Origin of the sequence: Teichococcus aestuarii (genome assembly GCF_003116135.1) — a bacterium.
GTDB lineage: Bacteria > Pseudomonadota > Alphaproteobacteria > Acetobacterales > Acetobacteraceae > Pseudoroseomonas > Pseudoroseomonas aestuarii.
Genome location: NZ_PDOA01000004.1, coordinates 1 through 108,850, shown reverse-complemented (window position 1 = coordinate 108,850; position 108,850 = coordinate 1). Strand labels below are relative to the sequence as shown.

108 protein-coding genes and 2 pseudogenes (1 of these 110 cut by a window edge) are annotated in these 108,850 nt (G+C 73.0%); 59 read left to right on the top strand and 51 right to left on the bottom strand.

All coding sequences use genetic code 11. The features are described 5' to 3' along the window. The 3 genes from CR165_RS08340 to CR165_RS08330 form a co-directional block, all read left to right on the top strand. Nucleotides 1-98: the 3' portion of an AraC family transcriptional regulator gene (locus CR165_RS08340; RefSeq protein ID WP_245906260.1), read on the top strand. 808 nt of this gene lie to the left of the window's left edge; the window shows 98 of its 906 coding nt (coding positions 809-906); its start codon lies beyond the left edge, outside the window; it ends in the stop codon at nt 96-98. 209 nt (nt 99-307) lie between these two features. Beyond that, nucleotides 308-1,603, top strand: coding sequence for a c-type cytochrome (locus CR165_RS08335; RefSeq protein WP_109516517.1), 1,296 nt, complete (start codon nt 308-310; stop codon nt 1,601-1,603). A gap of 4 nt (nt 1,604-1,607) precedes the next feature. After that, nucleotides 1,608-2,351 (top strand): 2OG-Fe dioxygenase family protein, encoded by a 744-nt coding sequence (locus tag CR165_RS08330; protein ID WP_109516516.1) that lies wholly within the window; start codon nt 1,608-1,610, stop codon nt 2,349-2,351. A 53-nt stretch (nt 2,352-2,404) separates the two neighbouring features. Here CR165_RS08330 and CR165_RS08325 read toward each other — a convergent pair whose 3' ends face one another. After that, the gene (locus CR165_RS08325) at nt 2,405-3,583 is read right to left on the bottom strand and encodes a M20 aminoacylase family protein (protein WP_109516515.1); all 1,179 of its coding nucleotides are present in this window, start codon (nt 3,581-3,583) and stop codon (nt 2,405-2,407) included. Nucleotides 3,584-3,760: 177 nt separating this feature from the next. Beyond that, nucleotides 3,761-4,417 carry a DUF1028 domain-containing protein gene (locus CR165_RS08320; protein ID WP_109516514.1) on the bottom strand — a complete coding sequence of 219 codons (657 nt, stop codon included), beginning with the start codon at nt 4,415-4,417 and terminating at the stop codon, nt 3,761-3,763. A gap of 126 nt (nt 4,418-4,543) precedes the next feature. Here CR165_RS08320 and CR165_RS08315 point away from each other — a divergent pair, with 126 nt between their 5' ends. The 3 genes from CR165_RS08315 (at nt 4,544) to CR165_RS08305 (ending at nt 8,374) form a co-directional block, all read left to right on the top strand. Further along, entirely contained in the window at nt 4,544-6,673 is a 2,130-nt protein-coding gene (locus CR165_RS08315; RefSeq protein ID WP_109516513.1) for a YjbH domain-containing protein, read from the top strand. Between the two features lie 182 nt (nt 6,674-6,855). Then, complete coding sequence (trxA, locus tag CR165_RS08310) at nt 6,856-7,188, top strand: thioredoxin TrxA (protein WP_109516512.1); 333 nt, start codon at nt 6,856-6,858, stop codon at nt 7,186-7,188. A gap of 4 nt (nt 7,189-7,192) precedes the next feature. Beyond that, nucleotides 7,193-8,374 carry a PQQ-dependent sugar dehydrogenase gene (locus CR165_RS08305; RefSeq protein ID WP_245906258.1) on the top strand — a complete coding sequence of 394 codons (1,182 nt, stop codon included), beginning with the start codon at nt 7,193-7,195 and terminating at the stop codon, nt 8,372-8,374. A gap of 42 nt (nt 8,375-8,416) precedes the next feature. On the opposite strand, the gene CR165_RS08300 is transcribed toward CR165_RS08305, so the two are convergent. The 5 genes from CR165_RS08300 to CR165_RS08280 form a co-directional block, all read right to left on the bottom strand. After that, entirely contained in the window at nt 8,417-9,412 is a 996-nt protein-coding gene (locus tag CR165_RS08300; protein ID WP_109516511.1) for a dienelactone hydrolase family protein, read from the bottom strand. A gap of 106 nt (nt 9,413-9,518) precedes the next feature. Further along, the gene (locus CR165_RS08295; RefSeq protein WP_245906256.1) at nt 9,519-10,136 is read right to left on the bottom strand and encodes a cysteine peptidase family C39 domain-containing protein; all 618 of its coding nucleotides are present in this window, start codon (nt 10,134-10,136) and stop codon (nt 9,519-9,521) included. A gap of 69 nt (nt 10,137-10,205) precedes the next feature. Then, on the bottom strand, nt 10,206-11,693 hold the full coding sequence (locus CR165_RS08290; protein ID WP_109516509.1) for a tripartite tricarboxylate transporter permease: 1,488 nt from the start codon (nt 11,691-11,693) through the stop codon (nt 10,206-10,208). Between the two features lie 4 nt (nt 11,694-11,697). Continuing rightward, complete coding sequence (locus tag CR165_RS08285; protein WP_245906255.1) at nt 11,698-12,249, bottom strand: tripartite tricarboxylate transporter TctB family protein; 552 nt, start codon at nt 12,247-12,249, stop codon at nt 11,698-11,700. Nucleotides 12,250-12,251: 2 nt separating this feature from the next. Further along, the gene (locus CR165_RS08280) at nt 12,252-13,226 is read right to left on the bottom strand and encodes a Bug family tripartite tricarboxylate transporter substrate binding protein (protein WP_109516508.1); all 975 of its coding nucleotides are present in this window, start codon (nt 13,224-13,226) and stop codon (nt 12,252-12,254) included. 153 nt (nt 13,227-13,379) lie between these two features. On the opposite strand from CR165_RS08280, the gene CR165_RS08275 reads away from it, so the two are divergent. The 3 genes from CR165_RS08275 to CR165_RS25980 all read left to right on the top strand — a co-directional run bounded on the left by CR165_RS08275 (nt 13,380) and on the right by CR165_RS25980 (nt 17,699). Next, the gene (locus tag CR165_RS08275; protein ID WP_109516507.1) at nt 13,380-14,954 is read left to right on the top strand and encodes a hypothetical protein; all 1,575 of its coding nucleotides are present in this window, start codon (nt 13,380-13,382) and stop codon (nt 14,952-14,954) included. Continuing rightward, the gene (locus tag CR165_RS08270; RefSeq protein WP_109516506.1) at nt 14,951-15,841 is read left to right on the top strand and encodes an EF-hand domain-containing protein; all 891 of its coding nucleotides are present in this window, start codon (nt 14,951-14,953) and stop codon (nt 15,839-15,841) included. Before CR165_RS08275 ends, CR165_RS08270 begins: the two co-directional genes overlap by 4 nt. A gap of 76 nt (nt 15,842-15,917) precedes the next feature. Then, on the top strand, nt 15,918-17,699 hold the full coding sequence (locus tag CR165_RS25980) for a PAS domain S-box protein (protein ID WP_109516505.1): 1,782 nt from the start codon (nt 15,918-15,920) through the stop codon (nt 17,697-17,699). A 26-nt stretch (nt 17,700-17,725) separates the two neighbouring features. Here CR165_RS25980 and CR165_RS08260 read toward each other — a convergent pair whose 3' ends face one another. Further along, on the bottom strand, nt 17,726-18,976 hold the full coding sequence (locus CR165_RS08260; protein ID WP_109516718.1) for a UbiH/UbiF/VisC/COQ6 family ubiquinone biosynthesis hydroxylase: 1,251 nt from the start codon (nt 18,974-18,976) through the stop codon (nt 17,726-17,728). Nucleotides 18,977-19,171: 195 nt separating this feature from the next. On the opposite strand from CR165_RS08260, the gene CR165_RS08255 reads away from it, so the two are divergent. Together CR165_RS08255 and CR165_RS08250 are read left to right on the top strand one after the other, a co-directional pair. Continuing rightward, nucleotides 19,172-19,510, top strand: a complete 339-nt coding sequence (locus CR165_RS08255) for a P-II family nitrogen regulator (protein ID WP_109516504.1) — start codon at nt 19,172-19,174, stop codon at nt 19,508-19,510. 41 nt (nt 19,511-19,551) lie between these two features. Further along, nucleotides 19,552-20,949 (top strand): ammonium transporter, encoded by a 1,398-nt coding sequence (locus tag CR165_RS08250; RefSeq protein ID WP_109516503.1) that lies wholly within the window; start codon nt 19,552-19,554, stop codon nt 20,947-20,949. Between the two features lie 139 nt (nt 20,950-21,088). Here CR165_RS08250 and CR165_RS08245 read toward each other — a convergent pair whose 3' ends face one another. Together CR165_RS08245 and CR165_RS08240 are read right to left on the bottom strand one after the other, a co-directional pair. After that, a complete protein-coding gene (locus CR165_RS08245; RefSeq protein WP_109516502.1) occupies nt 21,089-21,559 on the bottom strand; it encodes a hypothetical protein in 471 nt (156 codons plus the stop codon). Nucleotides 21,560-21,627: 68 nt separating this feature from the next. Next, nucleotides 21,628-22,158 carry a DUF2244 domain-containing protein gene (locus tag CR165_RS08240; RefSeq protein ID WP_181378057.1) on the bottom strand — a complete coding sequence of 177 codons (531 nt, stop codon included), beginning with the start codon at nt 22,156-22,158 and terminating at the stop codon, nt 21,628-21,630. 289 nt (nt 22,159-22,447) lie between these two features. Between CR165_RS08240 and nth the strand changes: the two genes are divergently transcribed. The 5 genes from nth (at nt 22,448) to CR165_RS08215 (ending at nt 27,602) form a co-directional block, all read left to right on the top strand. Next, nucleotides 22,448-23,116 carry an endonuclease III gene (nth, locus tag CR165_RS08235; RefSeq protein ID WP_109516717.1) on the top strand — a complete coding sequence of 223 codons (669 nt, stop codon included), beginning with the start codon at nt 22,448-22,450 and terminating at the stop codon, nt 23,114-23,116. Between the two features lie 104 nt (nt 23,117-23,220). Further along, entirely contained in the window at nt 23,221-23,748 is a 528-nt protein-coding gene (locus CR165_RS24965; protein ID WP_181378056.1) for an invasion associated locus B family protein, read from the top strand. Nucleotides 23,749-23,756: 8 nt separating this feature from the next. Continuing rightward, nucleotides 23,757-25,025, top strand: coding sequence for a 23S rRNA (adenine(2503)-C(2))-methyltransferase RlmN (gene rlmN / locus CR165_RS08225; RefSeq protein WP_109516499.1), 1,269 nt, complete (start codon nt 23,757-23,759; stop codon nt 25,023-25,025). After that, the gene (locus tag CR165_RS08220) at nt 25,022-26,266 is read left to right on the top strand and encodes an MFS transporter (protein ID WP_109516498.1); all 1,245 of its coding nucleotides are present in this window, start codon (nt 25,022-25,024) and stop codon (nt 26,264-26,266) included. The genes rlmN and CR165_RS08220 overlap by 4 nt, the downstream gene beginning before the upstream one ends. A 106-nt stretch (nt 26,267-26,372) precedes the next feature. Continuing rightward, nucleotides 26,373-27,602 (top strand): MFS transporter, encoded by a 1,230-nt coding sequence (locus CR165_RS08215; RefSeq protein ID WP_109516497.1) that lies wholly within the window; start codon nt 26,373-26,375, stop codon nt 27,600-27,602. A gap of 50 nt (nt 27,603-27,652) precedes the next feature. Here CR165_RS08215 and CR165_RS08210 read toward each other — a convergent pair whose 3' ends face one another. After that, entirely contained in the window at nt 27,653-28,633 is a 981-nt protein-coding gene (locus tag CR165_RS08210; protein ID WP_109516496.1) for a quinone oxidoreductase family protein, read from the bottom strand. Between the two features lie 82 nt (nt 28,634-28,715). Between CR165_RS08210 and CR165_RS08205 the strand changes: the two genes are divergently transcribed. The 5 genes from CR165_RS08205 (at nt 28,716) to CR165_RS08185 (ending at nt 33,487) form a co-directional block, all read left to right on the top strand. Continuing rightward, the gene (locus tag CR165_RS08205) at nt 28,716-29,039 is read left to right on the top strand and encodes an ArsR/SmtB family transcription factor (RefSeq protein WP_109516495.1); all 324 of its coding nucleotides are present in this window, start codon (nt 28,716-28,718) and stop codon (nt 29,037-29,039) included. A 105-nt stretch (nt 29,040-29,144) separates the two neighbouring features. Then, the gene (gene solA / locus CR165_RS08200) at nt 29,145-30,275 is read left to right on the top strand and encodes an N-methyl-L-tryptophan oxidase (RefSeq protein ID WP_109516494.1); all 1,131 of its coding nucleotides are present in this window, start codon (nt 29,145-29,147) and stop codon (nt 30,273-30,275) included. Between the two features lie 72 nt (nt 30,276-30,347). After that, nucleotides 30,348-30,986: an LbetaH domain-containing protein gene (locus tag CR165_RS08195; protein ID WP_109516716.1), complete on the top strand. Its 639-nt coding sequence runs from the start codon at nt 30,348-30,350 to the stop codon at nt 30,984-30,986. 41 nt (nt 30,987-31,027) lie between these two features. Beyond that, on the top strand, nt 31,028-31,873 hold the full coding sequence (locus CR165_RS08190) for a universal stress protein (RefSeq protein WP_109516493.1): 846 nt from the start codon (nt 31,028-31,030) through the stop codon (nt 31,871-31,873). A gap of 360 nt (nt 31,874-32,233) precedes the next feature. Continuing rightward, entirely contained in the window at nt 32,234-33,487 is a 1,254-nt protein-coding gene (locus tag CR165_RS08185) for a cation:proton antiporter (protein ID WP_181378055.1), read from the top strand. Nucleotides 33,488-33,508: 21 nt separating this feature from the next. On the opposite strand, the gene CR165_RS08180 is transcribed toward CR165_RS08185, so the two are convergent. Continuing rightward, complete coding sequence (locus CR165_RS08180; protein WP_109516492.1) at nt 33,509-34,399, bottom strand: SMP-30/gluconolactonase/LRE family protein; 891 nt, start codon at nt 34,397-34,399, stop codon at nt 33,509-33,511. 145 nt (nt 34,400-34,544) lie between these two features. On the opposite strand from CR165_RS08180, the gene CR165_RS08175 reads away from it, so the two are divergent. From CR165_RS08175 to CR165_RS24960, 3 genes are all read left to right on the top strand, one after another. Beyond that, nucleotides 34,545-36,872 carry a xanthine dehydrogenase family protein molybdopterin-binding subunit gene (locus CR165_RS08175; RefSeq protein ID WP_109516491.1) on the top strand — a complete coding sequence of 776 codons (2,328 nt, stop codon included), beginning with the start codon at nt 34,545-34,547 and terminating at the stop codon, nt 36,870-36,872. Between the two features lie 185 nt (nt 36,873-37,057). Continuing rightward, nucleotides 37,058-37,879, top strand: coding sequence for a hypothetical protein (locus tag CR165_RS08170; RefSeq protein WP_109516490.1), 822 nt, complete (start codon nt 37,058-37,060; stop codon nt 37,877-37,879). Nucleotides 37,880-38,084: 205 nt separating this feature from the next. Further along, the gene (locus tag CR165_RS24960; RefSeq protein WP_181378054.1) at nt 38,085-38,243 is read left to right on the top strand and encodes a hypothetical protein; all 159 of its coding nucleotides are present in this window, start codon (nt 38,085-38,087) and stop codon (nt 38,241-38,243) included. Between the two features lie 14 nt (nt 38,244-38,257). On the opposite strand, the gene CR165_RS08165 is transcribed toward CR165_RS24960, so the two are convergent. The 7 genes from CR165_RS08165 to CR165_RS08135 all read right to left on the bottom strand — a co-directional run bounded on the left by CR165_RS08165 (nt 38,258) and on the right by CR165_RS08135 (nt 44,924). Continuing rightward, nucleotides 38,258-38,944 (bottom strand): hypothetical protein, encoded by a 687-nt coding sequence (locus tag CR165_RS08165; protein WP_245906252.1) that lies wholly within the window; start codon nt 38,942-38,944, stop codon nt 38,258-38,260. Then, a complete protein-coding gene (locus tag CR165_RS08160; RefSeq protein ID WP_109516489.1) occupies nt 38,941-39,363 on the bottom strand; it encodes a hypothetical protein in 423 nt (140 codons plus the stop codon). Before CR165_RS08160 ends, CR165_RS08165 begins: the two co-directional genes overlap by 4 nt. Nucleotides 39,364-39,649: 286 nt before the next feature. Beyond that, entirely contained in the window at nt 39,650-40,540 is an 891-nt protein-coding gene (locus CR165_RS08155) for an MBL fold metallo-hydrolase (RefSeq protein WP_109516488.1), read from the bottom strand. Then, nucleotides 40,537-41,442 carry a DMT family transporter gene (locus CR165_RS08150; protein ID WP_109516487.1) on the bottom strand — a complete coding sequence of 302 codons (906 nt, stop codon included), beginning with the start codon at nt 41,440-41,442 and terminating at the stop codon, nt 40,537-40,539. Before CR165_RS08150 ends, CR165_RS08155 begins: the two co-directional genes overlap by 4 nt. After that, a complete protein-coding gene (locus tag CR165_RS08145) occupies nt 41,442-42,392 on the bottom strand; it encodes a DMT family transporter (RefSeq protein ID WP_245906250.1) in 951 nt (316 codons plus the stop codon). The genes CR165_RS08150 and CR165_RS08145 overlap by 1 nt, the downstream gene beginning before the upstream one ends. A 94-nt stretch (nt 42,393-42,486) precedes the next feature. Further along, complete coding sequence (locus tag CR165_RS08140) at nt 42,487-43,335, bottom strand: FAS1-like dehydratase domain-containing protein (protein ID WP_109516486.1); 849 nt, start codon at nt 43,333-43,335, stop codon at nt 42,487-42,489. Then, nucleotides 43,335-44,924 carry a hypothetical protein gene (locus CR165_RS08135; protein ID WP_109516485.1) on the bottom strand — a complete coding sequence of 530 codons (1,590 nt, stop codon included), beginning with the start codon at nt 44,922-44,924 and terminating at the stop codon, nt 43,335-43,337. Before CR165_RS08135 ends, CR165_RS08140 begins: the two co-directional genes overlap by 1 nt. A gap of 77 nt (nt 44,925-45,001) precedes the next feature. On the opposite strand from CR165_RS08135, the gene CR165_RS08130 reads away from it, so the two are divergent. The 4 genes from CR165_RS08130 (at nt 45,002) to CR165_RS08115 (ending at nt 47,655) form a co-directional block, all read left to right on the top strand. Continuing rightward, nucleotides 45,002-45,805, top strand: coding sequence for a class I SAM-dependent methyltransferase (locus CR165_RS08130; RefSeq protein WP_109516484.1), 804 nt, complete (start codon nt 45,002-45,004; stop codon nt 45,803-45,805). Continuing rightward, nucleotides 45,802-46,830, top strand: coding sequence for a glycosyltransferase family 2 protein (locus tag CR165_RS08125; RefSeq protein WP_109516483.1), 1,029 nt, complete (start codon nt 45,802-45,804; stop codon nt 46,828-46,830). The genes CR165_RS08130 and CR165_RS08125 overlap by 4 nt, the downstream gene beginning before the upstream one ends. After that, on the top strand, nt 46,827-47,174 hold the full coding sequence (locus tag CR165_RS08120; protein WP_245906248.1) for a DMT family transporter: 348 nt from the start codon (nt 46,827-46,829) through the stop codon (nt 47,172-47,174). The genes CR165_RS08125 and CR165_RS08120 overlap by 4 nt, the downstream gene beginning before the upstream one ends. Before the next feature lie 97 nt (nt 47,175-47,271). Continuing rightward, nucleotides 47,272-47,655, top strand: coding sequence for a hypothetical protein (locus CR165_RS08115; protein WP_109516482.1), 384 nt, complete (start codon nt 47,272-47,274; stop codon nt 47,653-47,655). Here the strand turns inward: CR165_RS08115 and CR165_RS08110 are convergent. After that, nucleotides 47,652-49,241: a gamma-glutamyltransferase gene (locus CR165_RS08110; protein WP_109516481.1), complete on the bottom strand. Its 1,590-nt coding sequence runs from the start codon at nt 49,239-49,241 to the stop codon at nt 47,652-47,654. The two genes, CR165_RS08115 and CR165_RS08110, sit on opposite strands and share 4 nt — an antisense overlap. Before the next feature lie 259 nt (nt 49,242-49,500). Here CR165_RS08110 and CR165_RS08105 point away from each other — a divergent pair, with 259 nt between their 5' ends. The 5 genes from CR165_RS08105 to CR165_RS08085 all read left to right on the top strand — a co-directional run bounded on the left by CR165_RS08105 (nt 49,501) and on the right by CR165_RS08085 (nt 54,356). Next, nucleotides 49,501-49,827 (top strand): glycosyl transferase family 39, encoded by a 327-nt coding sequence (locus tag CR165_RS08105; protein WP_109516480.1) that lies wholly within the window; start codon nt 49,501-49,503, stop codon nt 49,825-49,827. 208 nt (nt 49,828-50,035) lie between these two features. Then, complete coding sequence (locus tag CR165_RS08100) at nt 50,036-52,192, top strand: malate synthase G (protein WP_109516479.1); 2,157 nt, start codon at nt 50,036-50,038, stop codon at nt 52,190-52,192. Continuing rightward, on the top strand, nt 52,193-52,750 hold the full coding sequence (locus CR165_RS08095) for a sigma-70 family RNA polymerase sigma factor (protein ID WP_245906246.1): 558 nt from the start codon (nt 52,193-52,195) through the stop codon (nt 52,748-52,750). Continuing rightward, entirely contained in the window at nt 52,747-53,472 is a 726-nt protein-coding gene (locus CR165_RS08090; RefSeq protein ID WP_109516478.1) for an anti-sigma factor, read from the top strand. Before CR165_RS08095 ends, CR165_RS08090 begins: the two co-directional genes overlap by 4 nt. 95 nt (nt 53,473-53,567) lie before the next feature. Then, entirely contained in the window at nt 53,568-54,356 is a 789-nt protein-coding gene (locus CR165_RS08085) for a DUF4394 domain-containing protein (protein ID WP_109516477.1), read from the top strand. 71 nt (nt 54,357-54,427) lie between these two features. Here CR165_RS08085 and CR165_RS08080 read toward each other — a convergent pair whose 3' ends face one another. Then, nucleotides 54,428-54,973, bottom strand: a complete 546-nt coding sequence (locus tag CR165_RS08080) for a GNAT family N-acetyltransferase (RefSeq protein WP_109516476.1) — start codon at nt 54,971-54,973, stop codon at nt 54,428-54,430. A gap of 10 nt (nt 54,974-54,983) precedes the next feature. Beyond that, nucleotides 54,984-56,435 (bottom strand): amidohydrolase, encoded by a 1,452-nt coding sequence (locus CR165_RS08075; RefSeq protein WP_245906244.1) that lies wholly within the window; start codon nt 56,433-56,435, stop codon nt 54,984-54,986. A gap of 143 nt (nt 56,436-56,578) precedes the next feature. Between CR165_RS08075 and CR165_RS08070 the strand changes: the two genes are divergently transcribed. The 4 genes from CR165_RS08070 to CR165_RS08055 are packed head-to-tail and all read left to right on the top strand — an operon-like array spanning nt 56,579 to nt 59,009. Beyond that, nucleotides 56,579-57,013 (top strand): MgtC/SapB family protein, encoded by a 435-nt coding sequence (locus CR165_RS08070; RefSeq protein WP_219929707.1) that lies wholly within the window; start codon nt 56,579-56,581, stop codon nt 57,011-57,013. Nucleotides 57,014-57,055: 42 nt separating this feature from the next. Continuing rightward, nucleotides 57,056-57,760, top strand: coding sequence for an ATP12 family chaperone protein (locus CR165_RS08065; protein WP_109516475.1), 705 nt, complete (start codon nt 57,056-57,058; stop codon nt 57,758-57,760). A 41-nt stretch (nt 57,761-57,801) separates the two neighbouring features. Then, nucleotides 57,802-58,077 carry an acylphosphatase gene (locus CR165_RS08060; protein ID WP_109516474.1) on the top strand — a complete coding sequence of 92 codons (276 nt, stop codon included), beginning with the start codon at nt 57,802-57,804 and terminating at the stop codon, nt 58,075-58,077. Next, nucleotides 58,074-59,009: a hypothetical protein gene (locus tag CR165_RS08055; RefSeq protein ID WP_109516473.1), complete on the top strand. Its 936-nt coding sequence runs from the start codon at nt 58,074-58,076 to the stop codon at nt 59,007-59,009. The genes CR165_RS08060 and CR165_RS08055 overlap by 4 nt, the downstream gene beginning before the upstream one ends. Before the next feature lie 44 nt (nt 59,010-59,053). On the opposite strand, the gene CR165_RS08050 is transcribed toward CR165_RS08055, so the two are convergent. After that, the gene (locus tag CR165_RS08050; protein WP_109516472.1) at nt 59,054-60,058 is read right to left on the bottom strand and encodes an amino acid ABC transporter substrate-binding protein; all 1,005 of its coding nucleotides are present in this window, start codon (nt 60,056-60,058) and stop codon (nt 59,054-59,056) included. 439 nt (nt 60,059-60,497) lie between these two features. On the opposite strand from CR165_RS08050, the gene CR165_RS08045 reads away from it, so the two are divergent. Beyond that, a complete protein-coding gene (locus tag CR165_RS08045; protein WP_109516471.1) occupies nt 60,498-61,679 on the top strand; it encodes a multidrug effflux MFS transporter in 1,182 nt (393 codons plus the stop codon). Between the two features lie 9 nt (nt 61,680-61,688). Here the strand turns inward: CR165_RS08045 and CR165_RS08040 are convergent, their stop codons facing one another. Then, nucleotides 61,689-63,035: a PQQ-dependent sugar dehydrogenase gene (locus CR165_RS08040; protein ID WP_109516470.1), complete on the bottom strand. Its 1,347-nt coding sequence runs from the start codon at nt 63,033-63,035 to the stop codon at nt 61,689-61,691. Between the two features lie 193 nt (nt 63,036-63,228). Beyond that, the gene (locus CR165_RS08035; RefSeq protein ID WP_109516469.1) at nt 63,229-64,293 is read right to left on the bottom strand and encodes an SDR family oxidoreductase; all 1,065 of its coding nucleotides are present in this window, start codon (nt 64,291-64,293) and stop codon (nt 63,229-63,231) included. Nucleotides 64,294-64,393: 100 nt separating this feature from the next. Between CR165_RS08035 and CR165_RS08030 the strand changes: the two genes are divergently transcribed. Further along, the gene (locus tag CR165_RS08030) at nt 64,394-64,771 is read left to right on the top strand and encodes a winged helix-turn-helix transcriptional regulator (RefSeq protein ID WP_109516468.1); all 378 of its coding nucleotides are present in this window, start codon (nt 64,394-64,396) and stop codon (nt 64,769-64,771) included. A gap of 64 nt (nt 64,772-64,835) precedes the next feature. Here CR165_RS08030 and CR165_RS08025 read toward each other — a convergent pair whose 3' ends face one another. Beyond that, complete coding sequence (locus tag CR165_RS08025; RefSeq protein WP_109516467.1) at nt 64,836-65,546, bottom strand: type 1 glutamine amidotransferase domain-containing protein; 711 nt, start codon at nt 65,544-65,546, stop codon at nt 64,836-64,838. 146 nt (nt 65,547-65,692) lie between these two features. On the opposite strand from CR165_RS08025, the gene CR165_RS08020 reads away from it, so the two are divergent. After that, nucleotides 65,693-66,580 (top strand): LysR family transcriptional regulator, encoded by an 888-nt coding sequence (locus CR165_RS08020; protein WP_109516466.1) that lies wholly within the window; start codon nt 65,693-65,695, stop codon nt 66,578-66,580. A gap of 32 nt (nt 66,581-66,612) precedes the next feature. Here CR165_RS08020 and guaA read toward each other — a convergent pair whose 3' ends face one another. Then, nucleotides 66,613-68,175, bottom strand: coding sequence for a glutamine-hydrolyzing GMP synthase (gene guaA / locus CR165_RS08015; RefSeq protein WP_109516465.1), 1,563 nt, complete (start codon nt 68,173-68,175; stop codon nt 66,613-66,615). Nucleotides 68,176-68,326: 151 nt separating this feature from the next. On the opposite strand from guaA, the gene CR165_RS08010 reads away from it, so the two are divergent. Next, complete coding sequence (locus CR165_RS08010; RefSeq protein WP_109516464.1) at nt 68,327-69,049, top strand: DUF1028 domain-containing protein; 723 nt, start codon at nt 68,327-68,329, stop codon at nt 69,047-69,049. Nucleotides 69,050-69,152: 103 nt separating this feature from the next. Here CR165_RS08010 and infC read toward each other — a convergent pair whose 3' ends face one another. The 11 genes from infC to ccoN all read right to left on the bottom strand — a co-directional run bounded on the left by infC (nt 69,153) and on the right by ccoN (nt 79,954). Further along, nucleotides 69,153-69,665 carry a translation initiation factor IF-3 gene (infC, locus tag CR165_RS08005; protein ID WP_109516463.1) on the bottom strand — a complete coding sequence of 171 codons (513 nt, stop codon included), beginning with the start codon at nt 69,663-69,665 and terminating at the stop codon, nt 69,153-69,155. Between the two features lie 80 nt (nt 69,666-69,745). Further along, nucleotides 69,746-71,701 carry a threonine--tRNA ligase gene (gene thrS / locus CR165_RS08000; RefSeq protein ID WP_109516462.1) on the bottom strand — a complete coding sequence of 652 codons (1,956 nt, stop codon included), beginning with the start codon at nt 71,699-71,701 and terminating at the stop codon, nt 69,746-69,748. 228 nt (nt 71,702-71,929) lie between these two features. After that, nucleotides 71,930-72,115 carry a hypothetical protein gene (locus tag CR165_RS07995; protein ID WP_109516461.1) on the bottom strand — a complete coding sequence of 62 codons (186 nt, stop codon included), beginning with the start codon at nt 72,113-72,115 and terminating at the stop codon, nt 71,930-71,932. Continuing rightward, entirely contained in the window at nt 72,112-72,276 is a 165-nt protein-coding gene (ccoS, locus tag CR165_RS07990) for a cbb3-type cytochrome oxidase assembly protein CcoS (protein WP_109516460.1), read from the bottom strand. The genes CR165_RS07995 and ccoS overlap by 4 nt, the downstream gene beginning before the upstream one ends. Then, the gene (locus CR165_RS07985; protein ID WP_109516459.1) at nt 72,273-74,645 is read right to left on the bottom strand and encodes a heavy metal translocating P-type ATPase; all 2,373 of its coding nucleotides are present in this window, start codon (nt 74,643-74,645) and stop codon (nt 72,273-72,275) included. The genes ccoS and CR165_RS07985 overlap by 4 nt, the downstream gene beginning before the upstream one ends. Beyond that, complete coding sequence (locus CR165_RS07980) at nt 74,642-75,145, bottom strand: FixH family protein (protein ID WP_181378053.1); 504 nt, start codon at nt 75,143-75,145, stop codon at nt 74,642-74,644. The genes CR165_RS07985 and CR165_RS07980 overlap by 4 nt, the downstream gene beginning before the upstream one ends. A 13-nt stretch (nt 75,146-75,158) precedes the next feature. Continuing rightward, nucleotides 75,159-76,643, bottom strand: coding sequence for a cytochrome c oxidase accessory protein CcoG (ccoG, locus tag CR165_RS07975; protein WP_109516457.1), 1,485 nt, complete (start codon nt 76,641-76,643; stop codon nt 75,159-75,161). Between the two features lie 6 nt (nt 76,644-76,649). Beyond that, a complete protein-coding gene (gene ccoP, locus CR165_RS07970) occupies nt 76,650-77,525 on the bottom strand; it encodes a cytochrome-c oxidase, cbb3-type subunit III (protein WP_109516456.1) in 876 nt (291 codons plus the stop codon). A 2-nt stretch (nt 77,526-77,527) separates the two neighbouring features. Next, the gene (locus CR165_RS07965; RefSeq protein ID WP_109516455.1) at nt 77,528-77,704 is read right to left on the bottom strand and encodes a cbb3-type cytochrome oxidase subunit 3; all 177 of its coding nucleotides are present in this window, start codon (nt 77,702-77,704) and stop codon (nt 77,528-77,530) included. 14 nt (nt 77,705-77,718) lie between these two features. Next, nucleotides 77,719-78,450: a cytochrome-c oxidase, cbb3-type subunit II gene (gene ccoO, locus CR165_RS07960; protein WP_109516454.1), complete on the bottom strand. Its 732-nt coding sequence runs from the start codon at nt 78,448-78,450 to the stop codon at nt 77,719-77,721. A gap of 13 nt (nt 78,451-78,463) precedes the next feature. Then, nucleotides 78,464-79,954, bottom strand: coding sequence for a cytochrome-c oxidase, cbb3-type subunit I (gene ccoN / locus CR165_RS07955; RefSeq protein ID WP_109516453.1), 1,491 nt, complete (start codon nt 79,952-79,954; stop codon nt 78,464-78,466). Between the two features lie 262 nt (nt 79,955-80,216). On the opposite strand from ccoN, the gene CR165_RS07950 reads away from it, so the two are divergent. Further along, entirely contained in the window at nt 80,217-81,020 is an 804-nt protein-coding gene (locus tag CR165_RS07950) for a DUF2189 domain-containing protein (protein WP_109516452.1), read from the top strand. A 64-nt stretch (nt 81,021-81,084) separates the two neighbouring features. Next, entirely contained in the window at nt 81,085-81,963 is an 879-nt protein-coding gene (locus CR165_RS07945) for a tellurite resistance TerB family protein (protein ID WP_245906240.1), read from the top strand. A 29-nt stretch (nt 81,964-81,992) separates the two neighbouring features. Here the strand turns inward: CR165_RS07945 and CR165_RS07940 are convergent, their stop codons facing one another. After that, nucleotides 81,993-82,484, bottom strand: a complete 492-nt coding sequence (locus CR165_RS07940) for a GNAT family N-acetyltransferase (RefSeq protein WP_245906238.1) — start codon at nt 82,482-82,484, stop codon at nt 81,993-81,995. Between the two features lie 171 nt (nt 82,485-82,655). Here CR165_RS07940 and CR165_RS07935 point away from each other — a divergent pair, with 171 nt between their 5' ends. The 4 genes from CR165_RS07935 to CR165_RS07920 all read left to right on the top strand — a co-directional run bounded on the left by CR165_RS07935 (nt 82,656) and on the right by CR165_RS07920 (nt 87,779). Next, on the top strand, nt 82,656-83,873 hold the full coding sequence (locus tag CR165_RS07935; RefSeq protein ID WP_109516450.1) for a M20 aminoacylase family protein: 1,218 nt from the start codon (nt 82,656-82,658) through the stop codon (nt 83,871-83,873). Further along, on the top strand, nt 83,870-85,474 hold the full coding sequence (locus CR165_RS07930; RefSeq protein WP_109516449.1) for an ABC transporter substrate-binding protein: 1,605 nt from the start codon (nt 83,870-83,872) through the stop codon (nt 85,472-85,474). Before CR165_RS07935 ends, CR165_RS07930 begins: the two co-directional genes overlap by 4 nt. A gap of 117 nt (nt 85,475-85,591) precedes the next feature. Next, nucleotides 85,592-86,611, top strand: a complete 1,020-nt coding sequence (locus CR165_RS07925) for a Bug family tripartite tricarboxylate transporter substrate binding protein (RefSeq protein WP_109516448.1) — start codon at nt 85,592-85,594, stop codon at nt 86,609-86,611. 181 nt (nt 86,612-86,792) lie between these two features. Next, the gene (locus tag CR165_RS07920; protein WP_109516447.1) at nt 86,793-87,779 is read left to right on the top strand and encodes a Bug family tripartite tricarboxylate transporter substrate binding protein; all 987 of its coding nucleotides are present in this window, start codon (nt 86,793-86,795) and stop codon (nt 87,777-87,779) included. 173 nt (nt 87,780-87,952) lie between these two features. Here CR165_RS07920 and CR165_RS07915 read toward each other — a convergent pair whose 3' ends face one another. After that, nucleotides 87,953-88,675 carry a protein phosphatase CheZ gene (locus CR165_RS07915; RefSeq protein ID WP_109516446.1) on the bottom strand — a complete coding sequence of 241 codons (723 nt, stop codon included), beginning with the start codon at nt 88,673-88,675 and terminating at the stop codon, nt 87,953-87,955. Nucleotides 88,676-89,015: 340 nt separating this feature from the next. On the opposite strand from CR165_RS07915, the gene CR165_RS07910 reads away from it, so the two are divergent. After that, nucleotides 89,016-90,665 carry a putative bifunctional diguanylate cyclase/phosphodiesterase gene (locus CR165_RS07910; RefSeq protein ID WP_181378052.1) on the top strand — a complete coding sequence of 550 codons (1,650 nt, stop codon included), beginning with the start codon at nt 89,016-89,018 and terminating at the stop codon, nt 90,663-90,665. A 10-nt stretch (nt 90,666-90,675) separates the two neighbouring features. Here the strand turns inward: CR165_RS07910 and CR165_RS07905 are convergent, their stop codons facing one another. Together CR165_RS07905 and CR165_RS07900 are read right to left on the bottom strand one after the other, a co-directional pair. Continuing rightward, nucleotides 90,676-91,422 (bottom strand): aspartate/glutamate racemase family protein, encoded by a 747-nt coding sequence (locus CR165_RS07905; protein ID WP_109516444.1) that lies wholly within the window; start codon nt 91,420-91,422, stop codon nt 90,676-90,678. A gap of 5 nt (nt 91,423-91,427) precedes the next feature. Then, nucleotides 91,428-92,240: a Fe(II)-2OG oxygenase family protein gene (locus tag CR165_RS07900; protein WP_109516443.1), complete on the bottom strand. Its 813-nt coding sequence runs from the start codon at nt 92,238-92,240 to the stop codon at nt 91,428-91,430. 157 nt (nt 92,241-92,397) lie between these two features. Between CR165_RS07900 and CR165_RS07895 the strand changes: the two genes are divergently transcribed. Further along, on the top strand, nt 92,398-93,567 hold the full coding sequence (locus CR165_RS07895) for a M20/M25/M40 family metallo-hydrolase (protein WP_109516442.1): 1,170 nt from the start codon (nt 92,398-92,400) through the stop codon (nt 93,565-93,567). A 131-nt stretch (nt 93,568-93,698) separates the two neighbouring features. Beyond that, nucleotides 93,699-94,706, top strand: a complete 1,008-nt coding sequence (locus tag CR165_RS07890; protein ID WP_109516441.1) for a Bug family tripartite tricarboxylate transporter substrate binding protein — start codon at nt 93,699-93,701, stop codon at nt 94,704-94,706. 22 nt (nt 94,707-94,728) lie between these two features. Here CR165_RS07890 and CR165_RS07885 read toward each other — a convergent pair whose 3' ends face one another. After that, complete coding sequence (locus CR165_RS07885) at nt 94,729-95,616, bottom strand: LysR family transcriptional regulator (RefSeq protein WP_109516440.1); 888 nt, start codon at nt 95,614-95,616, stop codon at nt 94,729-94,731. Nucleotides 95,617-95,716: 100 nt separating this feature from the next. Between CR165_RS07885 and CR165_RS07880 the strand changes: the two genes are divergently transcribed. Both CR165_RS07880 and CR165_RS07875 read left to right on the top strand, forming a co-directional pair. After that, a complete protein-coding gene (locus CR165_RS07880) occupies nt 95,717-96,445 on the top strand; it encodes an SDR family oxidoreductase (RefSeq protein WP_109516439.1) in 729 nt (242 codons plus the stop codon). Nucleotides 96,446-96,467: 22 nt separating this feature from the next. Next, complete coding sequence (locus tag CR165_RS07875; RefSeq protein WP_109516438.1) at nt 96,468-96,815, top strand: Atu4866 domain-containing protein; 348 nt, start codon at nt 96,468-96,470, stop codon at nt 96,813-96,815. Between the two features lie 19 nt (nt 96,816-96,834). Here CR165_RS07875 and CR165_RS07870 read toward each other — a convergent pair whose 3' ends face one another. Genes CR165_RS07870 through CR165_RS07860 form a run of 3 tightly spaced genes read right to left on the bottom strand, consistent with a single transcriptional unit; the run spans nt 96,835 to nt 99,274 of the window. Next, on the bottom strand, nt 96,835-97,470 hold the full coding sequence (locus tag CR165_RS07870) for a hypothetical protein (RefSeq protein WP_109516437.1): 636 nt from the start codon (nt 97,468-97,470) through the stop codon (nt 96,835-96,837). Beyond that, nucleotides 97,467-98,222: an SDR family NAD(P)-dependent oxidoreductase gene (locus CR165_RS07865; RefSeq protein ID WP_109516436.1), complete on the bottom strand. Its 756-nt coding sequence runs from the start codon at nt 98,220-98,222 to the stop codon at nt 97,467-97,469. The genes CR165_RS07870 and CR165_RS07865 overlap by 4 nt, the downstream gene beginning before the upstream one ends. Beyond that, nucleotides 98,219-99,274, bottom strand: coding sequence for a ketopantoate reductase family protein (locus CR165_RS07860; RefSeq protein WP_245906236.1), 1,056 nt, complete (start codon nt 99,272-99,274; stop codon nt 98,219-98,221). Before CR165_RS07860 ends, CR165_RS07865 begins: the two co-directional genes overlap by 4 nt. 174 nt (nt 99,275-99,448) lie before the next feature. Here CR165_RS07860 and CR165_RS07855 point away from each other — a divergent pair, with 174 nt between their 5' ends. The 5 genes from CR165_RS07855 (at nt 99,449) to CR165_RS07835 (ending at nt 102,426) form a co-directional block, all read left to right on the top strand. Then, complete coding sequence (locus CR165_RS07855) at nt 99,449-100,321, top strand: DMT family transporter (protein WP_109516435.1); 873 nt, start codon at nt 99,449-99,451, stop codon at nt 100,319-100,321. Then, nucleotides 100,318-101,190, top strand: coding sequence for a DMT family transporter (locus CR165_RS07850; RefSeq protein ID WP_109516434.1), 873 nt, complete (start codon nt 100,318-100,320; stop codon nt 101,188-101,190). The genes CR165_RS07855 and CR165_RS07850 overlap by 4 nt, the downstream gene beginning before the upstream one ends. A 90-nt stretch (nt 101,191-101,280) precedes the next feature. Further along, nucleotides 101,281-101,766, top strand: coding sequence for a glutathione peroxidase (locus CR165_RS07845; RefSeq protein ID WP_109516433.1), 486 nt, complete (start codon nt 101,281-101,283; stop codon nt 101,764-101,766). Between the two features lie 78 nt (nt 101,767-101,844). Beyond that, on the top strand, nt 101,845-102,108 hold the full coding sequence (locus CR165_RS07840) for a DksA/TraR family C4-type zinc finger protein (RefSeq protein WP_109516432.1): 264 nt from the start codon (nt 101,845-101,847) through the stop codon (nt 102,106-102,108). Nucleotides 102,109-102,183: 75 nt separating this feature from the next. Continuing rightward, nucleotides 102,184-102,426: a hypothetical protein gene (locus tag CR165_RS07835; RefSeq protein WP_109516431.1), complete on the top strand. Its 243-nt coding sequence runs from the start codon at nt 102,184-102,186 to the stop codon at nt 102,424-102,426. A gap of 28 nt (nt 102,427-102,454) precedes the next feature. Here the strand turns inward: CR165_RS07835 and CR165_RS07830 are convergent, their stop codons facing one another. Continuing rightward, entirely contained in the window at nt 102,455-104,104 is a 1,650-nt protein-coding gene (locus tag CR165_RS07830; protein ID WP_109516430.1) for a peptide chain release factor 3, read from the bottom strand. Between the two features lie 163 nt (nt 104,105-104,267). On the opposite strand from CR165_RS07830, the gene CR165_RS24955 reads away from it, so the two are divergent. Next, on the top strand, nt 104,268-104,711 hold the full coding sequence (locus tag CR165_RS24955; RefSeq protein ID WP_109516429.1) for a PRC-barrel domain-containing protein: 444 nt from the start codon (nt 104,268-104,270) through the stop codon (nt 104,709-104,711). A gap of 99 nt (nt 104,712-104,810) precedes the next feature. Here the strand turns inward: CR165_RS24955 and CR165_RS07820 are convergent, their stop codons facing one another. Continuing rightward, entirely contained in the window at nt 104,811-105,425 is a 615-nt protein-coding gene (locus CR165_RS07820) for a deoxycytidylate deaminase (protein WP_109516428.1), read from the bottom strand. 161 nt (nt 105,426-105,586) lie between these two features. Here CR165_RS07820 and CR165_RS07815 point away from each other — a divergent pair, with 161 nt between their 5' ends. Beyond that, complete coding sequence (locus CR165_RS07815; RefSeq protein WP_109516427.1) at nt 105,587-107,200, top strand: ABC transporter substrate-binding protein; 1,614 nt, start codon at nt 105,587-105,589, stop codon at nt 107,198-107,200. Between the two features lie 156 nt (nt 107,201-107,356). Here the strand turns inward: CR165_RS07815 and CR165_RS24430 are convergent, their stop codons facing one another. The 3 genes and pseudogenes from CR165_RS24430 to CR165_RS07810 all read right to left on the bottom strand — a co-directional run. Next, a complete protein-coding gene (locus CR165_RS24430; protein ID WP_408887534.1) occupies nt 107,357-108,064 on the bottom strand; it encodes a P-loop ATPase, Sll1717 family in 708 nt (235 codons plus the stop codon). Nucleotides 108,065-108,096: 32 nt separating this feature from the next. Next, nucleotides 108,097-108,714: pseudogene (locus CR165_RS26220) on the bottom strand (P-loop ATPase, Sll1717 family); the annotation flags it as partial. An 18-nt stretch (nt 108,715-108,732) separates the two neighbouring features. Next, a pseudogene (locus tag CR165_RS07810) lies at nt 108,733-108,850 on the bottom strand (IS5/IS1182 family transposase); the annotation flags it as partial.

The following is a 108,850-nucleotide window of genomic DNA, read 5'->3' as shown; positions in this document are numbered from 1 at the left end:
CGCCACCGCTCGGCGGGGCGGAACGGGAACAGCCTGGACAGGAGCAGCCGGCCAGTGCCGCGCCATCGCCGCGGCCGCGTCGCCGGCCTGCCCGGTGAGCAGGCGGTACCGGGAGAAGCCGTAGAACAGGCCGGTGGACAGCCCCTCCGTGGCACCCGCTGCTGGCCGGCCTGCCGCTCCGGGCGATCACTCAGGTGATCGCCCCGCTGGTCGCCCCGCTGGCGCCGCCCCGCGCGGCACCGGAAAAGCGCGGCTCCTGCCGCATTCCACCTTCCGCCGGAGGCGGATTGCGGCAATCTCCCGCGCCATGCGCTGTCTCCCGCCGCTGCTCACCATCCTCCTCGCCGCCTTCCTGGCCACTCCCGCCGCCCTGCCGGTGGCGGCGCAGGACCTGCCGCTGCATGGCGGGCCGGTGCGCGCTTTGGCCATGGCGGCCGATGGCGGCCGCATCGCCTCGGGCGGGTTCGACCAGGCGGTGATGCTCTGGCCGCCGGACCTCTCCCGCCCGCTCTCCGTCACGCGCTGGCACGGGCAGGCGGTGCAGGCGCTGGCGGCGCTGCCGGGCGGCGGCTTCGCCAGCGGCGGCGCCGATGGCCGCATCGCCCTCTGGCCCGCCGGGGGCAGCGCCGAGCCCATCCGCGTGCTGGAAGGGCATGGCAGCGCCATCGCCGCCCTGGCCGCGCGCGGGGCCTGGCTCCTCTCCGCCAGCTGGGACGGCACGGCACGGCTCTGGCCGCTGGCCGGCGGCGCGCCGCGAGTGCTGGAGGGCCATGAAGGGCAGGTGACAGGCGCCGCCTTCCGCGCCGATGGCCTGCCAGTGACGGCGGGCGCCGACGGCACGCTGCGCGGCTGGCCCGCCGATGGCCCGCCCCGGCTGCTGGCCACCTATGGCCTGCCGCAGACCGCCCTGCTCGCCCTGCCCGACGGCACCCTGGCCAGCGCCGGGGTGGATGGTGCCATCCGCCTGCTCGGCCCCGCCGGGCGGGAGCGGCGGCTGCAGGCCGGCTCCTCCCCCCTCGCCGCCCTGGCCGCCACGCCGGATGGCGCGCTGCTGGCCGCCGCCGGGCCGGGGGGCGGCGTCTTCGTCTGGTCGCTGCCGGAGGGGCGGCTGCGGCACAGCCTGCCCTCGGCGGGGCAGCCCGTCTGGGCGCTGGCCTTCGCGCCGGATGGCACCCGCCTCTACGCCGCCGGCGCCGACCGCCGCCTGCGCGCCTTCGACATGGCGAGCGGCGCGGCCCTCGGCGCCGAGCCCGCCCCGCCGCCCGAGCGCGTGGCGGGGCTCGACCTGCACGGCGCCCGCGTGTTCCGCGCCTGCGGTGCCTGCCACAGCCTGACGGCGCCGCCCGAGGGGCAGGCGGACCTGAAGGCGGGGCCCCACCTGGCCGGGCTGTTCGGCCGCCGCATGGGCAGCATCGCCGGCTATGCGTATTCCGAGCGCCTGTCCCGTGGCGACATCGTCTGGACGAAGGAGACGGTGGCCGATCTCTTCACCCGCGGCCCCGACGTGGTGACGCCGGGGACGCGGATGCCGGTGCAGACCATCGGCGATGACGACGACATGGCGGCGCTGCTGCGCTTCCTCGAACAGGCGACGAAGGACTGAACCCATGCATGACCCCGTGCGCGCCGCGATCCAGGACGAGCCGGGCGCCGCGATCGGTGCCGCCGGCTATGTCGCCCTGCCCGCCGAGGCGGCGCGGGCGCTGTTCGACCCCGAGGACACCGCGCTCTCCGGCCCGGCCTGGGCCGAGTTCGCGCGGAGCTGGGAGGCGCTGGAGCCGGACGCCCACATGGCCGATGGCGGCCGCTACCGGCTGCGCCGCCACGCCGTGTTCCGCCTGCGCGCGGGCGACCCGGCGCTGGCGCGCGCGCCGCACCAGCCGCACTACCAGGGGCTGGAGTTCAACACGCTCAATGGCGGGGTGCAGCGCTGGTTCGCGCCGGTGACGGAGGCGGCCGCCGCGAGCCCCGCCTTGGCGGCGCTGCTGCGCGGCGCCCGCGCGGTGTTCGACGGCGTGGCGCCGGGGCGGGACTGGCATGTGGAGATGCACCAGTTCCGCATCCAGGCCCGGCCCGACGAGGCCGGCAAGCCGACGCCCGAGGGCATGCACCGCGACGGCGTGGACTATGTGCTGGTGGCGCTGATCGGCCGCGAGAACGTGGCGGGCGGCGAGACCGGCATCCGCGTGGACGGCCAGCCGGGCGAACAGAGCTTCACCCTCTCCGCCCCGCTCGACACGGTGCTGCTGGACGACCACCGCGTCTGGCATGGCGTGACGCCGATCGCGCCGCTCGACCCGGCGCGGCCGGGGCACCGGGACGTGCTGGTGCTGACCTTCCGGGCGGCCTGATCCGGCAGAAAGAAGATGGGGGCCTGGGGGAATTCCTTCTCCCCCGGCCTTGCCTACTTCCGCGCCAGCTCCCGCTCGACGACGCGGGCGAAGAACCCGGCGCCGACCGGCAGCAGGTTGTCGTTGAAGTCGTAGGTCGGGTGGTGGACGGGGTTGCTCCCCTTCCCCCCCGCTTCCGCCTGGCCGACGAACAGGAAGGCGCCCGGCCGCTTCTCCAGCATGAAGGAAAAGTCCTCGCCGCCCATGATCGGCAGCCCCTCGCGGATCACCTTCGCCTCGCCCGAGATCTCGGCGGCGGCGTCGGCGGCGCGGGTGGCCTCGGCGGCGTGGTTGATGGTGGGCGGGTAGCGGCGGTGGTAGCGCACCACGGCCTCGGCCCCATGCGCGCGGGCGGTGATGGTGGCGATGTCGGAAATCGCCTGCTCCACCGCGTCCCGCACCTCGGGCAGCAGGGTGCGCACCGTGCCGCGCAGCACCGCCTCGTCGGGGATGACGTTGTCGGCGCTGCCGGCGTGGAACTGGGTGATGGAGACCACCGCGCTGCCCAGCGGGTCGGTGCGGCGGCTGACGATGGATTGCAGCCCGCTCACCACATGCACGCCGACCAGCAGCGGATCGACCGAGAGGTGCGGCAGCGCGCCGTGCCCGCCCTTGCCGCGAATGACGATCTCCACCGTGTCCGACGCCGCCAGGATGACGCCGGGCAGCGCGCGGAAGGTGCCGAGCGGCATGTGCGGGTCGTTGTGGATGCCGTAGACGGCATCGCAGGGGAAGCGGTCGAACAGCCCGTCCTCGATCATCGCCTTGGCGCCGGCCAGTCCTTCCTCGGCGGGCTGGAAGATGAAGTGGACGGTGCCGGCGAAGTTCCGCGTCTCGGCGAGATACTTGGCGGCGCCGAGCAGCATGGCGGTGTGGCCGTCATGGCCGCAGGCATGCATCGCGCCGGGGTTCTGGCTGCGGTACTCGAAGCTGTTGGCCTCGGGCATCGGCAGCGCGTCCATGTCGGCGCGGAGCCCGATGCTGCCGCCCTCCCCGCCATTGCCCTTCAGCACGCCGACGAGGCCCGTCCTGCCGAGGCCGCGATGCACCTCGATGCCCCAGCCCGCCAGCTTCTCGGCCACGATGTCGCTGGTGCGCCGCTCCTCGAAGCCGAGCTCGGGATGGGTGTGGAAGTCCCGGCGCCATGCGGTCATCTCGGGCAGGAAGTCGGCGATGCGGTTGGGGATGGGCATGGGGCGGTGTCCTCGCTCGGAATCAGTATTTTAAGTTTTAAAGTAAAGAATCTTCTTTTTCTGAAGAAAAAGAAGCAAAAAGACTTCTGTCAGTTTGGCGTCATGCTTTCCACCAGCGTCACCGCAACTGAAAAAAGTTTTTTGGTTCTTTTTTCCAAAAAAGAACCCTTCTTCCTTTCATCCACCGCGCGCGCGGTCGGGGTCCACGGCGCGCAGCACGTATTCGTCGATGTTCGGCGCATACTCCCGCCACAGCGCCTCCAGCGCGCCGATCGGGTCCGCGTCGCGGTCGATGCGCAGGTCGGCGTAGGGGAAGCTCTCCTCGGCCACCATCAGCAGCGTGGCGCTGACCAGGGGGCGGCCCTCGCCGCCCGCCGCCTCGCCGGCCTTCAGCGCGTCGATCAGGCGGTCGCCGAGCGGCGCCTCGGGGTGGGCCAGGAAGGCATCGACCATGGCGCGCGGCACCTGGTCGCTGGCCAGGATGTTGCCGATGGCCACGCAGTCGGCGCCATGCGCGTGGTTGTGCGCGGGCTTCACCCGGGCGCCGTGGAAATGCGCGGTGCGGCCGGCGCGGTCGATGGCGGCGAACTGGCGCCAGCCATGGTCGGGGGTGCTGGCCTCCAGCGCCGCCACCGTCTCCTGCGCGGTGCAGCCGCTGCGGAGCAGCTCCACGCCGCGCGGGCCGAGGCGGGGGTCGGTGCGGTGCTGCGTCAGCACGCCGCCGATGCCGGCGGCCAGGAAGGGCACGCGGGCGCCGATGCACAGGCCGGAGGTGGTGGCCACGGCGCCGAACTGGCCGGTGCGCGCGCAACGGCCGATCAGGGAAAAGGTCATGGCCGCGCATTCAACGGGCGAAGCATCCGCTTGTCCATCCGGGGGCGGCGCTTTGTCGTGGCGCCACGGGGCGGGGCGGCGTATAAACTCACGATTTCGTGATAATACTTTAAGGGTGGTTTACGCATGGCCCTCCGCCGGGCGGGGCTGCTGCTGCTGGCGCTGCTCCTCCCGCCGGTGGGCACCGTGCGGGCCGAGGAGATTCCGGCCACCGGCGGCGATTATGGCGGCGCCGGGCTGATCGAGACGCGCAACGCCCGCTTCCGCGAGGATGGCACGCTGGAGGCGGGCACGGCGCTGCGGCACCAGCGGCGCTTCTGGTTCGTCAATTTCCAGGCCCTGCCCTTCCTGGAGACCACCTTCCGCCTCACCGAGCGCCTCGACGGCACCACCGGCCGCGGCATGACCACCGACCGCGCCTTCGACCTCAAGCTGCGCCTGCTGCCGGAGAGCGACACCACCCCCGCCGTGGCGGTCGGCTTCCAGGACATCATCGGCACCGGGATCTACGCGGGGGAGTACATCGTCGCCTCCAAGCGCTGGCACGGCTTCGACCTCTCGGCCGGGCTGGGCTGGGGGCGCGCGGGCTCGGGCGGCGAATGGACCAGCCCGCTGGCGCTGCTGGACGACCGCTTCCGCGACCGCCCGCGCGATGTCGGGCGCGGCGGCACGCTACGGCGCAACTGGTTCCGCGGCGCGGATGTGGCGCCCTTCGCCGGGGTGGAGTGGTCGGTGCAGGCGCTGGAGACGCCCTGGGGGCCGGTGGAGGGGCTGCGCGCCAAACTGGAATGGAGCGGCGATGCGCTGCGTGACGAGCGCGGCGGCTACCCCGCCCGCCGGACCGGGCTGAGCGGCGAGGCGGCATCCCGCGTCAACCTCGGCCTGCAATGGTCGAACGACTGGCTCGATGCCGGGCTGCACTGGGTACACGGCACGGACCTGCTGCTGCGCCTCTCGCTGCGGCTGAACCCGGACGACCCGCCCGCCCGCCCGCTGCCCGCGCCGCCCCCCCTGCCCCGCCGCCCGGCCCCTGCCGCCCTCTCGCCGGAGGCCGAGGCGGAAGCGGTGTTCGCGGCGCTGGAGGCGGCCGGCTTCCAGCCCGTGGCCTATCACCGCGCCGGCATGGTGGCCGAGATCGCGCTGGCCGGCGGCCGCTTCCGGGAGTTCCCGCAGGTGGCGTCGCGGGTGCTGCGCGCCACCCAGGCGGTGCTGCCGCCGGGGGTGGAGATGCTGCGGCTGCGCTGGTGGCAGGCCGGCGCCGAGACCGGCGTGCTGGAGATTCCGCGCGCCGCGCTGGAGGGCGCCGCCTGGCACCGCGCCAGCGCCGAGGAAGCCTGGCTCGGCGCCACCCTGATGCCCGCCACGGGGGATCTCGCCCCCGGCGCCGCCCGGCCCGGCGGGGTGGACTGGTCCTGGGGCATCGCCCCCACCCTTGGCCTCTCGCTCGGCGATCCCTCGCGCACGCTGCGCTGGCAGGCGGGGCTGGCGGCGGGGGGGCGGGTCGGCCTCGGGCCGGAGGTGCTGGGCGGCGGCTGGGCGCTGGCCGGCTCGGTGCGGCAGGCGCTGCTGGGCAACCTCTCGGGCGGCCTGCCCTCCGACAGCCTGCTGCCCCGCGTGCGCAGCGAGGAGGCCGCCTATGCGCGGGAGGGCCGCACCGCGCTGGCCACCCTCTATGCCGAGCGGATCTGGAACCTGGCGCCGGACTGGCTGGCCCGCGCCAGCGCCGGCTACCTGGAGCCGATGTTCGGCGGCCTCTCGGGCGAGGTGCTGTGGCGGCCGCGCGAGAAGCCCTGGGCGCTCGGCCTCGACCTGGCCTGGGTGGCGCAGCGGGATTTCGACCAGAAGCTGGGCTTCCAGGGCTATTCGGTGGCCACCGGCCATCTCTCCCTCTACGCCGACCTGCCGGTGTGGAACCTCTACGGCGTGGTGCGCGCCGGCCGCTACCTGGCGGGCGACTGGGGCGCCACGCTGGAACTGGGCCGGCGCTTCGACTCCGGCATCGAGGTCGGCGGCTTCGCCACCCTCACCAACGTCTCCGCCGCCCGCTTCGGCGAGGGCTCCTTCGACAAGGGCGTCTATGTCCGGGTGCCGCTGGCGCTGTTCGGGCGGGAGAGCGCGGAACGCGGCGGGGTGGTGGTGCGCCCGGTGCAGCGCGATGGCGGGCAGCGCCTGGCGGTGGACAACCCGCTCTGGGAGGTCTCCCGCGAGGGCCGGGCCGAGGCGCTGCGGCGCGGCGTGCCGGGTTTTTCGCGATAGCGCCCGCTTGGCACGGCGGCGGCCGGCCCTTATGCCGCGGGCCGCTCTCCGGGCGGTTATCAGCTCCACGAGTGGGAACGCTTGACCCGGCGCCCTGGCGACACGACTCTCCACCGCAAGCCGCGCGCCCGGCGGGGTGCCTTCCTGCCCCCGCGCACCGGGCCGCATGAGGAAAAGACACGATGAGCGAACTCACCAAGGCCGTCAGCGACGACAGCTTCAAGCAGGATGTGCTGCAGGCCGCCGGCCCCGTGCTGGTGGATTTCTGGGCCGAATGGTGCGGCCCCTGCCGCATGGTGGCGCCGATCCTCGACGAGGTCGCCAAGGACTATGCCGGCCAGCTCACCATCGCCAAGGTGAACATCGACGAGAACCCGATGACGCCGAACGAGTACGCGGTGCGCGGCATCCCGACGATGATCCTGTTCAAGGATGGCAAGCCGGTGGACACCAAGGTCGGTGCCCTGCCGAAGAGCCAGCTGAAGGACTGGATCGCCACCGCGCTGGGCAAGTAACGGCTTGGCGGGGCCGCGGAACCACGGCCGGCGCGGGGCGATCGCCCTGGCCGGCGGCGTGCTGGCCGGGGCATTCGCCCCCGCCTGCGCGCAGACGACCGGTGCCTCCGGCCAGGGAGCGGGCGCGGTGGTGCGGAGCGAGGCCACGGCCTTCCGCGTCGTCCGCTTCGCCGAGGGGCTGGAACACCCCTGGGGCGCCGCCTTCCTGCCCGACGGGCGGATGCTGGTGACGGAGCGCCCCGGCCGGCTGCGGCTGGTCAGCCGCGAGGGGCAGGTCTCCGCCCCGCTCTCCGGCGTGCCGCCGGTGGCCGCGGCCGGCCAGGGCGGGCTGCTCGACATCCGCCTCGCACCCGATTTCGCGGAAACCCGCGAGCTGTATTTCTGCCAGGCCGCCAGCGTCTCCGGCGGCAACCTGACACGCCTCTCCCGCGCCCGCCTCAGCGCCGACGCTGCCTCGCTGGAGGCGGTGCAGACCCTGCTCGACGCCACGCCGGCGCAGACGGGCAACGGCCATTATGGCTGCCGCATCGCCTTCGGCGGCGACGGCAAGCTCTACATGACCACGGGCGACCGCCAGCGCGACAGCGACCGCGCCCAGGAGATGGGCGACCTCGCCGGCAAGCTGCTGCGGCTGGAGCGCGACGGCCGCCCCGCCGCCGGCAATCCCTTCCTCGGCCGCGAGGGGGTGCGCCCCGAGATCTACGCTTCCGGCATCCGCAACCCGCAGGGGCTGGCGGTGAACCCCGCCACCGGCACGCTGTGGGAGGTGGAGATGGGCCCGCGCGGCGGCGACGAGATCAACCTCGTCCGCGCCGGGGCCAATTACGGCTGGCCGGTGGTGGGGCATGGCGTGGCCTATAGCGGCGCGCGCATCCACGAGGCGGCATCCCGCCCCGGGATGCAGGACCCGCTGCGCCACTGGACGCCCTCGATCAGCCCCTCCGGCGCCACCTTCTACACGGGCGATGCCTTCCCCGCCTGGCGCGGCAACCTGTTCCTGGCGACGCTGAGCAGCCAGGGCCTGCTGCGCCTGACCGTGGAGGGCGACCGCGTGACCGGCGAGGAACGGCTGCTATGGGGCCAGCAGCGCCTGCGGCAGGTGGCGCAGGGCCCCGACGGCTTCCTCTACCTGCTGACCGACGAATCCCGCGGCCGCATCCTGCGGCTGGAACCCGCCGGAAGCTGAGGCCGGCGGCGGGGCGGCAGAAAACCCGCCCCGCCCTGCCTACTACTTCGCCAGCGCGGCCCGGACCTCCTCCAGCACCGCCTGCCGCACCGCCGCGCGCGCCTCCGGCTGGCCGCCGCCATGCGGGTTCCTCTGCACGCAGTCATCGCTGTAGGCGAAGGGCGCCCCGGTGGCGGCGTTGACCAGCCGCCCCGGCTCCCGCTCCTCGATGACGCAGGCCCTCAGGGTCTGGGAATGGGTGGCGACGCCGGGGGCATCGCTCAGCGGCGAGTCGAAGCCATGATGCGCACCGGGATAGGTGGCGAGGGCGATGTCGGCGCCGCCCTCCCGCATCCGCGCCACCTGCGCGGCGCAGCTGCGCGCCAGGGTGTAGTCGTCCGCCTCGCCATGGAACAGGCGGATGGGCCTCGCCACCATCCGGGTGTCGTCGCGGTAGCGGGCGGAGCAGTCGGGGTAGAAGGCGAGATAGGCGGCGAAGCCGATGCCGGAACGGTTCCACAGCCGGTGGAAGCGCTCGGTGGCGGCGTAGAGCGCCGCCTTGCCGCCGCGCGAGAAGCCGATCAGCACGATCCGCTCCGGATCGACGCGCGGGTGCCGCGCCAGCACCTCCAGCGCGCCATAGAGGTCCAGGATCAGGTTCAGCCGGCCGAGCTTCGCCTGGTCGGTGTTGGTGGCGACAAGGCCGCGCGCGGTGAAGCCGTCGATGACGAAGGTGGCGAGGCCCTCGGCGTTCAGCAGCCGTGCCCAGGCCTCGATCCCGCCATCGATGCCGCCCGAGCCGTGCATCAGCACCGCGACGGGCAGCCGGCCCGCCTGCCAGGCCGTCTGCCCGGGCGGCAGGCGCAGCTCGCCCGCCGTGGTCACCGCCTGCCCCGCCCCGGCCTCGCCCCGCAGGAATTCGGCATCGCTCAGCGTGCGGGAGGGGATGGCGTGCAACTCGATGCGGCCGGGAAGGCTGGCGGCCTCCTGCCCGGCGGCGGGCGGGACGGGCAGCGACAGCAGCAGCAGCGCGGCCAGAAGGCAAAGGGCGGGATGCATCGGGCGTCTCCTCACCGCGCGCGTGCGGGTGGCCGGGGCGGAGAGGAAAGCGCGTTCCACCCCCCGGCGCCAAGGGAAAGCGCCAAGGGAAAGCCATCCGGCGCGCTCAGGCGATGGCGATGCCGCGCCCGGCGAAGAAGCGGCCGAACACCGCGGGCGGCAGGGAGACGTCCCGCTGCGCCGCCGCCTCGTGCCCCGAGGGGTTGTGGAAGGTGATGGCCCCTGGCGTGGCGGCGGTGACCAGCACGAGATGGCCGCCCGTGTGCGGCGGCGCGCGCTCCGGCCAGCGGATGTCCTTGTGCACCGAGGCGATGAAGTAGCCGCCCCCCGCCAGCAGCGGCGCGATGTCCGCCGCCGCGAGGTCCAGGCGGATCGTGGCGCGCAGGCCGAAGCGCGCGGCGACGTAGCGCAGGAAGGGCGCGTAGATCAGGCCACGGATCCGGCCGTCCGGCTCCTCCACATAGCCGCCCTCGGCGGCGCAGCCGCGCGCCAGCTCCAGGATGGGGTGCGCCACGCCGGTGCGCGCGGCCAGCACCATCTTCAGGCAGGCCATGCCGCAGAGATGCCCGGCCCAGCGGGCGTATTCCTCGACGCTGGCGGCGCCCGAGCCGCGCCAGGCCGGGTCGCGCAGCAGCGCGGTCTCGGCGCCCTCGGCCAGCACGGCGGCCGTCATGCCGGGGGTTTCCCACTGGCTGAAATAGGGGGTGCGGGTGGGCTCGGTCACGGCGGGGCTCGCGGGCGGGAAGGACAGGGCGACGCCGCCCCCCCGGCCGGGGGGTGGCGTCGCGGGCTTTCAGCTCCGGCGCGCCGCCAGCGCCCAGAGCCGCGGCCCGACCAGCCCGAGCAGCGCCAGCAGCAGGATGCTGAGCGAGACGGGGCGGGTGACGAAGGTGGTCCAGTCGCCCTGGCTGATGGTCAGCGCCTGGCGCATCGCCTGCTCCGCCATCGGCCCCAGGATCATGCCGATGACCACCGGCGCCTGCGGGAACTCGAAGCGCCGCATGAACATGGCGATGATGCCGATGCCGTAGAGCAGCATCAGGTCCACCACGGAGTTGCTGATGCCGTAGGTGCCGATGGTGGCGAAGACCAGGATGCCCGCGTAGAGCTGCGGCGTCGGGATCTTGAGGATGCGCGCCCAGAGGCCCACCAGCGGCAGGTTCAGCACCACCAGCATGATGTTGGCGATGTAGAGCGAGGCGATCAGCGTCCAGACCAGCTCGCCCTGGCTGGTGAACAGCAGCGGCCCCGGCTGGATGCCGTAGGACTGGAAGGCCGAGAGCATGATGGCGGCGGTGGCCGAGGTGGGCAGGCCCAGCGTCAGCATCGGCACCAGCACGCCGGCGGCGGCGGCGTTGTTGGCCGCCTCAGGCCCCGCCACGCCCTCGATGGCGCCGGTGGTGCCGAACTCCTCCGGGTGCTTCGAGAGCTTCCGCTCGGCGTAGTAGCTGAGCATGGTGGGCATCTCGGTGCCGCCCGCCGGCATGACGCCGAAGGGGAAGCCCAGCAGCGCGCCGCGGAACCAGGGGCCGGTGGAGCGCTTCCAGTCCTCCTTCGTCATCATCAGCCGGCCGACCTCGCGCACCTCCTGCTTGCCCTCCATATGGCGCCAGGCGAGGTAGAGCGTCTCGCCCACCGCGAAGAGGGCGACGGCGACCAGCACCACGTCGATGCCGTCCAGCAGCTCGGGGATGCCGAAGGTCAGGCGCGGCTGGCCGGTCTGCAGGTCGATGCCCACCAGCCCGATCAGCAGGCCGAGGCCGAGCGAGGCCAGCCCGCGCAGCGCCGAGCCGCCCAGCACCGCCGAGACGGTGACGAAGCACAGCACCATCAGCGAGAAATACTCGGCCGGCCCCAGCTTCAGCGCCAGCTCGACGACGATGGGGCCGAGGAAGGACAGGCCCAGCGTGCCGATGGTGCCGGCGATGAAGCTGCCCACCGCCGCCGTGACCAGCGCCGGCCCGGCGCGGCCGTTGCGCGCCATCTTGGCGCCTTCCAGCGCGGTGATGATGGAGCCGCTCTCGCCCGGCGTGTTGAGCAGGATGGAGGTGGTGGAGCCGCCATACATGGCGCCGTAGAACACGCCGCAGAACAGGATGAAGGCGCCGGTGGCGCTCACCTGGAAGGTGATGGGCAGCAGCAGCGCGATGGTCAGCGCCGGGCCGATGCCGGGCAGCACGCCGATGGCGGTGCCGAGGAAGCAGCCGAGCAGCGCCCAGCCGAGATTGGTGATGGTGAGCGCGTTGCCGAAGCCGAAGGCCAGGCCGGACCAGGCATCCATGGAGCTACAGAATCCCTTCCAGGATGCCGGCGCCGATATTGACGCCCAGCAGCTTGTCGAAGGCCAGATAGGCGCCGAAGGTGACGGCCAGCCCGATGCCGAAATCGCGCAGCGGGTGGCGGCTGCCGAAGGCGGCGGCCACCAGCACGAACTGCGCCGTGGCGGCGAAGACGAAGCCCAGCGTGTCGATCAGCGCCAGGTTCGCCACCAGCCCCGCGCCGAGCAGGCCGAGGGCGCGCCAGTTGGTGGGCGGCGCCTCCGCCACCTCCGGCAGGGTGTGCGACCAGCCGCCGCGCCAGGCGGAGAGGGTCAGCCCCGCCCCCACCACGCAGACCATGCCGCCCACCAGGTAGGGGGTGAATTTCGGCCCCACCTGCGCATAGAGCGGGGTGGTGGGAATGATGGCGGCCTGCCACAGGCAGAGCAGGCCGAGCAGCAGCACCAGCCCCCCCACCACGAGGTCGGACCGCCGCAGCGCGGCCCGCATCCGGGCATCCGGCACCGGGGCGTCGGCAGGGCCCGGCATGGTGCCGGGCTCTCCGGTCGTGCCGGTCATGCTCAGATCAGGCCGATTTCGCGCAGCACCTCGGCGGTGGCCGCCTCGTCGCGCTTCAGGTAGGCCTCGAAGGCCTCGCCGGGCAGGAAGGCGTCCTCCCAGCCCTGGCGCTCCATCATCTCCTTCCAGGCCGGCAGCCCGTGCAGGGTGGTGACGAACTTCACCAGCCCCTCGCGCGTCTCCGGCTTGATGCCCGGCGGGCCGAACACGCCGCGCCAGTTGCCCAGGGTGATGTCGATGCCGCTCTCCTTCAGCGTCGGCACGTCGGGCAGGCTGCGCGTCTCGCCGGTGGTGGCCAGCGCCCGCATCCGCCCGGCCTTGATCTGCTCGGCGAATTCCGAGACGCCGGAGATGCCGGCCTTCACCTGCGCGCCGAGGATGGCGGCCTGGGCCGGCCCGCCGCCGGCGAAGGCGACGTAGGAGGCCTCCTTGGCCGAGCGGCCCTGGCTCTTCAGCAGCAGGCCGAGCACGATGTGGTCGATGCCGCCGGCGCTGCCGCCGGCCACCGAGGTGCCGCCCGGGTTGCTCTTCAGCGCGTCGAGGAAGCCCTGCAGGTCCTTGATGTCGCTGCCGGCGGGCACGACGATGATGCCCGGCTCGGTGGTCATGCGCGCGATCGGCGTCACGTCCTTCAGGCCGAAGGGCGACTTGTTGGCCAGCACCGAGCCCACCATGACGGCGCCGCCGACCAGGATGCTGCCCTCGCGCCCGCGGCGCTGCGAGATGAAGCGCGGCAGCCCCACCGTGCCGCCGGCGCCGCCGACATTCTCGAACTGGAAGTTGCCCACCAGCCCGGCCTGGCGCGCCACCTGCTCGATGGCGCGGCCCAGCCCGTCCCAGCCGCCGCCGGGGCCGGCGGGGATGAAGACGTGCAGGGAGGAGTAGAGCTGTTGCTGCTGCTGCGCGCGGGCGCCACCGCCCAGGAGCGGCAGGGTGGCAGCCGCGAGGGCCGTGGAGAGCAGTGTGCGGCGCAGCATAAAATTTCCTCCATAAAGCAGTCGGTTAGAATGATGTTGCGCGAGAATCACCGGTTTCGCAAATCGCAATTTGCGGTTCCGCCCCCGGGCGCCGGTGCTTGCGCTGCGCCGGCCGCCGCCTCATTCTGGCCCGACTTTCGGGAGACGGCGTTGATGCGGCTGCGCGTGGCGATGGTGCTGGCCCTGCTCGCGGCACCAGGGCTGGCGGGCCTCGTGGCGCCACGCTGGCTGCCGCCCCTCTTGTCCGCCATGCCGGCCGAGGCCCGCCAGCCCGGCGCCGCCCAGCCCACGCCCCCCGCCGCCGCCGCCCCCGCCCGCCCCGCCGCGCCGCAGGAGCGCGAGGCGGTGGTGGCCAACGAGCTGGGCCTGCCGCTGCGCGAGCTCTACATCGCCCCCGCCGGCAGCGTCGAGCAGGGGCCGGACCGGCTGGGCGAGGACAGCCTGCCCAGCGGCGCCGCGCTGCGCGTGCCGCTCGGCCGGCAGCGCCTCTGCCTGTTCGATGTGCGCGTGGTGCTGGCCGATGGCAGCGCCGAGGAGAAGCGCGGCGTCGATCTCTGCCGCAGCAGCCGTGTCACCTTCGGCGACCCCAGCGCGCCGCTGCGCGAGGCGACGGTGGTGAACGACACCGACCTCGCGCTGCGCGAGCTCTACGCCATGCCGAGCGGCGCCCCCGGCCGCGGCCCGGACCGGCTGGGCACCGAGACGGTGGCGCCCGAGGCCACCACCCGCCTGCGCCTCGGCCGCGCGCGCGAATGCCTCTTCGACCTCACCGCCGTGTTCGAGGACGACACGGTGGAGGAGCGCCGCCGCGTTGATCTCTGCCGCAACAGCCGCGTCAGCTTCGGCGACCCCGCCATCCCCTGGCGGGAGGCCGAGATCGCCAACGGCACCGGCCGCGCCATCCGCAACCTCTATGCCGGCACGGCAACCGGCACGGCGAACGGCACGGGCGCCGCCGGGCGCTCCGGCGCCCCGGCCTGGGGCCATGACCGGCTCGGCCCGGTGATGGTGGAGCCCGGCACCACCTTCCGCCTGCGGCTGCGCAGCCGCGCCTGCCAGCTGGACCTGCGCGTGGTGTATGACGACGAGACGGCGGAGGAGAAGCCGGGCGCCGATCTCTGCGCCGGCACCTCCATCCTGTTCGACGGCAGCGGCATCCCGCGCCCGCCGGAGCGCGCCTTCACCCTGCTCAACCGCCACGCCGCGCCGGTGCAGGAGGTCTATGCCTCCGCCACCGACGACACCGACTGGGGCGAGGACCGCCTGCCCGGCGGCGCGCTGGAGCGCGGTGCCCGCGCCGAGGTGGTGCTGCGCAGCGCCTGCGAGATCGACCTGCGGGTGGTGTTCGGCAATGGCGGCGCCGAGGAGCGGCGCGGCGTGAACATCTGCGACACCGCGCTGATCGTGCTGCGCCCCGGCTGGGTGCTGGCGGAGCGGCTGGACCAGGGCGCCGGCACGCTGGAGCAGGGCCCGCCGCGCGAGGGCAGCGTGCGCCTGCGCAACGCCGGCCCGGCGCCGCTGGTCGAGCTGTACGTCGATGCCGTGGGCGCGCCGCGCGGGCCGGACCGGCTGGGCAGCACCGTGCTCGGCCGCGGCGAGACGCTGGATTTCGCCCCGCCCGAGGCGGTGGGCTGCACCGGCCACCTGCGCGCCGTCTTCCGCGACGGGCGGGAGGTGGACCGACCCCGCTTTGACCTGTGCTCCGGCACCGAGGTGGCCCTGCCATGATGCGCCTTCCCGCCGCCGGGCTGCTGGCCCTGGCCCTGCTGTCCGCGCCCCCGCTGCTTCCCGGAGCCGCCAAGGCCCAGCCGCAGCCCGCCGCCCCGCCCCCGCCCCTGGCCGCCGTGCCGCCGGCGCTGCGCGGCCCCTGGTTCGCCGGCGGCTGCGCCAGCCCCACGGCCATGCTGCACGTCACTGCCCGCGCCGTGGCGCGGCTGCCGGCGGACGGCCCGGCGCGGCTGATCCGCTTCGCCGAATCCCGCGCGCAGGCGGGCTGGACGGTGGGCACCGGCCGTGGCGCCGAGGCGCCGCGCATCCTGCTGCGCGGCGACGCCACGGCGCTGCAGACCGCCGAGCCGGACGCCAAGCTGCGCGACGACCGCCTGCCCGGCGACACACCGCTCGCCGCCTGGAGCCGCTGCGCCGCGCCGCCCCCCGCCCTGGCCGCGCTGCATGGCGAGGGCCTGGCGATGCTCGGCACGCTGGAGGTGCTCGAGGCGGCCTGCGGCGGCCCCGGAGCCGGCAGCGCCGGCTGCCTCGCCGCGCTGGTGGCGGAGGGCGATGTCTCGGGCGACGGGCTGCTCTCGGTGGCCGAGATCGCCCGGCTGGTGCGCGGCATGACCTGGGTGATGGCCGCCGCCGAGGATGCCTCGCCGGAGGGCGTGCTGGCGGCCGGCGGCGGCGGCCTGCTGGCCGGCGTCGCCATCGGCCGCTTCGCCATGGAGAGCCTGGATTATGACGGCGACGGCCGCCTCTCCGCCGCCGAGCTGGGCCAGGACCGCACAGCCCTCACCCGCAGCCTGGGCGCCGAGGGCGGCCGGCCGCTGCGGCTGGAGGGCGTGCAGGAAGGCATCGGCCTGCTGCGCGGCCTGCTCGACGGGGTGACGGCCCCCTGAGCGGGCGCGCCGCGCTTTAGAGAATCTTCGCCCGCGCGGCCCTAGGAAGGACATTCCTCCTTTAAGGGAACAGCGGATGCTCTCCTGGCTGCGGCCGCCCGAAAGCGGCGACCAACCCGACGCCTCGCCCGAGGGCGGCACCCTCGGCGCCCTGGCCCGGCAGGCCCTCGAGCAATGCATCATCGCCGTCGTCTCGATCGACGCGCAGAACAACGTCACCTTCTTCAACGCCGCCGCCGAGCGGTTGTGGGGCTACGCCGCCACCGAGGTGCTGGGCCGCAACGTGCGGATGCTGGTGCCGAAGGCGATCCAGCCGCAGCACGACAGCTTCGTGGGCCACCACCGCGACACCGGGGAGGACCGCATCGTCGGCACCTCGCGCGAGGTCGAGATCCACCGCAAGGATGGCAGCGTCATCTGGGGCAGCCTTTCCCTCTCGCGGCTGCGCACGCCGCAGGGCACCGGCTACACCGCCTTCGTGCGGGACGTCTCGGCCGAGCGGGCGGTGCGCGAGGGCATGCGGCAGACGCTGGAGCAGGCGCTGGACGCGGTGGTGACGATCGACGAGCACAACACCGTCACCTTCTTCAACCCGGCGGCCGAGCGGCTCTGGGGCTACGCCGCCGCCGAGGTGGTGGGCCAGAACGTGCGGATGCTGGTGCCGAAGGCGATCCAGCCGCAGCACGACAGCTTCGTGAACCGCAACCGCGCCACGGGGGAGGACCGCATCGTCGGCACCGCGCGGGAGGTCGAGATCCATCGCAAGGATGGCAGCGTCATCTGGGGCAGCCTCTCCCTCTCGCGCATCCGGCTCGATGACGGGCGGCAGACCTACACCGCCTTCGTGCGCGACGTGCATGAGGAGGTGCAGCGGCGCGAGCAGATCCGCCTGCTCTCCATGGTGGCGGACGAGACGGACAATTCGGTGGTCATCTGCGGCCCGGACCGGCGCATCCGCTACGTCAACAACGGCTTCACGCGGATGACGGGCTACAGCGCCGCGGAGGTGCTGGGCCGCATCCCCGGCTCCTTCCTGCAGGGGCCGCAGACCGACCCCGCCACGGTGCAGCGCATCCGCGCCGCGCTGCAGGCCGGCCGGCCGGTCCAGGACGAGATCCTCAACTACCACAAGGATGGCAGCAGCTACTGGATCAGCCTGGCGATCAACCCTGTCTGCGGGGCGGATGGCGCGCTCAGCGCCTTCATCTCCATCCAGGCCAACGTGACCGAGACGAAGCAGCGCGCGCTCAGCTTCGACCAGAAGCTCAGCGCCATCTGCGCCACCACCGCCGTGGCCGAGTGGTCGCGGCAGGGCGAGATGCTCTCCGCCAGCGACCAGCTCCCCGGCCGCCTGTGCCTCGACCAGGTGCTGGACGGCGCGGCGCAGGCGGCAGTGATGCGCGGCGAGACGCTGCGGCGCGAGATGCCCTGGCCCGGCAGCGAGCCCGCGCTGTGGCTCGACGCGGTGTTCAGCCAGCTGCGGGATTTCAGCGGCGCGGTCAGCGGCATCCTGATGTGCGGGGTGGACGTCACCGCGCGGCGCGTCACCGTGCAGAACACCGAGGCGGCCATGCAGGAGGCGGCCGCCTCCTCCCGCCGTATCGGCCAGATCAGCGGCACCATCAACGGCATCGCCGCGCAGACCAACCTGCTGGCGCTGAACGCCACCATCGAGGCCGCCCGCGCCGGCGAGGCCGGGCGCGGCTTCGCCGTGGTGGCGCAGGAGGTGCGGCAGCTGGCCAACAGCTCGGGCCAGGCGGCGCGCGAGATCCGCCAGCTGGTGGACGAGACCACCGGCCGCATCGAGGTGCTCGGCCAGTCGATCCGCGCCCTCAACAGCAGCAGGCCGGAAAGCTAGCGGGGGCCGGCTTCCCCGGCCCCGCCTCAGGCGCCGCCGGGGCGGCCCAGCATCAGGCTGCCGGTCAGCGGGCCGAAGCCCATGGCGCGGCGGGCGAAGAAATCCTTCAGCCGAGGCATCCGCTCCACCGCCCCCATGCCGAGGCGGCGGGCCAGCCGCAGCGGCGGCAGGCTGTTGCCGAACAGCCGCTCCAGCGCGTGGGTGGCGCCCAGCATCAGCATCGCGTCCGGCCGGCGCCGCGCCTGGTAGGCGGCGAGCAGCGCCGGGCCGCCCGGGTCCTCGCCGCGCGCCAGCGCCTGCGCCACCAGCTCGGCCAGCGCCGCCACGTCGCGGAAGCCGAGGTTCAGCCCCTGCCCGGCGATGGGGTGGATGCCATGCGCCGCATCCCCCACCAGGGCCAGGCGCGTGTCGGTGTAGCGCAGCGCGTGCATGGCGGTGAGCGGGTAGGACCAGCGGCGGCCGATCGGCGTCACCTTCCCCAGGTGGTCGCCCATGCGGCGCTGGATCTCGCGGCCGTATTCGGTATCGGGCAGGGCCAGCACCCGCTCGGCGATGGCCCGCTTCTCCGACCAGACGATGGCCGAGGCATTGGGGTGCTCGGCCGTCGGCGCCAGGGGAAGCTGGGCGAAGGGGCCGTTGGGCAGGAACTGCTCCAGCGCCTCCTGCCCGTGCGGCCGCTCATGCGCCACGGCGCCGACGATGCCGGTCTGCCGGTAGTCCAGCGTGGCGGCGCCGATGCCGGCCTGCCGCCGCAGCGGACTGCGCCGCCCCTCCGCCGCCACCACCAGCCGCGCCACGATGGTCTCGCCGGTGGAGAGGCGGATCTCGGCGCCCTCCGGGGTGCGCGTCACCTCGGCGCGGGCGGGGGCATGCACGCTGAGATGCGCCAGCGCGCCCATGCGCGCGTTCAGCGCCATGCGCAGCGCCCGCGCCTCCACCATCCAGCCGAAGGGGCCGGCGCCGGTCTCGGCGGCGTCGAAATGCAGCGCCAGGCGGCTCGGCGCCTCGCCCGGCAGGCCGTCGGCGCAGCGGATGCGGGTGATGGGGCCGGGCGCCCAGGGCAGCAGCGGCCACACCCCCGCCGCCTCCAGCAGGTTGCGGCTGGTGAGCGCGATGGCATAGGCGCGGCCGTCGAACTCCGGCAGCTCCATGGGTGGCAGCGGCGCGCTGTCCACCACGGCGGCGGGCACGCCGCCGGCGGCCAGCGCGGCGGCCAGCGTGGCGCCGACCGGCCCCGCGCCAATGATGCAGACCGCGACCTCGATGCGTTTCGTCATGCCGCCCATTCTGCCCCTTCGCGCCCCGCTCTGAAAGCCGCCGGCGCTGAAACGCCGCGCTTCCGTTGGATGCAGCTGCCCAATTCCTGGGCAGATGGGGTCGCGTCGCGGGGCCGCAAGCCTTGCGGGGGCGTGTGGCACGGCGCTCGCATTGGGGAGAGCAGCCACGCGGAAGTAACGAGGGGACCGCAGCGCATGAAGCTGGTGATGGCCGTCATCAAGCCTTTCAAGCTGGACGAGGTGCGCGAAGCGCTCACCCCGCTCGGCGTGCAGGGGCTGACCGTGACCGAGGTGAAGGGGTTTGGCCGGCAGAAGGGCCAGACCGAGATTTACCGCGGCGCGGAATACCACGTGTCCTTCCTGCCCAAACTGAAGATCGAGGTCGCGGTGCCGGCCGACATGGTCGACGCGGTCGTGGAGGCGATCGCCACCACCGCGCGCACCGGCAAGATCGGCGACGGCAAGATCTTCGTGCTGGACGTGGAGCGCGCGCTGCGCATCCGCACCGGCGAGACCGACGATTCGGCGCTGTGACGCCTCTCCCCGCCAACCAGACGACAATGGAACCGAGGACGATGCGAACGGCATCCGCCCCTTCTACCCCCGCCACCCCCGGGCCCGGCCGGCTGAGCGGCCTGGCACGCGGCGCCGCCGCCACCGCCGCCGCCCTGGCGCCCGCCCTGCTGCTGTCCCTGCCGGCCCTGGCGCAGGAGGAGGCGCCCGCGGTCAACACCGGCGACACCGCCTGGATGCTCACCAGCACCGCGCTGGTGCTGATGATGACCATCCCCGGCTTGGCGCTGTTCTATTCCGGCATGGTGCGGAAGAAGAACGTGCTGGCCACCATGATGCAGTCCTTCTTCCTGGCGGCGCTGTGCAGCGTCATCTGGATGGTGGCGGGCTACAGCCTGGCCTTCGGCGAGGGCGGCGCCTATATCGGCGACCTCTCCAAGCTGTTCCTCACCGGCGTGGCGCCCACATGGGACGCGCCCTTCACGCTCGGCAGCGGCGACGCGGCGGTGGCCTTCACCATCCCCGAGACCGTCTTCATCATGTTCCAGATGACCTTCGCCATCATCACCCCGGCGCTGGCCACGGGCGCGGTGGCGGACCGGATGAAGTTCTCGGCGCTCGTGCTGTTCACCGTGCTGTGGTCGCTGCTGATCTACAGCCCGATCGCCCACTGGGTGTGGCACCCGAATGGCTGGATCTTCGCCCTCGGCGCGCTGGACTTCGCCGGCGGCACGGTGGTGCACATCAACGCGGGCGTGGCCGGCCTGGTGGCCGCCATCGTCCTCGGCAAGCGCACCGGCCTCGGCTCCGAGAACATGTCGCCCTTCAACCTGGGCCTGGCCGTCATCGGCGCGGCGCTGCTGTGGGTGGGCTGGTTCGGCTTCAACGCCGGCTCGGCGGGCGCCGCCGGCGGCCGCGCGGGCATGGCCATGCTGGTGACGCAGGTGGCGGGCGCCGCCGGCGTGCTGGCCTGGGTGGCCGCCGAGTGGATGACCAAGGGCAAGCCCTCGGTGCTGGGCGCCATCTCCGGCGCCGTGGCGGGCCTCGTCGCCATCACCCCCGCCGCCGGCTTCGTGCTGCCGGTGCCGGCGCTGATCATCGGCCTGGTGGCGGGCCTCGCCGGCTTCTGGGGCGCCACCACGCTGAAGCACTGGTGCGGCTATGACGACAGCCTGGACGCCTTCGGCGTGCACGGCATCTGCGGCATCGTCGGCGCGCTGCTGGTGGGCGTCTTCGCCTATGGCCCGCTCTCGGCCACGCCGGGCGCGCCGGAGGGCATCTCCGGCTCCTTCGACCAGTTCCTGATCCAGGTCTACGCCACGGTCGCCACCTTCATCTTCACCGCGATCGGCACCTGGATCATCCTGAAGGTCGTGGACGTGGTGGTGGGCCTGCGCGTCACCGAGGAGGAGGAGCGCGAGGGCCTCGACGTCTCGCTGCACGGCGAACGGCTCGGCTGAGCCATCTCGCCGCGCGCGGCCCGCGGAACCGGCGCCGGGGGAGCGATCCCCCGGCGTATTTTTTTTGCTTGTCTCATCCCGCAGGCGGTGGCGCGGCGGCGGAACGGCCCCCCATCGCCCACCACCCGGAGGCCGGCGTTCAGCCGCGCAGGCGGCGGTGGTTCTCCGTCACGGCGGTGTGGACGGGCCGCAGCGCCTGCTCCGCCATGGAGAGGCACAGCCCCGTCCACGCGGCGCCGAAGCCCTGGGCGCGGCTCATGGCGCCCACCGCCCATTCCGCCTGCAGGCCGGCCACCGCCAACGGGTTGGGCGTGCCGGTCGCGCGCAGCGTGGCGCGGTGCGCGGCCTCCATCTCGGCCATGCTGTACTCCAGGGCGCGCTGGCCCAGCGCCATGCCGCCCTGCGCCAGCGCAGCGCCGCCCGCCGAGAAGGCCAGCATCTTCTCCGGCACCATGCGCCCCACCTCGAGCAGGGTGGCCACCGGGCCGCGCCGGTGCGCCGCATCCGCCGAGAGGCGATGGTCGATCACCTGCCGCGCCGCCTCCAGTGTGGTCATCACGGCATTGGCGTGGCGGGCGGCGCGCTGGCCGTGGGCGAAAGGATTGTTCATCGGAATGGCACTCCAGAAGGGAAAGGCCCTTGGTGCGCCATCCTAGCAGCTTCTTGTGCAGCGCAGCATCACTCTGGCTTGTAAGGCCGCGCCTCACGGAGCTGCGGGTTGTCGAAGACCGGCGTGCGGTACTCGGCCAGCACGCGGCGCAGGGCGGCGGCCAGCTCCTGCTGCTCCTCCTCCGAGAGGAAGCGCCCGATCGGCACCCGGCGGCCGCGCTGCACCAGCGCCAGCCCCTGCCGCTCGCTCCATTCCACCCGCGCCCAGTAGGGGTCGAGCACGGCGCGCTCCCAGCGGCCGGTGCCGTCGCGCCGCTGCACCAGGAGGTGTTGCCGGGTGAGCGAGACCACCTCCCGCGCCCGCCCCGACCAGCGGTGGTGCAGCGCCACCAGCGCCAGCGCGCCGGCCACCTCCAGCCCCAGGAAGGGCAGCACCGGCCAGGCGCCCATCAGCACGAAGGCGATGCCGCCGCCGAGCGACCAGAGCAGGCCAAGCCCCAGCATCACCACGAAGCCGCGCGGCCGGAAGCTGCGGGGCGGCGTGCTGATCGCCTCGAACAGGACCGGCTCGGCGGGGATCGGCTCGGGGGTTGCGGGCATCGCGCCCAAACATAGGCTGGGAGTGCGGTTCGCGAAGATGGAATATGCACCCCTTCTGATGGAACACCGCATGAAGCCGCCCGCCCGCCCCCGCCGCGCCACCGCGCCGCCCGAGGCCCCTGCTCCCGAGGCCGCCGCTTCCGGGACGCTTGTTTCCGAGGCGCCCGCAACGGAGACGTCCCTGCCCGGCGCACCACAGTCCGGGGCCGTGCCCGCCGCCACCCGCCGCCGCGCCGCCGCGAAGCGCCCGCTGCACGGCACGGCCGAGGCGCCGCGCCGCGCCCGCCGCATGTCCGCGGCGCAGGCCGCCGCCTTCGTCCGCGCCCTGGCCGAGGCCAACCCGGCGCCACGCACCGAGCTGCACTTCACTTCGCCCTACACGCTGCTGGTGGCGGTGGCGCTCTCCGCCCAGGCCACCGACGTCTCGGTGAACAAGGCGACCGCCACGCTGTTCCAGGTGGCCGACACCCCCGCCGCCATGCTGGCGCTGGGCGAGGAAGGGGTGGGCGCGCATATCCGCCGCATCGGGCTGTGGAAGGCCAAGGCGCGCAACGTCATCAGGCTGTCCCAGCAATTGCTGGAGCGGCATGGCGGGGAGGTGCCGGCCGAGCGGGCGGCGCTGGAGGCGCTGGCCGGAGTCGGCCGCAAGACCGCCAATGTGGTGCTCAACGTGGCCTTCGGCGAGGAGGCGATGGCGGTGGACACGCACATCTTCCGCCTCGGCAACCGCACCGGCCTGGCGCCGGGCCGGACGCCGCGCGCGGTGGAGGAGGAGCTCATGAAGCGCGTGCCGCCCGAGCTGCTGCGCGACGCGCACCACTGGCTGATCCTGCACGGCCGCTACATCTGCAAGGCGCGGCTGCCGGAATGCTGGCACTGCGTGGCGCGCGCGCACTGCAACTACGCCGACAAGGTGCCGTGGCCGCCCGCCGCCCCGGCACGCTCCGGCGCGGGATAAGGCGGCCGCGCCGCGCAGCCGGGCATCACATCTGCAACGCAAGCGCACCGGATGCGGGCTTTGCGCGGTTGCGGCATCCGGGCCGGAGACCTTATCTGGGGCACATGAACCGCCTCCTCTCCCTCCTGCTGTCTGGCGCCGCCGGCGCCGTCCCGCTGGCTGCCGCGGCCCTGTGGCTCGGCGCCGCCTCTCCCGCCCAAGCCCAGCAGGCCCAGCGCCCGCAGGCGCTCGGCACCTTCCAGGACTGGACGGCGGCGACGCACCAGGAAGGCAAGCAGAAGGTCTGCTACGCCTTCGCCCGCGCCGAGAACCGCCAGGCCGCCATCCTGACGGTGACGCACCGGCCGCAGGGGCGCGACCAGGTGGCGCTGCGCGCCGGCCACAGCTACCCCCGCAACGCCGAGGTGACGGTGACGGTGGGCAGCACCGAGCTGGATTTCTACACGGCGCAGGACAACGCCTTCGCGCGCGAGGGCGCCAAGGCCGTGGCCGCCTTCCGCGCCGGCGCCCAGGCCGTGGCCAAGGGCCCCGGCGCGCAGGGCCGCGGCACCACCAGCGACACCTTCTCCCTCTCCGGCTTCACCGCGGCCTACGAGGCCATCAGCAAGGAATGTCCGGCCGGCCGCCGGTAGAAAGCACCATGACCCAGACCGCCAGCCTTGCCACCCCCGAGCCGACCGCAGCCGACCTGACCGCAGCCGACCTGAGCGAGGCCGAGCGCGGCCGCATCCTGGCCAAGGCCGCGCTGTTCGCGCCGCCCGCCGCCACGCTGCCGGACGGCCGGCGCGACCTCGTCGGCCTCTCGCGCGAGGAGCTGGTGGCCGAGATGGTGGCCATGGGCGAGAAGCCCTTCCGCGCCAAGCAGCTCTGGCACTGGATCTACCACCAGGGCGTGACCGATTTCGGGAAGATGCCCTCCATCGCCAAGCCGATGCAGGGCAAGCTCGCCGAGCGCTTCGTCATCGGCCGCCCCGGCGTGGACACCGAGCAGACCAGCGAGGACGGCACCCGCAAGTTCCTCTTCGCCTTCCGCGACGGTCAGAAGGTCGAGACCGTCTACATCCCGGACCAGCAGGAGGACCGCGGCGCGGTCTGCATCTCGACGCAGGTGGGCTGCACCCTCTCCTGCCGCTTCTGCCACACCGGCACGCAGAAGCTGGTGCGCAACCTGGGCGCGGCCGAGATCGTCGGCCAGTTCATGGCGGCGCGCGACAGCTACGGCGAGTGGCCGAGCCCGGCCGACGGCACGCCGCGCCTGCTCTCCACCATCGTCATCATGGGCATGGGCGAGCCGCTCTATAACTACGAGAACGTCGCCAAGGCGATGCGCATCATCATGGATGGCGAGGGCATCGCCCTCTCCCGCCGGCGCATCACCCTCTCCACCTCCGGCGTGGTGCCGATGATGGACCGCTGCGGCGCGGAGCTCGGCGTCGGCCTCGCCGTCTCGCTGCACGCGGTGCGCAACGACATCCGCGACGAGATCGTGCCGCTGAACCGGAAATACCCGATCGAGGAGCTGATGGCGGCCTGCCGCCGCTACCCCGGCGCCTCCAACGCCCGGCGCATCACCTTCGAATACGTCATGCTGAAGGGCGTCAACGATTCGGAGGCCGATGCGCGGGAGCTGGTGCGGCTGCTCAAGGGCATCCCGGCCAAGGTGAACCTGATCCCGTTCAACCCCTGGCCCGGCAGCCCCTACGAGACCTCGTCGAACAACGCCATCCACCGCTTCGGGCGGATCGTCATGGAGGCAGGCTACTCGGCCCCCATCCGCACCCCGCGCGGGCGGGACATCCTGGCCGCCTGCGGCCAGCTCAAGACCGAGAGCGAGCGCGCCCGCCCGGCGCGCCGCAACGACGGGGCGGAACTCGCCGCCCCGCGCCCCCGCGCGGCCGACGCCGCGTGAGCACGGCCGAGGCCCCCGGCGGCAGCACGCCAGGGGTGAGCACGCCAGAAGTGAGCAAGCCAGGGGCGGCGAAGCCACCGCTGGCCATCCTGCCGCTGCTGGCGGCGGCGGCCTTCGCCACCGGCTGCGGCATGCGGCTGCTGGACCCGCTGCTGCCGCTCGTGGCGCGCGACCTGCACAGCACCGTGGCCGAGGTGGCGGTGCTGATCACCGCCTTCGCCCTGCCCTACGGCCTCTGCCAGGTGGTGCTCGGCCCGCTCGGCGACCGCTTCGGCAAGCTGCGCGTGCTGACCCTCGGCCTCATCGCCTATGGCCTGGCCATGGCGGCCTGCGCGCTGGCCGGGTCGCTCGGCCAGATGCTGGCGTTGCGCGCCGCCACCGGCGCGGCCGGCGGCGCCATCATCCCCCTCGCTTTGGCCTGGATCGGCGACAACGTGCCCTACCAGGAGCGGCAGGCCACCATCAGCCGCTTCCTCACCGGCATGGTCATGGCCCAGCTCCTCACCGGCCCCATCTCGGGCAGCATCGGCCAGGCCTTCGGCTGGCGGGCTGTGTTCCTCGTCACCGCCTCGGTGTCGCTGCTGACGGCGGCGGCCATCGCCGCCACGCTGGGGGGGCGGCTGTGGCGCGGCCAGCCGGCCGGCTCCGGCCGCCTCGGCTTCGCCAGCTATGCCGAGCTGCTCAGCCGCCGCGCCGCCCGCCTGCTGCTGCTGGCCGCCTTCCTCGACGGGCTGCTGCTGTTCGGCGGCGCCTTCCCCTTCATCGGCTCCTACCTGATCCAGGATTTCCACCTGGAACCCTGGCAGGCCGGGCTGGTGGTGGCGGGATTCGGCCTCGGCGCCCTGGCCTACACCCGCGCGGCGCGGCGGCTGCTCGGCTGGTTCGGCGAGACGCGGCTGATGCTGGGCGGAGGGCTGCTGCTGTCCGCGGCGCTGGCGGTGCTGGCGCTGGCACCCTCCTGGCCTCTGGTGGCGGCCATGCAGGCGCTGCTCGGGCTGTTCTTCTTCAGCTTCCACGGCGTGCTCCAGGCGCGCAGCACCGAGGCCCTGCCGGAAGCCCGGGCCACCGCCGTCTCCGCCTTCGCCATGGCGCTGTTCCTGGGGCAGGGCGTGGGCTCGGTCTGCTTCGGTGCGCTGCTGGCGCGCAGCGGCTACACCGGCGCCTTCCTGCTGGCCGCCATCGCCATGGTGGGGCTGACGCTGTGGTGCCGCGCGGCGCTGGGGGGCAGCGCCAGGAACTAGAAGGCCGGGGGAAGGAATTCCCCCGGACCCCCTTCTTTTTTCTTCGAGTTTACGAAGGCCGCCGGCTGCGCCAAACCCTTCCCCCAGGGATGGGACGGACAGACGCATGAACACCCGTGAGGGATCGGCCGCCTTCGTGGCGCCGCTGCTGGTGCTGGGCTTCGGGCACATGATCTCGAACCTGGTACGCACCCTGCCCGCCATCTCGGCCGACGTGCTGGCGCTCGACCTCGGCGTCTCGGCCGAGGGGCTGGCCAGCCTCACCGGCGCCTACCACTTCGCCTTCGCCGCCGGGCAGATCCCGCTCGGCGTGGCGCTGGACCGCTTCGGCGTGCGCCCCGTCTCGCTGGCGCTGCTGGCGCTGGTGGCGGCGGGCACGGTGCTGGCGGCGCTGGCGGGCGGCCCGGGCGGCTTCCTGCTGGCGCAGGTGGTGCTGGGCCTCGGCTGCTCCGGCATGCTGCTCTGCCCGATGACGCTGGCCGCCAAGCTGCTGACGCCCGCCAAGTTCGGCCTGTGGTCGGGGCTGATCCAGGGGGTGGGCAATGTCGGCATGCTGCTCTCGGCCAGCCCGCTGGCCTGGCTGGTGGAGCAGCAGGGCTGGCGCGCCGGCTTCTGGGTCTCGGGCGCGCTGGCCATCGGCGTGGCGGCGCTGGTGGCGCGCGCCGTGCCGGCGCCGGAGCCCAACCCCGGCCCCCACCCCGGCCTGCTGGCCGACGCAAAGCGGGTGCTGCGCCTCGGCGCGGGCGCGAAGCTGCGCGGCATGGTGCTGCTGGCCTTCGCCTCCTTCGCCGTGGTCATCGGCGTGCGCGGACTGTGGGGCGGGCCGTGGCTGATGGAGGTGAAGGGCCTCACCCGCATCGAGGCCGGCCATGTGCTGCTGCTGCTGACCCTGGCGCTGATCGCGGGGCCCGTCGCGGCCGGTGTGCTGGACCGGCGCCTGGGCCGCCGCCGCGCCCTGCTGGCGGCCGGGCACGCCGTGGCCGGGCTGGCGCTGCTGCTGGTGGCCGGCGGCGGGCCGGGGGGCTGGCTCTCCCGCCTCGCCGGCGTGCCGGTGCTGCCCGTCTCCGCCGATGCGGCGCTGCTTTTCGCCTTCGGCCTGGCCATCGCCATCCAGCCGCTGATCTTCGCCATGACGCGCGCCGCCGTGCCGCCGGAGGAGGCGGGCAAGGCGCTCTCGGCGGTCAACCTCTCCTTCTTCGCCGGCGCCGCCGTGCTGCAGGCGGCCACCGGGCCGGTGGCGGCGGCGGGCGGGGTGGGCATGGCCATCGGCTTCCTCGGCGCCATGGTGCTGCTCGGCACCGTGCTGTTCCTCGGCGCCACGCGCCGGCGGGGCTGAGGGCCGCCACGCGGCGCCCCGGAGCCTGACCGCCGCCGGTCTGCCCCGGGCTAGGGCGTGATCAGGATGGCCCCCTCCACGCGGCGCTCCTCCGCCGCGCGGTGTGCCGCGGCGATGTCGTCGAGCCGGAAGCGGCCGCCGATCGTCACCGTCACATGCCCGCGCGCAATGGCGTCGAACAGGTCGGCGGCATTGGCGCGGAAGGTGGCGGGGTCGGCATTGTGCGGGAAGACCGAGGGGCGCGTCAGGAACAGGCAGCCCTTCTTGTTCAGCAGCTCAGGGTCGATGGCGGGCGCCTTGCCGGAGGCGGCGCCGTAGCACACCACCAGCCCGAAGGGCGCGGCGCAGTCCAGCGACTTCAGCAGCGTGTCCTGGCCCACCGCGTCGTACACCACCCGTGCCTTGCGCCCGCCCGTCGCCGCCAGGAAGGCCGCCGGCCAGTCGGGGTCGTTGAGGTCGATCACCGCGGCGCAGCCGGCGGCCAGCGCCGCCCCGCGCTTGCCTGGCGAGCCGGTGGTGCCGATGACCGTGGCGCCCAGCGCCACCGCCCAGCGCGTCAGGATCTGCCCCACGCCGCCCGCCGCCGAATGCACCAGCAGCAGGTCGCCGGGCTGCACGGCATGGGTGCGGCGCAGCAGGTACTGCGCCGTCAGCCCCTTGAAGAGCAGCGTCGCCGCCGCCTCGTCCGGCACGGTGTCCGGCAGCGGCACCAGCCTCTCGGCGGCCACGTTGCGCCGGTCGGCATAGGCGCCGGGGCCGGCATTCATGTAGGCCACCCGGTCGCCGGGCTTCACGTCGGAGACGCCCTCGCCCACCGCCTCGACCACCCCCGCCGCCTCGAAGCCGAGGCCGGTCGGCAGGGGCAGCGGATAGACGCCGCGGCGCTGGTAGATGTCGATGAAGTTGAAGCCGATCGCCGTCTGGCGGAGCTGCGCCTCGCCCGGGGCGGGCGGCGGCAGCGCCTCCGCCGCCACGCGCAGGACCTCGGGCGGGCCGAACTCGGCGATGCGGGCAACGCGGCATGTGGACATGGGGGGCGGCTCCAGAAAGGATACCGCCATCACACACCGCTTGAGGTATGATGTAAATCGTACCTTTCACGAAAGGGGCGCCATGCCGGAGGAGCTTGCCCACCCGGCGCCGGAGGCGATGGAGCTGGGCGCGATCTTCGCCGCGCTGGCCGATCCGCTGCGCCGCCAGGTGGTGCTCACCTTGGCGGCCGAGCCGGGGGCCGTCATCCCCTGCGGCGGCTTCGCGCTGCCGGTGGCCAAGGCCACGCGCACCCACCATTTCCGCGTGCTGCGCGAGGCGGGGCTGATCCGCCAGGTCGATCTCGGCAATGGCCGCACCAACCGGCTTCGGCTGGAGGAGCTACGGCAGCGCTTCCCCGCCCTGGTCGAGCTGCTGCTGGCCGAGGCGCGCCGCCCGCCGGGCTGAGCGCGGCCCCCGCTCCCTTGCCCGCTCCCCCTCCCTCGGCCTTGCGGTTCCCGGGGCGCCGGGCATCATGCCGCGCATCCCGCGCCCGGCCCGGAGGACCGACCCATGCCGCACCACGACACCATCGTCATCGGCCTCGGCGGCATGGGCTCGGCGGCGCTGTGGCAGCTTGCCCGGCGCGGCCAGCGCGTGCTCGGGCTGGAGCGCTTCGACCTCGGCCACGCCATGGGCTCCTCGCACGGGCTCAACCGCATCATCCGCCTCGCCTATTTCGAGCACCCGGACTACGTGCCGCTGCTCCGCCGCGCCTACGAATTGTGGCGGGAGACGGAGGCGCTGGCGGGGGAGCAGCTCCTCTTCGTCACCGGCAGCCTGGATGCGGGGCCGGAGGATGGGCGCATCGTGCAGGGCTCGCTCGCCGCCTGCCGCGCGCACGGGCTGCCGCACGCGGCGCTCACCGCCGCCGAGGTGAACCGCCGCTTCCCCGGCTACCGGCTGCCGGAGGGCCATGCCGCCATCCACCAGCCCGATGGCGGCTTCATCGCCTCGGAGCGCGCCATCCTGGCGCATGCCACGCTGGCCGTGGCGGCGGGGGCCGAAATCCATGCGCGGGAGAAGGTGCTGGCCATTGAGCCGGCGCCGGGGCGTGTCACCGTCGTCACGGAACATGGGCGCCACGAGGCGGGGCGTGTCATCGTCTCGGCCGGCGCCTGGATGGAGGACCTCATCCCCGGCCTGCGCGGCCAAGCGGTGCCGGAGCGGCAGGTGCTGGGCTGGTTCCAGCCGCGCCAGCCGGCGCTGTTCACCCCCGCCGCCTTCCCCGTCTCCAACATGGAAACGGCGCTCGGGCACTTCTACCAGTTCCCGGCCTGGGGCATCCCGGGCTTCAAGATCGGCCTCTACCACCACCTGCGCGAGCAGGGGCACGCCGATGCCCTTTCGCGCGAGCCCACGGCGCGGGACGAGGCGGTGCTGCGCGAGGCCATCCGCGCCTTCTTCCCCGCGGCGGACGGCCCCACCCTGCGCCTCGCCGCCTGCCTCTTCACCAACACGCCGGACGAGCATTTCGTGCTCGACACCCTGCCGGGGCACCCGGAGGTGGTGGTGGCCTCGCCCTGCTCCGGGCATGGCTACAAATTCGCCAGCGTCATCGGCGAGGCGCTGGCCGAGCTGGCCACCACGGGGACGAGCCGGCACGACCTCTCGCTCTTCTCCTACGGCCGCCTCGCGGCCTGAGGCGGCGCGACGTCATCCGCCTGTCATGCCGGCGTCATCCGCCTGTCGCGGATGGCGTGGCAGGCCGGCGCCATGCACCAGGATCCTGACAGCGCCCGCAAGGCGCTGGGCGAAGCCCCCTTCATCGACCCCACCGCCCGCGTGCGGGACTGCACCTTCGGCCGCTGGAACGAGGTTGGCGCCCGCACCCGCATGGCCGAGAGCAGCATGGGCGACTACGCCTATGTCGTGAACGATTCGGACATCATCTACACGACGATCGGGAAGTTCTGCTCGATCGCCGCGCAGGTGCGCATCAACCCCGGCAACCACCCGCTGGACCGGGTGGCGCTGAACCACTTCACCTACCGCAGCAGCGCCTATGGCCTGGGCGAGGACGAGGCCGGCTTCTTCGACTGGCGGCGCGCGAAGCCCGTCACGCTGGGGCCGGATGTGTGGGTGGGGCATGGCGCCATCATCCTGCCCGGCGTCACGGTGGGCATGGGCGCCGCCATCGGCGCCGGCACGGTGGTGACGAAGGACGTGCCGGACTTCGCCGTGGTGGTGGGCAACCCCGGCCGCGTGCTGCGCCACCGCTTCCCCGCCGAGATCCGCGCGGCCCTCGCCCGCATCGCCTGGTGGGACTGGCCGGAGGAGCGGCTGCGCGCGGCGCTGCCCGAGATCCGCGCCCTCCCCGCCGAGGAATTCTGCCGGCGCCACGACACGGTGTAGTCTGCCGCCCGACTCACGGCAGAGAAGGGGGAACCCGCCCGATGATCCGCAGCATCCTGGTGGCACTGGACGACACGCCCGGCGCCACCGCCGCCGGCGAGCTGGCGATCTCCCTGGCCCGGCGCGGCGGCGCCCGCCTCACCGCCGCGCTGGTGCTGGACCGGCCGCACACCAGCGGCGCGCAGGAGGCGGTGCCGATGGGCGCCGCCGCCTTCCTGGAGCGGCGCAACGCCAGCCTGGCGCGGCGCATCGAGGAGGAGGCCGAGGCGGCGCTGGCCCGCTTCGCCGCCGCCGCCGGCGACCTGCCCTTCGAGACGCTGCGGCTGGAGGACGCCCCCGCCCCCGCCCTGCTGAAGGCGGGCGCGCGGCACGACGTCATCGTCATCGGCCGCGACAGCACGCTCGGCATGGAGGAGACGCCGGACGGCCTCGCCCCCGTCATCGAGGCGCTGCTGCACCAGGGCGCCCGCCCCCTGCTGGTGGTGCCGCCGCCAGCCGAGATGACCGATTACGACCCGGCCGGCACCGTGCTGGTGGCCTATGACGCCTCCCTCCCCGCCATGCGCACGCTGCAGCTCTACGCCCTGCTGAAGCCGGAGGGCGAGGTGCGCGCCAAGGTCTTCGCCGCCGCCGAGGAGCGCGAGGCCGCCCGCCAGATGGCCGAGGACGGCGCCGCATACCTGCGCGCGCACGGAGTGGAGGCGGGCGCCGTCGGCGTCTCCGGCCAGCGCCCGGCCGACCTGCTGCTAGCCGAGGCCGCCGATGGCCGCCCCCGCCTGCTGGTGATGGGCGCCTACGAGACCACCGGGCTGCGCGCCCTGCTGCTCGGCTCGGCCACGCGCAAGCTGCTGCGCGAAGCGCCCTGCCCGATCTTCGTGCACCACTGAGGCGGCCGGCGCCTTGGTGGGCGCCCCGGCCAGCGACGTCTTTGTGACCGCGGGAGCGCGGCCCGCGCACCAACCTTCGCGTCGTGGGCCGGTTCTCAACCCCATCGCATCGTGGCGGCCGGCCCCGCCGCGCCTCAGGCGGACGCACCGGAGGGCGGCGACGCAGCCGCGCGAGACCCCAGGCCGCAGAAGGCCACCATCCGGCGGGGCGACCCAGGGAATGGCCGCCGGGGCGCCTCCGGCCTGAGCATCCCCGGCCTGAGCATCCCCGGCCGGGCTTGCACCGGCCGGGCCGCGCGGGGGCGGGTGGGGCCGCCGCCACACCCGGCCCGCATGGCCGGAGCCACGCCGAGGGCCCTCATGCTGTCTCCCTTCGAACTGATCTCGCTGCTGCTCGTCCTCACCGCCGTCTTCGCCTGGACCAACCACCGCCTGCTCCGCCTGCCGGACACGGTGGGGCTGCTGGTGATGGGCCTCGTCGCCTCGCTCGTGCTGCTGGCGGGCGACCTGCTCTTCCCCGATACGCCGCTCTACGAGGATGTCGCCGGCATCGTGCGGCAGGTGGATTTCCAGACCACCGTGCTGGACGGGATGCTGGCCTTCCTGCTCTTCGCCGGCGCGCTGCACGTGGACCTCTCGGCGCTGCGCGAGCGGGCCTGGGCGGTGGGCGTCATGGCGACGGTGGGGGTGCTGCTCTCCACGGCCATCGTCGGCCTCGGCTTCTGGGGCCTGGCCTCGCTCGCCGGCATCGGCCTGCCGCTGCCCTGGGCCTTCGTCTTCGGCGCGCTGATCAGCCCGACCGACCCGGTGGCTGTGCTGAGCACGCTCAAGGCCGTGCAGGTTCCGCGCTCCCTGGAGCTGGACATGACGGGGGAGTCGCTGTTCAACGACGGCATCGGCGTCGTCGTCTTCACCATCGCGCTGACGGTGGCGGTGGGCTCGGGGCATGGCGTGGCGGGCTTCAGCGGCGTGGCCGAGCTGTTCCTGGTGGAGGCCATCGGCGGCGCCCTGCTCGGCCTCGCCGCGGGCTACATCGCCTACCGGGCCATGCGGGTGATCGACAACTATCCCGTCGAGGTGCTGATCTCGCTCGGCCTGGTCACCGGCACCTACGCGCTCGCCGCCCGGCTCGGCACCAGCGGGCCGATCGCCATGGTGGTGGCTGGCCTCCTCATCGGCAATCGCGGCCAGCGCGACGCCATGAGCGACCTGACCCAGCGCTACCTGTTCGGCTTCTGGACGCTGGTGGACGAGATCCTGAACGCCGTCCTGTTCCTGCTGATCGGGCTGGAGGTGCTGGTGCTGCGCTCGGAGGTCCTGGTCGGCTGGCTGCCGGCCTCGGCCATCCTGCTGGTGCTGGTGGCGCGCTTCGTCGCCGTCTCGCTGCCCGTGCTGGCGCTGTCGCGCTGGAACGGCTTCGTGGCCGGCACCATCCCGGTGCTGACCTGGGGTGGGCTGCGCGGCGGCATTTCCGTCGCGCTGGCCCTCTCCATCCCGGAGGCGCCGGAGAAGGCCACCATCCTCTCCGCCACCTATGTGGTGGTGGTGTTCACCCTCATCGTGCAGGGGCTCAGCCTGCGCCGGCTGGTGGAGCGGACCGTGCCGCGGGGCTGAGGCGCCCCGCCGCCCGTGCCCTCAGCCGGGCGGCAGCTCGGCGGCCAGCACGCTGCCGCTCTGGCTCTCGGTGATCAGCAGGGTGGTGCCGTCCGGCGCCAGGCAGAGATTGGTGGGCAGCCGGCCGAAGCCGGTGCAGTCCACCACGAACACCGGCACGCCGAAGCCATCCACCACCCAGACCAGCCCATGGCCGGGATTGGCGACACAGAGCCGGTCCCGCGCATCCATCGCCAGGCCATCCGGGCCCATCAGCCCGCCGGGCAGGCGCAGGAAGCACTGCGCCTTGCCCACCACCCCGTCCGCCCGCAGGGCGAAGCGCCACACCTCGCAGGAGCGGGTCATCGCCACGAAGCAATGCGCGCCGGCGCGGTCGAGCACGAGGCCGTTGGGGCTCGGCGCGTTGCGGATCAGGCAGTCCACCCGGCCGTCGGGCCAGAGGCGCCAGACGCGGCCCGTGGGGTCCTGCAGCCCGGTCTGGCCCTGGTCGGTGAGGAGGATGCTGTCCCCGGGGCCGGCCACCACGTCGTTCAGGCCGCGGAAGCCCTCCCCCGCCACATTCTCCAGCAGCGGCGCGATGCTGCCCGTCGCCGCATCCAGGCTCAGCAGCCCGTGCCGGTGGTCGGCGAGGTAGAGGCTGCCGGCCGGGCCGGCGGCGAGGCCGTTCGGCCAGCCCTCGTATTCCGCCACCACCTCCCATTCGCGCGGCCCGACGCGGAAGACGCGGCCGAAGGGGATGTCCACCACCAGCAGGTTGCCGGCGGCATCGAAGCAGGGGCCTTCGAGGAAGCTGTCGAGCAGGGCGCCGCCGCGATTCGCGTCGCCCCAGGGGGTGCGGCGCGGCTGGCGGTGGCGGTCGGGCAGGCGGCCGAGGAGCCGCGGCGTCAGGGTGCGGGGAGAGGGGAACCACATGGGGCCGCAAGCTGCCCCCGCCGCGCTTGCGCGGCAAGGTGTCATCCCGCCGCGCTTGCGCGGCAAGGTGTCATGGCCGTCCCTCTTCCCCTCCCCGGATTCCTGACCAATGATAGCGGCAGGGACAATCCGGGGAGCGGAACCAATGGCGAAATTCGGCCTCAGCCAGCCGGTGCGGCGCATCGAGGACCCCCGCCTGCTGCAGGGGCGCGGGCGCTACACGGACGACATCGCGGCGCCCGGCCAGCTGCACGCCCATGTGCTGCGCAGCCCGCACGCCCATGCCCGCATCCTCTCCATCGACACCGAGGCCGCGCGCGCCCTGCCCGGCGTGCACGCGGTGCTGACCGGCGCCGACTGGAAGGCCGAGGGCCTCGGCGAGATCCCCTGCCTCATCCCGCTGAAGAACCGCGACGGCAGCCCGCGCGCCGAGACGCCGCGCTATGGCCTGGCCATCGATGTGGTGCGCCATGTGGGCGACCCGGTGGCCTTCATCGTCGCCGAGACCGTCCAGCAGGCGCGCGACGCCGCCGAGGCGGTGATGGTGGATTACGAGGTGCTGCCCGCCTGCACCGATCTCGCCCGCGCCACCGAGGCCGGCCAGTCGCAGGTCTGGGACAGCGCGCCGGGCAATGTCTGCTTCGACTGGGCGGCGGGCGACCGGGAGGCGACCGACGCCCTCTTCGCCCAGGCCGCGCATGTGACGAAGCTCACCGTGGTGAACAACCGCATCGTGGTGAACAGCATGGAGGGCCGCGCGGCGCTCGCCGAGTATGACGCCGCCACCGGCAAGTTCACCCTGCACGCCGGCACCCAGGGCTCCTGGCTGGTGAAGAACCTGCTGGCCAACACGGTGTTCAACCTGCCGCCGGAGAAGTTCCGCGTCATCACCCCCGATGTCGGCGGCGGCTTCGGCATGAAGCTCTACATGTACGCCGAGTATGCGCTGTGCTGCTGGGCGGCGCGCAAGCTGGAGCGCCCGGTGAAGTGGGCCTCCGAGCGGATGGAGGCCTTCCAGTCCGACACGCAAGGCCGCGCCAACCTCACCGAGGGCGAGCTGGCGCTGGACAAGGACGGCCGGTTCCTCGCCCTGCGGACCAAGAACTACGCCGACATGGGCGGCTACCTCTCCACCTTCGCGCCCTTCATCCCCTGCGGGGCGGGCACCAAGGTGCTGGCCTCGGTCTATGGCTTCCAGGCGATCTGGGCCAACGTGCTCGGCATCATGACGAACACCGTGCCGGTCGATGCCTACCGCGGCGCCGGGCGGCCGGAGAGCAACTACCTGGTCGAGCGCCTGATCGACGCCGCGGCGCGCGAGACGGGGATCGACCGCATCGAGCTGCGCCGGCGCAACATGGTGCCCGCCAGCGCCATGCCGCACAAAACCCCGGTCGGCCAGACCTACGATTCCGGCGAGTTCGCCCAGGTGCTCGACACGGCGCTGGCCAAGGCGGACTGGGACGGCTTCGCGGCGCGGCGCGCGGAATCCGCCAGGCGCGGCAGGAAGCGCGGCATCGGCATGGCCTACTACCTGGAGGCCACGGGCGGCGACGCCTCGGAGCGCGCCGAGATGCGCTTCGCCGAGGACGGCATGGTGGAGGTGCTGGTCGGCACCCAGTCCACCGGCCAGGGGCACGAGACGGCCTATGCCATGATCACCGGGCATGAGCTGGGCATCCCGGTCGAGAAGATCCGCGTCATCCAGGGCGATTCCGACGAGATCCCGACCGGCGGCGGCACCGGCGGCGCGCGCTCGCTCTATTCCGAGGGCACGGCGCTGCTGGCCACCGCCACCACCGTCATCGAGAAGGGCAAGCAGGCGGCGAGCGAGGTGCTGGAAGCCTCGCCGGCCGACATCGAGTTCAGCACCGGCCGCTTCGCCATCGCCGGCACGGACCGCGGCATCGGCATCCTCGAACTCGCGGCGAAGCAGCGCGAGCGCGCCGCGCGCGGCGAGGCGGCGACGCTGCTGAATGCCGCCGAGGTGGCCGCCATCCCGGCGCACACCTTCCCCAATGGCTGCCACATCGCGGAAGTCGAGGTGGACCCGGAGACCGGCCATGTGGAGACCGCCCGCTACATCGTGGTGGACGATGTCGGCCACGCGCTGAACCCGCTGATCGTGCGCGGGCAGGTGCATGGCGGCGTGGCGCAGGGCATCGGCCAGGCGGTGATGGAGCGCACCGCCTACGACCCGGAGAGCGGCCAGCTGCTCTCCGCCAGCCTCAACGACTACGCCCTGCCGCGCGCCAGCGACCTGCCGGACATCGAGGTGGAACTGGTGGAGATCCCCTGCACCACCAACCCGCTCGGCGTGAAGGGCGCGGGCGAGGCCGGCGCGGTGGGCTCGCCCCCCGCCATCATGAACGCGCTGGTGCACGCCCTCTCCGACCAGGGCATCACCCATCTCGACATGCCGGCGACGCCGGAGGTGGTGTGGAAGGCCATCGTCACGGCGCAGGCGGCCTGAGGGCGTCGGCCCGGTGCCGGGGAGCCCGCCTCCCCGGCACTTCACTCAATGAGACAAATCTCTTTATTGGGAATTTTTTAAGAGCTTCTTGATACCGATCCTGCTCCGGCCCGGTAGGAAACCGGCGGGTTTCCCTCCCCCTGCGCCGCCCGGCGCGGCGGCAGGCAGCAGGATCGACACCACAGATGAGCTTGACCGTCCCCGCGGGCGCCGTGGCCTCCTCCGGCGCCACCAGCAGGCTGAGCCAGATCGCGAGCCAGTACAGCGCCGCAAAACTCCTGGCGCTGCGGCCGGCCCCGGCACCAGCCCCGTCCCCGGCCAAGCCCCAGCCCCAGCCCCAGCCCGCGGCCGCCTCGCCCGGCAGTGGCACCGCTTCTCCGGCCGCGGTGCTGCAGAACCTGCCGGTGCAGCAGAAGGCCCCACAGAACGCCGGCGCGAACGGCGCCCCCGCGCCGATCCGCCTCGACTCCCCCACGGCCGCCTACATCTCGGAGAAGCTGGCCGCCGGCGACACCCGCTTCGCGGAGAAGCCCGAGCTCAGCATCGTCTCGGCGCAGGAGAGCCGCACGCGGCAGCAGGTGTGGAGCCCCCGGCCCTCCACCATCATGACCGTGGGCGGCCAGGATTATGAGGTTCTGGGGGAAGCCACCGCCACGACCTATGAGGTTTCCACCCGCGTCGTGAAGGTCGAGGACAGCAGCCAGGGCATCCTCTACACCTACTCGGTGCGGAGCGAGCGCCTTGCGTCCGGCGCGGGAGAATTCGGCCCGCCGCAGGTGACACTGGAAAGGGCCGAGACAGCGCCCCGGTCCACAAGCCGGGCCATGCCGTCCCTGATGCCGGTCGTCACCGGCGGCGCGCAGGGCGCCTCCGGCTCCGGCAAGCTGGCCGAATCCGACATGGTGGCGGAGGGCGCCAAGCTGATCACGGTGCAGAGCCGGCAGGCCGTGAACGGCTATGGCCTGGCCTGGCAGAACCCGGGCGCGCTCCTCAGCCTGTCCTACTGACCACCGGTGCATCGCCAGCCTTGGGTTGGCCCGCCGGGCAGGGTGCGGCGGCGCGGCACGGACCCGCCCGCGGGAACCGGGCGGCCGCCTGGCGCCCGGCGCCCCCGAGCGGCGTCCCGGCCGGCCGGGCCTTCCCCTCTGGTCAATATCGACGCCTCCGCCAGCTTCGTCTCCCGCAGACGGCGCCGATGACAGCGCGGCCCGGTTGCGCGGGGTCCAGCAGCAGGGGCAGCTCCGGCTCGGCACCACGGCCCTCGAGGGTACGGAAGCGTACACGCCGCCGCTCGAATTCTCGCAGGCCCTCCTGGGCTTCCAGGCCGGGGAAGGCGACACGCCGCAGCCCCTCTTCAACCTGCTGGCCTGAGGGCCGGCCCGCGCTCAGCGGAAGCTCAGCTCATCCGTCTCGCACAGGTTGAGGCCGCGGCGCTCCTCGGCGCGGCCATTCGCCCACACCACGCGCAGGTCGTAGGCGCAGGCGCCCTCCGGCAGCCGGATCGTCATGCGGCCGCCCGGTGGCACCGTGTCGCGGCCGAGCCGGTCCTCGCCCCAGTCATTGCTGCTGGTGGGCGAGGCGTAGAGCTCGCGGATGGCGCGGCTGCCATCGTTCACCAGGGCGAAGCTCGGATTGCCCTGCGCCACGGCGGCGGGGCCGTCGGCGCCGGCGCGCAGCCCCCCGGTGCGCGCCGGGGTGCCGATCACCACGTCGCGGTCGAGGCAGGTGTCGATATCGCGCCGCTCCTCCGTCAGCCCGCCCTCGAACACCAGGCGCAGATCGGTGCGGCAGCCGCCGGTGGGCGGCATGCGGATGGCGAGTTCCCCGCCCGCCGCCAGCCCCTCGGCGCCCAGCCGGTTCTCGCCCCATTGCCGGGTGCGGATGGGCGAGGCGTAGAGCCGCTCGATCAGCCGGCCGCTGCGGTTGGTCAGGTTGAAGGAGCCGTCCAGCTCCTCCCTCCTCTCGTCCGGCGCGCCGGCCTGGGCCATGGCGGAAGCGGGCAGGACCGAAGCGGGCAGGAGGGGCGCCAGCAGCGCCAGCAGGGCGAGCGGCAGGAGCCGGTGCCGCCTCACCGCAGCACCAGCCGCGGCTGGATGCAGAGATCGACGCCGCGATGGTCGACCGGCGCGCCGCGCCCGGTCACGGCGCGGATGTCGAAGAGGCATTCGCCGGGCGGCAGCGGCAGGCTCAGGCTGGCGCCGGGCAGCAGCGGCCGCCCCTCCAGCCGGTCCATGCCCCAGTCCCGCTGCCCGGCGGGGGAGACATAGGCCAGGGTCACCACCTGCCGCCCGCGATTCTCCAGCAGCAGCACATGCGGCAGGGGCGGGCCCAGCACCACGCGCGGCGTGGCGCAGGTGTCGATGCCGCGCAGGTCGCGCACCGCGCCATCGGCCTGCACCGCGCGCAGGTCGATCACGCAGCCGGCGCGCGGGTCGAGCCGGATGGGGCGGGCGGCGCCGGGCGGCAGGGGGGGCGCCGGCCAGCCGGTCATGCCCCCAGTCGCGCGCGGCGGCGGCGCTGGCGAAGAGCCGCTCCACCGGCACCGGCGTGTTGTTGAGCACGGTGAAGGAGGGGTCCGGCCCCCGATATGGCCCCTGGTGTGGCCCTGGGCTCTGGGCCCGCGCCGGCATCGCCGCCGCCGCGAGTGTCAGCATGGCCGTCAGCAAGGCAAGGCGCGACATGAACGGAGTCCCTCCAGAGCGAATCGCACTTCCGAGGAATGAGGCGGTGCCGGCGTGGTTGCAAGGCCCCACCCCGGCCTCGCCGGCCCGGGCCACTCAGCCCGCCGCCGCCCAGGCGCCGCTCCCCGGCTCCGGCCGGGCCAGCCCCTCCGCCTCCAGCTTGCGCAGATGCGCGAGCAGGCTGCGCCCGGCGGCGGGCACCAGCCGCGGGTCCAGCGCGCCGTAGAGGCGCGGCACCAGCGCCGCCACCGTGGCCGGCCCCTCGGCCAGCGCCGCGCGCAGCGAATCCTCGCGCGCCTGGCGGTGCGCCAGCAGGGCGCGGGTGAAGCGCGCGGGCTCCGGCAGCGGCGCGCCATGGCCGGGCAGGAACAGCGCCTCCGGCCGCGCCGCCAGCCGCGCCAGGCCCGCCATGTAGGCCGCCATGTCGCCATCCGGCGGGCTGACCACGCTGGTGGACCAGCTCATCACATGGTCGGCCGAGAACAGCACGCCCGCCCCCTCCAGCGCGAAGCAGAGGTGGTTGGCGCAATGCCCCGGCGTGTGCAGCGCGGCGAGGCGCCAGCCCTCGCCCGCCACCGTGCCGCCATCGGCCAGGGCGATGTCGGGGGTGAAGGCGTGGTCCGCCCCCTCGCCGCCGGCCTCGGGGGGCGTCTGGTGCGGGCCGAAGCCCAGCGTCGGCGCGCCGCTCGCCGCCCGCAGCGCGGCGGCGCCGGGCGAATGGTCGCGGTGGGTGTGGCTGACCAGGATATGGCTGACCGTCTCCCCCGCCAGGGCGGCGCGGAGGGCGGCGTGGTGCGCCGCGTCCTCCGGCCCGGGGTCGAGCACCGCCACCCGCCCCTCGCCGATCAGGTAGGTGTTGGTGCCGAGGAAGGTGAACGGCCCCGGATTGCCGCAGCGGATGCGGCGCAGCCTGGTGCCGCCGAAGCGGCCCAGCTCCTCCACCGCGCCGGTGGGCAGCGGGTCGTCCTTCAGGAAGGGAATGCTCATGCGTGCCTCCGCTTCATCTCACGGTGCAGGATGTAGAGCCCGGCGGCGACGATCAGCGCCGAGCCGGCCAGCATGGCGGGGCCGGGCACGTAGCCCCACACCACCCAGCCCAGCAGCATCGCCCAGACCAGCGCGGTGTAGGAATAGGGGCCGAGCGAGGAGACCTGGGCGCTGGCATAGGCCTCGGTGAGCAGCACCTGCGCGAGGCCGCCCAGCAGCCCGATGCCGAGCAGCAGCGGCAGGTCGGCCAGCGTGGGCGTGACCCAGACGAAGGGCAGCGCCAGCAGGCTGAAGCCGGTCATCAGCAGCGACTGCCACAGCACGATGGTGGCGCTGCTCTCGGTGCCGGAGAGCTGGCGCACCAGCATGGTGGTGAGGCCGGAGAACAGCCCGTGCACGGCGGCGGCGGCGAAGCCGGCCCAGAGGATCCATTCCGGCATGCCCGGCGGCACCACATGCGCCGCGCCGAAGGCCCCCTGCCCGATGGCGATGATCAGGATGCCGACGAAGCCCGCGATCACCGCGCCCCAGCGGTGGATGCCCGGCCGCTCGCCAAGGAAGGGGATGGAGAGGATGGTGACGAAGAGAGGCGTGGAATAGGTCAGCGCCGTCTGCTCGGCCAGCGGCAGCACGGTGAGGGAGAAGAAGGAGCAGCTCATCGCCGCCGTGCCGGTCAGCGCGCGGGCCACATGGCCGGGGAAGCGCCGCGTGCGCAGCGTGACATGCCGCCTGAGCCCGATCAGCAGCACCACCGGCAGGGCCAGCGCGTTGCGGAAGAACATCAGCTCCGGGAAGGGGATGCGGTCGCCCAGCGCCTTCACCAGCGCGCCCATGACGGTGAACAGCGCGGTGGCGCCCAGCATCATCAGCGCGCCGCGGCGCACATCGTGGCGCAGCGGCATCAGCGGGCCGCCCCCATGCGGGCCTCGCGCGCGCGCACCCGCTCGCGGTGCAGGTTGTACAGCCCGGCGGCGATGACGATGCCCGCCCCCGCCAGCGTGGCGGCGGCCGGGAACTCGCCCCAGATGAGCAGCCCCAGCACCAGCCCCCAGACCAGGGTGGTGTACTCGAAGGGCGCCAGCACCGAGACGGGGGCGATGGCGAAGGCGCGGGCGAAGAGGAAATGCGCCGCCCCGTTGGCCAGGCCGAGGAAGACCAGCGCCAGCACGGTGGGCGCGTCCGGCAGCAGGCGGGGCGGCGGGAAGAAGGGCAGCAGCAGCAGCCCCACCGGGATGTGCGCCAGCAGCAGCCAGAAGGCGATGGTGGCGGGGCTGTCGGTGCGCGTCAGCAGGCGGGTCCAGATCCGCGTCAGCGCCAGGAAGCCGACGCCGCCGAGCAGCATCGCCGCCTCCCACCGCCACAGCGCGCCGTCCGGCTGCAGCATGACGAGCACGCCCGCGAAGCCCACCCCCGTGCTGGTCCAGCGCCGCCAGCCCACCGCCTCGCCCAGCAGCGGGATGGCCAGCAGCGTCATCAGCAGCGGCGCGGCGGCGGTGACGGCGTAGCTGTCGGCCAGCGGCATCGCCCGCACCCAGGCGATGTAATAGACGAGGGTGACGGCGCAGTGCAGCAGGCTGCGCCCGGCGATCAGCCGGCCATTGACCGGCCGCAGCGAGGCGCCGCGCGCCAGCAGCGCGATGGCGATGGCGCCGAACACGCCGCGCCAGATCATGGCGGCGGCCGGCCCCACCTGGGGCAGCGCCCATTTCACCGCCGCGTCGGCGCAGGCGATGATGGCGTAGCCGAGCGCGATGAAGCCGATGCCGCGCACCGCGTCGTCGAGCACGGGGCGCGCCGGCGGCGCGGCGGGCAGCGGCGGCGCCGCGGCGATGGGGGTGGTGGCGCGGGGCACGGGTGCCCCCGAAACAGAAGCAGAGACGGAAGCGGCGGCGGAAACCGAGGCGGAGGCGGGCCGGGGCATGGGTGCCCCGGCGCGGGGTTGTCGGTCAGACAAGGGTGGCCTCGGCCACCTGGCAGGTGGCGCCCTGCGGGTCGCGCGTCTCCAGCAGGATGCGCCCCTCCGACTGCCCTTCACCTTGGCCTTCCTTCGGGCGGCCGAGCAGGGTGAGCGGGCTGCCGCCGATCGCCGGGCGCTGGCCGCGGTAGCGGAAGGCGGCCAGCCGGGCGCCGGGGCGGGACATGTCGAGCGCGTGCTGCGCCAGCCAGGTGGCCTGCAGCGGCCCGTGCACGACGAGGCCGGGATAGCCCTCCACCTGCGTCACATAGGGGTGGTCGTAGTGGATGCGGTGGCCGTTGCCGGTCAGCGCCGAGTAGCGGAACAGCAGCACCGCGTCCGGCATCACCACGGTGCTGGTGGCATCCTCCCAGTGCAGCGCGGGGGGCGCGGCCTTCACCGCCGCGCCGCCGGCGCCGCGGTAGACGATGTCCTGCTCCTCCTCCAGCACCGGGCCGCGCGGCCCCTCCAGCACGTGCTTCACCGTGACGAAGACCAGCTCGCCGCTGCCCCCCGCCTTGCTCTCGATCGACTGGATGGTGCTGGTGCGGCGCACATCGTCGCCGCTGCGCAGCCCGCCCTGGAAGGTGACGCGCCCGCCCGCCCACATGCGGCGCTCCAGATGGTGCACGGGGGGGAGGAAGCCGCCGCGCTTCGGGTGGCCGTCCGGCCCCAGCCCGTCGGCCGGCTTCCAGTCCTGGAACAGCATCCAGTGCCAGAGCGGCGGCAGCTCGGCCTGCGGCACGGGGCGGGAGAGGGTGGCGGCCAGCCCTTCCACGAGACGGGGGTCGATACGGTCCTCGCGCGTCTCGGCGCGGCCGACGAATTCCTGGTACGGCATCATTCCTCCCGGACGAACAGCTGGTGGCCGTCGATCTCACCCCTTCTCCGGTACTGCGCCCAGGCGCTTTCGAACAGCGGGTGGCGGCGGAAATAGGCGATGAAATCGAACGGCGCGCCGCCGCAGGCCGGAATGCCGGTGTAGTTCGAGACCAGCACCGCCGCCGGCGGCGCCTGCGCCATGCGCTCCGCCACGGTGCGGAAGACGGTGGCCTCGGCGTCGCTCATCTCCCGGGGCGCGCGGTAGCGGGCGCCGCCCTCGGGGCATCGCTGGTAGGTGGATTGCAGCAGCCACAGGCTCATGAAGGGCAGGATGGAACGGGCCTGCGCGTAGTTGATGGCCGGGTAGGCCGGTGCGATGTCCGGCGAGAGCACCAGCACGCGGGCGCCGCCCGCCTCGCGCTCCAGCCATCCGGTGAGCTCGCCCGGCGGGCCGGCGGCGAAGCGGAACTGGATCCAGGGCGACTGGTCGCCGCGCAGGGCGAAGAGGGCAAGGGCGAAGGCCAGCCCCGCGGCCAGCAGCGGCGCGGCGCGGCGGGCGGGGGCGGGCGGCAGGGCGGCGTCGGCGCCGCGCGCCAGCAGCAGGGCGCCGGCCCAGCCGCCCCAGAGCCACACCGGCACCAGGTGGTAGCTCCAGCCCTTGTGCTGCACCAGCGCGGCGGCCAGCCCGCCGGCGGCGGCGGCGGCCAGCAGCGCCGGCAGCCAGCCCGCCGCCCCGCGCCGCATGGCCGGCGGCACCAGCGCCGCCAGCCCCAGCACGAACAGCGCGCCGCTGCCCAGCACCGGCGCCAGCAGCACGCGCCACCAGGGGGCGCCGTCCAGCCCCACATACCATTGCCAGACCAGCGGCACGACATGGCCGAGATAGGCCGGGAAGAACACCGGGATGGCGGCGAGGTAGAGCGCCCACAGCGCCGCCATGGCCCAGGGCACCGGGTCGCGCAGCACGGCCGCGCCCCGCCCGCGCGCGAGGCCGGCGCCCAGCACCAGCGCCTCCACCAGCGCCGGCGCGGCCAGGAAATGCGGCTTCAGCGCGAAGCCCAGCGCCGCCAGCAGCACCGCCGGCACGGCCAGCCGCCAGGGCGTGAGGGCGCCCAGGATGCGCCGCTCGGCCAGCACCAGGTAGGGCAGCGCCGCCACCGCCATGATGTGCTCGCGCTGGCCGAAATCGTAGCCGGCGGCGAGCAGAAGCAGCGGCAGCACCGCCCCCGTCACCGCCCGCTCCACCGCGCCCATGGCGCGCCCGCCCGCCGCCCGCAGCAGCGCGGCGCAGAGCGCGAGGCTGCCGCCGCAGAGCAGCAGCAGGCCCAGCAGCAGCGCCTGCGGGCCATCCAGCGGCGTGTGCGCGGCGAGCCAGGCGGCAGGCAGGTTGAGCAGGAAGATCAGCGGCGGGTTGACGTCCAGCAGCCCGGTGTAGAGCCGCTCGCCCGCCAGCATCCGCGCCGAGAAGTCGAGCACCGCCGCCACGTCGTGGTTCAGCGGCGGCGCCAGCACGATGGCCAGGAAGCCCAGCGCCGGCAGCAGCGCCGGCAGGCGCGGCAGCCAGGCGGCGCTGCTGCCGGCGCTGGCGGAAGGGGTCCGGGGCGGCATGGGGGCGGGGCCATCCTTTCCGCCCTTTCCTGCAATGCCATTGCGGCGAGGATCGGGCGCTGTCACAAGCGTTTTCCGTGGACGCCGCCGAATACGACCTGATGGACGCCGCCGAGGACGGGATGTGGTGGTACCGCGCCCTGCGCGACCGCGTCGAGACCGCCCTGCGCGACCGCCTGCGCGACAACCCCGTGCCGCCCGGCCCCTGGCTGGATGTGGGCTGCGGCACGGGCGGGCTGCTGCGCCACCTGCGCGGCGCCTTTCCCGGCCAGGCGCTGCACGGGCTGGAATACCACCCCCCCGCCGCCGCCCGCGCGGCGGCGAAATCCGGCGCCGCCGTGGCCGCGGGGGATGCCGCCCGCCTGCCCTACCCCGACGGCGCCTTCAGCGTGGTGGCCAGCATGGACGTGCTCTGCCACGCGGCGGTGGACGAGGCGGCGGCGCTGGCCGAGATGCGCCGCGTGCTGGCGCCGGGCGGCCTGCTGGTGCTGAACCTGCCCGCCTTCCGCTGGCTGCACTCGGCGCACGACCTGCGGGTGCACAATGCCCGCCGCTACACCGCGCCCGAGGCGCGCGCCCTGCTGGCGGGTGCCGGCTTCGAGGCCGCCGGGGCGCGCTACTGGAACGCCGTGCTGCTGCCGCTGATGGTGGCGCAGCGCAAGCTGCTGGCGCGCGGCGAGGGCGATGCCAGCGACGTCGCCCCCTTCCCGCCATGGTTGGATGCGACGCTGCGCGCGGCCACCGTCGCGGAGGCCGGCCTCGCCCGCCTCGGCCTGCGCTTCCCGGCCGGCGGCTCGGTGCTGGCCACCGCCACGCGGCCCCGCCAGCCGCCGCCGCAGGACACGCCTTCAGGAAGCCCCCCAGGGATGCCACGCCCATGACCACCGCCCATCCCGCGCCATATCCCGCCCCGGCCGGCGCCGCCCCGGCCATCGGCCTCTCGATCGTCGTGCCGGTCTATCGCGGCGCGGACACGGTGGGGAAGCTGGTGGCCGCCCTCTCCGCCCTGCGGCCGGCCGGCGGCCTCGAGATCGTGCTGGTGAACGATGGCAGCCCGGACAACAGCGGCGATGTCTGCCGCCAGCTTGCCGCCACCGCCAGCGTGCCGCTCACCTATGTCGAGCACGCGCGCAATTTCGGCGAGCACAACGCGGTCATGACCGGGCTGCGCCATGCCCGCGGCGACTACGTCATCACCATGGACGACGATTTGCAGAACCCGCCCGAGGAGGTGGTCAAGCTCTACGACCACGCCCGGCTCGGCGGCTGGGACGTGGTCTACACCCGCTACGCCAAGAAGGAGCACGAGGGCTGGCGCAACCTCGGCAGCCGCTTCGCCAACTGGGTGGCGGACCAGCTGATGGACAAGCCGGAGGGCCTCTACCTCTCCTCCTTCCGCTGCATGTCGGCGCTCGTGGTGCGCGAGGTCGCCCGCTACACCGGCCCCTACCCCTATATCGACGGGCTGGTGATGCAGGTGACGCAGCGCATCGACAGCATCGAGGTGATGCACCTGGCGCGCATGGAGGGGCGCAGCAACTACACGCTGCGCCGGCTGATCCGCCTCTGGCTGAACCTCGCCACCAACTTCTCGCTGATGCCGCTGCGGCTGGCGATGTTCGCCGGCGTGGCGATGGGCCTGCTCGGCGTGCTCGGCGCCATCTTCACCATCATCGAGGCGCTGACCAACGACACGCCCTCCGGCTGGGCCTCGGTGATGACCGTGACGCTGCTGATCGCCGGCGTGCAGTTCCTGATCCTCGGCGTGATGGGCGAGTATCTCGGCCGCGCCTTCCTCTCCGCCAACGGCAAGCCGCAGGGCGTGGTGCGCGAGCTGCACCCGGCGCGCGCCATGCCGGCCGGCGCCGCCCCCGAGGCGCCCCGGCTGGAGCGGGCCGCGCCGTGACGGCGCCGCTGACGCTGTACTGGCTGGTCCTCGCCGCCGCCATCCTCACCTCGCTCATCGGCCAGGTGCTGCTGAAGGCGGGCACGCTGGGCGAGGGCAATTTCCTCGTCCAGCTCTTCCGCTGGCAGACCATCATCGGCCTCGGCTGCTACGGCGGCGCGGCGATGCTCTACATCGTGGCGCTGCGCAAGATCCCGATGAGCGTGGCGCTGCCCTGCACCGCCGCCTCCTACGTGGTCATCGCCCTGGTCGGCCACTTCCTGTTCGGCGAATCGCTGGGCGGGCAGAAGATCGCGGCGATCGGGCTGATCTCGCTCGGCGTGGCGCTGCTCGCCACGGCCTGAGGGCGCCCCGCCGCACATCGTCACCCGCGCGGGTGTTCCCACCCGGCGGGCGTCTGCTCTATGCCTCCGCCCGCCCCACCATCGGCAAGAGGTCCGGATGCCCGACGCGAACCCCACCCCCATCGCCCTCGCCGCCCGGCCGGTGCTGCAGGCGCTGGAAGAGGCGGCCGAGGCGCTGGCCCGCAGGGCCACCGCGCTGCGCGACACGCTGGCCACGCGGGAGCGGCGCATCGCCACGCTGGAGGAGCAGCTGGCGCAGACCGAGGCGCGGCTGCTGCTGGAGATGATGCACGCCGAGGGGCTGGCCGCGCAGGCGACCGAGCTGGCCGCCATCGGCACGGAGGCCGCCAACATCCCGACCGGCGCCCACTATGCCGACGGCACGCCCAAGACCCGCCTCACCGCCGTCTACGAGGCCGCCTTCGACGCCAAGGGCCACGAACTCGGCGTCGAGCGGCCGGAGAGCTTCCGGGCGGATTAGCGCGCCGCCACCGCCGCCGACCAGGGCGTCATCACGTCGCTGATGCCGGCGAAGCCCTCGCCCTCGCGGGCGATCAGGTTGGGGCAGGCGAAGTTCACCGGCAGCACGGCGTGCTCCACCGTGGTCAGGCCCCCCTGCGCCTCCAGCGCCGCCAGCGTGTCGGCCGGCAGGCGGCGGTCGGCGGTGGTGGCGTCGGGGCCGGAGACGTCGATGCGCGGGTGGTGCGCCGCCGCCTCCGGCGCCATGCCGAAATCCAGCGCGAAGGCCAGCATCTGGTAGACCGAGGCCAGGATGCGCCGCCCGCCCGAGGCGCCGAGCGCCATCACCGGCCCCGTCCCGTCCGAGACCGTGACCGGGCACATGTTGCACAGCGGCCGCGCGCCGGGGCGGATGGCGTTGGCCGAGCCGGGCGTCGGGTCGAACCACATCATGCCGTTGTTCATCAGCACGCCGCTGCCGGGCAGCACCACGCGGCTGCCCATGGAAGAGAGCAGGGTGGTGGTCATCGCCACCATGTTGCCCGCGGCATCCACCACGGTCAGGTGGGTGGTGCAGGTCTCGGCCGGCTCGGGCGGCGGCGCGGCGGCGCCGAGGCCCGCGAGGCGCTCGGCATAGGCGGCGCGCATGGTCTTGGAGAGGGCGCTGAACCAGGCGGCGTCCGGCGTGGCGCCGGGGTCCAGCCGGGCCATCTCCGCCACCACGCGGGCCAGGGTGGGCGCCGCGGTCAGCCCGCCCGCCCCCTGCAGCACCAGCCCGCCGCGCCAGGGGATGCTGAGCGCCGGGCGGATGCGCGCCTGGCAGCCGGCGAGGTCGGCGGCCGAGAGGCGCCCGCCCATCGCCGCCACGTCGGCCGCGATGGAGGCGGCGATCTCGCCCTCGTAGAAGTCGCGCCAGCCGGCGTCGCGCAGCCGCTCCAGCGTCTCCGGCAGGCGGCCGAGCGGGAAGAAGCCGGGCGCGCCCTGGTAGGGCGCCACGGGCGGCAGGCCGTCGGGCAGGTAGATGCGCGCGCTCTCGGGGTAGAGGCGCAGCACCTTGGCCGAGTTGGCCACCTTCAGCGTGGTGTACCAGTCCTGCGGCAGGCCGCGCCGGGCCAGCGCGATGGCCGGCCCCAGCAGCTCGGAGAGCGCCATGCCGCTGCCGAAGCGCTCGGCCAGCGTGGCGTAGCCCGCCACCGAGGAGGGGATGGCGAAGGAGAGCGGGCCATGGATGTTGCGGTCCCCCTGCACCTCCGGCCAGGCGAACAGGTCCTGCTTCATCCGCCCCGTCAGCGGGTAGTCCGCCGGGTCGCTGGCGGCGGGGGCGACGGGCCCGAAATCCACCAGCTCCGCCGCCGGGCTGCCGGCCTTGTGCACCAGCGCGAAGCCGATGCCGCCCAGGCCGGAGTTCCACGGCTCCATCGCGGCCAGGGCGAAGGCGGTGGCCACGGCGGCATCCGCCGCGTTGCCGCCGGCCTCCAGCACCGCCACGCCGGCATCCGCCGCCGCCCGGCTCTGGCTGGCGACGATGCCGCGCCCGCCGCGCGCGGCGGGCTTGGTCACCTGCCAGTGCTGGGTGGTGTAGGCGGGCGGCGCGTAGGAGAGGGTCATGGCGCGGGCATCCTGGCTGGGGCTCTGCTGGGGCTCTGCGCGCGTCAGCCTCCACCCATCGGCGGGCGGCGGCAATCCCCCCCTGGCCTGAGCCGTGGGCTGCGCCGGCGGTGCGGGAAGGCGCCGACCTATCACTTGAACCGATCGGCACTATCGATTTTAAAGGGGTTCTGACAGTATACCGATCGGTATATCTCTCTCGTCAACGGCGGGGTACCCCGCCAGAGCCTGAGCAACACACGAGATGAGAGACACGATCATGCGCAACGTTTCCGCCTTCCGCGCCCTGTTCCTGGCCGCCGGCCTGACGGTGGCCGCCCCCGGCCTCTCGATGGCGGCCGACCTGTTCGACAACGTGAACAACACCCCCATCACCGGCAGCCCCTTCGCCTACTCCATGGCGACGACGCAGGCCTCCGAGCGCGGCCTGCCGGCCAATGTGGGCCAGAGCGCCTCGCCCAGCGGCAACCCCCAGGCCGTTCCGGTGAGCACGAGCGTGGCCCATGGCCCGCGCGGCCGCATCCCCGGCCCGGTGGGCAACAGCGCCTCGGCGCAGGACAACGTGCCCGCCCCCTTCGCCGGCTGATCCCCCCGGCGCAGCGCCCTCCCCCCGACAGCGACCAGGCGCCCCGCCCCCCCGGCGGGGCGCCTTTCGCGTATTCGCCCCCTCGCCGCGAGCCGCCTTGCCGTGGCCCCTTTGCCGTTGGCCGGGATGCGGGTTAACTGCCGTCCAGACGAGACTGGGCCGGCACATGACCGCCGGCCCGCACAAATCCTGGGAAGGAGCAGCGCGCATGGCGGGTCGGGAACGGATCGGATCGCTGGACGTCGCGTCCGAGCTGAAGGCGTTCATCGAGGCCGAGGCGCTGCCGGGCACCGGCGTGATGCCGGAGACCTTCTGGGGCGCCTATGCCGCCATCCTGGCCGAGCTGGGGCCGCGCAACGCCGCGCTGCTGGCCGAGCGCGACGAGCTCCAGGCGAAGATCGACGCCTGGCACCGCGCGCACCCCGCGAAGCCGGTGGATGCGGGCGCCTACCGCGCCTTCCTGGAGGAGATCGGCTACCTGCTGCCCGATCCCGGCCCGGTGAGCGTCACCACCGAGAATGTGGACCCCGAGATCGCCAGCATCGCCGGGCCGCAGCTCGTGGTGCCGGTGAACAACCCGCGCTACGCGCTGAACGCCGGCAATGCCCGCTGGGGCAGCCTCTACGACGCGCTCTACGGCACCGACGCCATCCCGCAGGAGGGCGAGCTCGCCCCCGGCCGCGGCTTCAACCGCGCCCGCGGCGAGAAGGTGATTGCCCGCGCCCGCGCCGTGCTGGACGAGGCGGCACCGCTGCTGGGCGGCTCCTGGTCGGATGTCTCCTCCCTCTCCGTGGTGGGCGGCGTGCTGGTGGTGGGCCTCTCCGAGGGCGCCACGGCGCTGCGCGACTCCGCCCGGTTCGCCGGCTACACCGGCGCGGCGGACGCACCCTCGGCCATCCTGCTGCGCAACAACGGCCTGCACATCGAGGTGGTGGTCGACCGCGCCAGCCCGATCGGCCGCGACGACCCCGCCGGCATCTCCGACGTCGTCCTCGAATCCGCCCTCTCCACCATCATGGATTGCGAGGATTCCGTCGCCGCCGTCGATGCCGCCGACAAGGTGGAGGTCTACCGCGCCTGGCTCGGCCTGATGAAGGGCGACCTGGAGGCCAGCTTCGAGAAGGGCGGCAAGGTGGTGACCCGCCGCCTGAACCCGGACCGCGCCTACACCACCCCCGAGGGCGGCAGCCTCACCCTGCATGGCCGCTCGATGATGCTGGTCCGCAATGTCGGCCACCACATGATGACTGACGCGGTGATGCTGGACGGGCAGGAGACGCCCGAGACCATCCTCGACGCGCTGACCACCGTGGCCATCGCGCTGCACGACCTGCGCGGCCGGCGGATGAACAGCCGCGCCGGCTCGGTCTACATCGTCAAGCCGAAGATGCACGGGCCGAAGGAAGTGGCCTGGGCCAACGACCTCTTCGCCCGCATCGAGGACGCCTTCGGCCTCGCGCCCAACACGCTCAAGATGGGCATCATGGACGAGGAGCGGCGGACCACCGTCAACCTCCGCGCCTGCATCCAGGCCGCCAGCGCGCGCGTCGCCTTCATCAACACCGGCTTCCTCGACCGCACGGGCGACGAGATCCACACCTCCATGGAAGCCGGCCCCGTGCTGCGCAAGAACGACATGAAGGGCACGGCCTGGATCAAGGCCTACGAGGCATGGAACGTCGACACCGGCCTGGCCTGCGGGCTGCGCGGCCGGGCGCAGATCGGCAAGGGCATGTGGGCGATGCCGGACCGGATGGCCGACATGCTGGAGCAGAAGGTCGGCCACCCGAAGGCCGGCGCCAACACCGCCTGGGTGCCCTCCCCCACCGCCGCCACGCTGCACGCGCTGCACTACCACGAGATCGACGTGGCCAAGCGTCAGGCCGAGATCGCCGAGGGCGGCGCCCGCGGCAAGCTGGAAGAGATCCTCACCATCCCGCTGTCGGACAGCAACTGGTCGCCGGCCGATGTGCAGGCGGAGCTCGACAACAACGCCCAGGGCATCCTGGGCTATGTGGTGCGCTGGATCGACCAGGGCGTCGGCTGCTCCAAGGTGCCGGACATCAACGATGTCGGGCTGATGGAGGACCGCGCGACGCTGCGCATCTCCGCCCAGCACATCGCCAACTGGCTGCGCCACGGCGTGGCGACGAAGGCGCAGGTGGAGGAGACGCTGAAGCGCATGGCGACGGTGGTGGACCAGCAGAACGCCGCCGACCCCGCCTACCGCCCGATGGCCCCGGCCTATGACGGCGTGGCCTTCCGCGCCGCCTGCGACCTGGTGTTCGAGGGCGCGACGCAGCCCAACGGCTACACCGAGTTCGTCCTGCACCGCCGCCGCCGTGAGGCGAAGGCCGCCGCCTGAGTGCGCGACGGCGCCGCCCCGGCCGAGGACGCCACCCTGCCCGCCCTGATCGCCGCCGTGGCGCGCGGCGAGCAGGCGGCGCTGCGCGGCGTCTATGACCGGCAGGCGGCGCGGCTGTTCGGCGTCGCCAACGCCATCCTGCGCGACCGCGAGATGGCGGCGGACGCGCTGCACGACGCCTTCCTCAAGCTGGCCGCCCGCGCCGCGCAGTTCGACCCGGCGCGCGGCGCGGCGGAGGCGTGGCTGGCCGGCATCGTCCGCCACGCCGCGCTCGACCTCGCCCGCCGCCGCGGCCGCGAGATGCCGACCGACGATCCCGGCCTCGGCGACACGCCGGTGCCGCCCGCCGCGCTGGAGCGGGTGGCCGCCAGCGAGGAGGGCCGCCGCCTGCGCGAATGCCTGCTCGCGCTGGAGGAGAGCCGCCGCAACGGCATCGTGCTGGCCTTCGTGCACGGCCTCTCCCACGCGCAGATCGCGGCGCGGCTGGAACTGCCGCTGGGCACGGTGAAGGGCTGGATCCGGCGCGGCCTGCTGCAGTTGCGGGGGTGCCTGGCATGAGCGGCGCCATCCCCGAGGCGGAGCGCGAGGCGCTGGCCGGCGAATACGTGCTCGGCACGCTGGAGGCCGGCGCAGCCCGCGCCGTGGAGGCGGCGCTGCCGCAGGACGCGGCGCTGCGCGCGGCGGTGGAGCGCTGGGAGGCGCGCCTCGCCCCGCTCGCCGCCCTCGCCCCGCCCGAGGCGCCGCCCGAGGGACTCTGGTCGCGCATCGAGGCGGCGCTGCCCCCCGCCGTCGCCGCACCCGCCGCCACCATCGTCCCGCTCCGGCAGCCCGCCCCCGCGCGGCCCGACCTTTCCGGCCTGTGGCGCGGCTGGGCGATGGGCAGCACGGCGCTGGCCGCCGGCCTCGCCGCCTTCCTGCTGCTGCGGCCCGCCCCGGAGGCGCCGGCGCGGCTGATGACCGTGCTGCTGACCCAGCAGGACCAGCCCGCCTGGCTGGTGGAGGCCGAGGGCGGCGGGCTGCGGCTCGCCGCGCTGAACCCCCGCCCCGTGGCCTCGGACCGCGTGCTGCAGCTCTGGGCGCTGCCGCCCGGCGCCACCGCGCCCACCTCGCTCGGGCTGATCCCGCCCGAGGGGCGCATCAGCGTCTCCCCCGGTGCCATCACGCCGCAGCCGGGGATGCTGATCGAGATCACGCTGGAGCCGCCGGGCGGCTCGCCCTACGCCCGGCCGAGCGGGCCGATCCAGTTCATCGGCCGCCTCGCCCCCGCCACCGGAAGCTGAGGTTTTTTTCGCGCGCCCCGCATCCAGCGGGCGCGCCGCGCCGTAGCGCGGGCAGAGGCGGCCAGCCCGGCCGCCGCACCCGTGGAGTGACGCGCATGCGCAACAGCCTTCCCGCCCTGCTCGCCGCCGGCCTGGCCATGGCCGCCCCCGCCTCGGCCGCCACGCTGGTCGGCCTGACCGCCGACAACCGGCTGGTGCGGATCGACACGGAAAGCCGCGCCGCCAGCGCCCCCGTCATGGTGCGCGGCGTGGAGGGGCGGCTGCTCGGCATCGACGTCCGCCCCGCCGATGGCCGGCTCTACGGCGTGACGGAGGGCGGGCAGATCGTCACGCTGGATGCCGCCACGGGCCAGGCCACCGCCGTCAGCCGCCTCTCGGAGACGTTCGAGTCCGGCGGCCGCGCGGTGGTGGACTTCAACCCGGCGGCGGACCGGCTGCGCCTGATGGGCATGGGCGGCGTGAACTTCCGCATCCACCCCGACACCGGCGCGGTGACGCGCGACGGCACGCTGAAGTACCAGCCCGGCCCCTATGGCGAGACGGCGCCGCGCATCGTCGCCGGCGCCTACACCAACAGCGTGGCCGGCACGCAATCCACCGCGCTCTACACCATCGACACGCTGCTGCGCCGGCTGAACCTGCAGGCGCCGCCGAATGACGGCGTGCAGCAGCCGAAGGGCGAGATCGCCGCCTCGCTGCCCGCCGGCGTGGCCTTCGACATCCTGAGCACCGGCCAGGGCGGCGGCGCGCCGGGCAACACCGCCTGGCTGCTGGCCGGCGGCACGCTGCACACCGTCTCGCTGGAGAGCGGCGCGGCGACGCCGCTCGGCGCCGTCGCGCGGCTGCCGCAGGCCGAGATCCTCGACATCGCCGCCATGCCCTGAGGCTTGTATAATCTGAGGCCTGCGTGATCTGGGGCCTGCATGATCTGGGGCCTGGCGGGCCGCCGCGCGCCTCAGGGCGGCGGCGGCCCCTCGCCCAGCAGCTTCTGCATCATCACCAGGTCGAGCCAGCGGCCGGCCTTGCAGGCCACCTGCGGCATCAGCGCCACGCGCGCGAAGCCCAGCCGCTCATGCATGCGGATGGAGCGGTGGTTGGCGGCGTCGATCGAGGCGAGCATGGCGTGCTTGCCGAGCGCCCGCGCCTCCTCCTCCAGCGCCGCCAGCAGCGCGCCGCCCAGCCCGTGGCCGCGCGCATCGGCGCGCAGGTGCACGGAATGCTCCACGCTGTGGCGGAAGCCCGGCCAGGCGGCGCGGAAATCGCCGAAGCTGGCGAAGCCCAGCACCGCCCCGCCCGGCCCCAGCGCCACCAGCACCGGGTAACCCTGCGCGTGGCGCTGCGCGCACCACAGGGCGCGCCGCTCCGCCGTGTCCGGCGTCTCGGTGTAGACGGCATCGGTGTGGGCGACGATGTCGTTGAAGATCGCCACCATCTCCGGCAGGTGCCGCTCCGCCGCGGGCGCGAGGCGGATGGTGCGCAGCGCCGGCAGCGGGGAGGGCATGCCGCGCCCCTCAGCCGGCGCGGGGCGCACGCAGCGGCGGCGCCACCACCCCGGGCGGGATCGGGCAGGCATAGGGGCGGCCGCCGGTGCGGCGGGTCAGCTCCGCCCGCGCGCGGGCCAGCATCTCCGGGTCGCGGATCGCGTCCAGCGCCGTCGCCGCCATCGCCTGGGCGGCGTGCACCATGCCCTTGTGCGCCGCCGGCCGCCTGCCCTGCGCCACCATCTGCCAGGTGTGGAACGGCGTGCCGATGGCGTAGCAGGCGCCCCAGCACTGCACCGTGGGCACCACCCAGGAGACGTCGCCCACATCGGTGGAGCCGGCGTTGAAGCGCGGCGTGCCGTCGAAGGCCAGGATCTCCTCCGGCAGCGGCAGGGCGCCGCTCTCCGGCGGCGCGCCGAAGGTCGCCACGCCGCTCTCGATGTCCTCGGCCGTCAGGCTCTCGCGGATGGCGGCGGCGAAGGCGCGGTCCTCCTCGTCGAAGCGCGGCGGGCCGAGGCGGCGGATGTTCTCGTGCATCGCCATCTCCAGCACCGTGTTCGGCACCACCTCGGAGCAGGCCTTGTCCACCTCGACGGTGAGTTCCGTCTCGGTCATGTGCGCGGCACCCTCGGCGCAGCGGCGCACGCGGGCGAACAGCGCCTCGGCCTGCGCCACCTTCGGCGAGCGGATCAGGTAGAGCACCTCAGCCCGCGCCTGCACCACGTTGGGCGAGATGCCGCCCGCATCGGTGATGGCGTAGTGCAGCCGCGCGTCGGAGGGGATGTGCTCGCGCAGGTAGTTGGCGCCCATGTTCATGATCTCGACGGCGTCGAGCGCGCTGCGGCCGAGATGCGGGCTGCCCGCCGCATGGGCGGGGCGGCCCCGGAAGCGGAAATAGACCTGGAAATTGGCCAGCGTCAGGTTCGACATGACGCCGGCATAGGTGCCGGGGTGCCAGCAGATGGCGGCGGCGAGGTCGTCGAACACGCCCTCCCGCGCCATGAAGGTCTTGCCGGAGCCGCCCTCCTCGGCCGGGCAGCCATAGTAGCGGATGGTGCCGGAGAGGCCCTCGGCCGCCAGCATGTCGCGCGCCGCCGCGGCGGCCAGCATGGCGCCGGTGCCGAGCAAGTGGTGGCCGCAGCCATGGCCGTTGCCGCCCGCCACCAGCGGCGCGGGCCGCGGGTTGCCGGCCTCCTGGCTCAGCCCCGCCAGCGCGTCGAACTCGCCGAGGAAGCCGATGACAGGGCCGCCCTGCCCCACCACCGCCTCGGCCATGAAGGCCGTCTCCAGCCCGGCGACGCGGCGCGTGACGCGGAAGCCCTCCGCCTCCAGCAGCGCGATCTGCGCCGCCACGGAGCGGTGCTCGGCGAAGCGCAGCTCGGCCATCTCCCAGATGCTGTCGGCGAGGGCGGTGTAGCGTGGCGCGCGCGCGCCGATCCGGGTGGCGAGATCGTCGGGGTCCAGCGAGTCGTTGCGCATCATGCGTGTTCCGGTTGCAGCGGGCGGACCCTCGCACCTCGTGCGGGAACAGGGAAGGCCCCCGATCGGCCCCGCCGCCGCACGGCTGCGTGGGACCATGGAGAAGCCCGCGGCAACCGGCGGGGCACCGCGCGGGTTGCCTCCGCATGCCGCTCGACGACCCCTCCATGCTGGACCATGCGCGCGACCTCGCCATCGCCTACGCCCTGGCCTTCCCCATCGGCTGGGACCGCGAGCGCGAGGACCGCAGCGCCGGGCTGCGCACCTTCCCGCTGGTGGCGATCGCCGCCTGCGGCTTCCTGCAGGCGGCGTCGGAGGTGGTGCGCGACGACCCGCAGGCGGTGGCGCGCATCCTGGAGGGGCTGATCACCGGCATCGGCTTCATCGGCGCGGGCGCCATCATCCGCAGCGGGCGGCATGTGCACGGCACGGCCACGGCGGCGGGGCTGTGGACCACGGCGGCGATCGGCGCCGCCTGCGCGCTCGGCGCCTACGAAGTGGCGGTGGTGCTGGCCGTCGCCACTGTGGCCACTTTGCGCGGTCTGCGCGTGTTCAAGGAGGATCGCGATGCCTCGCGCTGAGATGATCTTGGCGAAGGGGTCGCGACCCACCATAAGCCATGCATGAAGCGTTTCTGGGATCAGGCCGCCGCTGCTCCGGCCGAGGATGGTTTCGCCGTGCTGCTCGATGGCCGCCCCCTGCGGCTGCCCGGCAGCGGCCCGCTGCGCCTGCCCCTGCCGCGGCTGGCGGAAGCCGTGGCCGCGGAATGGCAGGCCGCCGGCGGCGCCAAGGGCGGCGAGATGAGCATGGAGGAGGTGCCGCTCACCCGCGTGGTGGCCACCGCGCTGGACCGCATGGCGGCCGACCCGGCGCCGAGCGTCGATGCCATCGCCGCCTATGGGCGCACCGACCTGCTCTGCTACCACGGCACCGATGCGCGGCTGGCCGCGCGGCAGGCGCAGGCCTGGCAGCCGCTGCTGGACTGGGTGGCCCTGACCTTCGACGCCCCGCTGCGCGTGACCACCGGCGTGATGCCCGTGCCGCAGCCGCCCGAAGCGGAGCGCGCCCTGCACGCGGCGGTGGCGGCGTTGCCGGTGCTGAAGCTGGCGGCGCTGGGTGTCGCGGTGCCGGCGCTGGGCAGCCTGGTGCTGGGCCTGGCCCTGGCGCATGGCCGGCTGGACGCCGCGGAAGCCTGCCGCCTGGCCTTCCTGGACGAGACCTTCCAGCAGGAACTCTGGGGGCAGGATCGCGAAGCGCTGGAACGGCAACAGGGCATCGTGAAAGATGTCGCCCTGGCCGAGCGCCTGCTGGACCTGGCGCGCGGCTGAATGGCGCGGAAAGCGCCGGGCCACGGGCAGGGAGGAACAGCATGGACGCCAAGCGTGTCCGCATCCGTGGGCGGGTGCAGGGTGTCGGCTACCGTGAATGGATGGTCCGCGAGGCCACGCGGCTCGGCGTGCTGGGCTGGGTGCGCAACCGGCGCGATGGCAGCGTCGAGGCCCTGGTGGCCGGCGACGCCGCCGCCGTCGGCAGCCTGCTGACCGCCTGCCGCGCCGGCCCGCCCCTCGCCCGCGTCGAAGAGATCACCGAAGAGTTCGCAGATCCCCCAGCGGAGCCGGGATTTCGCCGGACCGCAACACAATGAGCAGCATGTTCCAGATCGACACGCCCATCATCCTCTATTCCTTCGACCGGCCCGCCTATCTGGAGGCCGTCTGCGTGTCGCTGACACGGCAGAAGGGGGTGCGCTACGACCCCGCGAAGGTGTTCCTGCTGCAGGATGGCGCGATCTCCGCCCTCAGCGGCCGCCGCATGGCGCGGGACGCGGATATCGAGGCCAGCGTCGCGCTGTTCCGCCGCCACTTCCCCCAGGGGCAGGTGCGGCGCAGCGAGGGCAATCTCGGCGTGGCGCGCAACATCCTGCGCGGCGAGAAGCTGGTCTTCGAGGAGCTGGACGCGGAGCTGGGCTACTTCTTCGAGGACGACCTGGAACTCGGCCCCTGGTACCTCTACGCGCTGGAGCGGCTGCGCGAGATCACCGCGCCCTTCCCGCGCATCGCCTATTTCGGCGCCTATGGCGACCACCGGCGGGACTATCCGGGCCCGGTGGTGAAATACATCCCGCTCGAGCACCACTGGGGCTTCGGCCTGCGCCGCCACGCCTGGCGGCAGATGATGGCGTGGCTGAAGCCCTATTACGACATCCTGGAAGGGGTGGACTACAACGCCCGCAACCACCGCCGCATCTTCGAGCTGTTCCGCCCGCTCGCCATCGCCAGCGAGGCTTCCTCGCAGGATGCCGCCAAGAGCATCGTCTGCCTGGAGCTCGGCCTGTACCGCGTGCTGACCACGGTCTCCTTCGGCCGCTACATCGGCGAGCGGGGCAATTCCTTCTCGCCGGCGCATTTCCGCGCCATGGGCTTCGACAAGATGCGGGTGGCGCAGAGCGAGACCTACGACTTCACGCCGTTGACCGAAGCGCGGCTCCAGGAGATCGACGCGCACCACCGCCGCCACTACGAGCGGCTGCGGCGCGAGCGCTTCGACGACATCCTGGCCGCGCATCCGGGCCGCTGAGCCGGCCCGGGAGAGGGCCGCCCCCCTCTCCCGGCGGCCCGGACTCAGCGCATCGGCGGCGCGTATTGCAGCCCGCCCTTGGTCCAGAGGTTGTTGATGCCGCGCTGCACGCCGAGGGGCGTGATGTTGCGGTCCCACATCTCGCCGAAATTGCCGAGCTGCCGGACGATCTGCACCGCCCAGTCCGGCTGCAGGCCGAGCATCTTGCCGAGGTCGCCGGTCTTGCCCATGAAGCGCTGCACGTCGGGATTCGGGCTGTCGGCGAAGCTGGCGAGGTTCTGGCTGGTGATGCCCAGCTCCTCCGCCGTCAGCTGCGCGAAATGCGCCCAGCGAACGATGTCGAAGAACTTGAAGTCGCCCTTGCGGACCACGGCGCCGAGCGGCTCCTTCGAGATGATCTCGGGCAGCAGCAGGTAGTCGGCCGGGTTGGTCTGCGTCGCGCGGAAGGCGGCGAGGGAGGAGGCGTCGTTGGTGTAGGCGTCGCAGCGGCCGGAGTTGAAGGCGGTGCGGATCTCCTCGACGCTCTCGATCACCACGGGGGTGAACTTCATGCCGTTGGAGCGGAAGTAGTCCGCCAGGTTCAGCTCGGTGGTGGTGCCGGGCTGCACGCAGACCGTGGCGCCGTCGAGCGCCCGGGCCGAGGCCACGTTCAGCCCCTTCTTCACCATGAAGCCCTGGCCGTCATAGAAGTTGATGCTGGCGAACTCGAAGCCGAGCGACGCCTCGCGCGAGAGGGTCCAGGTGGTGTTGCGCACCAGCAGGTCCACCTCGCCCGATTGCAGCGCCGTGAAGCGGTTCTGCGAGGTGGTGTTGACGAAGCGGATCTTGCTGGCGTCGCCGAAGATGGCGGCGGCGACGGAGCGGCAGGAATCGGCGTCCAGGCCGCGCATCACGCCCTGGCTGTCCGGCAGGCTGAAGCCCGCCGTGGTGCCGGTGACGCCGCAGACCACCGCGCCGCGGGCGCGGATGGCGGCGACGGTGTCCGCGCCCGCCTGGGCGCGGGCGGGCGTGGCGCCGAGAAGCGTGATGACGGCGAGGCCGGAAGCCATGGCGAAACCGCCGATGGCCGCAAGAGCGGAACGGAACACGGTGCTCTCCCTGGTTTTTCGGCCGGCGGCCAGCGCCGGCGCCACAAGCAGTTTTGATGGCGGAACGAGCCGAGGCAAGGCGATATCGCCACCACAATAGGCACACGGAAACGGGAATGCCTTCCGGATCATCGTTCTGCCCGGATTTATGCCTACCGTTTCGTATTCACACTATCATACAGCCGCCACGGCTTGCACGGAAAAGTGATCTGGCCAATTTCCCGGCGCGGCGTTACCCCTTGCTGCGGCGCCGCATGACCGGCGCCCCCTCCGGCCCGCCGTGCGGCGGCCCGCCCCTCCCTGACCGCCCCCGCCGCGTGGCCCTCCCCTGCCGGAGCGCCGCGCCGCCCGTGTCGGCCTCGCCTTGTCCATCTGTCCCGCCTTTGCCGGAATCCGCCTCATGCCGTCCTGGCTCCCGCTGCTCCTGGGCTTCCTGACCGCGATCGGCCCGCTCTCCATCGACATGTACCTGCCGGCCTTCCCCACCATCGAGGCCGAGTTCGGCGCGCCGCACGGCTCGGCCGAGCTGACCCTGGCGGCCTGGTTCCTGGGCCTCGCGGTGGGGCAGATCGTCCAGGGCAGCCTGGCCGACCGGCTCGGCCGGCGCCGGCCGCTGCTGGCGGGGCTGGTGGTCTACATCATCGGCTCCATCGGCTGCGCCCTGGCGCTGAACATCGAGGCGCTGGCCTTCTGGCGCTGCGTGGCGGCCTTCGGGGGCTCGGCCAGCATGGTGCTCCCGCGCGCCGTGGTGCGCGACCTGGCCGATGGCCACGCGGCGGCGAAGCTGATGTCGCGGCTGATGCTGGTGATGGGCGCGGCGCCCATCCTGGCGCCCAGCATCGGCGGGCTGTTCCTCGCCTTCGGCTCGTGGCGGCCGATCTTCTGGTTCAGCGCCGCCTATGCCGTCATCTCCGCCACCCTGGTCTGGCGCCTGCTGCCGGAGACGCTGCCGCCCGAGCGGCGCCTGCGCCTCGGCCCCGCCGCCATGCTGCTGCGCTACATCGCGGTGCTGCGCGAGCGCGGCTTCTACTCCCATGTCGCCATGGGCTGCGCGGCGATGTTCCTGATGTTCGCCTATGTCGGCGGCTCGGCCGCGGTGTTCGTCGGGCAGTACGGGCTGGCGCCCTCCACCTTTGCCATCCTGTTCGGCGTCAACGCGGCGGGCTTCATCGTCGGCTCGCAGTGCAACCCGCCGCTGCTGCTGCGCTTCGGCGCCCGGCGGCTGGTGCGCGGCGCCTGCTGGGTGGTCCTGGCCGCGGCGCTCGTCATGGCGGCGCAGGCCTTCCTCGGCGTGCCGCACTGGCTCGGCCTGCTGGCGCCGGTCTTCGTCATGATGTTCGCCTCGGCGCTGGTGCTGCCCAACGCGGCGGTGGGCGCGCTCAGCCGCCACGCCAACCAGGCCGGCGCCGCCTCGGCGCTGATGGGCACGCTGCAATTCACCGTGGCGGGGTGCAGCGGCGTGCTGCTCAGCCAGCTGGCCGACGGCACGGCGCGCCCGATGGCCGCGCTGATCCTGGCCGGCGCCCTGGCGCTGGTGGTGGCCGAGCGGCTGCGGCCCGCCCCCGCCGGGCGCGCGCGCTGAGCGCGCGCCTCACTCCCGCCTGAGGCGCCAGACGGCGTTGCCCACATCGTCGGCCACCAGCAGGGCGCCGTCGCGGGTGGGCAGCACGCCCACCGGGCGGCCGCGCGCCTCGCCCTCCGGCGTGCGGAAGCCGGCGAGCAGCTCCACCGGCGCGCCCTCCGGCCGCCCGTCGCGGAACGGCACCAGGATGACGCGGTAGCCGGCCGGCGGGTCGCGGTTCCAGGAGCCGTGCTGGCCCACCACCGCCGCCCCCGCCGTGCCCGGCCCCATCCGCCCGTCCGGCAGGAAGGCGAGGCCGAGCGAGGCGGTGTGCGCGCCCAGCGCGTAGTCCGGCGCGATGGCCCGCGCCACCAGATCCGGCCGCTGCGGCGCGACGCGCGCATCGACATGCTGGCCGAAATAGCTGTAGGGCCAGCCATAGAAGCCGCCCGGCCGCACGGCGGTCATGTAGTCCGGCACCAGGTCGTCGCCGATCTCGTCGCGCTCGTTCACCGCCACCCAGAGCGCGCCACTCTGCGGGTTCCAGGCCAGCCCCACCGGGTTGCGCAGGCCCGAGGCGAAGACGCGCCGCGCCCCCGTGGCGCGGTCGATCTCCAGGATGGCGGCGCGGTCCCGCTCCTCCTCCAGGCCATGCTCGGCCACGTTGGAGTTGGAGCCGACGCCGACATAGAGCCGGCCGCCATCCGGGCTGGCCACCAGGCTCTTGGTCCAGTGGTGGTTGCGCCCCGCGGGCAGCTCGGAGAGCCTCTCGCCCGGCACGTCGATGCGGGTGGCGCCCGGCGCGTAGGGGAAGCGCAGCACCGCGTCGGCATTGGCCACGTAGAGGTCGCTGCCCACCAGCGCCATGCCGAAGGGGGAGTTCAGCCCCTCCAGGAAGGCCGTGCGGGTCTCGGCACGGCCGTCGCCATCGGCGTCGCGCAGCAGGGTGATGCGGTTGGCGCTGGGCGTGCGAGCGCCGGCGCGGCGCATGATGAGGCCCTGCACCCAGGCGCGGAGGCCGCCGCCCATGCCCTCGGGCTTGGGCGGCGCGTTGCTCTCGGCCACCAGGATGTCGCCATTCGGCAGTTCGTAGAGCCAGCGCGGATGGTCGAGCCCGCTGGCGAAGGGCTGCACGCGGAAGCCCGGCGCGGGGGTGGGCATGGCACCCTCCGGCCAGCCGGTGGCCTTGGCCACCTTCACCGTGGGCAGCAGGCCCTGGCGCGGCTCGGGCAGCTGCGGGTGCGGGCCGTAGCCGGCGGCCTCCGGCAGGGTGGCGCCGCCGCCGCAGGCGGCCAGCGGCAGCAGCAACGCCAGCGGCAGGAGGCGCCCCGCCCCTGACAGGGCCGCGCGATGGCGCGGGGTTCTGGCTGGAGTCATGGCCGGCGCTTCCTCCTGCTGCGGGCCTCGGCCCTCGCGGAAGGAAACGCCGGCAGTGCCGGAGCGGTGGCGCGGCCGGCTTCAAAAAGGCGCGGCCCCGCCGGGCTCCACACCAGGCCGCGCCTCCGCAAACCCTGCCAAGCCGCGCCTTCGCGCGCGGGCCTGCAAAGGCGCGCCTCCGCACGCGGGCCCCTCAGGGGATCAGCCTCGCCGCGCGCAGCCGCGCGAACAGGTCCAGGAAGGCATCGTCCGTCGGCTGCTGGTCGAGGAAGCCGAGGCGGCGGCTGCGGGACATGTCGGTGACCACCTCGATCGGCCGGCCCAGATCGGCATCGGTGTGCCAGGGGGAAGCGAGCCGGCCGAGATCCGGCTCGGCCAGGCCGTGCCGCCCGGCCAGCGCCCGCCAGGTCCCGGCATCCTCCGCCATCTGCCGCTCCAGCGGATGCACCGTGCCGTCGAAGGGCGCCGGCTCCAGCCCGAACCAGCCGGCGATGCGCCCCCACATCCAGCGCCAGCGGAACACGTCGCCATTGACCACGTTGAAGGCCAAGTCGCGCGCCGCCGGGGTGGTCGCCGCCCAGAGCAGGTGGCGGGCCAGCAGCCGGGCGTCGGTCATGTCGGTCAGGCCGTTCCACTGCGCGGCCGAGCCGGGAAAGCGGAAGGGCCGCCCCGTCTCGCGGCAGAGCGTGGCGTAGGCGGCGAGGGTGGTGCCCATGTTCATGGCGTTGCCCACCGCCATGCCGATGATGGTGTGCGGCCGGTGCACGCTCCAGGAGAAGCCGTCCCGCGCGGCGGCGGCGAAGACCTCGTCCTCCTGCGCGTAGTAGAAGTTCTCGACGTCGAGCCGCGCCTGCTCCTCGCGGAACGGGGTCTCGGGCAGCACGCCCTTGCCGTAGGATTCGAACGGGCCGAGATAGTGCTTGAGGCCGGTGACCAGCGCGACATGCCGGGTGGCGCCGCCCGGCCGCAGCGCGTCCAGCAGGTTGCGCACCATGGCGGCGTTGACGCGGATGTTCTCCGCCTCGGTGGCCTGCCGCAGCCAGGTGGTGATGAACACCGCCTCCGGCCGCAGCCCGGACAGCGCCGCCGCCGTGCCCGCCGCGTCGCGCAGATCCGCGGCGACGGGACGGATGCCGCCCGGGCCGCTGCCGGGGCGGCGGGACAGGCCATGCACCGTCCACCCCTCCTCCAGCAGCCGTTCCGCCACCGCGTTGCCGACGATGCCGCTCGCCCCGACCACCAGCGCCGTGCCTGCCATGTCCTGCCTCCGGTCCAAATGCGCCCCTCACCTGGGCGGTGGCTTGAGGCGCGTCCAGACGGCACCAATCTGGGACATAGTCACCATAAGGTAACCACCCATGGACAAAGGCAGCCCCGAGGCGGAATGGCGGGAGGATTGCGCGCCGCGCCGCGTGCTGGCGCTGTTCGCCACCAAGTGGACGAGCATGGTGCTGCACACGCTGCACGCCCGCCACCAGGGCGCCGCGCGCACCGGCGTGCTGCTGCGCAGCCTGCCCGGCATCTCGAAGAAGATGCTGACCCAGACGCTGCGCGAGATGGAGGCGAGCGGGCTGCTGACCCGGCATGTGCAGGGCAGCGTGCCGCCGGCGGTGGAATACCGGCTGACGGCGCTGGGGCGGCGCTGCGTGGCGCCGGTCGAGCTGCTCTATGCCTGGGGGCGGGAAAACGCGGACGCGCTGGACCAGCTGGCCCGGCGCCCCACCGCCCGCCGGTGAGGCGCCGCCCCGCCCTCACCGCGTCAGCGGCACGGGCGCGGCGCCGGTCCGCAGGCGCAGCGGCTCACAGGGCCTGCGGCGCAGCGCCCGCCACGCCGAGCGCCTCCATCACCAGCGCCGCGGTCGGCGCCGCCGAGGCCGGGTTCTGGCCGGTCACCAGCCGGCCGTCGCGCAGCGCGAAGGGCTGGAAGTCCGGCCCCGCCTCGTGCCGGGCGCCCAGCGCCTTCAGCCGGCTCTCCAGCAGGAAGGGAACCGCCTGGTCGAGGCCGACCGCGCGCTCCTCGCTGTCGGTGAAGGCGGCGATCCGGCGGCCGGCGACGAAGGGGGTACCGTCCGCCTTGCGGGCGGAGACCAGCCCCGCCGGGCCGTGGCAGACCGCGGCGACGACCCGCCCCTCGCGGTCGAAGCGCTCGACCAGCGCGGCCAGCGCCGCGCTGCCCGGATAGTCGAACATCGTGCCGTGCCCGCCGGGCAGGAACAGCGCGTCGTAGCCCGTGGGGTCGATCTCGGTGAAGCACGGCGTGGCAGCCACCGCCGCCTGCAGCGCCGGGTCCTGCCGGTAGCGCCGGACCGACGCCTCCTCCTCCCCCTCGGCGGCGAGGCTGCGGGCATCGACCGGCACCGCGCCGCCCGCGACCGAGGCCAGGGTCACCGCGGCGCCGGCGTCTTGGAAGGCGTAGTAGGGGGTGGTCAGCTCCTCCAGCCAGAGGCCGGTGGGCTCCGTGCCGGGGGTCATGCGGTCGGCCGAGGTGGTCACGATGAGGATGCGGGGCATCGCTCTGTCTCCTGTTGTCGGGGGGGTGTGCCGGCGCGGACGGCGCGCCGGCCGCGTCCTGTCCGTGCCGTCCAGATGGGGCAGGCCGGGCATCAGCAAATCCCAGGAAACTGGCGAGCCGCCATAAATCCATTTATGGCAACCCGATGTCGCTGCCACAGCTGCGCACCTTCATCGAGGTCTACCGGCGCCGCTCGCTCAGCGGCGCGGCGCGCGCCCTCGGCCTGAGCCAGCCGGCGGTGTCGCAGCACGTGGCGTCGCTGGAGGCGCAGCTCTCGCACCGGCTGTTCGAGCGGCGCCCGCGCGGCGTACAGCCGACCGCGATCGCCGACGACCTCGCCGCCGCGCTTGGGAACAGCCTGGATACGGCGGAGGCGGCGCTGGCCACGGCGCGCGCCCGCTCGGCGCGGCTGTCGGGCACCGTCCACATCGCAGCACCCTCCGACTATCTGGGCGAGCATGTCGCGCCGCGCCTCGGGCCGCTGGTGGAGGCCGGGCTGGACCTGCGGCTGCATATCGGCGGCCGCGCGGCGCTGTACGAGATGCTGCTCGATGGCCGCGTCCATCTCGGGCTGACGGCCTCGCTGCCCGAGGATCCGCGCCTCGCCTGCCAGGGGGTGGGCGAGGAGAACCTGCGCGCCGTGGCGGCGCCCGCCATCGCCGCGCGGATCGCCGCCGCGGCGACGCTGCGCGAGGGGCTGGCGGCGGTGCCCCACCTCGCCTACGACCTCGACCGCCCGCTGCTGCGCAGCTGGCTCGAGGCGAACGACATCGTGCTGGAGCGGCTGCCGGCGGTGACGGTGCCGGACCTGCGAGTGCTGCGCGCCAGCCTCTGCGCCGGCATCGGCTGGTCCGTGCTGCCCGGCTACCTGACGCGGGAGCAGCGCGGGGATGGCAGCCTGGCCGAGATCCCGGCGCCGCGGGAGGTGCCGCGCAACCAGTTCTACCTCGTCTGGGCGCGGGCGGCGCTGCGGCACCCGCGCGTCGCCTTCGCGCGGGACATCCTGCTGCGAGCGCTGGCCGGGGGCGGCTGAGCTGCGGGCGGGGGCTCAGGCCCCCGCGCCGCTCACTCCCACTCGATGGTGCCGGGGGGCTTGCTGGTGATGTCGTAGGTGACGCGGTTGATGCCGCGCACCTCGTTGACGATGCGCCCCGCCACCCGCGTCAGGAACTCCATGGTGAAGGGGTAGACATCGGCCGTCATGCCGTCCGTGCTGGTCACGGCGCGCAGCGCGCAGGCGCTGTCATAGGTGCGGCCGTCGCCCATCACGCCCACGGTGCGCACCGGCAGCAGCACGGTGAAGGCCTGCCAGATGGCGTCGTACAGCCCGGCGGCGCGGATCTCCTCCAGATAGATGCTGTCCGCCTTCTGCAGGATCTGCACCTTCTCGCGCGTCACCTCGCCGGGGATGCGGATGGCCAGCCCCGGCCCCGGGAAGGGGTGGCGGCCGACGATCTCCTCCGGCATGCCCAGCTCCCGGCCGAGCGCGCGCACCTCGTCCTTGAACAGGTCGCGCAGCGGCTCGACCAGCCGCATCCGCATGTCCTCCGGCAGGCCGCCCACATTGTGGTGCGACTTGATGGTGACGGAGGGGCCGCCGGTGGCCGAGACGCTCTCGATCACGTCCGGGTAGAGCGTGCCCTGGGCCAGGAAGTCGGCGCCGCCGATCTTCTCCTGCTCCTCCTCGAACACCTCGATGAACAGCCGGCCGATGGTCTTGCGCTTCAGCTCGGGGTCGGTGACGCCGGCGAGCTGGCCGAGGAACAGGTCGGAGGCGTCGCGGTGCACCAGCTTGATGTTGAAGCGGTCGCGGAAGGTCTGCACCACCTGCTCGGTCTCGCCGGCGCGCATCACGCCGTGGTCGACATAGATGCAGGTGAGCTGGTCGCCGATCGCCTCGTGGATCAGCACGGCGGCGACGGAGGAATCGACGCCGCCCGAGAGGCCGCACACCACCTTGCCGTCCCCCACCTGGGCGCGGATGCGGGCGATGGCCTCGGCGCGGAAGGCGGCCATGGTCCAGTCGCCCTGGCAGCCGCACACCTCGTGGGTGAAGTTGCGCAGCAGCTGGGTGCCGTGCGGCGTGTGCACCACCTCGGGGTGGAACTGGATGCCGTAGAAGTGGCGGCTGTCATCGGCCACCATGGCATAGGGCGCGCCGGGGCTGGTGGCGACGATGCGGAACCCCTCCGGCAGCCGCGCCACGCGGTCGCCATGGCTCATCCACACCTGCTCGCGCGCGCCGGGGGACCAGAGGCCCTGGGTCAGCGCGCAATCCTCCTGCACCTCGACATAGGCGCGGCCGTATTCCTGGTGGTCGCTCTTCTCGACCAGCCCGCCGAGCTGCATGCACATGGTCTGCTGGCCGTAGCAGATGCCGAGCACGGGGATGTCCATCTCGAACACCACCTGCGGCGCGCGCGGGCTGCCCTCGTCCACGGTGCTGGCCGGGCCGCCCGAGAGGATGATCCCCTTCGGGGCGAAGCCCTGGATGCGCGCGGCATCGGCCGTGAACGGCCAGATCTCGCAATAGACGCCCGATTCCCGCACCCGGCGCGCGATCAGCTGCGTCACCTGGCTGCCGAAATCGAGGATGAGGATGCGGTCGTGGGAGGAGAGGTCGGCCATGCCGGCTTCCACCACAACCGCACCGCCGAGGCAAGGCTCTTGCGCGGCGCGGCAGGGTTGCGGCACCGATATGGTGCCGGGCCGCCCCTTGATCGGCGGCGGGCCCGCCGCCACGCTGGGAAGCGAACTTTCCAACGGGACGACAACTCCAATGACCTGGTCGATCGTGGCGCACGATCCCGCAACCGGCGCCTTCGCCGTGGCCGTCACCACCTGCGCCTTCGCGGTCGGTGCCTCCTGCCCCTATGTGCGGGCGGGGGTGGGCGCGGTCTCGACCCAGTCCTTCACCAACCGCTACCTCGGCCCGGCGGTGCTGGACGGCATGGCGCGCGGCCTCTCCCCCGCCGCCGCCATCGAGGGCGCGCTGGCCGGCGACGACGGCCGCGCGCTGCGCCAGATCCACGCCGTGGACCGCCAGGGCCGCACCGCCGCCTGGACCGGCGAGAGCTGCGTGGAATGGGCCGGCTCGCAATCCGGCCCCGGCTTCAGCGTGGCCGGCAACATGCTGGCCAACCCGGCCGTGGTGGGGGAGACGGCGGCCACCTTCCGCGCCGGCACCGGGCTGCTGCTGCCCGAGCGGCTGGTGCTGGCGCTCGATGCCGGCGAGGCCGCGGGCGGCGACCGGCGCGGCCGGCAATCGGCCGCCATGAAGCTGGTGACGACGGAGGACTTCCCCGACATCGACCTGCGGGTGGACGACCATCCGGAGCCGCTGGTGGAGCTGCGCCGCCTGCTCGGCGTCTGGCGGCGGGAGCGGGCGCCGGGCCTGGCCACCGCGCCGCGCAAGGCCGACCCGTCCGGGCTGATCGACAAGGCGATGATCGAGGCCGGCTGGCGCGCGCGCGGGCTGGATCTGCGCTTCCCGCGCCGCTGACGGGGGCACGGGGAAGGCCGGGCGCAAAAAAAAAGCCCAGGGGCGATGTCCCTGGGCCTTCGCGACGGCACAAGGCCGGCGGCTCGGATGGGGCGCGGGCCGCTCAGCGCGGCGCCAGCACCATGATCATCTGGCGGTTCTCGAGGCGCGGCATCTGCTCGACCTTGGCCAGCTCGGCCAGCTCGGTGCGGATGCGCTCCAGAACCTTCACGCCCAGGTCCTGGTGGGCCATCTCGCGGCCACGGAAGCGCAGGGTGACCTTCACCTTGTCGCCTTCCTCGATGAAGGACTTGGCCGCGCGCATCTTCACGTCGTAATCATGGTCATCAATGTTCGGGCGAACCTTGATTTCCTTGATCTCGACGATCTTCTGCTTCTTGCGGGCCTCGTTGGCCTTCTTCTGCTGCTCGTACTTGTACTTGCCGTAGTCGGTGATCTTGCAGACCGGCGGCACGGCGTTGGGGCTAATCTCCAGGAGATCCATGCCCAGCTCATAGGCGCGCAGCAGGGCTTCGCGCGCGCTCATCACGCCGAGCATCTCGCCGTCCTGGTCGATCAGGCGCACCTGCGGAACGCGGATATCCTCGTTCACACGCGGTCCGTCGCGGGCGGGCAATTGGTTCGGAATAGGGCCTCGGGCCAGAGTCGGCTCCTGTCGCTGTTGAAACGCTTTGGGTGAGTCTTATGGTGCAGCAGTCACGCTGCTGCAACCATTGCCTGCTCTTTCAGATCGGGAGGCGTTGCCTCCGCCGCAAGGGTGGCCACGGCCTCCTGCAGCGTCAGCGTCACCTGCTCGCGCCCGGGCAGGCGGCGCAGCACCACCTTGCCCTCCTCCGCCTCGCGCCGGCCGATCACGGCCAGCACGGGCACGCGCTGGTCGATATGGTCGACGACCTTGCGGTTGATCTTTTCATTGCGCAGATCCAGCTCCACCGCAAGCCCGGCCTTCTGCAGCGCGGCGGCCACCTGGCGGGCGAAGGGCGCCGCCTCGTCGACGATGGTGGCCACCGCCACCTGGACGGGCGCCAGCCAGAGCGGGAAGCGCCCGGCATGCTCCTCGATCAGGATGCCGAGGAAGCGCTCGAAGGAGCCGAGGATGGCGCGGTGCAGCATGACGGGGCGGTGGCGGTTGCCATCCTCCCCCACATACTGGGCGTCGAGCCGCTCGGGCAGCACGAAATCCACCTGCAGCGTGCCGCACTGCCAGTCGCGGCCAATGGCGTCGCGCAGGACGAATTCCAGCTTCGGGCCGTAGAAGGCGCCCTCCCCCGGGTTCAGCTCGTACTCCACGCCGGCGGTGGCGCAGGCCTGCTTCAGCGCGCCCTCGGCGCGGTCCCAGGTGGCGTCGTCGCCGGCGCGCTTCTCCGGCCGGTCGGAGAACTTCACGCGGAAGCTCTCGAAGCCGAAATCCCGGTAGATCGCCGAGAGCAGCGCGACGAACTCCACCGTCTCGCCGGCGATCTGGTCCTCCGAGCAGAAGATGTGCGCGTCGTCCTGCACGAAGCTGCGGACGCGCATGATGCCGTGCAGCGCGCCCGAGGGCTCGTAGCGGTGGCAGGCGCCGAACTCGGCCATGCGCAGCGGCAGCTCGCGGTAGCTGCGGAGGCCCTGGTTGAAGATCTGCACATGGCAGGGGCAGTTCATCGGCTTCAGCGCCAGCAGGCGGTCCTTCTCGGACTCGTCGTCCACGGTCGCCAGGAACATGTTCTCGCGGAACTTCTCCCAGTGGCCGGAGGCCTCCCACAGCTTGCGGTCCACCAGCTGCGGCGTGCGCACCTCCTGGTAGAGGGCGGCGTCCAGCCGGCGGCGCATGTAGTCCTGCACCCGGCTGTAGAGGCGCCAGCCCTTGGGGTGCCAGAAGATGCTGCCCACCGCCTCCTCCTGGAGGTGGAACAGGCCCATCTCCTTGCCGATCTTGCGGTGGTCGCGGCGCTCCGCCTCCTCCAGCTGGTGCAGGTGGGCGTCCAGCTCCTTCTGGTCGCGCCAGGCGGTGGCGTAGATGCGGCTGAGCATGGCGTTGCGGTGGTCGCCCCGCCAGTAGGCGCCGGCCACCTTCATCAGCTTGAAGGCGGAGCCGATATCGCCCGTGCTCCGCATGTGCGGGCCGCGGCAGAGGTCGAGCCACTCGCCCTGGCGGTAGATGCTGATCGGCACCTCCACCGGCAGGTCGCGGATCAGCTCGGCCTTGTAGCGCTCGCCCTTGGCCTCGAAGAAGGCGATCGCCTCCTCGCGCGGCCATTCCTCGCGCACGAAGGCGGCGTTCCGCGAGATGATCTCCCGCATCTTCGCCTCGATCGCCGGGAAGTCCTCGGGCGTGAAGGGCTCGTTGCGGGCGAAGTCGTAGTAGAAGCCGCCCTCGATGGCGGGGCCGATCGTCACCTGCGTGCCGGGGTAGAGCTCCTGCACGGCTTCCGCCAGCACATGCGCGGCGTCGTGGCGGATCATCTCCAGCGCCTCGGGGTCGCGCCGCGTGATGAAGCGCACGGCGGCGTCGGACTCGATGCGGTGGGAGAGGTCGCGCAGCACGCCATCGACCTGCATGGCCAGCGCCGCCTTGGCGAGGCCGGGCCCGATGGCGGCGGCCACGGTGGTGCCCGTCACCGCCTCGTCGAAGACGCGGACGGACTGGTCGGGCAGCGTGATCGCAGGCATCGGAAATCCATTCCCAGAAGCTGGTGGAAAAAGGGCGCCGGACCATGAGGGCGCAGGCGCAGCGCGTCAACGGCTAATGGGTTGATATGGGGTGAAGGCCGCTGCCGCGCCGCCCCGGGGGGAAGGGAGGCGGCCATGCCACAGGGGCATGGCCGCGGGGGGCTTCTCGAAGGTCCCCCTTCTCCCGCCGTGTCCTGGCCGGCGGTGGCGGCCGGGAAGCCGCGCGCCTCAGCCCAGATCTTCCGCCTCGTCATAGGTGCGCTTGACCAGGAACAGGGCGAAGAACACCCCGAACAGGAACAGGCCGAGGCCGAACAGGGTCAGCGGCCCGTCCACCGAGGCGCCGGCGGCCAGCAGGCCGGTAAGGGCGATCAGCGCCGAGAACAGCAGGAAGAAGATGCGGGTGGGGCTCATCGGGGGTCTCGCGGCTTGGAGGGCAGGTCGTCGTAGAGGATGCGGGCGGCGGCGCCGTCCAGGTCGTCATACTGGCGGGCGCGCAGCGTCCAGAGGAACAGCAGCAGGGCGAGGCCGCCCAGGAACAGCGCCAGCGGCACCAGCAGCAGCAGGGCACTCATGCCTTCACCTTCCCGGCGCGCAGCGCATTGAGGATGACGATGATGGAGGAGGAGGCCATCACCAGCGCCGCGATCAGCGGCGTGGCGTATCCCAGCACCGCGCAGGGCACCGCGACCATGTTGTAGATCAAGCTGAAGGCGATATTCTGCCGCGCCAGGCGCTGCGCCCGCCGCGCCACGCGGATGGCGTAGGGCAGCGCCCCCAGCCCTTCCCCGCGCAGCACCAGGTCGGCCGCGCCCTGCGCCAGGTCGGTGGCGCCCTGCGGCGTGGCCGAGACATGCGCCAGCGCCAGGGCGGCGGCGTCGTTGATGCCATCCCCCACCATCAGCGGCCGGTGCCCGGCCACGCTCAGCGCGGCGATGCGCTCCGCCTTGCCCTCCGGCGTGGCGCGCGCCTGCCACGGCCCGATGCCGGCGGCGTGGGCGGCGGCCTCCACCGCCGGCGGCGCGTCGCCCGAGAGCAGCTCGGCCTCCAGCCCCAGCTCCCGCAGCGCCGCCACGGCGGGGGCGGCATCCTCCCGCAGCCGGTCGGCGAAGCGGAAGGGCACGGGGGAGAGGCCGGGGCGCGCCAGCCACAGCGTCAGCCCCTCATCCTCCTGCGGCAGGCCGATGAAGGGGGCGCTGCCGAGGCGCGTCTCGCCCTCCGGCCCGCCCCCCTGCGCACCGGCGAGGCGGAGGCCCTGGCCCGGCACCTCCACCACGCCCTCCGGCGCGGCGGGCGCATCGGGGCAGGCCGCCACCAGCGCGCGCGCCAGCGGGTGGCGCGAGGCCCGCGCCAGCGCCGCCGCCTCGCGCAGCGCCGAGGGGGGCCGGCCCGGCTCCTCCAGCAGCACGGGGCGGCCTTCGGTCAGCGTGCCGGTCTTGTCGAGCACCACATGGCCGGCGCCGGCCAGCCGCTCCAGCGCGGTGGCCGAGGCCACCAGCACGCCGCGGCGGAACAGCGCGCCGCTCGCCGCCACCTGCACCGCCGGCACGGCGATGGCGAGGCCGCAGGGGCAGGTGATGATCAACGCGGCGACGGCCGGCACCAGCGCCGCCTGCCAGGAGACGCCCACCCACAGCCACCAGCCGAGGAAGGTGGCCAACGCCACCGCATGCGCCGCCGGCACGTAGAAGCGCGCCGCCTTGTCGGCGATGGAGACGAAGCGGCCGCGCGCCTGCTCCGCCCGCTCCAGCAGCCGCGCCATGGCGGCGAGCGAGCCGTCGGCCAGCGCGGCGGTGACGCGCAGCACGAAGGGGTCGCCGAGATTCACCGCGCCGGCGGCCAGGGCCTCGTCCCGGCGCAGCAGGCGCGGCAGGCTCTCGCCGGAGGTGGCGGCGGTGTCGACCAGCGCCTCGGGGCTATCCACCACCCCGTCCAGCCGCAGCCGCTCGCCGCGCGCCAGCAGGATGCGGTCGCCGGCGCGGATGGCGGCGGCGGGGCAGGACTCCGCCACCCCCGACGAGCAGAGCCGCTGCACCGTGCCCTCCTGCAGCGCCAGCAGCTCGGCCACCGCCTGGCGGGCGCGGCGGCGCGCGGCGCGGTCCAGCACCCGGCCCGCCAGCAGCAGCGCCAGCAGGGCGGTGGCACCGTCGAACCAGGTGTAGTCGCCGTTGCGCAGCGTCTCGGACAGGCTCATCGCCGTGGTGGCGAGGATGCCGAGCGAGACGGCGAGGTCCATGTTCGGCCGCCCCGCCCGCACCGAGCGCCAGGCGGAGCGGTAGAAGGGCATGCCCGCCACCAGCACCACCGGCAGGCCGATGAGCGCCGCCAGCCAGTGCATCAGGTGGCGCGTGGCCTCGCCCATGTCGGTGCCGGCCCAGACCGCCACCGAGACCAGCATGACGTTCATCATGCCGAAGGCGGCGATGCCGAGCGCGCGCAGCAGCGCCCGCCCCTCCGCATCCTCGGTGGCGCGCAGGCAGGCGGGGGACCAGGGCGCGGCGCGGAAGCCGAGCCGGGCGATCAGCGCCACCAGCGCGTTGGCGCGCGCCGCCCCGCCCCGCCATTCCAGGGTGAGCCGGCGGGCGGAGAGGCTGGCGCGGGCGCGCAGCACGTCCGGCTCCTGCGCCAGCGCCTGCTCCAGCAGCCAGACGCAGGCGCCGCAGGTGAGGCCGGAGACCACCAGCTCCAGCGTGTGGGTGCCGCCGCGCCCGGGCAGGGCGAGGGCGGCGAAATCCGTCTCGGGCGGGGCCTCCGCCGGGCGCAGCGTGCCGGCGGCGGTCTCCTGCCGGCGGTAGAAGGCATCGAGGCCGAGGCCGGAGACCAGCGCGTGCGCGCCCGCGCAGCCGGCGCAGCAGAAGCGCGCCGCCCCCTCCGGCAGGGGCGCGCCGCAATGGGCGCAGGCGGCGGCACCCCGGGGCGCCGCCTCGGCCAGCAGCGCGGTCATGGCGCGGCGCTCCTCACCACGATCCTCTGGCGGATGTCGAGCTGCCGGCCGCCCGGGCCGGTCAGCACCAGCCGCGCCTCCCACTGCCCCGGCCATGGCGGATTCGCCTCGGCGAGGAAGTGGCCCGGCGCGGCGGCGGCGAAGTTGAGCGGCACCGTCTCGCCGCTCAGCGGGCGCAGCAGCAGGCCCTGCACCGTGCCGGCCACGGGGCGGCCCGCCGCATCCTCGGCGGCGAGGGCGAGCACCCCCTCCTCCAGCCGCAGCGTGGCGCGCCAGCCCAGCGCCCGCTGCCGGGCGCTCTCGGCCAGCACGTCGTTGTAGGCGAGGCCGCGGTCATAGGCGCGGCCCACGGTGACGCCGGTGAAGCTGGACAGCGCCGCCCAGATCAGCACGCCGTTCACCGCGATCACCAGCGCCATGCCGCCGACGAACACCCAGGGAATCCAGCCGCTGCGGCGGGGCCGGGGGAGCGGGGCGGCGGCGGCGGTCGAGCCATCCATGGCGGAAACTCCCTTACTTCGGGCCGAGGAAGACGCTGCGCTCGGACAGCACGGTGCGGCCTTCCGCATCCAGCAGGCGGAAGCGCACCGGCGTGCTCTCCGCCAGCCGCAGGCCCGCGGGCGCGGTGACCAGGGCGCGCCACTGCGTCACCCCGTCCGGCCGCAGCGCCAGCAGCGGGCGGCCGGCGGCGTCCGTCTCGCTGTCCTGCACCACCAGGCGGAAGCCCTGCGGCGCGTCCAGCGCCAGGGCCAGCGCCGCCTCGCCGCGCCGGCGGTTGGCCAGCTTCAGCGTGTAGGCGTTGCGCAGGGCGCCGTCGGAGAGGCGGACATAGAGCGGCGCGCGGTCGCGCAGCACGGTCAGCGTCGCGGTGTCGCGCAGCAGGAAGGCGCCCAGCATCACCAGCGCCACGGCGCCCAGCACGCCGGCATACATCCAGGTGCGCGGGCGGGAGAAGCGCACCGGCTGGCGCGCCTTCATGCCGCAGACCTGCCGCACCGGGCCGGGTGCCAGGCCCGTGGTGGCGGCCTCGCTGGCGGCGAGGTTGGCCAGCGTCTCGAAGGCGACGAGGCCGGCGGGGCGGCCCAGCTTGCGCATCACGTCGTCGCAGGCGTCGATGCACAGGCCGCAGCCGATGCATTCGAGCTGCTGCCCGTCGCGGATGTCGATGCCGGTGGGGCAGACATGCACGCAGGCGCGGCAATCGACGCAGTCGCCGATGCCCTCGGCCTTGGCCTTGCCGCGCGGCTCGCCGCGCCAGGCGCGGTAGCTGACGACGAGCGAGTTCTCGTCCAGCATCGCCGCCTGGAAGCGCGGCCAGGGGCACATGTAGGTGCAGACCTGCTCGCGCGCCCAGCCGGCCAGCACATAGGTGGTGGCGGTGAACAGGCCGAAGAAGAAGTAGGTCTCGAGGCTGGCGCCGCCGGTGAGGATTTCGCGCGTCACCGTCGGCGCGTCCTGGAAATACATGATCCAGGCGCCGCCCGTGGCCGCGGCGATGGCCAGCCAGGCGGCGTGCTTGGCCGCCTTGCGCGCCAGCTTGGCGCGGCTCCAGGGCGCCGCGTCCAGCTTCATGCGGGCGTTGCGGTCGCCCTCGATCTTCCGCTCCACCCACATGAACAGATCGGTCCAGACCGTCTGCGGGCAGGTGAAGCCGCACCAGACGCGGCCGAACAGCGAGGTGGCGGCGAACAGGCCGATGGCGCCCAGCACCAGCAGCCCGGTGAGGAAGTAGATCTCCTGCGGCCAGATCTCGATCCAGAACAGGAACAGGCGGGCATTGGCGATGTCGGCCAGCACCGCCTGGTCCGGCATCCCCGGCCCGCGCTCCCAGCGCAGCCAGGGCACCAGGTAGTAGAGCGCGAGGCAGAAGGCCAGGATCGCCCATTTCGCCCGCCGCACCCGCCCCTGCACGGCGCGCGGATAGACCTTCTGCCGGCTGGCGTAGAGCGAGGGCTCCGGCGGCGGGGCGGTCCTGTCGGCGGGGTCGATCCGGCCCATGGCGCGCTACTCCGCCTCGCCGCCGCCGAGGGCGTGGACATAGACGGCGAGCATGTTCACCACCGCCGGGTCGAGCCGCGTGCTCCAGGAGGGCATCACGCCGGCGCGGGCATAGGCGATGCTGTGCACCACCGCCGCCTTGTCGCCGCCATAGAGCCACACCTGGTCGGCCAGGTTGGGCGCGCCCATCTCGCGGTTGCCGAGGCCGCGCTCGCCATGGCAGCTGGCGCAGTTCTCGGCGAAGAGGGCGGCGCCGCGCCCGGCGGCCGCGGGGTCGGTGGCGCGGCCGGAGAGGCCCAGCACATGCTCGGCCACGTCGTTCACCTGCGCCGGCTTCAGCAGCCCGTCGGCCAGGAAGCGCGGCATCATGGTGGCGCGCGCCGCCTCGTCCTCGGTGTTGCGGACGCCGTGGCGGATGGTGTCGCGGATCTGGTCCAGCTTGCCGCCCCAGATCCAGTCATCGTCGGCGAGGCTCGGGAAGCCGCCCGGCGCGCCCTGCCCGCCCGCGCCGTGGCAGCCGGCGCAGTTGTTGGCGAAGGCCACGCGGCCGCCGGCGAGGGCGAAGTTGCGCAGGTCGGCATCGGCCACGATCTGCTGCGGCGTCGCCCCGCGCAGCGCGTTCAGCATCGGCGCCTGCTGGTTGGCGCGCTCCACCATCTCGTCGACGATGGCGCCGCGCGCCGTCCAGCCGGTGACGCCGGTGGCGCCACGGATCGGCAGCGCCGGGTAGAGCACCACCCACACCAGCGCGAAGACAATGGTGGCGTAGAAGGTGTAGATCCACCACTTCGGCAGCGGCGTGTTGAGTTCCTTGATGCCGTCCCACTCATGGCCGGTGGTGTCCCGGCCGCTGACGGCGTCCTTCTCGATCTTGGTCGGCATCGTCAGATGCTCCGGTTCGGGCGCCGCGCGCGCGGCGCCTCGTCGCGCAGGGGAATGTCGGCCAGCGCCTGGTAGGCGTGGCGCCGGCCCGGCCGCAGCACCCAGGCGAGGATGAAGCCGAACAGCAGGAAGAACCACACCACCCAGGCGGCCTTCAGCAGCGGGTAGATCGCGAGCATCGCCCCCTCCCCGCTCACTGCTGCCGCACGCGCTCAGGCGTGACGTCGCTGAACGTCACCAGCGTGCCGAGCATCTGCAGATAGGCCACCACCGCGTCCATCTCGGTGATGTCGCGGCCATTGCCGTCGAAGGCGCCCTGGCGCGCGCGGGCGTAGCGGCCCTGGAAGCCGGCAGGGTCATGGTCGGGCTTCGCCTGCGCCTCGAGGTCGGCGCGGGCGTTGGCGATCATCGCGTCGGTGTAGGGCACGCCGACGGCGCGCTGGCCGCGCAGGTTGTCGGCGATGTCGCGGTAGTCGAGCCGGCGGTCGAGGAAGGCGTAGGGCGGCATCACGCTCTCCGGCACCACGGCGCGCGGGCTGCGCAGGTGCGCCGCGTGCCAGTCATCCGAGTAGCGGCCACCCACGCGGGCGAGGTCCGGCCCCGTGCGCTTGCTGCCCCACTGGAACGGATGGTCGTAGAGGCTCTCGGCGGCGAGGCTGTAGTGACCATAGCGCTCCAGCTCGTCGCGGAAGGGGCGCACCATCTGGCTGTGGCAGGTGTAGCAGCCCTCGCGCACATAGATGTCGCGGCCCATCAGCTCGAGCGGCGTGTAGGGGCGGATGCCCTCCACGCGCTCGATGGTGGTCTCCACCGCGAAGAGCGGGACGATCTGCACCAGGCCGCCGATCGAGACCGTGATGAGGGTGAGCACCCCCATCAGGATCAGGTTCTTCTCGACCAGCGCATGGCTGAGACGACGGAACATTGCTGCCAGTTCCTTATTCGGCGGGGGAGGCGGCGGGGAAGACGGGGGTGACGAGCGGCTGGGTCTGCGGCACGTCGCGCACGGTGCGCCACAGGTTGTAGGCCATCAGCAGCGCGCCGCTGAGGTAGAGCACGCCGCCCAGCATGCGGATGACGTAGTAGGGGTGCATCGCCGCGACGGTCTCGACGAAGGAGTACTGGAGGAAGCCCAGCTCGTCGTAGGAGCGCCACATCAGCCCCTGCATGATGCCCGACACCCACATGGCGGTGATGTAGAGGACGATGCCGAGCGTCGCGATCCAGAAGTGCCACTCGGCCAGCTTCTTGGAATACAGCTCGGTCTTGCCCCACAGGCGCGGCACCAGCCAGTACAGCGCGCCGAAGGTGATGAAGCCGTTCCAGCCGAGCGCGCCCGAATGCACGTGGCCGATCGTCCAGTCGGTGTAGTGGGAGAGCGCGTTCACCGCCTTGATCGACATCACCGGCCCCTCGAAGGTGGCCATGGCGTAGAAGCCGACGGCGGCGACCGAGAAGCGCAGGCCCGGATCGGTGCGCAGCTTGTCCCAGGCGCCGGAGAGGGTCATCAGCCCGTTGATCATGCCGCCCCAGGAGGGCATCCACAGCATGACGGAGAACACCATGCCGAGGGTCTGCGCCCAGTCCGGCAGCGCGGTGTAGTGCAGGTGGTGCGGGCCCGCCCAGATGTAGAGGAAGATCAGCGACCAGAAGTGGATGATCGACAGCCGGTAGGAATAGACCGGCCGGTCCGCCTGCTTCGGGATGAAGTAGTACATGATGCCGAGGAAGCCGGCGGTGAGGAAGAAGCCCACCGCGTTGTGGCCGTACCACCACTGGATCATCGCATCCTGCACGCCCGAGGCGGCGCCGTAGGACTTCACATGGCCGAGGCTGAGCGGCAGCGCGATGTTGTTGCCGATGTGCAGCATCGCCACGGTGATGATGAAGGCGAGGAAGAACCAGTTGGCCACGTAGATGTGCGGCTCCTCGCGCCGGAGGATGGTGCCGCCGAAGGCGACCAGGTAGGACACCCACACCACCGTCAGCCACAGGTCCACATACCATTCGGGCTCGGCGTATTCCTTGCCCTGGGTCACGCCCAGCACGTAGCCGAGCGCCGCCATGACGATGAAGAACTGGTAGCCCCAGAACAGGAACCAGCCCATCTCCTCGCCGCCGAACAGCCGGGCGCGGCAGGTGCGCTGCACCACGTAGAGGCTGGTGCAGAGCAGCGCGTTGCCGCCGAAGGCGAAGATGACGGCGCTGGTGTGCACCGGCCGCAGCCGGCCGAAGGTGGTCCATTCGAGGTCGAGGTTCAGCAGCGGGAAGGCCAGCTGCGAGGCCACCACCACGCCGACCAGGAAGCCCACGATGCCCCAGAACAGCGTGGCCACCGCCATGGCCCGGATCGGGCCGTCCACATAGCTCTCCTGCCGCCAGCTGCCGCTCACTGCGGCGAGGCGCGCGGCGTGGCCTCCTTCGGGCATGGCTGAAATCTCCGGTCGTCTGCGGGGGAGGCCGCCCCCGGTGCGGCCGCGCCGGCCTCCGGGGCCCGCGCGGGATCAGGCGGCAGGTAGCGCCCCCGCCGCTCGCGCGTCCTTGATCCGCATCAACCCCGCGCGCCGCATCCGCCGCTATGGTGCCGCCGCAACACCGCCCCCAGCACTCCACCCGCAGCACACCATTCGCAGCACACCATTCGCAGCACACCATTCGCAGCACACCATTCGCAGCACAGGGACCCCGCCGATGCCGCAGACGCACGCCATCGCCACGCCGCAGGCCATCCCGGCGCCGCGCGCCGTGCCGCACGACCGCCCCTGGGCCTGGCTGGCCGCGGGCTGGAACGACCTCTGGGCGGCGCCGCTGCTCGGCCTCTCCTACGGCGCGGCGCTCACCCTGGCCGGCTGGGCGCTGGCCCTGCTGGCGCAGCGGACGCACACGCTCTGGGCCATCCTGCCCGCCACCGCCGGCTTCTTCCTGGTGGCGCCGCTGCTGGCCGCCGGGCTCTACGAGGTCTCCCGCCGCCGCGCCGTGGGGCTCGGCAGCGGCTGGCCGCAGGCGCTGGACGGCTTCCGCCGCAATGGCGGGCAGCTGGCGATGATGGGCGGCGTGCTGCTGCTGCTGCACCTGTTCTGGGTGCGGCTGGCGGGGCTGCTCTTCGCCCTCTGCTTCGGCACCGGCTTCTCCCCCTCGCTGGAGCGGCTGCCGCTGGCGCTGCTCGGCTCCGAGCGGCTGCTGCCCTTCCTCATCGCCGGCACGGGGATGGGCTTCCTGCTGGCGGCGCTGGCCTTCGGCATCTCCGCCCTCTCCGTGCCGATGCTGGTGGCGCGCGACATCTCCGCCATCGAGGCCGTCATCGCCTCCTGGCGGGGGGTGATGGAGAACTGGCGCGCCATGGCGCTGTGGGCCGGGCTGATCGTGCTGTTCATCGGGCTGGCGCTGGTGCCCTTCTTCCTCGGCCTCGTCGTCGCCCTGCCGCTGATCGGCCACGCCACCTGGCATGCCTACCGCGACATCTACCCCGACCTGCCGCCGGGCCCGGCCGACTGAGGGCGCGCCCCCCGGCGGCACATGAACGGCGCGTCATCTTGCGCGCGCCCCGGCGCATCCCGACATGCAGGGCATGATCGACGCCAAGGCTCTCCTCGACCGCTTCCTGGGTGCCGGCCTGTCCGGCCAGCAGGGCCAGCGCCCTTCCGGCTCCCCCTCGGGCACCTCCCCCTGGGGCGCGCCGCCGCCCGCCGGCAACACCTCCGGCGGCGGTCTGGCCGGCGGGCTGGCACAGGCCGCGCAGCAGATCCTCGGCCGCGGCGGGGCATCGGGCGGCAGTGGACTGGGCAGCAGCGGACTGGGTGGCAGCGGGCTGGGTGGCAGTCTGGGCGGGCTGGCGGGCCTCACCGCCGCCGGCGGGCTGCTCGGCACCATGCTCGGCAAGAAATCCGGCAAGCGCGGCGGCGGCGGCGGGCTGCTGAGCCATGGCGGCGCCGCGGTGCTCGGCGCCCTGGCGCACCGCGCCTGGCAGAACTGGCAGGCCGGGCAGGCGCCGCAGGCCGCCCCCACCGTGACGGCGCGCGACGTCGAGGCGGTGGAGCCGCGCTTCCTGCCCGGCGCGGCGCCGGCGGCGGGGGGCGAGGCCTTCGAGCTGTCGCTGATCCGCGCCATGATCGGCGCCGCCCGCTCCGATGGCCATATCGATGCCGAGGAGCGTGCGCGCATCTTCGAGCAGGTGGAGAAGGCCGGGCTGGACGCCGAGGCCAAGGCCTTCGTGTTCGACACGCTCGACGCCCCCATCGGCGTCAGCGAGGTGGCCGCCGCGGCGCGCACGCCGGAGCAGGCGGCGGAGATCTACCTCGTCTCCTGCCTCGCCATGGACCCGGACGAGCCGGCCGAACGCGCATACCTGGCGGCGCTGGCGCACCGGCTGAAGCTGCCCGAGGGGCTGGCCGAGCATCTCGGCCGGCAGGCCGAGGCCGCCATCCGCCCCGCGGGCTGATCGGCGGGCTGAAAGACCGCGCGGCGGGCCTACAGCCGCCGCGTCATGAACAGCAGGTCGAGCCAGCGGTCGAACTTGCGGCCGACCTCGCGCAGCACCCCCGCCTCCTCGAACCCCGCCTTGCGGTGCAGGGCGACGGAGGCGGCGTTGCCGGCCTCGATGGCGCCCACCATCACATGCAGCCCCGCTCCCTGGGCGTGCGCCACCAGCGCCTCCAGCAGCGCGCGGCCGATCCCCTTCCCCTGCGCCGCCGGGTCCACATAGACCGAGTGCTCCACCGTGGCCGCGTAGCCGGCGAAGGGGCGGAAATCGCCATAGCTGGCGAAGCCGCGCACCACCCCGCCATCGACCGCCACCAGCACCGGCAGGCCACGCCCCTGCCGCTCCCGCAGCCAGGCCAGCCGCGCCTCCGGCGTCGCCTCGGCGGTGTGCCAGATGGCGGTGGTCTCGCGGATGGCCTGGTTCAGGATGGCCAGGATGGCGGGCAGGTCGGCCTCGGTGGCGTCGCGTATCTCGGGCATGGTCGGGCGCATCCGGTTGGGGAGGGAAACCATTCTTCCATCATGCTGGACAATCGTCCACAGAATGCCCGCCCCCCGCCCGCCGATGGTTGACCGCCGCCGGGCCGGGCCGCAGTTTGCCTGCCCCCACACGCAGCCCATGCGCACAGACCCCAGGGAGGGAGCGAACCGATGCGGCAGGACGTCCTGAACGACATCAAGGCCTACGAGCCGGAACTGACCGAGATCCGCCGCGACATCCACCGCCACCCGGAGACCCGCTTCGAGGAGCACCGCACCGCCGCCCTGGTGGCCGCCAAGCTGCGCGAATGGGGCATCGAGGTCACCGAGGGGATCGGCGGCACGGGCGTCGTCGGCACGCTGCGCGGCGGCCGCGCGGCCGGCAGCAACCAGCCCCGCGCCATCGGCCTGCGCGCCGACATGGACGCGCTGTTCATCCAGGAGGAGAACAGCTTCGCCCATGCCTCCACCGTGCCCGGCAAGATGCATGCCTGCGGCCATGACGGCCACACCACCATGCTGCTCGGTGCGGCGAAGTACCTGGCGCGGAAGCCGGACTTCGCCGGCACCGTGCACTTCATCTTCCAGCCCGCCGAGGAGGCCGGCACCGGCGCGCCGGCGATGATCCGCGACGGGCTGTTCGAGCGCTTCCCGGTCGATGCCGTCTATGGCATGCACAACACGCCGGGCATGCCGGTCGGCCAGTTCGCGACGCGCCCGGGCCCGATCCTGGCCGGCGCCGATTTCTGGGGCGTCACCTTCCAGGGCACGGGCGGGCATGGCGGCGCCGCGCCGCACCTGGCCACCGACGTGACGGTGGTGCTGGGCCACTTCCTGCTCGCCGTGCACACCATCCTGCCGCGCAACCTCAAGCCCACCGAGAGCGCCGCGCTCTCCGTCGGCCACGTCAATGGCGGCACCTTCGGCTCGCCCAACGTGATGCCGGCCAAGGTGACGGTGCGCGGCACGGCGCGCTACTTCCGCCCCGAGGCGCAGGCCGTCATCAAGGCCCGCCTCCAGGCGCTGGCCGAGACGCTCGCCGCCGCCCATGGCTGCACCGCCGAGTTCACCTACGAGGCGCTCTGCCCGCCCACCGTCAACACGCCGGAGAAGGTGCCGGTGGCCAATGCCGCCGCCGCGGCGCTGGTGGGCGAGGCGCAGGTCGGCGAGTTCCCGATGAGCACGGGGGGCGAGGATTTCGCCTTCATGCTGCAGGAGAAGCCGGGCGTGTTCATGCGCATCGGCAACGGCGTCAACGCCGATGGCAGCTTCCACAACGTCCACACGCCGCAATACGACTTCAACGACGACATCCTGGCGCTCGGCGCCGCCTACTGGGCGAGCCTGGTGCAGCAGGAGCTCGGCGGCGCCGAGGAGAACCGCGCATGAACCGCCTTTCCCGCGCCTTCCGCGCCGCCCTGCCCAAGGCCGCCGTGCTGATGGGCGCCACCGCCCTGCTCGGCGCCGCCGCCCTCGCCCCGGCCGGCGCGCAGACGCTGAGCATGGGCGTCTCCGCGCCGCCCGCCAGCATCGACCCGCACTACTACACGCTGACGCCGAGCATCATGCTCTCGGCGCACATGTTCGAGGCGCTGACGCAGCGCGACGAGAACGCCCGCATCCGCCCCAGCCTGGCGGAATCCTGGAAGCTGGTGGACGACACCACCTGGGAGTTCACGCTGCGGCCGGGGGTGAAGTTCCACAACGGCGCGCCCCTCACCGCCGAGGACGTGGCCTTCTCCATCCGGCGCGTGCCGACGGTGCAGAGCCCGAGTTCCTTCGCCGTCTACACCCGCGCCATCACCGGCGTGGAGGTGGTGGATGACCGCACCGTCCGGCTGAAGACCGCCAAGCCCTACCCGCTGCTGCCGAACGACCTGTCGCAGATCTTCATCATCCCGCGCAGCCTGGGCGAGGGCGTCGCCTCCGCCGCCTTCAACAGCGCCGATGTGGCGGTGGGCACCGGGCCCTTCCGCTTCGTCCGCTACGCGCCGAACGACCGGGTGGAGATGGTGCGCAACGACGCCTACTGGGGCGCCAGGCCCGAGTGGGAGAAGGTGGACTACCGCATCATCACCAATTCCGGCCCGCGCGTCGCCGCCCTGCTCTCGGGCGACGTGGCGATGATCGACAACGTGCCGACGCCCGACATCGCCAAGCTGCGCGCCGACAACCGCGTCTCGGTGGTGGAGGGCACCAGCCTGCGGCTGATCTTCCTCGGCATCGACGTGTTCCGCGCCGTCTCGCCCGACATCACCGGGCCGGAAGGCGAGAAGCTGGAGCGCAACCCGCTGCAGGACAGGCGCGTGCGCGAGGCGCTCTCCATCGCCATCAACCGCCCCGCCATCGTGCAGCGGGTGATGGAGGGGGCCGCCGTGCCGGCCGGGCAGTTCATGCCGCCGGGCGCCTTCGGCCACGAGCCCGCCATCCCCGTGCCGGCCTATGACGTGAACCGCGCCCGCACCCTGCTGGCCGAGGCCGGCTACCCGAAGGGCTTCAGCGTCACGCTGCGCGGCCCGAACGACCGCTACGTGAACGACGCGCAGATCCTCCAGGTGGTGGCGCAGATGTGGACGCGCATCGGCGTGAAGACGCAGGTGGACGCGCAGCCGCTGGCCACGCTGATCGGCCGGCTGAACCGCTCCGAGGCCTCGGCCTACCTGCTCGGCTGGAGCAACAGCCTGGGCGAGCCCTCCACCTCGCTGCGCGCCATCCTCGGCACCCGCACGCCGGAGAGCGGGCTCGGCCTGTCCAACTACGGCCGCTACAGCAACCCGGAGATGGACCGGCTGACGGCCGAGGGCCTCGCCACGCTCGACGAGGGCGCGCGAGAGCGGCTGCACCGCCAGGCGATGACGCTGGCCATGGAGGATGTGGCGCTGATCCCGCTGCACACGCAGAAGAGCGTGTGGGGCCTGCGCCGCGGCCTCACCTACGTGCCGCGCGTGGACGAGCAGACCCTGGCCACCGAGGTGCGCGCCGCGCGCTGAGCGCGCAAACGGGCCGGGGCTGCGCCGCAAGGGCTTGCCCCGGCCGATCGGAATGCGACATGAACGAGGGCGGACAAGGCCGGCGCACGGGATGCCGGCCACCGCGAGGAGACGATCATGCCGCACATGCACCGCCGCGCCCTGCTGGGCACCGCCCTGGGCGCCGCCAGCCTGCCGCTCGCCGCCCTGCCCCGCCACGCCGCCGCGCAGGATGCCGGGAACTGGCCGAACCGCCCGGTGCGGCTGATCGTGCCCTTCGTCCCCGCCGGCACCACGGACATCGCGGCGCGCATCCTGGCGGCGCGGCTGCAGCAGCGCCTCGGCCAGCCCTTCCCGGTGGAGAACCGCGCCGGCGCCGGCGGCAACATCGGCTCCGACGTCGTCGCCAAGGCGGATCCGGACGGCTACACCATCCTGATGCAGACCGTCTCCTCCGGCGCCATCAACTACGCGCTGTACGAGGGGCAGATCCCCTACAAGCCGTCCGACCTCGCCAATGTCGGGCTGCTGATCCGCGTGCCCAACGTCATCTTCGTCACCAACAACCTGCCGGTGAAGACGCTGGCCGAGCTGGTGGCGCTGGCGAAGTCGAAGCCCGGCCAGCTCAACCACGGCTCCTCCGGCGCCGGCACCTCGCTGCACATGACGGGCGAGCTGCTGAAGCTGGAGGCCGGCATCCAGATGACGCATGTGCCCTTCCGCGGCGCGGGCCCCATGCTGGCCGAGATCATGGCCGGCCGCATCGAGGTTGGCGTGGACAATTTGCCCTCCGCCATCGGCCATATCCGCGACGGGCGGCTGCGCGCGCTCGCCGTCACCACCGCCACCCGCAGCGCCGCCCTGCCCGACGTGCCGACCACCGCCGAGGCCGGCTACCCCGGCGTGGAGGCCACCGGCTGGTTCGGCGTGCAGGCGCCGGCGCGCACGCCGAAGCCCATCGTCCAGAAGCTCGGCGCCGAGATCAACGCGGTGGTGGGCGAGCCGGAGACCTGGGCCAAGCTCGCCGATCTCGGCGGCATGAAGCCCGACCTGATCCCCGGTGGCGGCACCAGCCCCGAGGCCTACGAGGCCTTCGTCGCCACCGAGGTGAAGAAATGGGCCGAGGTGGTGCGCCGCTCCGGCGCCAAGGTGGACTGATCCCGAACCCCGCGGAGCGCGGCCGGCCCGGCCCCCGGTGCCGGCGCCCCGCCGGGGAGGGCCGGGGCCAGGGAGGCCCCGGCCCTCCCCGGCGGCCCTGGCAACCGCCCGGCCCGCCGCGGGTTGCAACGCCACACCGGCTGGTCTAGCTGGACCTGCAAACGTTCTCGAAGGATGCGCAATGACGCTGTCTCGCCGCCTCGTCCTGGCCGGTTCCGGCCTGCTCGCCGCTCCCCTGCTCGCCAGGCCCGGCCTGCTGCGTGCCCAGACCACCTTCCCCAACCGCGCGGTCCGGCTGGTGGTGCCCTTCCCCGGCGGCGGCGCCACGGATGTGACGGCGCGCGTGGTGGCGGAGCGCCTCTCGGCCATGCTGGGCCAGCCGGTGGTGGTGGACAACCGCCCGGGCGCCGGCGGCATGCTGGGCTCCGACATGGTGGCCAAGGCCGACCCGGACGGCCACACCCTGCTGATGTGCACCATCGGCACCGCCAGCATCAACCAGTTCCTCTACTCCAATATGCCCTACCAGGTCTCGGCGCTGACCGAGCTGGCGCTGGTGAACTCGCTGGCCAACGTCGTCACCGTGCCGGCCGACAGCCCGCTCAAGACGTTCAAGGACCTGCTGGAGAAGGCGAAGGCGCAGAAGGGCACCCTGACCTACGGCACGCCGGGCAACGGCACCTCCGGCCACATGTGCGGCGAGCTGCTCAAGAGCCGCACCGGCACCGACATCATCCACGTGCCCTACCGCGGCAGCGCCACGGTGATCCCGGACCTGCTGGCCGGGCGCATCGACATGGCGATCGACAACCTGCCCCCCTACCTGCCGCACATCAACGAGGGCCGGCTGCGGGCGCTCGCGGTGACGAGCAAGGCGCGCTGGTTCGCCCTGCCGGACGTGCCGACGGTGGCCGAGCTGGGCGTGGAGGGCTTCGAGGCCGAGGCCTGGTTCGGCCTGCAGGCGCCGGCCCGCACGCCGCGCCCGATCCTGGAGCGCATCTCCGGCCATGTGGCGGAGATCCTGAAGGAGCCGGCGGTGCTGACCCGGCTGCGCGACATCGGCAGCGAGCCGCGGCCGCTCGGGCCGGAGGCGTTCAGCGCCTTCATCCAGCAGGAGAACGCCAAGTGGAAGGAAGTGGTCCGCGTCTCCGGCGCGCGGCTGGACTGAGCCGGGCCCGCCGCAACGGCGCCGGCTGAAATCGGCGCCGGCTGAATATGGGGCCGGCTGATAGGGGGCCGGCTGAATATGGGGCGGGCTGAACCGCAGCCCGCCGGCCCAAAGTGGGGCCACCCAGTGGGTCCGCCCCACGGGGCCACCCCCGGCGCCTGCCCCCTTCCGCCTCAGCCGTTCAGCAGCGCGTCGATCTCCGCCTGCGACATCGGCGCGGCGGCCGGCGCGGCGCCGGCGCCGTTCAGCAGCGCATCGATCGCGTCCTGCGACAGGTCGGGCGTGGCCTGGGCGGCATCGCTGGTGGTGCGCATCTGCGCCTGCACCTTCACCTGCGGCACCATGGCGTCGGTCGCGGCGCTGACGCCGGGCACGATCTGCTCCAGCATGGTCTCCACCTGCTGCAGGTGCTGGATGGCGCGGCGGATGCGCTGGCCGGTGATGTCCTGGAAGCTGCACGCCTCGAAGATCGAGTTCACCCGGGCGGACAGCGCCTCGATCGAGGCCTGGTCCTTCTGGCCGCTGCTGATCCAGCTCTGGATGGCCTCGGTGGCCTCCATGATGGTGTTGGCCGCCGTCTCGGTGGCCTGCACCACCGCCTCCAGCTCCAGCCCGCTGTTGCGGGTGCTGGCGGCGGGAATGGCGACGAGCTTGGCGATCTGCTCGTGCACCAGCCCCAGCTTCTGCGAGATCTTCTCCTCCGCCATGTCGGCCATGTCGGAGGTGGCGGCGACCTCGGCGCTCAGCTCGGCGATGCGCCGGTCGACGAAGACGCGCAGCTCCTTGAAGAGCGGCCCCATCTCCTCCTGCAGGGCGGCGCGCAGGGCGGCGCCCAGCCCGTCGGCGGCCTCCGCGGGGCTGGGGCTGACGGGCGCGATGCTGGTCTGGTCATCCATCGTGAACTCCGGCGCGACGGTGCATCCGGCCTTGTGGCGCGGCGATGGTGAACAAACCCTTATGGCGTCGCGCCTCGCGCGGCGGCGCCTTCGTCACGAAGCATTAGCTTCGGCGCCCTAGCCTGGGACGATGTATCCCGCCCCGCCCGAAAAACCACGGACCGCCTCAAGCCCGGCCCGCCCCCGCCCGCCCTGGAAGGCGGCGGCCGCGGCCGGGCCGGAGCGCCCCAGGGAAGCGAAGACCAGGGAAGCGAAGACCGAGGAAGCGGAGGCCGGGGAAGCGGGGGCTGGAGTAGTGAAGGCCGGCGGGGCGGAAGCCGGGAGAAGGCAAGCCGGGAGAGTGGAGGCCCGCCGCGCGCTGCGCGCCCGCTGGCGGCGGCTGCGGCGGGAGACGCGGGATCTTGCCGTGGTCCTGCTGGCCTACCTCGTCACCACCGCGCTCTGCCTCCGCCTCGACGCCTTCGAGGCGCTGGTCGCCTTCGTCGCGGCGCATGAGGCGTGGGAGATCGACGAATGGCTCACCGCCCTGCTCGTGCTGCCCTTCGCCTGCACCGCCTACGCCCTGCGCCGCCTGCAGGATGCGCGGCGGGAGGCCGCCCGGCGGCGCCGGGCGGAAGCGCTGTCCCGCCACCTCGCCGTGGTGGACCCGCTGACCGGCCTGCCCAACCGGCGCCGGCTGATGGAGGCGCTGGCCCTGCGGCTCGAGTCGCACGGGGCTGCGGAGGCCGTGGCCGTGCTGCTGATCGACCTCGACCGCTTCAAGCCCGTCAACGACCTGCACGGCCACGCCACCGGCGACCGCCTGCTGCAGGCGGCGGCCGGGCGGCTGGCGGCGCTGGCGCGGCCGGAGGACATGGTGGCGCGGCTGGGGGGCGACGAGTTCGTCATCCTCGCCACGCTGGAGGCGGGGGGCCCGGACGCCGCGGGCGCCGCCGACACCGCCGCCCGGCTGGCGCGCCGCGTCGCCACCGCGCTGGAGCAGCCCTTCGTCCTGGAGGAGCAGGGCGGCGGGGAGGCAGACCGGCAGGTGCAGGTGGGCGCCAGCCTGGGCATCGCCATCCTCCACGGCGGCCCCTGCCCGCCCGAGGAGGCGCTGCGCCGCGCCGACCTCGCCATGTACCGCGCCAAGGCCGAGGGACGCGGCGGCATCCGCATCTTCGAGGCGGAGATGGACCAGCGGATGCGGGCGCGGCTGGCGCTGGAGGCGGAGCTGCGCCGCGCCATCGCGGCAGAGGTGCTGGTGCCGCACTTCCAGCCGCTCGTGGCGCTCGGCGCCGCGCCCGGCGGGTCGGGGCGGCTGATCGGGTTCGAGATGCTGGCGCGCTGGCCGCACCCGGTCCATGGCCTGGTGCCGCCGGACCGCTTCATCCCGCTGGCCGAGGAGACGGGGCTGATCGGCCCGCTGACCCGGCAGTTGCTGCGCCGCGCCTGCCGCGCCGCCGCCGCGTGGCCGGCGCCGCTGGTGCTGGCGGTGAACGTCTCCCCCCTGCAGCTGCGCGACCGCACCCTGCCCGCCATGGTGGCCGAGGCGCTGGCCGAAAGCGGCCTGCCCCCCGCCCGGCTGGAGATCGAGCTGACCGAGAGCGCGCTGGTGGAGAATTTCGACCTGGCGCGGGAGCTGCTGGGCGCGCTGAAGGCGCTGGGCATCAAGCTCTCGCTCGACGATTTCGGCACCGGCTATTCCAGCCTGCGCCACCTGCGCGCCCTGCCCTTCGACAAGATCAAGGTGGACCGCGACTTCATCCGCGACATGACGCAGAGCAGCGAGAGCAGCAAGATCGTCGCCGCCGTCATCGGCCTCAGCCACAGCCTGGGCCTGCCCGCCGTGGCCGAGGGCATCGAGGATGCCGGCACAGCCACGCGGCTGGCCGAGATGGGCTGCGACATCGGCCAGGGCTGGCTGTTCGGCCGCCCCGTGGCCGAGGCCGAGGCCGCCCGGCTGGCCGCGATCGGGCCGCTGCCGGAAGGCCCCGCCCGGCTGGCGGGCTAAGCTGGCGGGTTCAGCCGCCGGCCAGCAGCCGCGCCAGGGGGCCGGAGAGGCCGCTGGTCACCCGCCCCTGGGGCGGCGCCATGCTGCCGGCGCGCGGCCGCGGCAGGCCGAGCCCCGCCAGCGCCTCGGCCAGCTTCACCCCGCAGGCGATGCCGTCCAGCAGCGGCACGGGCGGCCCCTGCGGGTCCTCCGCCGACAGCTCCGCCGCCATGCCGGCCAGCGCCGCGCCGCCGAGGATGACCGAATCGGCGCCGCCCTCCACCAGCCGGCCGATGGCGCCGCGCAGCATCGCCTTGGCCGCGGCCGGGTCCGCCACCGCCTGCTGCGGCGTCATCGCCACGCCCTCCAGGCCGGAGAGGCGGCCGGAGAGGCCATGCCGTGCCACCAGCTCCCGGTAGGTCTCGGCACTGCCCAGCGTCACCAGCCCGAAGCGCGCCCCGGTGGTGCAGGCGACGAGGCAGGCCGCCTCGGTCATGCCCAGCACCGGGCAGGGCATGAGCTGGCGCGCCCCCTCCAGCGCCGTGTCGTGGCTGACGGCCAGCACCACCGCCTGCACCTGCCCGGCATGTTCCGCCAGCAGCTCCAGCAGCGCGTGGCCGGCGACGATGTTCTCCGCCCGGGTGGAGATGGCCGCGGCACCGAAGCGCGGCGTGGCGGGGACGATCTCGGTGCCCGGCGCGGCGGCGGCGCGCGCCGCCTCGGCGCAGCGCGCGGTGATCGCCGCGCTGGTGTTGGCATTGGCCACCAGGATGCGCATCGCCCTCAGCCCTCCGCCGCGTGCAGCGCCGCGAAGGCGCCGTCCGAGAGGCGCGAGCTGGGCATCACCAGCGGCAGCGCCGACAGGCCGGGCACGCGGGAGGCCCAGACCAGGAAGGGATTGACGCAGAGCAGGTCGCCCGGCCGCAGCGGCAGCTTCAACGCCAGCCCCGGCGTGGCCGCCGCCTCGTCCAGCGCGCCGAGCGCACCGCCGCAGGCCTCGGCGTCCAGTGTCGCGCGGTCGCAGCGGGCGGCGAACACGCCGCTGGTCACGGCGAAGACCGGCAGGCGCCGGCCCGGCGGCTCCGGCGCCAAATGCGGCCCCGGCGGCTCCGGCGCCAGATGCGGCAGGGCGCGGTAGAGCACCTCCAGCGCGGCGCGGTCGTTCTTCAGCAGCGCGTTGTGCAGCGCGGCGGCGGAGAGCAGCGTCACCTCCACCGCCTCGCGGCAGAGCAGCAGCAGCGCGTCGCAGGGCTCGGTGTGCCAGAGGCCGTCGGGCGGGCCCGCGGGCGGCGGGGCATGGACGGGGCGGCCCATGCGGCTGCCCAGCAGGCCCAGCAGCACGGCGGGCTCGGGCGGCAGCGGCAGGCCGCGCAGCAGCGCGAAGCCCAGCCCATGCGCCAGCCGCCCGGCCAGCTGCGCCAGCAGCGGGTCCAGCCGCGCCAGGACGGTGCCGGGGGTGGAGAGCGCCGCCTCGATCTCGGCCGCGATCTCGCCGCCGAGCGGCAGCATCCAGTCGGCCGGGCTCAGGCTGCTGCCCAGCCACAGATGCGGGCCGGTCTGCGGGGCGATCCGGCGGGGGGGAGAGAGTTCGGTCATCAGCGGCCATGTTTAGCAGGGACGGCGCGGGATGCATCATCGCGCTTCCGCGGGGTCCCGCCGCCGCTTTGCCGGCCCGCCCCCCTTGCCACCCGCCCCCGCCCCGCCGCAGGCTGCACCACCCTTCGCGCCGACCCAGCCGGGAGAGAAGAACGCCATGGACGCCACCGAGACCCGTACCGAACAGCCGGAGGCCCAGCGCGCCCTGGCCCTGCCCTTCGAGGCCACCGCGCTGCTGGAGGGGCTGCGCCTCTGGGTGGAGTGCGAGAGCCCCACCTTCGACGCCGCCGCCGTCAACCGCATGATGTCGCTGGCCTCGCGCGACCTGGCGCTGCTCGGCGCCCGCGTCGAGCGCATCCCCGGCCGGATGGGCCTCGGCGACTGCGTGCGCGCCCGCTTCCCGCACCCGGATGGCGAGATGGAGGGCGGCATCCTGGTGCTGGCGCATCTCGACACCGTCCACCCCGTCGGCACGCTCGGCGCCCTGCCCTACCGCGTCGAGGGCGAGCGCGCCTTCGGCCCCGGCATCTGCGACATGAAGGGCGGCACCTACATCGCGCTGCAGGCGATGGCCGCGATGGTGCAGGCCGGCATCGCCACGCGCCGCCCCGTCACCTTCCTGCTGACCAGCGACGAGGAGATCGGCAGCCCCTCGACGCGCGACCTGATCGAGGCCGAGGCGGCGCGGCACGAGGTGGTGCTGGTGCCCGAGCCCGCCCGCCCCGATGGCGGCGTGGTGACGGGCCGCTACGCCATCGCCCGCTTCAACCTGCGCACCACGGGCCGGCCCAGCCATGCCGGCTCCGCCCTCTCCGACGGGCGCAGCGCCATCCGCGAGATGTGCCGGCAGGTGCTGGCGATCGAGGCGATGACCACCGAGGCCTGCACCTTCTCGGTGGGCGTGGTGCAGGGCGGGCATTGGGTGAACTGCGTGGCCACCCATTGCGACGCCGAGGCGCTGACCATGGCCAAGCGGCAGGCCGACCTCGACCAGGCCGTGGAGCGGATGCTCGGCCTCGCCGCCGGCGCCGCCGACGTGCAGCTCGCGGTGCGGCGCGGCGTGACCCGCCCGGTGTGGGAGCCGGATGCCAACACCATGGGCCTCTACGCCACGGCGAAGGGGCTGGCGGCCAAGCTCGGCTTCGCCATCAGCCACCAGAGCGCCGGCGGCGGCTCGGACGGCAACTTCACCGGCGCCATGGGCATCCCCACGCTGGACGGGCTGGGCGTGCAGGGGGCGGGCATCCACACCCTGCAGGAGCACCTGCTGATCGACAGCCTGGTGCCGCGCGCGCGGCTCTTCGCCGGGCTGCTGGCCAGCGTCTGAGGCCGGCCGGGCGCGGGGCCGACAGGGGGGCAAGCGGCGGCACGCGGCGGCCGCCCCGCCGACTCCGCCCCGTTGACGCCTGCCTTGCCGCGCCGCAGCATCCGCGCTTCCCCACACCGGAACCCGCCCCGATGCTGTCCCGCCGCGCGACCCTGATGCTGCCCGCCACCCTGGGGGCGGCTGCGGTGCTTCCCGCCCCGCACCCCGCCCGCGCCCAGGCGACGGCCACGCCCGCCTGGCCCAGCCGCCCGGTGCGCATGGTGGTGCCCTTCGCCGCCGGCGGCAGCACCGATGTCTCGGCCCGCCTGCTGGCGCCGCGGATGCAGGAGGTGCTGGGCCAGCCCGTCGTCATCGAGAACCGCGCCGGCGCCGGCGGCACGCTGGGCTCCGACGCCGTGGCCAAGGCCCCGGCCGACGGCTCCACCTTCCTGATGGGCACCATCTCCACCCATGTGCTGGCGGTGGGCCTCTACCGCGAGCGGCTGCCCTACGACCCGGTGAAGGATTTCGTCGCGGTCGCGCCCACCGTTCTGGTGCCCATCTGCATCACCGTGCATCCGGCGCTCGGCGTCACCACCCTGGCCGGGCTGGTCGCGCTGCTGAAGGCCAATCCGGGCCAATACGCCTATGGCACGGGCGGCGCGGGCGGCTCGGCGCACATCGCCGCGGTGAGCTTCCTCAACACCATCGGCGCCGAGGCCACGCATGTGCCCTATCGCGGCAGCGCGCCGATGCTGAACGACCTGCTGGCCGGTCAGGTCGCCATCGCCTTCGACACGCCGGCGCTGATCGCGCCGCACCACAAGGCCGGCGCGCTGCGCTGCTTGGCCATCGCCACCGACCAGCACTCCGCCCTGATGCCCGAGGTGCCGGCCGCCGCCGAGGCCGGGCTGCCCGGCTACAAGGCCTATAGCTGGTTCGGCGTCTTCGCCCCCGCCGGCACGCCCGCGCCCATCGTGGCACGGATGAACGCGGCGGTGCGCGCCGCCGTCACCGAGCCGGCCACCGCGCAGCGGCTGCGGGAGATGGAGCTGCCGCCGATCGAGAAGGGCACGCCGGAGGATTTCGCCGCCTTCCTGCGGAGCGAGCTGGATCTCTGGGTGCCGCTGGTGCGCGCCAGCGGCGCCACGGCGGACTGAGCGCCAGCGTTCGGCGGGAGCCTCAGCGGGCGCGGAGGAGATCCACCAGCGCCCGCAGCTTCGGCGCCAGGTTCCGCCGGCTGGGAAAGTAGAGGTAGAAGCCCGGGAAGCGCGGGCAGAATTCCTCCAGCACCGGCACCAGCGCGCCGCGCTCGAGATGGGGGCGGAAGCTCTCCGCCATGCCGAAGGTGATGCCCGCCCCGGCGAGGGCCAGCCGGATCATCAGCCCCATCTCGTTGGTGGTGATCTCCGGCTGCACCGCCACGGCGAAATCCCGCCCCCCCTCGGCGAATTCCCAGCGATAGGGCGCGACGCCCGGCGCCGGCCGCCAGCCGATGCAGCGGTGCCGCGCCAGCTCGCGCGGATGCGCCGGCCGCCCCGCCCGCGCCAGATAGGCCGGCGCGCAGACGGCGAGCTGCCGCTGCGGGCCGGAGACGGGGATGGCGACCATGTCCTGCTCGATCACCTCGCCCAGCCGCACCCCGGCATCGAAGCCCCCGGCGACGATGTCGTGCTCCTCGTCGGTCACGGTGATGTCGATCTGCACGCCGGGGCAGGCGGCGGCGTAGGCGGCCAGCATCGGCCCGGCCAGGAATTCCTCGGCGATGGAGGAGACGGCGAGGCGGAGCTGGCCGCCCGGCCGCGTCTCCCGGTCCCGCGCGGTGCGCAGCGCGGTGCCGATCTCGGCCATGGCCGGCGCCACGGCGCGGTGCAGCGCCTCCCCCGCCTCGGTCAGGCTGACGCTGCGGGTGGTGCGGCGGAACAGCGCCTGGCCGAGATCCGCCTCCAGCCCGCCGATCGCCTGGCTGACCGCCGGGCGGGTGACGCCGAGCCGCTCGGCGGCGGCGCGGAAGCTGCGCGTCTCCGCAACGGCGAGGAAGGCGGGCAGGGCCTTGAGGTCGGGCGTCATTGGTAATCCCTGCTTACCGGCGCATGCAGCAATAGGCGAATTCCGCCACCGGTCCAGCCTCCCTAGCCTCACCCCCGTTCCGGAAGCGAAGGAGAGGACGATGCTGGACGGAAAGGTTGTGGTGGTCACCGGCGCCTCGGGCGGGATCGGCGAGGCCATCGCCCGAGAGCTGGCCGGCGCCGGCGCGCGGGTGATGCTCGGCGCCCGCCGGACGGAGCGGCTGGAGGCCATCGTGGCGGCGCTGCGCGCGGCGGGCCACACCGCCCTGGCGCGGCCGGCGGACGTGACGCGGCGCGAGGATGTCCGCGCCCTGGCCGAGGCTGCGGCCGAAGCCTGGGGGCCGGTCGACGTGATGGTCAACAATGCCGGCATCATGCCGCTCTCGCCCATGGCCGCGATGAAGGTCGATGAGTGGGACCGCATGGTGGAGGTGAACATCAAGGGCGTGCTCAACGGCATCGCCGCCGTGCTGCCGGAGATGAGCGCGCGCCGCGCCGGGCACATCGTCAACATCGCCTCGATCGGCGCGCTCTCGGTGGTGCCGACGGCGGCGGTGTACTGCGCCACGAAATTCGCCGTGCGCGCCCTCTCGGACGGGCTGCGGCAGGAGCATGACGCGCTGCGCGTCACCTGCATCCACCCCGGCGTGGTGGAGAGCGACCTCGCCGCCACCATCACCGACCCCGCCGCGGCGGCGATGATGCGCGACTACCGCGCCATCGCCCTGAAGCCCGACGCCATCGCCCGCGCCGTGCGCTACGCCATCGCGCAGCCGGCGGATGTGGATGTCAGCGAGATCGTCATCCGCCCCACCGCCGCCCGTGGCTGAGACCGGAGGAAGGAACAAAGCCATGACCATCGCCCGCGCCCTCCCCCTGCTGGCTGCCCCCCTGCTGTCGATGCTGGCCGGCGCCCCCGCCGAGGCGGCCGAGACAGCCGCCACCCACCCCTATGCCGGAATGTGGGTGACGGCGGATGGCCGCATACGCCACCACCTGCTGCCCAACGGGCGCTACGAGGAAGCCCGTGGCGGGCGCGAATGCGCCTACAAGGGCCGCTACGCGGTGGCCGGCAGCCACATCGAATACTGGGACGACACCGGCTTCACCGCCGATGGCGATTTCATCGACGGTGTGCTGCACCATGGCGGCATGGTGCTGCACCGCCAGCGCGAAACGCCGCCGGCGCGCGGCTGCTGAGGCGCGGGCGGCCTGCCCTTCATTCGGCGGGCAGGCCGGCCAGCGCCGCGATCCGCCGCGAGCGGGCGGCGAATGCGGCGGCGGGCGACTGCCAGCTTATGGCCGGAGGGGAGCATGTCTCCAGCACCGGAGCGACGCGGATGCAGTCCATCCAGAACCCGCCGCGCCGCACCGCCAGGAATTGCCTGTCCGGCGACAGCGCCAGGCCGGGTTCCTCCGTGAACCGGCCATCCTCCGAATAGCCGAGCGCCATCTCCGGCAGGGCCCGCCGCCAGCGGAGGCCATCCGGTTGCCACAGCCCATACACCGTGTCCGTGGGCACCGGCTCCTGGGTCAGCCGCAGGCGGCGGCCATCGGGCAGCGTGACCTCGGCCAGCACCGCGCGCGCGGTGAACAGCTCCACCAGCCCCACCATGACCAGGCCCACGAGGAGCACCATCGGAACCCCGGCCAGGGCCGCCGCCCAATGCCATCCGCCCCGCACCGCCGCCCAGCAGCAGAGCGCAACGGCGACGGCGGCGTAGGCCAGCATGCCGATCCCGCCCAGCACCGACCGGGGCAGCAGATACGGCCCGCTCGCCTCCAGCCACACCAGCCCGAGCCAGGCCACCGCCAGCGTGCCGCCGGCGTACAGCGCCAGGCGGGCCTTCTTCATTTTCCCCCGTCCACGCTGAGGATCTGGCCGCTGATCCACTTGGCGCGGTCGCTGGCCAGGAAGGTGACGGCGTCGGCGATGTCCTGCGCCTCGCCGAGCCGGCGCAGCGCGATGCCCTCCACCAGCCGCTGCTGCCCCTCGGCGCCGTAGCTCTCGAACTGCGCGATGGAGGCGGGGTTGGAGGGGATGAAGCCCGGCGCCACCGAGTTCACCCGGATGCCGTGCGGCCCGAGCTCATGCGCCAGCTGCCGCGTCAGCCCCACCAGCCCGTGCTTGGCCGAGCAGTAGGCCTGGATGCCGGTCAGGCTGCGCTGCAGCCCGGCGCCGGAGGAGATGGTGACGATGGCGCCGCGCCCCGCCTGCTTCATGCCCGGCGCGGCGGCGGCGCAGAGGTTGAAGCAGGCATGCAGGTTGATGTCGAAGATGGCGTGCCAGTCGGCTTCCGGCACCTCGTCCACCGGGCGCATCACCTGGCCGCGCACGCCGCCCGCATTGGCCACCAGCACGCCGACCGGCGCACCCGCCTCGGCCACCACGCGGCCGATCCAGCCCCGCGCCGCGCCGGGGGCGGTGAGGTCGAAGGCCTCGGTGCGGATGCCGCTCTCGCCCGCCGTCTCGGCCAGCTCCGCGGCCGAGAGGTCGCAGGCGAAGACGCGCGCGCCCATCGCCGCGAAATCCCGCGCGATGACGCGGCCGAAGCCGTGCCCGCCGCCGGTGACGGCGACCACCACATTGTCGAAGCGGATGTTCATGCCGGCAGCATCTCCGTCAGGTTGGCGTCGTCCATGGCGCGGGTGCCGCGCTCGCATTCGTGGATCTGGCCGATCAGCCGGTCCAGCGCGGGGGTGGGGATGCCGTGGCGGCGCCCGGCCTCGGCCACGGGGGCGAGCTGCGCATCCACCTCGGTGGTGCGGCGGCGCACCCACAGGTCGCGCCAGATGCCGGAATGGGTCTTGGCGTTGGGCCGGTTGAAGGCGACCATCGCCGCGACGCTGGCGCGCGCCTCCGCCTCGGTTCCACCGGGGGCGAAGGCATGCGGCTCGAAGCCGTTGAAGCCGCGCGGCACCACGCCCTCGGCCGCGGCCACGCGCATCACCTCGCCGCCCAGCGCCCGCCACATCGGCAGCAGCTCGGGCCGCTCCAGGCAGTCGGCGATGCCCTTCTCCCCCACCGCCTGGGCAAACAGCAGCGCGCCATAGCCGAGCTTGCCCCAGAGATAGCCGGCAAGGTTCGGCGTGGTGATGGCATCCGGCTCGAACAGGCGCAGCAGCCGGTGCAGCGATTCCAGCCGCGCGCTCTCGCTGCCGTCCAGCTCGCCCAGCACCACCGCGCCGCGCCCGCCATAGAGGACCTTGCCCGGCGCCAGCCAGTCGGCGCTGAAGTTGACGAAGGCGCCGACGGTGCGCGCCTCTCCCACCACGCCAGCGATGATCGGCTCGCACAGCCCGTTCTGCAGGGAGACCACGTAGCCCTCCTCCGCCATGTGCGGCAGCAGGGCGCGGGCGGCGGCCTCGGTGTGCTGCGCCTTCACGCAGAGCAGCACGCGGGCGTAGCGGCCGCGCAGCGCCTCCGGCGTGAAGGCGGGGGCGTGGATGGTGTAGTTCTCCAGCGGCCCCTCGATGGCCAGGCCCCGCGCCGGGTCGCGGATGGCGGCGACGTGCTCGGCCTCGATGTCGACGAACACCACGGCATGGCCGGCGCGCACCAGCGCGGCCCCCACCGTGCCGCCGATGGCGCCCGCGCCCCAGACCAGGATCGGCCCCGCCATCCCCTCCGCCGCCGCGCTCTCCTGCTTCAGGACCATGCCGCCGATTCCTCTCTCGATGCGGGGCGGAAGGCTGGGCGCGGCGGGGGGAGGCGTCAATCCGCCCCGCGCGCCGGAGCGGCCGCCCCGGGGCGCCGGGGTGCGGGGGGGGCGGAGATTCCCGCGCCCCGCCCCTTTTGGCCGCCGCCGCCCGCGGGCATTGTGGCGCGTGGAATGACCCTGCCCGGCAATTTGCGCGGCGCCGCCCTGATGGCCGGCGCGGCACTGCTCTTCGCCTATGAGGCATTGATGATCCGCTGGCTCAGCGCCCGCGGCATCCCCCTCTCCACGCAACTGCTGTTCCGCTGCCTGGGTCAGGTCGTCTGGGTGGCGCCGGCGCTGCTGGCGGCCGGCCCCGGCGTGCTGCGCACGGCGAAGCCGGCGCTGCACGCGCTGCGCGGCGTCTGCTCCCTGCTCACCTGGGGGCTCTACTACGTCTCGCTGACGCTGCTCAACCTCGCCACCGCCACGGTGCTCTCCTTCACCAACGTCATGTTCACCACCCTGCTGGCCGGCCCCGTGCTGCGCGAGCGGGTGGGCGCGGCGCGCTGGGCCGGCACGCTGGTGGGGCTGGCCGGCATCGCGGTGATGCTGCGGCCCTGGGAGGGGGCGGGGGCGGAGACCTCGCTGCCCGGCGTGGCGGTGGCGCTGGTGGCGGCGCTGACATGGTGCGGCATCACCCTCTCCTCCCGCATGCTGACGCGCACCGAGGGCACGCTCACCATCATCGGCTGGGTCGGCATCATCACCTCGCTCGGGATCCTGCCGCTGGCGCTGTGGCAGTGGCGGCCGCTCGGGGGGGTGGACCTGCTCGGGCTGGGGCTGCTGGCGGTGGTGACGCCGGGCATCCTGTGGCTGACCACCGAGGCCTTCCGCGCCGGCGAGGCCTCGGCCGTGGCGCCCTTCCAGTATCTGCGGCTGCCGGTGCTGGCCGGCCTCGGCTGGCTGCTCTACGCCGAGGCGCCGGACGGCATGGCCTGGGCCGGCGCCGCCGTGGTGCTGGCCGGCGCCCTGCTGGTGAGCCTGGCCGAGGCCCGCCGCCGGTGACCGCCGCCCCGCCCTCGCCGCTGCTGCGCGCCGCGCTGCTCACCACCCTCGCCGCCTTCGTCTTCAACCTCGAGACGGTGCTGGTGAAGTGCCTGACGGAGGTGCCCGTCGCCACCATCCTGCTGGCGCGCACCCTGGGGCAGATCGCCTGGGTGCTGCCCGCCTGGGTGCTGCCCGCCTGGGGGCGGGAGGGGATGGGGCTGCTCCGCACCCGCCAGCCCGCGATGCAGGCGCTGCGCGGGGTGCTCAGCTTCGTCAGCTGGGGGCTCTACTATGTGGGCTTCGCGCGGCTGCCGCTGGCCACCGCCACGGTGCTCTCCTTCACCTCGGTGCTGTTCGTCACCGCGCTGGCCGGGCCGCTGCTGCGCGAGCGCGTCGGCCGCCGGCGCTGGATGGCGACGCTGGTGGGCTTCCTCGGCGTGCTGCTGGTGGTGCGGCCGGGCGTGCTGCCGCTGGACTGGCCGCTGGCGGCCTCGCTCGGCTCGGCGCTGGGCGGCGCCGGCATCGTGCTGACCACCAAGGCGCTCGCCCGCACCGAGCGGACCGAGACGATCATGCTCTATATCGGCCTGATCGCCACCGCCGGCACGCTGCCCCTCGCCCTGCCCGGCCTCGCCTGGCCGGGCTGGACCAACTTCCTGCTGCTGGCGGGCGCCGGGCTGCTGGGTCCTGCGGGGATGCATCTGTGGATCAGCGCCCTGCGCCTGGCCGATGCCTCGGTGGTGGCGCCGCTCTCCTATGTGCGGCTGGTCTTCGCCGCGTTCGCCGGGGCGCTGCTCTTCGCCGAGGCGGTCGATGGCTGGCTGCTGGCCGGGGCCGCGCTGATCGTGGGCAGCGCCATCACCATCACGCGCCAGGGCAGCCGGTAGGGGGGCGCAGGGCCGCGCCCCGCCCCCATATCCGCCCCCATGTCCAACGCGGCGCCCCCGCCCGCCACCAAAGCCCGGAGACCCTCGCGCATGACCGACTCGCCCCTCGCCGCCTTTTCCGCGCGCCGCTCCGACGGGCGGGAGACGCCGCTCGCCGAATTCGCCGGGCAGGTGCTGCTGGTGGTCAACACCGCCAGCGCCTGCGGCTTCACGCCGCAATATGCGGGGCTGGAGGAATTGCAGCGCGACTACGCGCCGCGCGGCTTCAGCGTGCTGGCCTTCCCCTGCAACCAGTTCGGCCGGCAGGAGCCGGGGGACGACGCCAGCATCGCGCAGTTCTGCGAGACGCGCTTCCAGGCCAGCTTCCCGCTCTTCGCCAAGGTGGAGGTGAATGGCGACGGCGCCCACCCGCTGTTCCGCCACCTCAAGGCGCAGCAGCCGGGGCTGCTGGGCACGGAGGCCATCAAGTGGAACTTCACCAAGTTCCTGCTCGACCGGCAGGGCCGGGTGGCGGGCCGCTTCGCCCCCGCCACGCCCCCGGCGAAGCTTCGCGGCGCCATCGAGGCGCTGCTCTAGGGGCCCCCGCCGCTTGGCGCCGCCGCCCCCGCGCCCCATCTGAACGCCACGCGGCAACAAGACAGCGGGAGCGCGGCCATGGCCAGCGGATGGGCGCCCGACGGCGCGGTGCAGGAGCAGATCGACGACACGGTGACGGACGGCATCCGGCGCGCCCGCGCCCGCATGCCCGCCGGCGAGGGCGAGCTGCATTGCGTGGAATGCGGCGAGCCGATCCCCGCCGCGCGGCGCCGCGCCCTGCCCGGGGCGCGCACCTGCGTCGGCTGCCAGTCCGCGCTGGACCGCCGCCCGGCACAGTTCGGCATCAACCGCCGCGGCAGCAAGGACAGCCAGCTGAAGTGAGCCGCTCGCGAAGTTCTGCGTGATTCGGCGCGGCACGCCCGGCTAGGCTTCCCGAAACAGAACAGGGAGGCCACCATGAGCGACGAGATCCAGGACTACCGCACGACGGAGAGCGACTACCTGCCGCACGTCATCGCGCGCTGCGTCGAGAAGGCCAACCGCCACAACCTGCCCTACCGCTTCCGCCTGAACGGGGCGGAGGTCGTCGTCACCCCCGGCCAGACGGCGGATGCGGTGAATGACGAGGTGCAGCGCCAGTGGCAGCGCAACCGCACCCCGCCCGCCCACCACGCCGCCAGCCACGCCGCGCCGGGCTGAGGGGCGGGACAGGCCGGGGGGCGGCGCCTCAGGCGGCGGCCGCCCCTTCCACCCCGTGCTGCTCGCGCAGGGCCAGGAAGCGGAGCTGCGGCCATTCCTCCTCCGCCCGCTTGCGGCCCCAGTCGGAGGTGAAGAAGGCCACCGGCTCGTTGTCGTGGTCCTCGGCCATCTGGCTCGGCGCGGTGCGCAGGAAGCGGTCCAGCACCGCGCGGTCCTGCGGCCCGTCCTCCTTCGTCGCCACCCAGCGCAGGGAGGACCAGGAGGTGTTCTCGAAGGTGATGTGCACCCCGTATTCCGCCTGGATGCGGCTGCTCAGCACGTCGAGCTGGAGCTGGCCGACCACGCCGACCACCGGCTGGCTGCCGTCGAGCGGGCGGAACACCTGCACCACCCCCTCATCGGCCAGCTGGTCCAGCGCCTTGCGCAGCTTCTTGGCCAGCATCGGGTCGTCGAGCCGCACGCGGCGCAGGATCTCGGGCGCGAAGCTCGGCACGCCGCGGAAGTTCAGCGCCTCGCCATCGGTCAGCGTGTCGCCGATGCGCAGCACGCCGTGGTTGGCGATGCCCACCACGTCGCCCGGCCAGGCCTCCTCGGCCACCTGCCGCTCCTTGGCGAAGAAGAACAGCGGCGCGTTGACCGGGATGGACTTGCCGGTGCGCACCTGCTTCAGCCGCGCCCCTTTGCGGAGCCGCCCGGAGCAGATGCGCAGGAAGGCCACGCGGTCGCGGTGGTTGAGGTCGGTGTTGGCCTGGATCTTGAAGACGAAGCCGGTGAGCTTCTCCTCCTCCGGCGCCACGGTGCGGGCGTCGGCCCGGCGGGCGGAGGGGGGCGGCGCGAACTGCGCGAGGCCATCCAGCAGGTGCCGCACCCCGAAGCCGCGCAGCGCCGAGCCGAAATAGACCGGCGTCAGGTGCCCCTCGCGGAAGGAGGCGAGGTCGAACTCGGGGTAGACGGAGGCCAGCTCCATCCCCTCGCGCAGCACGTCGCCCTGGCCGTGCGGCAGCAGCCCGTCGATCCGCGCATCCTCGGGCCCGTCCAGCGCCTCGCGCCGCTCGCCGCCCTCGGCGACGAGGCGCAGGCTGTTGTCGTGCCGGTCGTACACCCCCGCGAAGGTGCCGCCCGAGCCGACCGGCCAGGTGGCCGGCGTCACGTCCAGCGCCAGGGTCTTCTCGATCTCGTCGAGCAGCTCCAGCGGCTCCCGCGCCTCGCGGTCCATCTTGTTGATGAAGGTGACGATCGGGATGTCGCGCAGGCGGCAGACCTCGAACAGCTTGCGGGTCTGCGCCTCGATGCCCTTGGCGGCGTCGATCACCATCACCGCGGCGTCCACCGCCGAGAGGGTGCGGTAGGTGTCCTCGGAGAAATCCTCGTGGCCTGGCGTGTCGAGCAGGTTGAACACCTGGCCGGCATACTCGAAGGTCATCACCGAGGTGGCGACCGAGATGCCGCGGTCCTGCTCGATCTTCATCCAGTCCGAGCGGGTGCGGCGCCGCTCGCCCTTGGCGCGCACGGCGCCGGCGATCTGGATGGCGCCGCCCAGCAGCAGCAGCTGCTCGGTCAGCGTGGTCTTGCCGGCGTCGGGGTGGGCGATGATGGCGAAGGTGCGCCGGCGCCCGGCCTCGGCCGCCGTCTGGCTGGTCGCGGTGTCCATCTGCTCCGACACGCTCACTCGGTCCATCTCCGCCAAAAAAGCCGATATAGCGCGCGCGCCGGGCAAAACCTACCCGCCGCAGCCCTGCCCCGCGCCCGGCGCGAGGGCCGGGCGCGGAAACCCTCCCCCGCCCCGCAGGGTTGACGGTGCGCGCCCCGCACCGGGGCCCCGCGACACAGAGGCTAGAGGCATGACCCCGCGCTACACGCTTCCGCTGCTGGCCGCCCTCGCGCTGCTGGGCGCCGCCCCCGCCCTCGCCCAGAGCCAGACCGAAGGCCATGGCGACCGCGCCAACCCCGAGGCCAGCGTGGCCCCCGGCGCGCTGCGGCCCGGCCAGGCCCCGCCCCTGCCCGGCAGCGCCACCACCTCCCTCAACGCCCAGCACTGGCGGGCCAGCCGCCTGCTGGGCGCCGACATCGCCAGCTCGGAGAACCATTCCCTGGGCACGGTGGAGGACCTGCTCTTCACCCGGGAAGGGGGGCTCACCGTCATCATCGCGACCGGCGGCTTCCTCGGGCTGGGGGAGCGGCTGGTCTCCGTGCCCTATGAGCGGCTGCAATACAGCGAGCGCTGGGTGCTGCCAGGCGAGAACGAGGAGACGCTGAAGCGGATGCCCGAGTTCAAGTTCGACTAGGCCTTTCCCGTCCGCCCCGGCGCACGGAAAAGGCCCTGGCTCATTGTTCTCGCCAGCCTCTCTGCGCGGCCAGGCGAAGCGGCCGGCCCGCGCCCTGCCCTAGCCGCCGCCCCCCTCGCCTCCCGGCGGGGGGAGCAGCCGGCCGGTGCCGAAGTCGAACTCCGCCTGCAGCGCCGCGAAGGGGTCTTCCGCCGCCTGCGCCTCGTCGCGGTTCAGGCCCAGCGCGTCGAGCTGGGCGCCGCTGATGGCGGTGAACTCCACCCCCGCCTCCCGCAGCATGGCGATGGAGAGCAGCCCCACCCGGTCCCAGTAGGAGGCGGTGCCCTCGCGCGGGGCGGCGGCCACCACGCGCCGCACCCCGGCCTGGATCAGCAGCGTGGCGCAGGTGTTGCATACCGGCTTGCCCACCACATAGGCGTCGCACCCCCGGGCGCCATGGCCGGCATGGAGCAGCGCGTTCTGCTCGGCATGCACCATCATCCGCAGCTTGGTGGCCTTGTCCTGCAGCCGCTCCGCGCTGTCCTCCACATTGGAGGGGAAGCCGTTGAAGCCGGTGGCGACGATGCGCGCCTGCGGCTGGTTCACCAGCACGGCGCCGACCTTGGCGCGCGGGTCCTTCGACCACTGGGCGATGTGGTGCGCCAGGCCGATATAGCGCGTGTCCCACCGCGCCAGCTTCTCCGGCCTGCCCTCGAAGGCGTTGACGTTGCTCATCCGCTCCCCATCCGCTGCGTCAGGGATGTGAACACCCTGCTCACGAAGTCGTTGACGGACCCTCTCCGCTGTGCGGCAATCCCGCCCGATCGCCGGGCACACGGCGACACCCAGGGACCACACGCTGCCACGCCAACGTTTCGTCTGGAGAGAGTTTTCCGATGCAGAGCACCGCCAACCGCGCCTTGCTGCGCCGCCGCACCCTGCTGGCGGGCTCGGCCCTGGCCATGGCCCTCGGGCCGCTGGCCGGCGCCACCCCCGCCACCGCCCAGGGGGCGGATACGCTGAGCCTGGCCGTCGCCGCCCCGCCCAGCTCGCTGGACCCGCACTATCACACGCTCTCCCCCAACAACATGGTGGCCGAGCACTTCTTCGATAAGCTCGTCTCCCGCAACGCCAAGGCGCAGCTCGAGCCCGGCCTCGCCGAATCCTGGTCGATGCTCGACGACACGACCTGGGAGTTCAAGCTGCGCAAGGGCGTGAAGTTCAGCGACGGGCACGAATTCACCGCCGACGACGTGGTGGCCACCCTCAAGCGCATCCCCGCCGTGGTGAACAGCCCGGGCTCCTTCTCCATCTACACCCGCGCCATCATCGGGCATGAGGTGGTGGACCCGCACACCATCCGCTTCAAGACCGCCTCGGTCTATCCGCTGCTGCCGCAGGATCTGAACAACGTCTTCATCATCTCCAAGACGATGGAGACCGCCGGCACGGGCGACTTCAACAACGGCCGCGCGATCGTCGGCACCGGCCCGTTCCGGCTGCAGAGCTTCACCCCCGACGACCGCGTGGTGATGACCCGCAACGAGGAGTACTGGGGCGAGAAGCCGGACTGGCGCCAGGTGACCTACCGCTTCATCAGCAATGACGGGGTGCGGGTGGCGGCGCTGCTCTCGGGCGACGTGCAGCTGATCGACGTGGTGCCGCCGGCCGACACGCCGCGCCTGCGCGGCACCCAGGGCATCGCCTTCGCCGAGATCCCGAGCCTGCGCGCCATCTACCTCAAGATCGACACGGCGCACGACGTCTCCCCCTACCTGACCGGGCCGAATGGCGAGAAGCTGGACCGCAACCCGCTGCGCGACCTGCGGGTGCGGCAGGCGCTCTCGCTCGGCATCAACCGCCAGGCCATCGTGGACCGCATCATGCAGGGGGCCGGCACGCCCACCGGCCAGATGATGCCGCCCGGCGCCAATGGCTGGGCCGAGGACATCAAGGCGCCGCCCTACGACCCCAACCGCGCCAAGGCGCTGCTGGCCGAGGCGGGCTTCCCCAACGGCTTCAGCATCACGCTGATCGGGCCGAACAACCGCTACGTGAACGACGCGCAGATCATCCAGGCGATCGGCCAGATGTGGCAGCGCATCGGGGTGAAGACCACGGTGGACGCCATGCCCTTCTCCGTGCTGGCGCAGCGCCAGGCGAAGAACGACATGTCGGCCATGCTGATCGGCTGGGCGACCTCGGGCGAGCCTTCCTCGGCGCTGCGCGGCAACCTGACGACGCGCATCCCCGAGAAGGGGTTCGGCACCGTCAACTTCAGCGGCTACTCCAACAAGGAAGTGGACCGGCTGGTGGAGGAGGGCCTGCGCACGGCGGATGACGAGAAGCGCGAGGAGATCTTCAAGCAGGCGATGCGCGTGGCCATGGAGGATGTGGGGCTGATCACGCTGCACATGCAGAAGAACATCTGGGCCATGCGCGGCGGGCTGAGCTACGAGGCGCGGGCGGATGAATACACGGTGGCGATGAATGTGAGGAAGGCGGGATAAGGCCATCTGACAATGAAGGCCAGGAAACGAATCTCTGGCCTTCAACGTTGTTTAAAGCCCGTTTGAGAATGGTATCGCGCCACAAAATGCGGCGCCTACCGGCGTGATAACGCCACTATCCTTTACGGTCTGGGCGCATTGTCAAACGGGCACTTATTATCGACCTCCGCGAGATTTAGTAAATTTTTTCAGCCCGAGCACCTCCATAAATCCAGAATGGATTCGATAATTAGTAGCGTTTTCATTAAATTTTGCTCTTCGGTCTTTATGTTTCCAGACATAGCCGGCACCACCGGTTATTCCACCTGGACTTGAGTAACCAATAACAGAAAAATGAAACAATCTAGACATTATTTCAATGTGCGGTACCATTTCATTAAATATGTATTTTCTTTGTGAAGCTGCATTTTCAAAATCTTTTGAGGTAAATTGTAGACTGCCTAAACTTTTAAGTATTTCTAAGTATTTTTCGTAGTCTGGATAATGTTTTCTGATTTCATCATCAAGCTCGCTGAGCAAATATTCTGAATAATTAGTCCTAGCTTCAATAACATTAGCATTTGAGAATTTCCCGTTTTGCTCGGGAGAATTTTTGTAAGCATTTAATATTTCATTAGTAAATTTTATTATATCCCGCGGTCGCAAAAAAGTTCTGTCTAATATGTGGGAGTACTTTTTTTGATGCCCTGTCATCTCCTTTTCTTCATCAAATACTTTTTCCCATGAGCCATGTTCTTGAAAACCAAGAGTTATATGAAATCTTTTTTCCATTAGATTTTTTAGTGTAGGGCCACCAGATGCAAGACCCCAACCAATATAAGACACAGATGCTTCAGTAATTTTGTTTTTGTCTTCAAATCCTATATTATCATATATATCGTCTCTCAGAAATATTATTACTGATAATCTTTTGTTATTTTTTTCGCGGCATTATTTATTTTTCTTGCGGCCAGAAGAAGCCCTATAATCTGTTGTTTATATTCATTTTTTTCTAAGCTCATTCCCAAATCTAGTTCGTCGAAACAAATAAAATAATCCACTTCCGGATTAGCACAGCTTAGCACGCTTTCTAAAAGGTTTTTATTTACCTCTGAAACAATTGTTGGGAGATATTCCATAGGGATACTTTCTGCAGAAATTTTACCTTCTATGATTTTCCACTTTAGCGCCAACTCCCCTTTTAATTTTATTGTTTTAAGCGGCGAAAATATTTGGCTCAAATCTGGGTCAGTAGATCCATATGTATCTCTTATAAAATCACTAATATTAATTATTTTCTCCATTGATATTTCGTCATGAGGCTGAGTTATGTCTTCGTTTATTAGAATTTTTGCCATAGTTATATGTATTAGATACTCCCAGCTATTTATATAACAGTTTTCTTCGGGAACCCCGGTCTGTTTTTGCTTGACATGATAATGCCAAGGATATTCGGAGAATATAAGGCCCTTACAATGATAGTTATCGTCCTTATTTTCTTGGAAAATCCTGAATATCGCTGTTTTTCCGCTGCCTTTTCTCCCTAGAGGTTGTTATGGACCTGCGGCCAGTTGAGCCGCCTGCTTGAGCATGATGCAGGTGAAGGCGACGAGGTGGAGATTGGCAAGGGTGCTGGCGTAGCGCTCGTAGTCCTTCACCAGGCGGCGGAAG

Excerpts from the sequence above, each read along its gene's own strand:
- CR165_RS08335 (WP_109516517.1), top strand. The coding sequence starts at position 308 with ATGCGCTGTCTCCCGCCGCTGCTCACCATCCTCCTCGCCGCCTTCCTG.
- CR165_RS08330 (WP_109516516.1), top strand. The coding sequence starts at position 1,608 with ATGCATGACCCCGTGCGCGCCGCGATCCAGGACGAGCCGGGCGCCGCG.
- CR165_RS08325 (WP_109516515.1), bottom strand. The coding sequence starts at position 3,583 with ATGCCCATCCCCAACCGCATCGCCGACTTCCTGCCCGAGATGACCGCA.
- CR165_RS08320 (WP_109516514.1), bottom strand. The coding sequence starts at position 4,417 with ATGACCTTTTCCCTGATCGGCCGTTGCGCGCGCACCGGCCAGTTCGGC.
- CR165_RS08315 (WP_109516513.1), top strand. The coding sequence starts at position 4,544 with ATGGCCCTCCGCCGGGCGGGGCTGCTGCTGCTGGCGCTGCTCCTCCCG.
- trxA (WP_109516512.1), top strand. The coding sequence starts at position 6,856 with ATGAGCGAACTCACCAAGGCCGTCAGCGACGACAGCTTCAAGCAGGAT.
- CR165_RS08300 (WP_109516511.1), bottom strand. The coding sequence starts at position 9,412 with ATGCATCCCGCCCTTTGCCTTCTGGCCGCGCTGCTGCTGCTGTCGCTG.
- CR165_RS08290 (WP_109516509.1), bottom strand. The coding sequence starts at position 11,693 with ATGGATGCCTGGTCCGGCCTGGCCTTCGGCTTCGGCAACGCGCTCACC.
- CR165_RS08285 (WP_245906255.1), bottom strand. The coding sequence starts at position 12,249 with ATGACCGGCACGACCGGAGAGCCCGGCACCATGCCGGGCCCTGCCGAC.
- CR165_RS08280 (WP_109516508.1), bottom strand. The coding sequence starts at position 13,226 with ATGCTGCGCCGCACACTGCTCTCCACGGCCCTCGCGGCTGCCACCCTG.
- CR165_RS08275 (WP_109516507.1), top strand. The coding sequence starts at position 13,380 with ATGCGGCTGCGCGTGGCGATGGTGCTGGCCCTGCTCGCGGCACCAGGG.
- CR165_RS08270 (WP_109516506.1), top strand. The coding sequence starts at position 14,951 with ATGATGCGCCTTCCCGCCGCCGGGCTGCTGGCCCTGGCCCTGCTGTCC.
- CR165_RS25980 (WP_109516505.1), top strand. The coding sequence starts at position 15,918 with ATGCTCTCCTGGCTGCGGCCGCCCGAAAGCGGCGACCAACCCGACGCC.
- CR165_RS08260 (WP_109516718.1), bottom strand. The coding sequence starts at position 18,976 with ATGACGAAACGCATCGAGGTCGCGGTCTGCATCATTGGCGCGGGGCCG.
- CR165_RS08255 (WP_109516504.1), top strand. The coding sequence starts at position 19,172 with ATGAAGCTGGTGATGGCCGTCATCAAGCCTTTCAAGCTGGACGAGGTG.
- CR165_RS08250 (WP_109516503.1), top strand. The coding sequence starts at position 19,552 with ATGCGAACGGCATCCGCCCCTTCTACCCCCGCCACCCCCGGGCCCGGC.
- CR165_RS08245 (WP_109516502.1), bottom strand. The coding sequence starts at position 21,559 with ATGAACAATCCTTTCGCCCACGGCCAGCGCGCCGCCCGCCACGCCAAT.
- CR165_RS08240 (WP_181378057.1), bottom strand. The coding sequence starts at position 22,158 with ATGCCCGCAACCCCCGAGCCGATCCCCGCCGAGCCGGTCCTGTTCGAG.
- nth (WP_109516717.1), top strand. The coding sequence starts at position 22,448 with ATGTCCGCGGCGCAGGCCGCCGCCTTCGTCCGCGCCCTGGCCGAGGCC.
- CR165_RS24965 (WP_181378056.1), top strand. The coding sequence starts at position 23,221 with ATGAACCGCCTCCTCTCCCTCCTGCTGTCTGGCGCCGCCGGCGCCGTC.
- rlmN (WP_109516499.1), top strand. The coding sequence starts at position 23,757 with ATGACCCAGACCGCCAGCCTTGCCACCCCCGAGCCGACCGCAGCCGAC.
- CR165_RS08215 (WP_109516497.1), top strand. The coding sequence starts at position 26,373 with ATGAACACCCGTGAGGGATCGGCCGCCTTCGTGGCGCCGCTGCTGGTG.
- CR165_RS08210 (WP_109516496.1), bottom strand. The coding sequence starts at position 28,633 with ATGTCCACATGCCGCGTTGCCCGCATCGCCGAGTTCGGCCCGCCCGAG.
- CR165_RS08205 (WP_109516495.1), top strand. The coding sequence starts at position 28,716 with ATGCCGGAGGAGCTTGCCCACCCGGCGCCGGAGGCGATGGAGCTGGGC.
- solA (WP_109516494.1), top strand. The coding sequence starts at position 29,145 with ATGCCGCACCACGACACCATCGTCATCGGCCTCGGCGGCATGGGCTCG.
- CR165_RS08195 (WP_109516716.1), top strand. The coding sequence starts at position 30,348 with ATGCACCAGGATCCTGACAGCGCCCGCAAGGCGCTGGGCGAAGCCCCC.
- CR165_RS08190 (WP_109516493.1), top strand. The coding sequence starts at position 31,028 with ATGATCCGCAGCATCCTGGTGGCACTGGACGACACGCCCGGCGCCACC.
- CR165_RS08185 (WP_181378055.1), top strand. The coding sequence starts at position 32,234 with ATGCTGTCTCCCTTCGAACTGATCTCGCTGCTGCTCGTCCTCACCGCC.
- CR165_RS08180 (WP_109516492.1), bottom strand. The coding sequence starts at position 34,399 with ATGTGGTTCCCCTCTCCCCGCACCCTGACGCCGCGGCTCCTCGGCCGC.
- CR165_RS08175 (WP_109516491.1), top strand. The coding sequence starts at position 34,545 with ATGGCGAAATTCGGCCTCAGCCAGCCGGTGCGGCGCATCGAGGACCCC.
- CR165_RS08170 (WP_109516490.1), top strand. The coding sequence starts at position 37,058 with ATGAGCTTGACCGTCCCCGCGGGCGCCGTGGCCTCCTCCGGCGCCACC.
- CR165_RS08160 (WP_109516489.1), bottom strand. The coding sequence starts at position 39,363 with ATGACCGGCTGGCCGGCGCCCCCCCTGCCGCCCGGCGCCGCCCGCCCC.
- CR165_RS08155 (WP_109516488.1), bottom strand. The coding sequence starts at position 40,540 with ATGAGCATTCCCTTCCTGAAGGACGACCCGCTGCCCACCGGCGCGGTG.
- CR165_RS08150 (WP_109516487.1), bottom strand. The coding sequence starts at position 41,442 with ATGCCGCTGCGCCACGATGTGCGCCGCGGCGCGCTGATGATGCTGGGC.
- CR165_RS08140 (WP_109516486.1), bottom strand. The coding sequence starts at position 43,335 with ATGCCGTACCAGGAATTCGTCGGCCGCGCCGAGACGCGCGAGGACCGT.
- CR165_RS08135 (WP_109516485.1), bottom strand. The coding sequence starts at position 44,924 with ATGCCGCCCCGGACCCCTTCCGCCAGCGCCGGCAGCAGCGCCGCCTGG.
- CR165_RS08125 (WP_109516483.1), top strand. The coding sequence starts at position 45,802 with ATGACCACCGCCCATCCCGCGCCATATCCCGCCCCGGCCGGCGCCGCC.
- CR165_RS08115 (WP_109516482.1), top strand. The coding sequence starts at position 47,272 with ATGCCCGACGCGAACCCCACCCCCATCGCCCTCGCCGCCCGGCCGGTG.
- CR165_RS08110 (WP_109516481.1), bottom strand. The coding sequence starts at position 49,241 with ATGACCCTCTCCTACGCGCCGCCCGCCTACACCACCCAGCACTGGCAG.
- CR165_RS08105 (WP_109516480.1), top strand. The coding sequence starts at position 49,501 with ATGCGCAACGTTTCCGCCTTCCGCGCCCTGTTCCTGGCCGCCGGCCTG.
- CR165_RS08100 (WP_109516479.1), top strand. The coding sequence starts at position 50,036 with ATGGCGGGTCGGGAACGGATCGGATCGCTGGACGTCGCGTCCGAGCTG.
- CR165_RS08090 (WP_109516478.1), top strand. The coding sequence starts at position 52,747 with ATGAGCGGCGCCATCCCCGAGGCGGAGCGCGAGGCGCTGGCCGGCGAA.
- CR165_RS08085 (WP_109516477.1), top strand. The coding sequence starts at position 53,568 with ATGCGCAACAGCCTTCCCGCCCTGCTCGCCGCCGGCCTGGCCATGGCC.
- CR165_RS08080 (WP_109516476.1), bottom strand. The coding sequence starts at position 54,973 with ATGCCCTCCCCGCTGCCGGCGCTGCGCACCATCCGCCTCGCGCCCGCG.
- CR165_RS08075 (WP_245906244.1), bottom strand. The coding sequence starts at position 56,435 with ATGATGCGCAACGACTCGCTGGACCCCGACGATCTCGCCACCCGGATC.
- CR165_RS08070 (WP_219929707.1), top strand. The coding sequence starts at position 56,579 with ATGCCGCTCGACGACCCCTCCATGCTGGACCATGCGCGCGACCTCGCC.
- CR165_RS08065 (WP_109516475.1), top strand. The coding sequence starts at position 57,056 with ATGAAGCGTTTCTGGGATCAGGCCGCCGCTGCTCCGGCCGAGGATGGT.
- CR165_RS08060 (WP_109516474.1), top strand. The coding sequence starts at position 57,802 with ATGGACGCCAAGCGTGTCCGCATCCGTGGGCGGGTGCAGGGTGTCGGC.
- CR165_RS08055 (WP_109516473.1), top strand. The coding sequence starts at position 58,074 with ATGAGCAGCATGTTCCAGATCGACACGCCCATCATCCTCTATTCCTTC.
- CR165_RS08050 (WP_109516472.1), bottom strand. The coding sequence starts at position 60,058 with ATGGCTTCCGGCCTCGCCGTCATCACGCTTCTCGGCGCCACGCCCGCC.
- CR165_RS08045 (WP_109516471.1), top strand. The coding sequence starts at position 60,498 with ATGCCGTCCTGGCTCCCGCTGCTCCTGGGCTTCCTGACCGCGATCGGC.
- CR165_RS08040 (WP_109516470.1), bottom strand. The coding sequence starts at position 63,035 with ATGACTCCAGCCAGAACCCCGCGCCATCGCGCGGCCCTGTCAGGGGCG.
- CR165_RS08035 (WP_109516469.1), bottom strand. The coding sequence starts at position 64,293 with ATGGCAGGCACGGCGCTGGTGGTCGGGGCGAGCGGCATCGTCGGCAAC.
- CR165_RS08030 (WP_109516468.1), top strand. The coding sequence starts at position 64,394 with ATGGACAAAGGCAGCCCCGAGGCGGAATGGCGGGAGGATTGCGCGCCG.
- CR165_RS08025 (WP_109516467.1), bottom strand. The coding sequence starts at position 65,546 with ATGCCCCGCATCCTCATCGTGACCACCTCGGCCGACCGCATGACCCCC.
- CR165_RS08020 (WP_109516466.1), top strand. The coding sequence starts at position 65,693 with ATGTCGCTGCCACAGCTGCGCACCTTCATCGAGGTCTACCGGCGCCGC.
- guaA (WP_109516465.1), bottom strand. The coding sequence starts at position 68,175 with ATGGCCGACCTCTCCTCCCACGACCGCATCCTCATCCTCGATTTCGGC.
- CR165_RS08010 (WP_109516464.1), top strand. The coding sequence starts at position 68,327 with ATGACCTGGTCGATCGTGGCGCACGATCCCGCAACCGGCGCCTTCGCC.
- thrS (WP_109516462.1), bottom strand. The coding sequence starts at position 71,701 with ATGCCTGCGATCACGCTGCCCGACCAGTCCGTCCGCGTCTTCGACGAG.
- CR165_RS07995 (WP_109516461.1), bottom strand. The coding sequence starts at position 72,115 with ATGAGCCCCACCCGCATCTTCTTCCTGCTGTTCTCGGCGCTGATCGCC.
- ccoS (WP_109516460.1), bottom strand. The coding sequence starts at position 72,276 with ATGAGTGCCCTGCTGCTGCTGGTGCCGCTGGCGCTGTTCCTGGGCGGC.
- CR165_RS07985 (WP_109516459.1), bottom strand. The coding sequence starts at position 74,645 with ATGACCGCGCTGCTGGCCGAGGCGGCGCCCCGGGGTGCCGCCGCCTGC.
- CR165_RS07980 (WP_181378053.1), bottom strand. The coding sequence starts at position 75,145 with ATGGATGGCTCGACCGCCGCCGCCGCCCCGCTCCCCCGGCCCCGCCGC.
- ccoG (WP_109516457.1), bottom strand. The coding sequence starts at position 76,643 with ATGGGCCGGATCGACCCCGCCGACAGGACCGCCCCGCCGCCGGAGCCC.
- ccoP (WP_109516456.1), bottom strand. The coding sequence starts at position 77,525 with ATGCCGACCAAGATCGAGAAGGACGCCGTCAGCGGCCGGGACACCACC.
- CR165_RS07965 (WP_109516455.1), bottom strand. The coding sequence starts at position 77,704 with ATGCTCGCGATCTACCCGCTGCTGAAGGCCGCCTGGGTGGTGTGGTTC.
- ccoO (WP_109516454.1), bottom strand. The coding sequence starts at position 78,450 with ATGTTCCGTCGTCTCAGCCATGCGCTGGTCGAGAAGAACCTGATCCTG.
- ccoN (WP_109516453.1), bottom strand. The coding sequence starts at position 79,954 with ATGCCCGAAGGAGGCCACGCCGCGCGCCTCGCCGCAGTGAGCGGCAGC.
- CR165_RS07950 (WP_109516452.1), top strand. The coding sequence starts at position 80,217 with ATGCCGCAGACGCACGCCATCGCCACGCCGCAGGCCATCCCGGCGCCG.
- CR165_RS07945 (WP_245906240.1), top strand. The coding sequence starts at position 81,085 with ATGCAGGGCATGATCGACGCCAAGGCTCTCCTCGACCGCTTCCTGGGT.
- CR165_RS07940 (WP_245906238.1), bottom strand. The coding sequence starts at position 82,484 with ATGCCCGAGATACGCGACGCCACCGAGGCCGACCTGCCCGCCATCCTG.
- CR165_RS07935 (WP_109516450.1), top strand. The coding sequence starts at position 82,656 with ATGCGGCAGGACGTCCTGAACGACATCAAGGCCTACGAGCCGGAACTG.
- CR165_RS07930 (WP_109516449.1), top strand. The coding sequence starts at position 83,870 with ATGAACCGCCTTTCCCGCGCCTTCCGCGCCGCCCTGCCCAAGGCCGCC.
- CR165_RS07925 (WP_109516448.1), top strand. The coding sequence starts at position 85,592 with ATGCCGCACATGCACCGCCGCGCCCTGCTGGGCACCGCCCTGGGCGCC.
- CR165_RS07920 (WP_109516447.1), top strand. The coding sequence starts at position 86,793 with ATGACGCTGTCTCGCCGCCTCGTCCTGGCCGGTTCCGGCCTGCTCGCC.
- CR165_RS07915 (WP_109516446.1), bottom strand. The coding sequence starts at position 88,675 with ATGGATGACCAGACCAGCATCGCGCCCGTCAGCCCCAGCCCCGCGGAG.
- CR165_RS07905 (WP_109516444.1), bottom strand. The coding sequence starts at position 91,422 with ATGCGCATCCTGGTGGCCAATGCCAACACCAGCGCGGCGATCACCGCG.
- CR165_RS07900 (WP_109516443.1), bottom strand. The coding sequence starts at position 92,240 with ATGACCGAACTCTCTCCCCCCCGCCGGATCGCCCCGCAGACCGGCCCG.
- CR165_RS07895 (WP_109516442.1), top strand. The coding sequence starts at position 92,398 with ATGGACGCCACCGAGACCCGTACCGAACAGCCGGAGGCCCAGCGCGCC.
- CR165_RS07890 (WP_109516441.1), top strand. The coding sequence starts at position 93,699 with ATGCTGTCCCGCCGCGCGACCCTGATGCTGCCCGCCACCCTGGGGGCG.
- CR165_RS07885 (WP_109516440.1), bottom strand. The coding sequence starts at position 95,616 with ATGACGCCCGACCTCAAGGCCCTGCCCGCCTTCCTCGCCGTTGCGGAG.
- CR165_RS07880 (WP_109516439.1), top strand. The coding sequence starts at position 95,717 with ATGCTGGACGGAAAGGTTGTGGTGGTCACCGGCGCCTCGGGCGGGATC.
- CR165_RS07875 (WP_109516438.1), top strand. The coding sequence starts at position 96,468 with ATGACCATCGCCCGCGCCCTCCCCCTGCTGGCTGCCCCCCTGCTGTCG.
- CR165_RS07870 (WP_109516437.1), bottom strand. The coding sequence starts at position 97,470 with ATGAAGAAGGCCCGCCTGGCGCTGTACGCCGGCGGCACGCTGGCGGTG.
- CR165_RS07865 (WP_109516436.1), bottom strand. The coding sequence starts at position 98,222 with ATGAACATCCGCTTCGACAATGTGGTGGTCGCCGTCACCGGCGGCGGG.
- CR165_RS07860 (WP_245906236.1), bottom strand. The coding sequence starts at position 99,274 with ATGGTCCTGAAGCAGGAGAGCGCGGCGGCGGAGGGGATGGCGGGGCCG.
- CR165_RS07855 (WP_109516435.1), top strand. The coding sequence starts at position 99,449 with ATGACCCTGCCCGGCAATTTGCGCGGCGCCGCCCTGATGGCCGGCGCG.
- CR165_RS07845 (WP_109516433.1), top strand. The coding sequence starts at position 101,281 with ATGACCGACTCGCCCCTCGCCGCCTTTTCCGCGCGCCGCTCCGACGGG.
- CR165_RS07840 (WP_109516432.1), top strand. The coding sequence starts at position 101,845 with ATGGCCAGCGGATGGGCGCCCGACGGCGCGGTGCAGGAGCAGATCGAC.
- CR165_RS07835 (WP_109516431.1), top strand. The coding sequence starts at position 102,184 with ATGAGCGACGAGATCCAGGACTACCGCACGACGGAGAGCGACTACCTG.
- CR165_RS07830 (WP_109516430.1), bottom strand. The coding sequence starts at position 104,104 with ATGGACCGAGTGAGCGTGTCGGAGCAGATGGACACCGCGACCAGCCAG.
- CR165_RS24955 (WP_109516429.1), top strand. The coding sequence starts at position 104,268 with ATGACCCCGCGCTACACGCTTCCGCTGCTGGCCGCCCTCGCGCTGCTG.
- CR165_RS07820 (WP_109516428.1), bottom strand. The coding sequence starts at position 105,425 with ATGAGCAACGTCAACGCCTTCGAGGGCAGGCCGGAGAAGCTGGCGCGG.
- CR165_RS07815 (WP_109516427.1), top strand. The coding sequence starts at position 105,587 with ATGCAGAGCACCGCCAACCGCGCCTTGCTGCGCCGCCGCACCCTGCTG.